Here is a 112,241-nt window from a genome sequence, read left to right on the forward strand (position 1 = left end):
TCGTCTCGGCCGACACGTTCAAGCGGCCGATCTATGCTGGCAACGCCATCCAAACCGTACAGTCGAGCGATGCCAAAAAGGTCATCACCGTGCGTACGGCATCCTTCGCCGCCGCCGGTGAAGGTGGCTCGGCTTCGGTCGAGGCCGTTTCGGCAGTCGGCAATCCGGGCGTTTCGAGCTTCGTCTCGGATGCGCTTGCTTCGTCGGAACGTCCGGAACTGACCTCTGCCAAGATCATCATTTCCGGTGGCCGCGCACTCGGTTCTTCGGAAAAGTTCAACGAGGTCATCCTTCCCGTTGCCGACAAGCTCGGTGCTGCCGTCGGCGCGTCGCGTGCGGCGGTGGATGCGGGTTACGCTCCCAACGACTGGCAGGTCGGACAGACCGGCAAGGTCGTTGCGCCGCAGCTCTATATTGCCGTCGGCATTTCGGGTGCGATCCAGCATCTGGCCGGCATGAAGGACTCGAAGGTCATCGTCGCCATCAACAAGGACGAGGAAGCCCCGATCTTCCAGGTCGCGGACTACGGTCTCGTCGGCGATCTCTTCGACATCCTGCCGAAGCTCGAAAAGGCGCTCTAACAGCGCGCACCTTCTCGCATCGGCGAAAAAAGCTGGCAAAATGATGGCCAGGCGAATAGAAAATGCCGGACCGCGATAAGCGGCCCGGCATTTTTCAAATAAAGAGCGCACGCGACAAGTGTGACCCAGCCTTAGGGACGGAGTGAGCGTTATGGCCTTAAACAATATCGGCATCGTCGGCGCAGGTCAGATGGGCTGCGGCATCGCGCATGTTTCCTCCCTCGCAGGCTACAAGGTGCAAATCTACGACCTTGATCCCGACCGTGTTCAGGCAGCGCTCGCAACGATCAACGGGACGCTCTCCCGCCTAGTCTCGGGTGGCAAGATTTCCGAAAAGGAGCGTAACGACGCCCTTTCGAAAATCTCCGGCTCGGCCGACGTAAACGATCTGGCGGCGATGGACATCGTTATCGAGGCGGCCACCGAAGACGAAAGCGTCAAGCGCAAGATCTATGCGCATGTTTGTCCGGTGCTGAAGCCCGAAGCGCTGCTGGCAACCAACACCTCGTCTCTCTCCATCACCCGCCTGGCGTCCGCGACCGACCGCCCCGAGCGTTTCATGGGCATTCACTTCATGAACCCGGTTCCGGTGATGAAGCTGGTCGAACTGGTGCGCGGCATCGCCACCGACGAACCCACATTCCGGGCGGCCAAGGAATTCGTCGCATCCCTCGACAAGGCCGTGACCGTGTCCGAGGATTTTCCGGCCTTTATCGTCAACCGTATCCTTCTGCCGATGATCAACGAAGCGATCTACACGCTTTACGAAGGCGTCGGCTCGGTGGACGCGATCGACACGGCCATGCGGCTTGGCGCCAACCACCCGATGGGTCCGCTGCAGCTGGCGGATTTCATCGGACTGGATACCTGCCTGTCGATCATGCAGGTTCTTTACGATGGACTGGCGGATTCGAAATACCGCCCCTGCCCGCTTCTGGTAAAATACGTCGAAGCCGGCTGGCTCGGCCGCAAATCCGGCCGCGGATTTTACGATTACCGCGGTGATGTTCCAGTTCCGACGCGGTAATTCTCAAGCCTTCGCAATGTCGGCGTGGGAAAAATCATTGCCCTTGAACATCAGGGGCACGTTATGAATTTTCGCGCAGGCGTAAGACATGCAATCCGCCAGATTGAGCTGAGCCGGGTGGCCGCGGCCTTTGCCATATCTGGCGAACGCCGCGACAGCTTCTGTTGCGACCAGACCATCGATCGAAACCACATCTATTTCAGCCGCGACAAGCACATCCCGGATACGCGTCTCGACCGCTACAGGATCGATATCCAGCATCGTGGCGAGCCGCATTGAAGCTTCTAGAATGACAAGCCCGGATGTCGTACATCCGGCCGATTGTTCGATGCGCTGCGCATATTCCGCGGCATCCGCTTCGTCTGCAAGAAGAGCGACAATCACCGAAGTATCGATAAACATCAGGGCTGGCCCCACATGCCATCGACTTCGTCCTTGCTGACAGCACGCCCTTTCGGCCCCGCCTCTGCTTTCAGATCCGTTGCGATATCGGCAATCCGCGTAGAAAGCGGTGCCTTGGCAGTTTCGCGTCGCAATTCTTCTTCCAGAGCCTGGATCACGGCGGCCGTCATCGTAACATTGCGCTTCTTGGCAAGTTGTTCGGCAAGTTCGCGGGCTCGTTCATCGCGAATTTGTAATGTCATGAATCCACTCCACCAGATATGGCTCCATAATATCATTGCAGATGATCATCGTCATCCATACAATAGCAGGGATTACGACCCCTTCGCCGCAGTGATAAGCGCCTTGGCATCCTCGCTGTCCCAGGCTGCCGGGCCGTTCATCGAGCCGATGAGGCAACCTTTTTTGTCGAGGATCAGAGTTGCCGGCAGGCCGAAGGCAAGGCCTTCCTTCTTCAGCGCATTGAATACGCCCATCGAACTGTCGCGGTAGAAACCGAGCTTGTCGATCTTGTAGTCCTCGAAAAAACTCCTGGGCTTCTGGTCGCTGCCGGTATCGATGTTGACCGCCACCACCTCGAAATCATTGCCGCCGAGAGAAGTCTGCAAAGCATTGAGCGCCGGCATCTCTTCACGGCAGGGCACGCACCATGTGGCCCAGAGGTTTAGAAGCACTGTCTTCCCGGCAAAATCGGTGGTTTTCAGATCCCGGCCATCCCGCCCCTTGAACACCAGGTCGAGAGGACGCGGCGGCTGTGCAGACGCCATCGCCGCCACCTCGCCCTTCGAGAAGGCCGAGACCGACTTCGCCAGTTCCGCGGCGCCGTCACACTGCCCGGCAGAGGCCGTCAGTTGTCCGTCCATGCCATTGCCAGACCCCATGCTCGTCACGTATACCGCCACGGCGCCGGCGAAAATCCCGAGAACGGCGGCAATCACGATCAATTTGGCGGACGGGAGACCAAGCGGTCTTTTGGGCGTCATCATTTAACTCCAGGACTAAGCATCATGGCCGATACGAAGGACGCGACCTCTTCCAATCAGATGTGGGGCGGACGCTTCGCTTCCGGGCCGGACGCGATCATGGAGGAGATAAATGCCTCGATCGGTTTCGACAAGAAGCTCTTCGCCCAGGACATCCGGGGTTCCATCGCGCATGCGACCATGCTCGCCGAAAAAGGCATCATTTCGCACCAAGATAAAGGCAAGATCGTCGAAGGTCTGAACACGATCATGTCAGAGATCGAGAGCGGCCGGTTTGAATTCTCCAGGCAGCTCGAAGACATCCACATGAACATCGAGGCGCGGCTTAGCGTCTTGATCGGTCCCGCCGCCGGCCGCCTGCATACCGCCCGCTCGCGCAACGACCAGGTGGCGCTCGATTTCCGCCTCTGGGTGAAGGAAGAGCTGGTCAAGACGGAAGCCATGCTGACCGCTCTTATCGCCGCCTTCCTCGACCGTGCTGAAGAACATGCCGAAACGGTCATGCCGGGCTTCACCCATCTGCAGACGGCCCAGCCAGTCACTTTCGGCCATCACTGCATGGCCTATGTCGAAATGTTCGGTCGTGACCGCGCCCGCGTGCGCCACGCGATCGACCATCTCGACGAAAGCCCGATCGGCGCCGCAGCGCTTGCCGGCACCGGCTTCCCGATCGACCGCCACATGACCGCGAAGGCGCTGGGTTTCCGCGAACCGACCCGCAACTCGATCGACACCGTGTCCGACCGCGATTTCGCGCTGGAATTCCTCTCGGTTGCCGCGATCTGCGCCATGCACCTGTCGCGTCTGGCCGAAGAGATCGTGTTGTGGTCGACGCCGCAATTTGGCTTCGTGCGCCTGTCGGACGCGTTTTCGACCGGCTCCTCGATCATGCCGCAGAAAAAGAACCCGGATGCCGCCGAACTGGTGCGCGCCAAGACCGGCCGCATCAACGGTTCGCTGGTGGCGCTGCTGACGATCATGAAGGGCCTGCCGCTCGCCTATTCCAAGGACATGCAGGAAGACAAGGAACAGGTCTTCGACGCTGCCGAAAACCTCGAACTGGCGATTGCCGCGATGACCGGCATGATGCGCGACATGACCATCCGCACCGATCGCATGCGCGCCGCCGCCGGCTCCGGTTATTCGACCGCGACCGATCTGGCCGACTGGCTGGTGCGTGAGGCGGGCCTTCCCTTCCGTGACGCCCATCACGCCACCGGTCATGCCGTAGCGCTGGCGGAAAAGAAGGGCTGCGAGCTGGCCGAACTGTCGCTGGAAGAGCTGCAGGCGATCAATCCGGCGATCACGCAGAATGTCTTCGACGTTCTGACCGTCGATGCCTCCGTCGCCAGCCGCCAGAGCTTTGGCGGCACGGCACCGTCCGAGGTCAGAAAGCAGATCGCCTACTGGCGCAACAGGAACTGAGCCACCACATCTGGCAACGCTGCCAGATGCAGGAATAATCACTGCACAAGCGCGCGGAACTTCGCTATGAAAGTTTCGCCGCCTGTCAGCATCCGTGCCGGAGAAGAGAAAAGAATGTCGAAGTCGCTGGTCAAATTTGCCCGCATCACCTTTGCGCTGAGCCTTGCCGGCGTCGTTGTCGTCGGCTGCGGCCGCAAGGGCGATCTTGACCGCCCGAGCACGCCGGTGGAACAGCAGAACGTTCGCAAATCGGACGCAGCCAAGAAAGACCCGGTCGCCGAGCGTCCCTTCATCCTCGACAAGCTTCTGTAATTTCCGAGACCTGACGTGAACCATTTCCAGTATATCGACGGCGTGCTGCACGCCGAAAACGTTGCCATTCCGGCTATCGCCAAGGCTGTCGGAACGCCTTTCTATGTCTATTCGACCGCGACGCTGGAACGCCATTACAAGGTGTTCGCCGCAGCCTTCGCCGATGTCGATGCCATGGTGTGCTACGCGATGAAGGCGAATTCCAACCAGGCTGTGCTGAAGACGCTCGGCCGGCTTGGCGCCGGCGTCGATGTCGTTTCGGGCGGCGAGCTGCGCCGTGCGCTGGCCGCCGGTATTCCTGCCAGCCGCATCATGTTTTCCGGTGTCGGCAAGACGGTTGCCGAGATGGATCTTGCGCTCGAAGCCGGCATCTATTGCTTCAACGTCGAATCCGAACCGGAACTGGAAGTGCTGAACCTTCGCGCCATCAAGGCCGGGAAAAAGGCACACGTCTCCTTCCGCATCAACCCGGATGTAGACGCTGGCACCCATGCCAAGATTTCGACCGGCAAGAAGGAAAACAAGTTCGGCATCGCCTATGAGCGTGCCCGCGATGCCTATGCCCATGCAGCGACACTTCCCGGCATCGACGTTACCGGCATCGACATGCATATCGGCAGCCAGATCATCGAACTGGAGCCTTTCGAGCACGCATTCCGTCTGCTGCGCGAACTCGTAGATAGCCTGCGCGCCGACGGCCACCGTATCGACCATGTCGATATCGGTGGCGGCCTCGGCATCCCCTACAAGGACGACAACACGCCCCCGCCGTTGCCGGACGCCTATGCCGAAACGGTCAAGCGCCAGCTGCGCTCGCTGAACTGCAAGATCGTCACCGAACCGGGCCGCCTGATCGTCGGCAATGCCGGTATCCTCGTCACCGAGGTCATCTACGTGAAGGATGCCGGGGAAAAGACCTTCGTCATCGTCGATGGCGCGATGAACGACCTGATCCGCCCGACGCTGTACGAAGCCTATCATATGATCCGCCCGGTCGTTGTGCCGGCAGCCGATGCACCGCGTATCAAAGGCGACGTCGTAGGCCCGGTCTGCGAGACTGGCGATTATCTGGCGCTCGATCGTGAAATGGCAGAACCGAAGCCGGGCGACCTGATCGCGGTTGCCTCTGCCGGCGCTTACGGGGCAGTTCAGGCGGGAACCTACAATTCCCGTCTTCTGGTGCCGGAAGTTCTGGTCAAGGGTTCGGAATTCCACGTCATCCGTCCGCGTGGCAGCTATGACGAGCTTATCGGCCTCGATTCCGTGCCGGCCTGGCTTGGCTGACGCCCGAATGCGCGCCCGGATGCGTATTTGACGCGACATTCACTTTTGCGGGAAACTGCCTAAAATATGGGGGCCGGCACATGCCTGCCCTCGTCTTCGCCACAAAGACTGTTATCTTAGGAGCTTGTTTGCGCCGCCACGATCGGAGACGGACCGCATGAGCTCTACCCGCAAAGGTGCCTTCGAGACGCATCCCACGCTTGCCCGCAGGGTGGCCTTGAAGCGTTCCTTCGCGCGGATCGTGCTGTTTTTCGAGCGCATCCTGCCCCTGGCACTGGCACCGGCCGGCATTGTCGCCCTGTTTTTCTCCGCCTCATGGTTCGGGATTTTCCGCCTGTCGCCGGACTGGCTGCGCTGGATCCTGCTCACCGTCTTCCTTTTCGGTCTGCTCGCCACTCTCCTGCCTTTTGCGCGCATTCGCTGGCCGAGCGCCAACGAAGCGGACCGTCTTCTCGAAGATCGCAACAACCTGCCCCACCAGCCGGTCGGCGTGCAGGAGGACGAACCTGCATTCGAAACGCCCTTCTCCCGCGCGCTGTGGAAGGAACACCAGATCCGCATGGCCGAGCGGATCGCCGCACTCGACGCGGGCATGCCGCAGCCGGATATCGCCAAACATGACCGTTTTGGCCTGCGCGCCATCCCGGCGCTCATTTTCACGGTTGCGCTTGCTTTTTCCTTCTCCAACAATGGCGGCACATTGGGCGATGCTTTCGTACCCGCACCGCCGGCCCCCAGCATCAATCCGGACCTGCGCATCGACGCATGGCTGACCCCTCCCTCCTATACCGGCCGGGCGCCGGTGTTCCTCACCGGGCAGCAGGCGCAGAACAATAGCGGCACTGTCTCCATTCCGCAGAACTCCGCGCTGACTGTGCGCGTGACCGGCGGTGAGGGCGAGGAGGCCGTGGTTTTCACCGCCACTGCCAACAAACAGGATGTCACGCTTCAGACCGAGGAAGCAAAGGCTGCCGCCAAGAAGGCCGCAGAGCAGGCCCAGAATGCGGCGCAGGCGCCATCCGCCCAGTCCCCGGCGCCTCAACCACCGGCTAGCCAGACGCCACCAAGCGGCAACCAGCCCCTTGCCCCGCGCACCTATGCCATGTCGGTCGGCGAAAGCGGCAATCTTTCCGTCAACGGCCAGAGTTGGACCTTCAACGTCATTCCCGACCGCCCGCCGGAAATCGCCTTCGAAGGCCAACCGAAACGTTCGGTCAACGGCGCGCTGGAAATCGGCTTCCGGGCCAAGGACGACTACGGCATTCGCGAGGCCCATGCGCTGATCGAGCCCGCAGGCCCGCAGGATCCGGCCGCAACCCCGCTTTATCCCTTGCCCGAATACAGGCTCGACCTTCCGCGGCAGACCAAGGGCCAGGAGGCCAAGGGCCTGACCAGCCGCAGCCTGATCGAGCATCCGCTTGCCGGAAAGCGCGTCCGTGTGACGCTGGTGGCAACCGATGGCGCCGGCCAGACGGGCCGCAGTCCCGTCCATGAAATGATCCTGCCCGGCCGCGGTTTTTCCGAACCTCTGGCCGCAGCTGTTGCTGAACAGCGGCAGGTCTTTGCGCTCGACACCCGCCAGATGCCCAAGGCAATCGCCCTGAACGAGGCACTGACCATTCGGCCGGACGAAACGACCCCCAATCTCGCGCATTTCCTGCTGATCGAATCCGCGCGTGGACGCATGAAGCTTGCCCGCAACGAAGAGCAGCTGAAGGAAACCGCCGACTATCTGTGGGAAATCGCGCTTGGCATCGAGGATGGCGACCTGTCGCTGGCCGAACGCCGCCTGCGTGATGCGCAGCGCAATCTTTCGGAAGCGCTGCAGAACGGTGCCAATGATCAGGAGATCGCGCGCCTGATGCAGGAAATGCGCGATGCGATGCAGGAATACATGAAGGAACTGGCCCAGCGCATGCAGAACGCGCCGCGTGCTCAGCAGAACATGCAGGCGCAGAACGTCATCCGCCAGCGCGACCTGCAGAACATGATGGACCAGATCGAAAATCTGGCCCGTTCCGGCAACCGTGACGCCGCCCAGCAGATGCTGAGCGAGCTGCAGCGCATGATGAACAACCTGCAGGCCGGTCGCCCGCAGCGCGGCCAGCAAGGGCAGCAACAGCAGCAGAACAGCCAAATGCGCCAGCAGATCGACAAGCTCGGCGAGATCATGCAGGAGCAGCAGCGGTTGATGGACCAGACCTTCAAACTGGATCAGGCGCTTCGCGACCGCATGCAACGCGGCGATCCCGACCAGCAGGGCGAAGGCGAGCAGCAGCAATCACAGCAGGGCCAGCAGGGGCAACAACAGCAAGGCCAGGGCCAGCAAGGCCAGGGCCAGCAGGGTCAGCAGAATACCGATCAGATGACGGCAGAGCAGCTGCGCGAGGCGCTGAAGAACCTGCGCGCCCAGCAGGAAGGTCTCGGCAAGAAGCTGGGTGAACTTCAGCAGGGCCTGAAGGATCTCGGCATGCAGCCGGGCGAAGGTTTCGGTCAGGCGGAGCGCGAAATGGGTGGTGCCGGCAAGGCGCTCGGCCAGGGCCAGGGCGAACAGGCGGTTCAGGGTCAGGGCAATGCGCTCAATGCCTTGCGCCAGGGCGCCCAGAACATGATGCAGCAGATGATGCAGGCCATGCAGGGCCAAGGTCAGGGGCAGGAAGGCCAGCAGAATGGCGAGGGCGAAGGCATGGCCAACCAGGGCGGCCAGAACGGCCGTGACCCGCTCGGACGCCCCCGCGCAACCTCAGGCCCCGACTTCGGCGATCAGGTGAAAGTGCCGGACGAGATCGACGTCCAGCGCGCGCGTGAAATCCTCGACGCCATCCGCGAGAAACTCGGCGGTGCGCTGTCGGGCGATGCGGAAAGGCAGTATCTGGAACGGTTGCTGGAGATCAGGTGAGGCTGGGAGCGGCTGGTCCCCTCACTTGCGATTTCTAACACTTAGCTGAAGCTAAGATGTTTAAATCGCTTTCTCTCCCACAAGGGGAGAGATGCCGGGGGGGCACCCTGTGTGCTTTACCTCTCCCCTTGTGGGAGAGGTTACAAAATAAAGATCTTAGCCGAAGGCTAAGTCTTAGATTTTGTTGGTGAGGGGATTTTCCTGCAGTCCATATATTCACGCAGCCTGCGACGCAGCTCCGGCAAGCGCCCTTGCCACCGCCTTGCGGATATCCGGCAATGCAAACGGCTTCGGCACGACATCGACGATCTTCGAGGCGAGATCATCGGCGCGTTCCCGCTGCTCGGCATAACCGGTCATCAGCAGGATCTTCATCTCGGGAAAGCGGGCGGCGGCCTGGTGGGCGAGTTCGATCCCGTCCATGACCGGCATGCGGATGTCAGACAGAAGCAGATCGAACGAGCCTTCGTCGAGTCTTTCCAGTCCCTCGGCACCATCACCGGCTTCAAAGGTCTCATGACCGTCGAGACGCAATGCGCGTGCGACGAAGCGGCGGAGAGATTCCTCATCCTCGGTAATCAGGATTCTGGCCATAGCGATCATCGCTCCCTGTGTTTCAATTCGGGAGCAAATGACCAGACTTTCCTTTTCGAGGAGTAAACGACACCCCCCTCGAGGGTTTGGATGGTTAACGCCTTGCGACCGCCAGGGTGCGAATTCCTGCACCCTGATGGTCATCCGGCGTCAGGCATCACCGGTGACGACGCCGACGAAAGGCAGTTCGCGGAAGGCGTAAGCGGCATCCATACCGTAACCGACGACGAAATAGTCGGGGCATTCGAAACCGACATAATCGGCTTCCAGTTCTTCCTTGCGCTTGACGCTTTTGTCGAGCAGCACGGCGATCGTGACGTTGCGTGCGCCGCGCTCATAGAGCAGTTCCTTGGCGAATTTCAGCGTGCGGCCGGATTCGAGAATGTCGTCGATGAGAAGCACATCGCGGCCATGCACGTCGCTGTCGATATCTTTCACGATGCGAACACCCTGCGACACCGTGCCTGTGCCGTAGCTCGACAGGGTGATGAACTCGACTTCCGGGGCAAGGCCCGTCTCATGCAGCGAGCGCAACAGGTCGGCTGCGAAAATGAACGAGCCCTTGAGGATCGCGATGACCAGCAGATCCTTGGTGGGACCGGTTGCGATCTCGGCGGCGATGGCGTGATTGCGCTCCGCAATCTGCTCGGCGGTGAATAGCGGTTCGATCTGCTTGCCGCGCACGACTGGCATGAGGCTCTCCTGCGTGTCTTATCAAAGATAGCCGCGATAGCACGACAGCCCCTGCGAACGAAAGCGCTAGGCGCCGCGCCCGGCCAATGAGAGCCTCAGATCGGGAAGTTTTCCACCGGGATGGGGTACGCGGGCCGAAAAGCCGTAGCTTTCGCGGCCACCGATCTGCGAAGCGGCGGTGGAGATCAAGGTGCTGGCAACCACGGTTTCGCCCGACATGAGCTCTGCCCGTATCGATGGCATGGCAAGGCGGCCCTCGGTGCGGTTCTCGACGATCCCGTTGATCAGCAGCACCCGCATGCCATTGGCGTCCTGCGGGGTCATCGTGACATGGGTGATGTCGATTGCCGGCCCCGGCTCCGCCGATGTCCCGCCGGACAACAGCGAGAAACCGCCGAACAACGTGAACACGGTCACGACAACGCTTGCGACCACCGCGACGAAGGCGTCTGGAGACAGACGCAGCAGCTTTTTCTCGATTGCGCCGGCCATGTCGCTGATCACTATTCCGCGAGGTGCAGCAGCCGCGGCTTTTCGCGGGCGCCGGTCATTGCCGGCAGCATCCGATGTTTCACGCCTGCGGTTTTGGCCATGGACCGGCACGAAATGGGCATCCTCAACTTCGCACAGTCGGGGAAATGGCTTGGGGAAACGGATGACCTTACCCTTGTCATGGTGCTGATCATCCTCGGGCGGGAGGATGTCGATCATCATATCGTCGCGGGCTTTCCGACGGTCCTGGAAGGTGCTCATGGTGCCCTCTCCGCTTGACCTCGCCGGATCGACTTGATCCGGGTCGAAAGGTCTGGCATTGAAACAAACTCTCCCCAGTCGTAAACTGATATGGTTAACGCTTTCCGAATTCGGCCTGAAAATCGCCCTTTTGACTGCTTGATTTACCCTTCGTTTACCCGCGGCGTTAAGAGATAGCCGCTCAAAGCTTCACACAGCCAAGACAAGGTCTCCGGTGATCCATTTCGAAAATGTCGGTCTGCGTTATGGCATGGGCCCGGAAATTCTCCGGGACATGACGTTCGACATTCCCAAGCGGTCCTTCCAGTTCCTCACCGGCCCGTCCGGCGCCGGAAAGACGACCCTGCTTCGGCTGCTGTTCATGTCGCTCAATCCCACCCGCGGCATCATCCGCATGTTCGGACGCGATCTGTCGCAAATCCCGCGCGACGAATTCCCAATGCTGCGCCGCCGCGTCGGCATCGTGTTTCAGGATTTCCGCCTTCTCGACCACCTGACCACCTACGAAAACGTCGCCCTGCCCTTGCGGGTCAGAGGCAAGGACGAGGCGTCCTATCGCAATGATGTGATCGACCTGTTGAAATGGGTAGGCCTCGGCGAGCGGATCAATGTTCTGCCGGCAATCCTGTCCGGCGGGGAAAAGCAGCGTGCCGCGATTGCGCGTGCCCTGATGGACCGCCCGGAGATATTGCTGGCAGACGAACCGACAGGCAATGTCGACCCGCCGATGGCCCGCCGCCTGCTGAGCCTGTTTCTCGAATTGAACCGGTTGGGCACGGCCGTCGTTATCGCCACACACGATCTGGCGCTGATGGACCAAGTCGATGCGCGGCGCATGATCCTGACCGAAGGACGGCTCGACATCTATGAATGAGGCAGGCCGGGTGGGGAAGCCTGAACTTCCCAAGGACGAGACCACGAATACCGAGCGTCAGGACAAGTCCCGACGGCGCACGGAAATGCGTGTCCGCCCCACTGCCCCGATCCTGCCGCCCGCCAATATCCAGGGCAACGCGCTGATGGTCGTCATCGCGATCATGGCCTTCCTTGCCTGTCTCACGCTCGGCGCCGTCAGCATGGTGCGCGCCACGGCAGCCGGCTGGCAGAGCCAGATTTCCCGCGAGATCACCATCCAGATCAAACCGGCCGATGGGCTGGACATGAATGCGGCGCTTGCGAGGGCGCGGGATCTGGCGCTGACATTTGTTGGCACCCGCACGGGCACGATCATGGACGACGCGGCGACGGCGCGACTTCTCGAACCCTGGCTCGGCTCGGACCTGCAACTAGATGACCTGCCGGTGCCTCGCCTCGTGATCATCACCATCGACGAAAGCAATCCACCAGATTTCGACGGGATGCGTGCACTGCTGAAAACGGAAATACCGCAGGCATTTCTGGACGATCACCGCACCTGGGTCGACCGGCTGGTCTCCATGGCCCGCACCACCGTCTGGATCGGAACCGGCGTGCTTATCCTAGTCTTCACAGCGATGATCCTGACCGTGATATTCGCCACGCGGGGGGCACTATCGGGCAACCGGCGTATCGTCGAGGTGCTGCATTTCGTCGGCGCCGAACGCACCTTCGTCGCAAGGGAATTCCAGAAGCATTTTCTCAAGATCAGCCTGAAAGGCTCCGCGGTCGGCGGCGTGCTTGCCGCACTGCTTTTCGCAACGGCCAGCCTCTGGCAGTCAAATTCGCGTGCGACACCGGAAAGTGAGCAGGCAATGGCGCTTTTCGGATCGTTTACGATCGGATGGAGCGGTTACCTCGGTATTTTCGCGACCATGCTGGTCATCGCCCTGCTGACCACCGTGACCGCCCGTTTTACCGTGATGCGGACGATCGATGAAATCGACCTCGTGCGTTCCGATCCGTCCCGCTCCGACGGGCTGCCCGCATCAGGATAGATAGTCATATTATTTGGTAATGTTTCGGGGACTATCCACCGCCTCAATCTGCGATTAATGACGGATCATGAAATTCGGCAAGAGCAATCGCTGGACGCCTGAAGACCGCCCTCCGGGTCGGCCAGATATCGGGCTGTTGTCGCGCCAAAGCGCCTTGCGGCGGTTGGCAAGGCGGCTGATCATGCTGGTCTTTATCTGCGCAGCCATTCTCGGCGGCGGTTTTTTGTGGTTTGCTGATTCGGTCACGTCGCTGCGCGCGCCCGATGGCGTGAAGGCCGATGCCATCGTCGTTCTCACCGGCGGTTATCTTCGCATCGAGCAGGCAGTCGGCCTGTTGCGTGATGGCGCCGGTCAACGGTTGCTGATCTCGGGCGCCCACCCTTCGACCACCCCGACCCAGATCCGCAAGGCTACCCAGGCATCCGCCGATCTGTTCAAATGCTGCGTCGATATCGGTTACGATGCGATCGACACGATCGGCAATGCCAACGAAATCACCCGTTGGATCCATGATCACAATTATCGATCCGTGCTGGTCGTGACCAACAACTACCACATGCTGCGCAGTCTTCACGAGCTACGTCGGGCGGATCCCGCGACCGAATTCATCCCCTACCCGGTCATCAATGCGGATCTGACCCGTCGCGCCTGGTTCGCAGAGCCCGACACGTTGCGCACCATGCTGTCAGAATACGTCAAGGTCGTGCTCGCCTCGTTCCGCGACTGGCTGGGCGTCGCCCGCTGGACCGGGCTTCGGACAGAAGAAGATCCCGCTAAAACTCAAAACTCTTCTCCCTGATCCCCTTTCGAGAACTCTTTTTTCCAGCTGCGATCTCGTGTAGGCAACGCGTATTCAAGAGGAAGCCCACATGCTGCTGTTGCGCTCGGTGCTGTTCAACACCGCTTTCTACACCGATCTCATCGTCCGGATGATCATCTGTTCGCCCTATTATTTCCTGGTGCCACGCAAGGCCGCCTGGCGGGTTCCGAAAGGATGGGCAAAAGCCGTCAACTGGCTGATGAGCAAGATCGTCGGGGCGACTTTCGAGATCGAGGGGCTCGAGAACATTCCTGAAGGCGGCTGCATTTTCGCCCCGAAGCACCAATCGGCATGGGATACGTTCGCACTGCTGCCGCATCAGCGGGATCCGGTCTACATTCTCAAGCGGGAACTGACATGGATCCCGCTGTTCGGCTGGTACATCGCCAAGCAGAAGATGATCCCGGTCAATCGCGGCGCCCGCGGCAAGGTCATGGTCGAGGTGATGAAACGCGCCCAGCAGGAAATGGCCAATGGCCGCCAGCTGATCATCTATCCGGAAGGAACACGCCGCGCCCCTGGCGATGAACCGCAATATCGCTACGGCATTGCCCGCATCTATCGCGACATGCAGGTTCCGGTCGTGCCGGTCGTAGCCCATTGGGGACTGTTCTGGGGCCGCCGCAAGCTGGTGAAATATCCCGGCCACTTCAAGGTCCGCATCCTGCCGGCGATCCAGCCCGGCATGGATCCCGATGCCTTTTACGCCCACCTGATCAAGACGCTGGAAACGGCAAGCGACCAGCTTCTGATCGAGACCATAGAGGCCAACCCGAACCTGCCTTTGCCGCCGACGGCGGCCAAGCGATTGGCGGAGTTGCGGGCTCAGCCTGTGGCCTGAGCCGTTTTCGGCCTGACGGCATCTCCCACCGCCTCCAGCCAGAGGTCACGAATGCCCATCTGCTTCAGCTGGGCAACGGTGTTGAGCACATAGGCGTCGTTCGGTCCTGACTGGCCGTGCGAGCGCAGCACGACGGCAGCGGCCTCTTCCACGCCGAGACTGCCGGCATATTGTTCGTGACGGCGGTCGACCACATAGGTTACCGCCTGCACACGCCGCCCGTCCGACAGGCCGATGGGCAGGAAACGCTCCAAATAGACATTGGTGATGAGTTCCCGCTTGCGCAGATAATCCAGAGCATCGTCCCGGTCCTCATCGGCAACCCTGAACGCCATGCCGCGGCACGATCCGCCCCGGTCGAGACCCATCACGAGGCCCGGATTTTCCACGGTTCCGCGATGCGCCGTGGACCAGATGCAAAGCGACCGGCGAAACCCGTGAACCCGCGCGGCCTGCCGCTCCGCATAGGGAAATCCCGGATTCCACATCAGTGATCCGTAGCCAAAGACCCAAAATTCGTCCATATCGCACGCCATGCCATCGCTTTAGTTTGCGTCGCACAATTGGGAGAACAAGATGGCAGCGTCAAGCCGAACCGGCGTCAGCACCAAATTATGGCTCCTCGCGAGCGCCGTCGTGCTCTTCATAGCGCTCTATACCGCAGGCTGGTTTTATGCCGCATCGATGTTGCGGGAAAGAACGCTGCTTCTCCTCGGCAGCCAGACTGATGCCGGCATCACGGCCTCCTGCGAGAATGCCGAATATCGCGGTTATCCCTTCCGCATCGGGCTTTTCTGCTCGAAGGTCGATGTGGACGACACCGTCAACGGCATATCGGCGAGCTTCGGGACGCTGCGCTCGGCAGCCCAGGTCTATAACCCGAGCCATATCGTCTGGGAGCTCGATGCCCCATCCGAAATCCGCACCGGCCATGGCCTGTCCGTCGCCAGCACTTGGGAAAGTCTGCAATCCAGCCTCGTCACCAAGCTGAAGGGGGTCGAACGCGCCTCCATGGTCATCCAGAAGCCGAAGACGACCATCGCCTCCTCCGCCAGCGGACAGGCTTTCGATATTACGGCCGACCAGTCGGAAATCTATCTGCGCCAGAACGGCGAAGACCTCGACGCCGCAATCGAGCTGCAGAATGCGACCACGACCGCCAAGGGCCTGCCGCAGCTTCTGCCGGCGACCAACACCAGCATCGACGTGACGCTGAAAGGCCGCGCCGGCGTTCTGGATGGAAGCGACAGCAGCGGGCTTGCCCTGCAGGGTTCCGAAGGCGACCTGCGCGAATTCAAGGCCGACCTCGGACAAGGTCAGGTCCTGACGCTATCAGGCCCGTTCTCCTTCGACGACAGGGGGCGCCTGTCGGGCAAGCTGAAACTCAGGATCGAGGACATTCCGGCCTGGCAGAACAGCCTGAGCCGCGCATTTCCGGATCTCGAATCGACCATCGGCACAGCGGCGAACATGCTGCAGGCGCTCGGCGGCGGAGCCAAAGCTTCGCTCGACATCACCATCCGTCGCGGCAAGGTGTTTGCCGGCGGCCTGATCCCGATCGGCGAAATCCCGCCGATCTAAGCGATCGCAGCAAAAGTGTGCAGCGGTTTTGCGTCCGCAATCGCGCGAAACAAAATGGCTTCGCTATCTTTACTTCTTGGCATCCAGCGAATGGCGGCCGAAGTCGGGCGCATCCACATCCTGTCCGGCCTCGACGATCGAACGGCGGATCGTACGGGTGCGGGTAAAGAGTTCGAACAGCTTGTCGCCCTCGCCCCAGCGGATCGCCCGCTGCAGATAGGCAAGGTCTTCGGAAAACCGCGCCAGCATTTCAAGGATCGCATCCTTGTTATGCAGGCAGATATCGCGCCACATGGTCGGGTCGGATGCGGCCAGTCGGGTGAAATCGCGGAAACCGGAAGCCGAATATTTGATCACTTCCGCGTCCGTCACCGTCTCCAGATCGTCGGCCGTACCGACGATATTGTAGGCGATGATATGCGGCAGGTGGGAGACGATCGCCAGCACCTTGTCGTGGTGCTGCGGATCCATGTCGTCCACCCGCGAACCGAGCGCCATCCAGAAGGTTTTCAACCTGTCGAGTGCAACGGGATCGGTATCCGGCAGCGGCGTGAAAATGCACCAGCGGTCACGAAACAGCCCGGCGAAACCGGCATCCGGCCCCGACTTCTCCGTACCGGCCAACGGATGGCCCGGAATAAAATGCACGTTGTCCGGCATATGCGGCGCCATCTGCGCGATGACGGACGCCTTTGTCGAACCGACATCGGTGACGATCGCGCCGGGCTTCAGTGAGCCGGCGATCTGCTTCGCAACAGCTTCGGACGCACCGACCGGAACGGAAACGATGACGAGATCCGCATCCTTTACGGCATCGGCCGCCGACGCTGTGTACTCGGTGCCGAGTTCGAGTTCTTCCGCGCGCTTGAGCGTTTCCTCGCTGCGCGTCGACACGACAACATGTTTCGCGAGACCAAGCTGCTTGACGTCGCGGGCGATCGACGAGCCGATCAGGCCGATGCCGATCAGCGCGATCCGCTCGAAATGTCCGTCTGTCATTATGTCCGTCCCATGAACTCGCCGAGCGATTCGATCACGCCGCGGTTTGCCTCTTCCGAACCGACCGTCATGCGCAGCGCATTCGGCAGGCCGTAGCCTTTCACCATGCGCAGGATGTAGCCCCGGCTGGTCAGGAATTCATCGGCATCCGGCGCACGCTTGCCGTCAATGTCGGGGAAGTGGATCAGCACGAAGTTCGTGACCGAAGGCGTGACCTTGAGACCGATCGTCTCGAACGCGTGAACCAGCTTGTCCTTCCAGAGCAGATTATGCTCGATCGCCCCGTCGACAAAATTCTGGTCGCGGATGGCGGCGGCACCGGCGGCAATTGCCGGTGCGTTCATGTTGAACGGGCCGCGCACCCGGTTCAATGCATCCAGAATACCGGCCGGGCCATACATCCAGCCGATACGCAGCGCAGCTAGGCCATAGACCTTAGAGAAGGTGCGGCACATCACGACATTCTTGCTCGACGAGACAAGCTCGATACCGGCCTCGTAGTCGTTCTTGCGGACATATTCGGCATAGGCCGCATCGAGAACGAGGATGACGTTCTTCGGCAATTCGGCATGCAGACGGCGGATATCCGCGACCGGGACATAGGTGCCTGTCGGATTGCCCGGATTGGCGATGAAGACGAGCTTGGTCTTTTCCGTCACGGCCGCGAGGATCGCGTCGACGTCGACAGTGTAGTCCTTCTCGGGCACTTCGATTGCCGCAGCACCAGCACCCATGATCTGGATCTTGTAGACGAGGAACCCATGCTGGGTGATGATCGCCTCGTCACCTGCACCGAGATAGACGTGGCAAAGCAAGCCGAGAAGCTCGTCGGAACCGTTTCCGCACATGATATTGGCGACGTTCAGCCCGTGTACGGAAGCGATCGCCTCACGCAGCACAAGCGCCTGACCGTCGGGATAAAGTTCGAGATGGCCGGCCGACTGGCGGAAAGCCTCGATCGCCTTGGGGCTGGCGCCAAGCGGCGTTTCGTTGGAGGAAAGCTTGAACACGCGCGCGACGCCGGGAGCATGTTCCTTGCCGGGCACATAGGCGGCGATATCCAGAATGCCTGGACGCGGAACGGGCTCACTCACAACGATGCTCATCGGATCAACCTTCTTGGAAATGCCTGCTCTGACAGGAGATGTGAGAGGGATTAAAGCGCAAAACGATCCTTGTCGAGAGCAAGTGTCGGAACGATCGGCAGCAAACCGTCTTTCAGAAGACCGCATCGCAAAGGAGGAGATTATCGGGACCGGAGACCACGACGATATCAGAGCCCTGCTGGAAGACTGGATCAAGGCTTTGAGGGAGAAGGATGCGGACGGAATGATTAGCTGTCAGTCCGCGACGATCCGGCAATTTACCCTTGCCCCTCCTTTGCAGGAGACGGGAAACGACAGGGCCGGCCTTCAAGCCTGGTTCGACACCTGGGATGGACCACTGGAATTCGAGATCCGCGACACGGACCTGCGACTGGGTGGCGACATCGCCTGGTGTTCGGCGTTTGCATGGCTGGCCGGTACCAAGAAGGACGGGCAGAAGAGCCGTTTCTGGTTCAGGCTGACCGTCGCCTTCGCCCGTGAGGACGGACGCTGGCTGATCGTCCACACGCATGAATCCGTGCCCTTCGCGATGGAAGGACAACCGCTGGCAATCTTCGACCTTCAGCCCTGATTATGGTCGCGCGTGGTGCGCACGCCTTGAGGCGCCATAACCGGCACGAAGACACGGCGCGAGGCGCGGGCGGCGACCGGCAGGCCTTGATAAAGCCGCTTCTGCGCCTCGATGACGATGACGCCTGAAAAAACCGGCCAGAACCGCCGACCCAACCGCTCGAAAACATGCCGCATCCTCAGCACCGCACGGACTTTCGATGGCGGAAAAAACAATGCCTCTGCCGAGGCTCCGGGCGTAAAATTCGCCTCGCGCAACAATGTCGTCAACTGGCCACGCGAATAGGGGCGCCCAGAGCCGAAGGGCGTATGCTCCATGCGCGCCCAGACGCCACGCCGGTTGGGAACGACGATGACCAGCCGCCCGCCGGGGGCAAGTACGCGCCAGATCTCCTTCAGGCTCTCGCGCGGATTTTCGGCAAATTCCAGCGAATGCACCATCAGCACCCGATCGACCGAACTGTCCGGCAGCGGCAGTTCCTCGTCGAACACGAGCGCGGTTGAGGAAAGCTCGCCGACCGGCCAGTTCACCGCGCCCTGCCCCGCCGGCATGAAGGCGAAGGTGCGTTCCGTATCGGTGCGGAAACGATCGAGATAGGGCACCGCATACCCCAGGCCGACCAGACGTTCCTCCGGCAGCCGCGCCCAGAGCGAGGAAAGCGCCATCGCAACGGACTGCTCCGCCAGACGGCCGAGCGAAGAATGATAAAACTCACGAAGATCGACAATATCGACGGACAAAATGAAAATGCTCGTGTTCGGTGGTTGGACTGGGACTTGCCTCTCTCTACATTGTTCCGCAAGACGCATTGAGCAATAGGTGTATTCCGATGAAGCCTTTGGAAATCGAAGTTTTTTCCTGCAGGAGCGATAATTACGGCGTTCTGGTGCACGAACCTGAAAGCGGATTGACGGTATCGATCGATGCGCCGGAGGAGAAGACGATCGTCGAGGCGGCCAACCGCCGCGGCTGGAAACTCACCCACATCTTCACCACCCACCACCACACGGACCACGTGGAAGCCAATCTGGCGCTTAAAGAGCGTTTCGGGCTGGAGATCATCGGACCGGTGAACGAGGCGGTCGCGATACCGGGCCTCGACAGAAGCGTGGCCGACGGCGATGAATTCCAGTTCGGTGAACATCTGGTCCGCGTCATCGAAACGCCCGGCCATACCGCCGGCCACATCTGCTTCCATTTCCCCGACGATAAAATCCTGTTTTCCGCCGATACGTTGTTTGCGCTTGGTTGCGGACGCCTGTTCGAACGCCCGGCCGCCGACATGTGGCATTCGCTGCAGAAACTGGCGGGCCTGCCCGACGAAACAGCGATCTATTTCGGCCACGAATATACGCTGTCCAACGCTCGTTTCGCGCTGACGATCGATCCCGACAACGAGCCTTTGAAACGCCGCGCCGCCCAGATCGAAGAACTGCGCGCCGAGGGAAAATTCACCATTCCAACGATGATGGGGTTGGAAAAGGAGACCAACCCTTTCCTGCGCGCCAAGGATCCGGCCATTCGCCGCAATCTGCTGATGGAGGGCAAGACGAACGAAGAGGTCTTCGCCGAAATCCGCAAGCGCAAGGATAATTTTTGATGCACGGCATGACGGCTGAAGACATCATCACCACGCTCGGCATGCAGAAGCACCCGGAAGGTGGCTGGTATGTCGAAAGTTTTCGCGACGAAAGTGGCGCACCGCGCGGCCATTCCACCGCAATCTATTACATGCTGCAGGCCGGCGAACGGTCGCAGTGGCATCGGGTCGTCGACGCCGCCGAAGTCTGGCACTTCTACGCCGGCGCCCCGATGCTGCTGAAGATTTCCAGAGGCGGCGACATCGAGACGATGAGGCTTGGCACAGATCTGTCCGCCGGCCAGCGTCCGCAGGCAGTCGTGCCGGCAAACGCATGGCAGGCGGCCGAATCGCTCGGTTCGTTTACGTTGGTCGGCTGCACCGTGGCGCCCGGCTTTGATTTCGCCAGTTTCGAAGTTGCGCCGCCGGACTGGAACCCGACGCACGCGTAACCTTATTCAGCCGGCGATTCAGCCTTACGCGCCGGCTTGATCATCTCCTTTGCCGCCAGCGCCGCACCGCCGGTGATCAACACGCAGGCAACGAGAATCCGCCAACTCGGCTCCGCAAAACCGCTGAAGAGTAGGATGAGCGTTGACAGCAACGGTGCCGCGTAACTCGCGGCGCCGATCACTTGGATATCGCCGTTCTTGACGCCGTAGTCCCACGCATAGAAGGCTGCACCCACCGGCAACAGGCCGAGGCCGACGACAGCCATCCACTCGGTCCCGTCGGCCGGCCAGACGGTCGTCTCCAGCGCCAGATGGCAGATAAGCGACAGAAGCGATGTCGCGAGGCAGAACCCCGTCACAACATCCGTCGATACCCGGTCGAAACTGCGCGTCAGAAGCGAATAGCCCGACCATGTGAAGGCGCAGAGCAGAGCCGCGCCATAACCCAGCAGATAGGACTGGTCGAAGGACACGCCGTTGCGCGAGATGATCGCGACCGTGCCGCATAGCCCGGCCAGCGCTCCGGCGACGTGATACCAGCGCAGTCTTTCGCCCGGCAGCAACGCGGATCCGACCACGATCAGCAGCGGCCAGAGATAGGCGATCAGCCCCGCCTCGACAGCCGGCGCATTCCGAAGCGCGGTGAAATAGAGGAAATGGTAGCCAAACAGACCAGCAATCCCGATGATCCACACCTTTGCCGGCTGTTTCAGCAGCCTGATACGCTGAGGTCTGAACGCAAGCAGTATCAATCCCGGCAGGCTGCCGATCGCGAATGTCATCGCATTCATCTGGAAAGGCGGAACGCTACCCGAAGCGGCCGTCATGAGCGCCAGCAGCGACCACATCAGGATCGCCGTGAAGCCGATCAAAGTACCCTTAATTTTCAAGCAAGGCCCCTCTTATGTATTTTTGGGCCTACTCTTCTCGCGCCGGGCTTCGCGCGTCAACCGCCGTATCGGGCAGCCGTTATATAGAGCGGTCCCATTCTCGTCGGGATACGAGCGTAGATGGGCGCATAGACATTCGATCCGTCAGCCTTGGCGAACCACACTTCCATCGGGGTCTTCTGCAGATATTCGATATCATCACGTCCCTTGCGGTAACCGGATTTCGGCTGGTAACGGACCGTGCAGACGATCGCCTCACCCTTGAAGCCCTTCGTCTCGTAAGGCTTCGTTCCCTCTCGTTTCAGCAACAGATCCATCCGCGATTCCCCGTCATAGACAGGGACCCGGCTCGGGCAGACCGTCGCACCCTCGGGGAAAATCAGCCCGCTCAGGGGATCGAGCACCGAACGCAGGTCCTGCGGCGTGACCGGTATCCAGTTTTCCGCCTTGCGGCGAGGCGCCGGCGTGATCGTCGTGTCCGTCACATTGCCGTTGGTGTAGACGACATCGTAGATCCGCGTCCGTTTTCCCAGCTTGTAGACCAGATTGTACCGGTCGGCCTGCAGCCGATCACCTGCGATCCGCCCCGCCACGTTGGTTTCGGCAGACACTTTCTTGATGATGTTGACGATGCCGCCGGATTTGAAGATGCCGTTGATCTTGTAGCCGTTGCCGTCGAACTCGCTGGAGAAGCTTGCCGTGCCGATCGGCAGGATGCCGAGGGTTATGTCGTAGTCGGTGACATGTTTATCGGCGGACAGGGCGGGCGTGGCGCTTGAGGCGAAGAGAAAAACAACTCCCGCAAGCGGGCGGAGAAATGAAAACATGGTTTGCCTGCACGGGTTTGAGAATTCCAATGATGCGATATAAGAGGCGCATCATGGCAAGAAAATAGCCAAGCTTGCAGTTAGCTGCGGTGCAAAGCTATCCGATAGCCAAGGTTTTGGCTTGACGTACCGAGCCTCACTGACTATAGAACCGCAACTTTCCAATCAGGACCAGTTGGATCGGCGCGCCGGACATTGTCTGGATGACCATCCGATTGCAGAAGAAAACAAAGGTGAATGCCATGTCTCGTGTATGCGAACTGACCGGCAAGGGCGTAATGACCGGCAACAACGTCAGCCATGCCAACAACCGGACCCGTCGTCGGTTCCTGCCGAACCTGTGCCAGGTCACGCTGATCTCCGACGCTCTCGGCCAGCGCTTCCGTCTGCGCGTTTCCGCGCACGCTCTCCGCTCGGTTGAACACCGCGGTGGCCTCGATGCCTTCCTCTTGAAGTCCGACGAGACCGAACTGTCGATGCGCGCTCGTCTGCTGCGTCGCCAGATCGCCAAGAAGACTGCAGAAGCCGCTTAATAGCGCTTCCAAATACTTCACCGGCTTTGGAGAAGGCTTGACCGGATAATACCGGGCAGGCCTTTTCTCTTGGGCTTTCCGCAACTGGTGGCATACCCCAGGATAAAAAAATGCAAGTAGCACGTTATACCCTTATCTACTCTCTCGCGATGGCAGCCATTGTCGTTGCCTCCAACATCCTCGTCCAGTTCCACCTGACCGGAACTCTGTGGGGCATCGCGCTCGGCGATATTCTCACCTGGGGCGCCTTCACCTATCCCGTCGCTTTTCTCGTGACCGACCTTGCCAACCGCCAGTTCGGCCCGGCCATCGCCCGCCGCATCGTGTTCGTCGGGTTTGTCGTCGGTGTCGCCCTGTCGTTCTGGCTGTCGGAACCGCGCATTGCGATCGCCTCGGGCACTGCCTTCCTGATCGGCCAGCTTCTCGACATCTCGGTCTTCAACGAACTGCGTCGCAAGGCGTGGTGGAAGGCACCGCTCGCGGCCTCGATGATCGGCACGGTGCTCGATACCGTATTGTTCTTCTCGCTGGCCTTTTCGCCGCTCTTTGCCTTCATCGGCCCCAACCTGGATTTCGCCGTGGCACCTGCCCCGATCCTTGGTGTTCTGGCAACGGAAGCCCCGCGCTGGATTTCCTGGGCGCTGGGTGACCTCGTGGTCAAGGTCGTGGTCGGCGTGGTTCTGCTGTTACCCTACGGCGCGCTGATGAACGTGCTGAAGCCGATGCCGCAGGCGGCAAAGACGGCCTGACAGACCAGAAAGGGAGCCGGCGGCTCCCTTTTTTACTGGTTGAGCTTGAACTCCAGCATCACATTGCGCTGGAGAAAAAGTCCATTGTCATCTGAGACGACAATTAGATGCGGACTGCCATCCGGTCCCGCAACCACATCGATGCCTTCCATATTGTCGATCGCATGGTCCGACCCGACATCGATCAGCACCTCGCCATCGACCACCGCGCCCGGACGGATATCCGCGCCCTTGATGCGTCTTATCTTCATCCCCATCCCGCCGATGAAGCTGAAGCGGCGCTCCAGAAGCAGCAGGTCGCCGTCGGCTAAGAAAGCACCATCTGTCGCGTCATAGGGATCATGGCGCACAACGGTGAATTCCCCCTTCAACGGACCATCGACGATGGCTGCAAGCAGATTGCCCGCCTCGTCCCGGCTACTCTCCGCGATAGCCACGAGACCGCCCTGTAGCGAGCTGGAAGATGGCGATGCGACAAGAGTTTCGATCCCTGCGTTTCGTCGAAGCTCATGTCGAGGGATGAGGAAATTCACGTTGCGCGAAGGCTTCGCAACTTCGAAGCCGGGATCCGGGTAGGCATCGACCCTGTGCTGCTGTTCGAAACTGACAAAGGCCTCGCCATCCCGCAACGCCAACCCTTCCGCATCCGCGGCGGCCTTGGAGCCGGCGCGGCCATTGCGCATGAGGATGGGGCTGACAGCGACACCGGAGAGCCCAGACAGCCTGCCTGACGCATCCCGCGCGATCTGCCCGGTCAGCCACTCGCCCGTATCGAGAACGGAGACGAAATGTGTGCCATCCGGACGAAACCGGATGCTGGACAGTGACTGGACGCGACTGTCATCGGAGCGGAACTCGATGCCGCCGATAAATTCCAGCGGCCCGAAAACCGTCTGATCCGATCCCGGCTTGAACTGCGAGATAGGCTTTGCCGTGATCTGCACCGCAGTCTGGGCAAAAGTAGCGACCGGCATCGTCACGAGGACGACACCGGCCAGAAGAAGGCGGGATAATTTCAACGGAGACCTCAACCGGCCCGACGCATACGGCCGCCACGAGAAGAGCGACCGCCGGCAGCCTTGTCGGCAAACAACTCGGCAAGCTGCTCGGTCATCGCACCGGCAAGTTCGTCGGCATCGACGATCGTCACGGCATTGCGATAATAACGCGTCACGTCATGGCCGATGCCGATCGCCAGCAGTTCCACCGGTGACTTGGTCTCGATCTGCTCGATCACGGCACGCAAATGCCGCTCGAGATAATTGCCCGGATTGACCGACAGCGTCGAATCGTCGACCGGCGCACCGTCCGAGATCATCATCAGGATCTTGCGCTGCTCCGGCCGGTTGATCAGGCGCTGATGCGCCCACATCAGGGCCTCACCGTCGATGTTTTCCTTGAGCAGCCCTTCGCGCATCATCAGGCCGAGGTTGCGGCGTGAACGACGCCATGGCGCGTCGGCCGACTTGTAGATGATGTGGCGCAGATCATTGAGACGGCCGGGCGCTGCGGGCTTGCCGCTTGCCAGCCAGTTCTCGCGCGCCTGCCCGCCCTTCCACGCCTTGGTGGTAAAGCCGAGGATTTCGACCTTGACGCCGCAACGCTCCAGCGTGCGCGCCAGAATGTCGGCGCAGGAGGCGGCAACCGTGATCGGCCGACCGCGCATCGAACCGGAATTGTCGATGACCAAAGTCACGACCGTATCGCGGAACTGGGTGTCGCGTTCCTTCTTGAAGGACAGCGGCTGCATCGGGTCGATGATCAGGCGCACCAGGCGGGCCGGATCGAGATACCCCTCTTCCAGGTCGAAATCCCAGGAGCGGTTCTGCTGCGCCATCAGGCGGCGCTGAAGACGGTTGGCAAGACGCCCGACGGCACCCTGCAGATGCGCAAGCTGCTTGTCGAGGAAAGCTCGCAACCGGTCGAGTTCCGCTTCGTCGCAAAGCTCCTCGGCAGTGATCTCCTCGTCGAATTCCTCCGTGAAGATGTGGTAATCCACCTTCTCGTTGAAATCATCGAACGGACTGTTCGGGCGGCGGGTTTCGCCGGGCGTTTCGGAATGGTCATCGGCTTCGTCGGACATTTCATCGTCCGACATTTCGGCGCCATCCATCTCGCCTTCGTCCATCTCCTCGTCGGCCGCATCGCTCTGCTCGGCGGGGGCCGCGTCGGATCCAGCTTCTTCCTCGACCTCTTCGTTCTCGGTCTCGCCGCTGCTCGGCTGCTCTTCCTCGCTCTGGTTCTCGATCTCTTCCGGCTCGTTATCGTCGTTTGCCAGATCCTCGGCCATTTGCATGGACGACAGCATGTGGCGGACGAGCTTGGCGAAGGCCTGCTGGTCCTCGATCACGTTTTTCAGGTTGTCGAGATCGCCGGTCGCCTTGTCCTCGATGAACGGGCGCCACAGATCGAGCACCTTGCCGGCGCTTGCCGGCGGCTTCTGGCCGGTCAGCTTTTCGCGCACCAGCATGGCCATGGCCTCACCGATCGGCGCTTCTTCCTGCCGCTCGATGCCGGAAAAATTCGCCTTGGCGTATTTTTCTTCCTGCACCGACTGGAGGTTGGCGGCGACGCCTGCCATGCGCAGTGCACCGATCGATTCGACCCGCGCCTGCTCGACCGCATCGAAGACGGCGCGGGCATCCGAACCCTGCGGCGCAAGGTTGGCGTGAACATTGGTATCATGGCAGGCGATACGCAGAGCCATGGAATCGCCCAGGCCCCGCGTCACGGCGAGTTCATGCGCCGTGGGTCGCTTGGAGATTTCCGGCAGTCGGATACGCTCGCCCGCGAGCCCCGGACGTTCGTTGGCGAAGGAAACCTCCACCTCGCCATTGCCCGCGATCGACCGCACGCAGCCGGTTATCGCCCGCCGCATCGGTTCGGTATCGACCGGACCGGCGGGCTTTCCCTTGGAATTGTCTCCGCGACCTGCCATCGGCTTCGCTTCCTGTCAGTTATGCCCCTGTAAGCTCGAGTATAAACTCAAGCACCCAGAACGATGTTGGCAGCGCTTTCCTTCAGCTCGACGCCGAAGGACCGCTGATACTGTTCGGCCACAAGGGTCCGCTCCAGCTCATCGCATTTGTTCAGGAAGGTGATGCGGAACGCGAAGGCAACGTCACCGAAGATCTCGGCATTTTCAGCCCAGGTGATGACGGTACGCGGGCTCATCACGGTCGAAAGGTCGCCGTTGATGAAGGCCGAGCGGGTGAGATCGGCTACCCGTACCATCTTCGAAACCGTCTCGCGGCCTTCCGCAGTCGAGCCGAAGCTCTTCACCTTGGCGGCGACGATATCGACTTCCTTCTGGTGCGGCAGGTAGTTCAGCGTCGTCACGATCGACCAGCGGTCCATCTGTGCCTGGTTGATCTGCTGCGTGCCGTGATAAAGGCCGGTCGTATCGCCGAGGCCGACGGTGTTTGCCGTGGCAAAAATGCGGAAAGCCGGGTGAGGACGAATGACGCGGCTCTGGTCGAGCAATGTCAGGCGGCCCGAACTTTCCAGCACGCGCTGGATGACGAACATCACGTCAGGGCGGCCGGCATCGTATTCGTCGAAGACGAGCGCGACATTGTGCTGGTAGGCCCAGGGAAGAATGCCGTCCTTGAATTCGGTGATCTGCTTGCCGTCCTTCAGGACGATGGCGTCCTTGCCGACGAGATCGATACGGCTGACATGGCTGTCGAGGTTGATACGCACGCACGGCCAGTTGAGGCGTGCGGCGACCTGCTCGATATGGGTCGATTTGCCGGTACCGTGGAAGCCGGAGACCATTACGCGTCGGTTATGGGCAAAGCCTGCAAGAATGGCGAGCGTCGTGTCGCGATCGAAGAGGTAGTCGGGGTCCAGGTCCGGCACATAAGGGTCGCCATTGCTGTAGGCCGGAACCCTCAGATCCGTATCGATGCCGAAAACATCCCGGACGGAAACCGTCGTATCGGGGAGATTTGTAATATCCAAGTCAATCTTGCTCATCATAACTCCAGGGCACGGGCAACCGCCCGTCCGTCATCATCGCTGCCTTGATTTTCGAGGCTTAGCAGAAACCCGCCTGCTTCAACAACTGGTATGCTTGCACGACGGCACGAAAACGTTCCTCCGATCCTCGGTCGCCGCCATTGGCGTCCGGATGGTGCTTCTTCACCAGCTCCTTGTAACGGCTCTTGATTTCACTCGACGTCGCGTTCGCAGCGAGTTCCATCGTGTTGAAGGCCTTGGCCTCCAGTGTCTTCAGCTTGCGTCCCTGCGTTTCGAAACGGCCACCGCCGCCGGCACGCGCCTGGGAAACGAACCCGAACGGGTCCTTGAAGCGCTGCTGCGTATAGGCCGAACCTGATCGCGCCGATGAATGCAGCGGCCCGTCCTTGGCGTCTTTATTGACGCCGACTTTCCAGGTAGGGCGATGACCGGTGATCGCCTCTTTCTGGTAGCGGGCGATCTCACCATCCGACAGGCCGGAGAAATAATTGTAGCCCTTGTTGTATTCCTTCACGTGCTCGAAGCAGAAGATGAAGAACTGACCTTCGGCATTGCGCCCCACTGGCGCCTTGTGCACGCCCGGCTTGTCGCACCCGTCCCACTGGCAGGTCGGAGCCTGCGGCGGGGCATCTTGCTGCCTTTTCCGGCGCGTCCGGATACGGTCGAAATATTTGGAGTCGAGTTTCATGCGGCACTCATTATGGGCTCCACGAGAGAGCGGAACAAGAATTGACAAACCGGTTTGTTGCTGGTTTCTGAGTTCCCCTCCTGCGCCGACCACCGGAGCTTAAAAATGTCCGTCAGAACCCGTATCGAAACCACGCTTCGTGACAATCTCGCGCCCGAAAGGCTCGATGTGATCAACGAAAGCCATCAGCATGCCGGTCACCAGCCGGGCATGGACGGTGACGGCGAGACCCATATGCGGGTGCGTATCGTCGCAGCAGCCTTTGCGGGGATGAGCCGGATAGACCGGCACCGGACGGTGAATGCGCTGCTCAAGCCCGAACTTGACGCCGGTCTTCACGCGCTCGCGGTGGAAGCCGCAGCACCGGGAGAACCGACACGTTGGTGATGGGCAATAGATAGGGATTGAGGGTACTGAGACCAAGACTTAAGTCCTCGCTTAAACCGCACGAACCTTAATTTTCTCCCACTTTCATGCTGCCGGCTTAAGGTGCATAATGCAGCTATGACAAAGCTATTGGACCGAGCCATCGAGCGTGTCCGCGCCCTTCCCGCCGATCAGCAGGATGAGTTGGCGCATGTGCTTTTGCGCCTGACCGATGCGGAGCCTGTTGCCTTATCTGCCGGGGAGCGGGCAGCTATTGCCAACTCGAAATCCGCAGCAGCACGGGGTAAATTCGCGACGGATGAAGAAATTCGTTCTGTATGAGTGGTTTTATGGCTACGATCGAAACTCGGCGTCGTCTCGACGCTAATAAGCCAGCATGATCCACCCGATTTGCCGACGTGGCCTCAGCAACAACAAGTCTCCGACGTCACTAGCCTCGAAGACATCGAAACCGATCTTGTCTTTCGATTTACCAAAATTGATGGACGAGCGGCTATTTGAGAAATCACAATCAACTTTGCCACAACGGATCGTCAACTCGTCAAGACGAAGCCGATTGAAAAAGGCCGTCAGAGAAAGACGCTGCCCCTGTGCCTCAATTTCACACGGAACAGAAACTACGCATCTCGCTTCAGCGAAAACAGGTTCATCACCTTCGAGACTGATGGCGTATCTGATTTTAAAATCACCTGCATAAGACGCGCCCCCGCCAGCAGTGACCAAGCAAACTCCCGAAAACAATGAGGCAAATAGGGAGCGTAACTTAATAAGCATCACTCCGCAGCCGGCACAGCATCTTCCGCCGGCCTGATCCTCAGCCGCGTGATCCGGTTCTTCTCCCGCTTCATCACGATGAAGCGCTTACCGTAAAACGTAAAAGCCTGCCGTTCTTCGGGGATGAGCTTGGATGAGTTGATGACGAGACCGGCGATCGTGGTGGCTTCGCCATCCGGCAGATCCCAGCCGAGCGCCCGGTTGAGGTCGCGGATCGGTACGGATCCATCGACGACGATCGAACCGTTGGCCTCCTGCCGCACGCCCTGGATCTCGATGTCGTGCTCGTCGGCAATGTCGCCGACGATTTCCTCCATGATGTCTTCCAGCGTGACGATGCCCTGCACCTCACCATATTCATCGACGACGACGGCAAAATGCACCTTTCGCTTCAGGAAGGCTGCAAGCTGGTCCTTCAGGCTCGTGCTGTCGGGCACGAACCAGGGCTTTTGCATGATCTTGAGGATATCGACATCGGCGGGCGTCGTATCCGGCCCCAGCAACGCGCGCAGCAGATCCTTGGCATGCACCACGCCGATGATGTTTTCCGTCGAATTGCGCCACACCGGCATGCGCGTATAGGGGCTTTCCAGCACGGTGCGCACGATCACATCCGCCGGATCGTCCGCGTTGACGGCCACCATCGTCATCCGGTGGCGCATCACGTCGGAGACTTCGAGCTCGTTGAGATCGAACAGATCGCTCAGCCGGTCACGATCCTCGGCGCCGAAATTGCCGTCCTTGTGCATAGTGTCAAGCGCCGCATGCAACGCGTCATGGCCGCAGAGTTCGAGCGTTCTTCGATTGAGCGACACTCTCGTCGCACGCATCATCCCGCGGATGGCCGCGTTGACACAGCGCGAAAAAAGGCCGCTTTCGGACGTCATCGGGGCAGCTTTTCCGTAAGAAAGCTCAGGACTTCCGAAGACGGCACATCGTCGGCGACAAAAGACTGTCCGATCCCATGGGTGAGGATGAAGGTGAGCTTACCGCCCTTCACCTTCTTGTCCTGCATGATCGCGTCGAGCAGCACATCGGCACCCGGCAGGTCACCCGGAATATCGTTCATCTTCGTCGGCAGGCCGACTGCCTTCAGATGGCTTTCGACGCGCTTCGCATCGTCCGGGCTTGCCAGATTGAGGCGGGCGGAAAATTCATGCGCCAGCACCATGCCGATCGCGACACCTTCGCCATGAACCAGCCGCTTGCTGTCATATTGGGTGGCGGCTTCCAGCGCATGGCCGAAAGTATGGCCGAGGTTCAGCAGTGCACGACGGCCGGTCTCCCGCTCGTCCTCGACGACGACGTCGGCCTTGGACTGGCAGCTGACGGCAATCGCCTCGATCCGCTCAGGCCCACCCTCGAAAATCTTCTGCCAGTTTTTTTCCAGCCATTCGAAAAAGACCGGATTGTCGATCAGCCCGTATTTGGCGACTTCCGCATAACCAGCACGGAATTCCCTGGCGGACAGCGTATCGAGGATGGATGTGTCAGCCAGCACCAAATCCGGCTGATGAAAGACGCCGAGCAGGTTCTTGCCATGGCGGGAATTGACGCCGGTCTTGCCGCCGACGGAGCTGTCCACCTGCGACAGAAGCGAGGTCGGGATCTGCACGAAGCGCACGCCGCGGCGCACGATACCGGCCGCAAAGCCGGCAAGATCGCCGATCACACCGCCGCCAAGCGCGATCACTGCGTCATTGCGCTCGATACGCGCCGCCAGAACCATGTCGCAGACGGTCGCCAGATGGTCGAAACTTTTCGTCTTCTCGCCCGCCGGAAGCGTCAGCGAGACAGCCTCGATGCCGTCGGTCTGCAATCCATCCATCAGCGCTTCGAGATAAAGCGGAGCGACATTTTCGTCGGTGATGATCGCAGCCTTTCGCCCCTTCAGCCGAGAAGTGATTTCGCCGCCGGCCCTTGCAAGCAGGCCGGGACCGATCAAAATATCGTAAGCCCGGTCCCCGAGCGGCACATGCACCAGGCGTTCGGGGGAGCGGGACTGCACCGTCATTCTGTATCACCTTCTTGAGCAAGACCGGCAATGGCCTGTAGAACCTCGTTGGCCATCAGCTCCTTGCGGATGTTCACGGACATCACCGTCAGATCGGCCTCGGCATAGATCGGGTAACGCTGGATCATCAGGTTTTCCAGCGTCTGTCTTGGATTTTCGGTCTTCAACAACGGGCGATGGTCGCGCCGGTTGACCCGATCCCACAACGTATCGAGATCGGCATTCAGCCAGATTGATAGGCCACCCTGCTTGATCTGGGCCCGCGTTGCCTCGTTGATGAAGGCGCCGCCGCCCGTGGACACCACGCGTGGACCATGCTTGAGCAGCCGTTCGACCACCCGCGTCTCCAGAGCCCGGAACTCCGTCTCACCATATTGTGAAAACAGTTCCGCAATCGTCATTCTGGAAACAGATTCGATTTCCGCGTCGGTATCGATGAAGGGAATTCCGAGTGTCTGCGCCACTAGCCGGCCAATAACCGATTTGCCCGCGCCCATCAGCCCGACAAAGATCAGGTTGCGGTTGCCGAGCGCTGCGCGAGCCTGGTCCCGTATCGTCTGTCGCTCGACTGTTATTTCTTCACTCATGATGCTGTCCGTTCGCCAAAACGGTATCACCAAATGTTCATCCAGCGTCAAGCCGGGCAGTGCCCGACATCGCATTGAACATGTGGTTCTTGTCGATCTGTAAACCATTAGGGCTATAGTGCGCCGGAACGATACGGAGCCTTTTTAAATGCCCACACTCTTCCGCTTCCTGTTCATCCTGGCGCTGATTGCCGGCGTGATCTATGGCGGCATGGTTGCGCTCGTGGTGCTGGTCGAGCCGAAGGAACGCGAGATCACCATCAGGGTCCCTTCCGAACGGCTCAATCCGCCGGCACAGCAATAATCGGGGCTTTCGCCATGAGGGATCTTTCCGCCGCCCATATCGAAGCATTTCTGGAAATGCTCAGCGCCGAACGGGGCGCGGCGGAAAACACGCTCTCATCCTATAAGCGCGATCTCGACGATCTCTACGACTTTCTGATTTCCCAAAAAACCACGCCGCTTTCGGCGCAAAGCGGCAACCTCTCGGCCTATCTCGCCCATTTGAGCAAACGCGGTTTCGCTTCATCCTCCCAGGCTCGCAGGCTTTCCGCCATGCGCCAGTTCTACAAGTTCCTCTATGCCGAAAGCCTGCGCACCGACGACCCGACCACCGTACTCGATGCACCCAAAAAGCAACGCCCCCTGCCGAAAAACCTGAGCGAGGAAAGCGTCACGAAGCTCCTCGAACGCGCGGCATTGGAAGCGGCCGAGCCGGACAAGGACCATCTGTCCCGCCTGCGCATGCTTGTTCTTCTGGAACTTCTCTATGCCACCGGCATGCGTGTCAGCGAACTTGTGTCGCTGCCGCTGAAAGTGCTGGAACAGGACGGCCGGTTTCTGATGATCCGCGGCAAGGGCAACAAGGAACGCCTCGTACCCCTGTCGCGATCCTCGATCGCCGCACTCAAGGCCTATGGAGAAGCGAAAAAAGCCGAGGAAGCCGATGGGGAACAAAGCCCATGGCTGTTCCCTTCCCATGGCTGCGCCGGTTATCTGCCCCGCCAGGTCTTCGCCCGTGACCTCAAGGGATTGGCGGCGAGAGCCGGTATAAAAGCCGCGTCCATATCGCCGCATGTCATGCGTCACGCCTTTGCCAGTCATCTTTTGGCGCATGGTGCAGATCTGCGCGTAGTACAGGAACTGCTTGGACATTCAGACATTTCGACCACTCAGATATATACGCACGTGCTGGAAGAAAGGCTTCGTCAACTGGTGGAAACACATCACCCTCTTGCAAAAGAAGCCAAAAACCGGGATTAGAAGCCCCAAATGAAAAATGGGACCTCCATGTTCCCATGGGAAAACAACGGGAAACCGGATCTGATGCAGACTTATCTCGATTTCGAAAAGCCAATCTCGGACCTCGAGGGCAAGATCCACGAGCTGAAGAAGCTCGCGACGGAAGACGAGAGCATTGATACGTCCGACGAGATCACTCGGCTCGAAGTGCGCGTCAAGGAAGCCACTCGTGATATCTATTCCAAGCTCGGAGCCTGGGAAAAGACGCAGGTCGCCCGCCATCCGCAGCGCCCGCATTTCATCGATTACTCAGCTCACCTCTTCACCGAGTTCACGCCGCTCGCCGGTGACCGCAATTTCGGCGAAGACGCCGCCATCCAGGCCGGCCTTGCCCGCTTCAACGGCATTCCGGTAGCCCTGATCGGCCAGGAAAAAGGTAGCGACACAAAGACACGCCTGAAGCACAATTTCGGCAGCCCGCGTCCTGAAGGTTACCGCAAAGCGATCCGCGTCATGGAAATGGCCGACCGTTTCGGCCTGCCGGTCATCACCCTCGTGGATACGGCAGGCGCCTATCCGGGCGTCGGCGCTGAAGAACGCGGCCAGGCGGAAGCCATCGCCCGTTCAACGGAAATGTGCCTTGGCCTCAAGGTACCGATGATATCTCTCGTGATCGGCGAAGGCGGCTCGGGCGGCGCGATTGCGATCGCCACCGGTAACCGGGTCTACATGCTCGAGCATTCGATCTATTCGGTTATTTCGCCGGAAGGTGCAGCCTCGATCCTGTGGCGTGATTCGACCCGCGCCCGCGAAGCCGCGACCAACATGAAGATCACGGCGCAGGACCTGAAGGGTCTCGGCATCATCGACGAGATCATTCCCGAACCCAATGGCGGCGCCCATCGCGAGCCGGTTACGGTCATGAACGCTGCCGGCAAGGTGATTTCGTCTGCTCTGGCAGACCTTTCGAAGCTTTCGGGCGACGAAGTACGCACCGCACGCCGCCAGAAATTCCTGGAAATCGGCCGGAACCTCTAATTGTCGCCTTCTTCATCGAAGGTTGCCAATTTCGGCCACATTGATCATAACAGTGGTGCGCTGAGGGTTTTGCTGGACAGGCGATTTTGAGCGGTTAAGAAAATGTAAAGCTTACCGTATTATTATCGCACGCCTCTGCCCCCGGTTTGATGCCGAACTAGATATGTGGTCCGTTCCGATGCGTCTGAAGCACATCGCCCTCGCTCTTCTGGTTGCAACAGCTCTCACAGGCTGCAACGACACCCTTGATTCCGCGACCAGCGTCGATATTTCCAAGGTCAAGAACAAGGTCGAGCAGCCTCTGCCGGCAAAAATCATCGCCGACATGCAGGCGAAGAACATGCCGCGCAATTCGCCGATCATGATCCGCATCCTCAAGGAAGAGGGCAAGCTGGAGATCTGGAAGGCGAAGGCGGACAACCGCTTCGAAGTGATCAAGAGCTACGACATCTGCGCCTGGTCCGGCAAGCTCGGCCCCAAGGTGAAGGAAGGTGACCGCCAGGCTCCCGAAGGCTTCTACAGCCTGACGCCGGCACACCTGAACCCCAATTCGCAATATTATCTGGCAATCAATACCGGCTTCCCGAACCGCTATGACGCGGCGAACGGGCGCAACGGCACGAACCTGATGATCCACGGCGCCTGCTCGTCGTCTGGCTGTTATTCGATGACCGACGCGCAGATCCTCGAAATCTATGCCTTTGCCCGTGACGCCTTCAAGGGCGGCCAGACGTCGGTGCAGCTTCAGGCCCTGCCGTTCCGCATGACGGCCGAGAACATGGCCCGCCATCGTGAAAGCGAGCATTCCGACTTCTGGAAGATGATCAAGGTCGGCTACGACAATTTCGAAGTCACCAAGCGTCCGCCCGAAGTGGCCGTCTGCGGCAAGAAATACGCCTTCAACCAGGAATCCAAGGGTCCGCTCAGCGCAGCCGCCGCCTGCCCGGAAATGTCGACGCCGCCGGCCTTGGTTTCTGCTCTTTCTTCCTACAACAAGACCTATGACCTCGCCTTCGAAAAGGCTGTCGACAAGCTGGGCAGCAAGGTCTGGTATGAGCCGAGCGAAGCCGAACGCAAGGCTGTCGTCGCCGAAAAGCGCAAGGGCCGCGAACTGGCCTATGCGCCGACCGGCACATCGCTTGAAGCCGGCAAACTGATGAGCCAGTCCGAATTCCAGGCGATGATGGAAAAGCGGATGGCCGGTGGACAGGTGAAACCTGCCACGACGCAGCTCGCCTCGCTTGCCGCAGCCCCGCAGCCGGCTACCGCCGCCGAACGGATGAAGCAGGGCCGCCTGCCCGCGTCCACCGGCGCAATTCCCGCTACAACGGGCGCAACCGTAGTCAGCACGGCTACGCCGACCATCCAGACGGCCGAAGGCAAAACGACTGCCGTCCCGGTTCCCGAACAGAACCCGATGAACCCGCTCGCTTATGCTGCCCCGGCCGCGCCCGTCAGCGAAGCCAAGAAGCCGTTCTGGAAGTTCTGGGACAAGCAGTGACGTCTTCAGCCGACGTGCTTTGCGACCTGAGGGGACTGAAATGCCCTCTGCCGGTTCTGAAGACCCGTCGCCGCCTGAAAACTCTCCATGATGGTGATCGTCTCATTGTAGAGACCACCGACCCACTGGCCGGGATAGACATCCCGCATTTCTGCCGCCAGGAAGGCCACGAACTCGTCGAAAGCGAGAAGACGGCGGATGGCCACCGCTTCGTCATCCGAAAAGGTATGTCGGCTACGGCCTGAAGCCGGGCACGGCCAGCGGATTGTCTTCCAGAGCCGCCCGGTCGGGACGGTCGAGACGCGGTTCGCCGGTGAACGCGGCAAAAAGATCGGCGACGAATTCTTCGGACAGGCCCTTGGTGATGACCACCATGTGGGTTTTCCGGTCGGAGCCTTCCGGCCAGCGCGGCAGACGCTGCGGCGCGTGGAAGATCGTCTGCACACCATGCAGCACGAGCGGCCGCTCGGGATTATCCGACAGTTTCACGATCGCCTTCATCCGCAGAAGTTTTTCGCCATGCGCCGATCTCAAAAGATCGATGAACATGTCGATCGCCATCGGATCGATCGGCCGCTCATGAACGAGCGAGAACGAGCGGATATCGTCGCCATGGCGTGTCACGTCATGATGATGGTGATGTCCGTGGTCATGGCCGTGCCGATGGTCGTGGTCGTGTCCATGCTGGTGATGGTCGTCACCGGCATGAGGATGGTGTTCATGGCTCTCTGCCGCGATCTCGTCGCGCAACCAGCGATCAACGTCGGCAATCTTGCTCGACGGATCGTATAACCCGTTTTCTAGGATCGACATGCTGCCGACCGACGTATCGTCGCCATCCGTGATCGGCGCACGCGGATTGAGCGCAATCAATCTTGCGCGCAGGGCGGATAGCTGCGCAGGCTCCGCCAACGTCTGTTTCGACAGGATAAGCCGGTCGGCAACCGCCACCTGCTTCACCGCTTCCTGATGCGCGTCGAGCGTCGCAAGACCATTGACCGCGTCCACGACCGTCACCACACCCTCAAGCTCGAAATTCTGAGCGATCACCGGATTACCCATCACCGACTGCATGACGGGCGCCGGGTCGGCAAGACCCGTGGTTTCGATGACCACGCGGGTGATCGGTTTGGCGCGGCCGGTCTGGATCGCATCCATCATCGAAGCGAGCGTATCGACCAGTTCACCACGCACCGTGCAGCACAGGCAGCCATTCGACAGCTCGATCATCGAATCACCCGAGGCCTCGACCAGCAGGTTGTCGATACCCACTTCGCCGAACTCGTTGATGATGACGGCGATATCCTTGGCCGCCGGATCACGCAGCATCCTGTTGAGCAGCGTCGATTTTCCGGCACCGAGAAAGCCGGTGATGATGGAGACCGGGATCCGGTCCTGACCGTAGGCCATATGCTGTTCCAATCAGAAGGTCGGGCGTGGTACCGGGATCGGGATATTGGCGTAGCTCTTCTCGCCAATCTTCGTTTCGACCGGTTCGGTTCCCGGAATAAGTCCCGCAAGCACATAGGCCGGCGGGTGCGTCATTTCGTGAAGATAAGGGGAATGCATGATCGTCCGGCCGGCATCGTCACGCGTTTCGCTGCGAACCTTTGCCGCCTTCGGATTGCAGATATCCTGGCTGAGATCATTGACCTCGGCGGTATCGCCATAAGGCGCCAGCGATGCCAGCGGCGTACCCTGGCTCCCCGCCGTGGTCAGCCCCTGCTGCAGAAGGTTGGCGGAATCGTCCGCCCGGCCCGCAAGGCTATCCGCACCAAGCACGACCGAAATCACCGTCCGGCCATTGCGGGTGGCGGAAGAAACCTGATTGAATCCGGCTGCACAGATAAAACCCGTCTTCATCCCGTCGGCACCGTCGAAACGGCCGATCAGCGTGTTGAAGTTCGGATACTGTTTCTTGCCGGTATCGATGCCTTCTATGGTGAAGTAGGTGGAATATTGCGGGAATTCCCGCTTGATCTGCATGGCAAGGATCGCAAGGTCGCGGGCCGTCGTATATTGCCCCTTGCCCGGCAGGCCGTGCGGATTGATGAAATGCGTAGACGACATGCCGAGCCGCTGCGCTTCGGCATTCATCATCGCTACGAACTGGTCAGCAGAACCGCCGACCGTCTCGGCCACGGCAACGGCCATGTCATTGGCCGATTTCACCAGCATGATCTTCAGCGCATTGTCCATCGTCAGCTGCGAGCCGGGACGGAAATACATCTTGCTGGCAGGCTGATCCGTGGCGTTCTTGCTCATCACCACAGTGCTTTCCAGCGACATGCGGCCGCTTTTCAGCGCCCTGAACGTAACATAGGCGGTCATCAGCTTGGTCAGCGACGCCGGGTACCATTTGCGGAAGGCGTCCTGATGCGCGATCACGCGGCCCGTATTGGCATCGATGATCATGCGCGGGTTGGCGACCGCGGCGGTGGCGGAGGCAAGAACTCCAAACGCCGTCACGAGACAGGCAAGCCGGCTGGCGGTGCGGTGGCGAATAGTTAGGTGCGGCAAGATCGTCCTCGTCCGAATGTTAACGAGTGGGGCCATTAGATGGCCTATATGTCGAAGCAATGGCAAAGAAGATTGATTACGTCAATCGGGGCAGGCAGTATGGCCACGGGTGGAGTGTCATAACCGCGTGAAGTCAGGTCGATAGGAAAGATAATGCCGATATTGAACCGTGCCGCCGAGCTCCAGGGCGAAGTGACCGGCTGGCGACGATTTATCCACCAGCATCCCGAAATTCTTTATGACGTTCACAACACTGCGGCCTTCGTGGCGGAAAAGCTGCAGGAGTTCGGCGTCGATGAGGTCGTCACCGGCATCGGCAAAACCGGCGTCGTCGGCATCATCCGCGGCAAGGGACAGGGTAGCCGCACGATCGGCATGCGCGCCGACATGGACGCACTTCCGCTGACGGAAATGACCGGCAAGGATTATGCCTCGATGGTTCCGGGCAAGATGCATGCCTGCGGCCACGACGGCCATACCTCGATGCTTCTGGGCGCCGCGAAATATCTCTCCGAGACCCGCAATTTCAACGGCAACGTCGCCGTGATCTTTCAGCCGGCCGAAGAGGGTGGCGCCGGCGCGCTGGCCATGGTCGAAGATGGCATGATGGAGCGCTTCGGCATCGAGGAAGTCTACGGCATGCACAATATGCCGGGCATTCCGCTCGGCCAGTTCGCCATCCGCAAGGGCGGCATCATGGCGGCCCCCGATCGCTTCACAGTCACGATCACCGGTCGCGGCGGCCATGCGGCCCAGCCGCACAAGACGATCGATCCAATCTTCATCGGCGCGCAGCTCATCGGCAGCCTGCAAGCGATTGCCGCCCGCAACGCGGACCCGGTCCAGTCGGTGGTGATCTCGGTAACACGTTTCGACGCCGGCACGACCCATAACATCATTCCGGATACGGCAACGATCATGGGTACTGTCCGCACGCTGAGCGAGGAAACCCGCGATCTCGCGCAAAACCGGATACGCCAGATCGTCGACGGGCTGGCCAGCGCTCATGGTGCACAGGCGTCGATCGATTATTACCGCCAGTGCCCGGTCACCTTCAACCACGATCTGGAAACCGAACACGCGATCGCCGTGGCAACCGATGTGGTGGGGGCAAGCAATGTCGATCCCAATGTCGACCCGACCATGGCCGGCGAAGACTTTGCCTTCATGCTGAAGCGCCGCCCCGGCGCCTTCATCTTCATCGGCAACGGCGACACCGCCCCGCTTCACAACCCGAACTATGATTTCGACGACGAAGCACTCGCTTACGGCATCTCCTATTGGGTGCGGCTGGCGGAAAAACGGCTATCGGAATGATCGCTGGAAAAGGGCTTGGCTAATCCGGACGGCTTTTGTATGGATGGGCGCAAGTGGTCCCATAGCTCAGTCGGATAGAGCGCAGGATTCCTAATCCTGAGGCCGTTGGTTCGAATCCAACTGGGATCACCACTCCTGTCCATCAAACGCCGCGAACACGCGCTGCCTTATGGCAGCTCGGGCTGCGGCGTCGGATGCCGGATCGAACTGGTGAATGTCCGGTCGACCGACTGAAGACGGTCCCAGGACACGGATACGCCGAAAAGCAGTATCGCAATAATCGGGATGACGAGAAGCACAACACCGCCACTGATGCGCATGACCAACTCCAAAACTACATAGTCATGGGCGTGACCTTGTGCGGAGCAGCTTAATGCTTCGTTAATTTGTGCCAGTTTTGCACAGAAGCGGAGCCGATCCACAGCAGCTTTCGAAACAAAGGCAGTCAGGCACAAAATGGCCGGGAAATGGCCTCAATCGCGACAGCTGGCGTCTCTTGTGCCGGGAGGTAATCCGAACGGCCGCACAAAAGCGTCCGGCACCTGTATGCCGAACTCCGCGAAGATAATCGTCGTCAGTCCAGCAGCTCGCGAATACGGACTGCAAGCTCCCGCGCGGTGTAAGGTTTTTTCAGCCAGCTGCCTGAAAGGGCGAGTTCCCGGCCGGCAATCGCCGGCTCTGCATATCCCGAGGTAAACAGGACGGGGATATGCGGTTTCTCCGAGCGAACCCGGTTCGCCAGTTCATCGCCCGTCATGCCGCCCGGCATCACCACGTCGGTAAACAGAAGGGCAATGTTGCTATGGCGCTCGAGCTGCGACAGCGCCTGGGCGCCGTTCTCGGCCTCGATCACTTCGTAACCGAAACTCGTCAGGCGGGACACGGTCACGCGACGCACCCGCGGATCATCCTCGACAACGAGAATTTTCTCCGGACCGCCGGGCAACGGGCTCTGTGCCTGACCTGCCGTGAGCTGGAGATTTCCACGTTCGATCTTCTTTTTGGCGGCCGGCAGGAACATCCGCACGGACGTCCCCTGACCCGGCTCGCTGTAGAGCTGGATATTGCCGCCCGATTGTTTGGCGAAACCATAGACCATGCTGAGGCCGAGCCCGGTGCCGGCGCTGACACCCTTGGTGGTGAAAAACGGCTCGAACGCCTTTTCCTTGACCTCCGGCGTCATGCCCGTCCCGGTATCGGTGACGGCGACCAGCACGAAGTCTCCGGTCCGCATGTTCGAATACATCTGCGCGTAATCGACATCGAGCTTGATGCGCGAAATCTCGACGGTCAGCTTGCCGCCGCGCGGCATCGCATCGCGCGCATTGATGACGAGGTTGAGGATTGCATTCTGCAGCTGTGACGCATCGACAAGCGCCTCGTTCGGGGCGCCTGCGATGATCGTCTTGAATTCGATCGCCTCGCCGAGCGTGCGCCGCATCAGGTCGGAGAAACTCGAGACCAGCTGCCCGACATCCACCAGCTTGTTGTTGAGTGGCTGCCGCCGCCCGAAGGCAAGCAACTGGCCGGTCAGCTTGGCGCCGTCATCTGCAGCCGCCTGCGCTTCCTGCAGCAGGACCCGCAGATTGGGGTCCTCGAGCTTGTATTCCATCATCTCGAGATTGCCGCTGATAACGGTCAGAAGATTGTTGAAGTCATGCGCCAGACCACCGGTCAGCTGTCCGATCGCTTCCATCTTCTGCGACTGGCGAAGCTCTTCCTCGATCTTCTGGCGGCTGGTCAGGTCGCGAATGAAACCGGTAAAGATACGCCTGCCGCCGGTTCTCGCTTCGCCCACCGCAAGTTCCATCGGGAATGTCGTGCCGTCCTTGCGAAGCCCGGTCACCACACGACCGTAACCGATGATCCGGCGCTCCCCTGTTTCCATGTAATTGGAGATGTAACCGTCATGAGCGTCCCGATCGGGGTTGGGCATCAGCATCCTGACATTCCGGCCGCACACTTCCGAAGCGCTGTAACCGAAAAGCCGCTCCGCTGCGGCACTGAACGATGTAACCATGCCGGCATCGTCGATGACGATCGTGGATTCCGGCACCGTATCGAGGATCGAGCGGAGATGTGCTTCCCTTTCCGCCAGATCGTTCTGTACCCTTTTCATCGCGGTCACATCGTTGTTGGTCTGAATTGTGATGGGCGCTCCATCGACCGACAGGGAAACCGCGACCCAGCGCGTTGCAACGAAAACCGGGCGGCCGTCGCGCGTGCGATGCTCCACCTCTCCCTGCCAGGAATGTTCCAACGCCAGCTGCTGGCGAATTTCGTCGAGCGGCTTGGGAAACCGCGTCTGCAGCAATTGGTGTACGGATTGGCCGACCGCCTCCTCACGCGGCCAGCCATAAAGCGCCTCACAACCGGAACTCCACCGGGTGACGATACCGTCGTTCCCGTGGACGATGACATTGGCATCGTCCAGTAGATGAAGGACCGCATCCAGTTCAGCCCGGGTTGTGAGAGTGTTTCTTATTTTATGTGGCATTAAATATCCTGGCTGCGGCTAGTGGTGGCGCCGATCTTCGGCCGATCCCATCGAGTCCCCCCAGCCGTATTCATCCTCGTCTCCGGCCAATTGTGCAAGCAACATCGGCTTCATGATCTTCACCGAATGCCGGCCGACGCAGCCGAGAACACCCTTGGTGCTCAGTTTCGTGATCGTGCGCGAAACGGTCTCGATGGTCAGGCCGAGATAGTCTGCCATATCCTGGCGTGTCATCGGCAATTGCACCATCGACTGCACGTCGCTTTTGGCCGCCGCCCTGCGCAGGTGCTTCAGCAGAAATGTGCAGAGGCGTTCCTCAGCGCTCTTGCACGAAAGCAGCACCATCTGGTCCTGGGCAGCGGCCATCTCATCACAAACCCGCTCGAATACCTGCGGGCGCAGTTCTTCCGAATCCTGCACGGCTGTTTCGAAACTCTTCCTCGTCAGCCGGCGAACCTTGGTCCCGACAATCGCTTCGGCGCTGTAGAGGTAATTGCTCTTCAGCGATACGCCGATAAGATCGCCGTCGAAGACGAAACCAGTAATGACCCGGCGACCGTCCGAGATGATCCGGAAGATGCGCAGCGCGCCCTCCACGACCTCGAAGACGTGTTTTGCTTCGTCACCTTCAAAGAAGATCGACTGGCCGGGATGAATAAACTCGACCGGCTGGCGCGAGAACAGGCCATTGAGCGTTTCCGGCTCTGCTTCGTGAAGAAGAGTTGCTGCTGTGCGTTCGCGATTATAGCTGGTGAGAAACATGGTCTAAACCCCGTCGTTTGATAGGGGTAGTTGACGTGATGGCAGTAACACGCGAATGCTACGGACGTAAAAGACGGTTCGAATTGGTAACAGTTTGTAACAGCCCGGCTAGTTTTTAATGTCCATTGACCCTGCCCATGCGGCACACATCCTTGTCGTCGACGACGATCCCCGTATTCGCCAGATGCTTTCCCGCTATTTCGAGGGTGAAGGCTATCGGGTGACGACGGTAGCCGATGGCGTCGAGATGAACGTTGCGATGCGTCAAAACAGTGTCGATGCCGTGCTGCTCGACCTCTCATTGCCGGGTGGGCGCGACGGTCTCGACCTGGCACGCGATATCCGCACGACATCGGACGTGCCGATCATGATGCTGACGGGCCGCGACGACGTCGTCGACCGCATCGTCGGCATAGAGATCGGCGCCGACGATTACATTGCAAAACCCTTCCATCTGAGAGAAGTCCACGCGCGCCTCAAGTCCATATTGCGACGTCGCCAGCCGGCCGCACCTCGGATCGTGCAGGAAGAGGACCAGATCATCCGCTTCGAGGGCTGGTCCCTGAACGTTTCGCGACGTCAGCTGCTCGATCCGGCTGGAGCCGACATCGAATTGACGACCGGCGAATTCGATATGCTGGCGGCATTCCTCAACCATGCCGGGCGCGTGCTGACACGCGACTTCCTCATGGACCTGACGCGCGGCCGGCATCTGGAAGCGTTTGACCGCACAATCGACGCACAAATCGTCAGGCTAAGGCGCAAGATCGAGGCAGACGCCAAACATCCCCAGTTCATCAAGGCAATCCGCGGCGTCGGCTACATCTTCACCGGCCGGATCGGGTGATCCAGCGGAGCCTCGCTTTCAACCCCATAGATCAGCCCATGATCCCATGGCCCATGCTCGATAAAGCCTGTAAGCACCGACCAATCCGGGGGCACGGCGGTCCATATGTGGATCGTCCGGCATTTTTCCCGGATTGCAAAACTCCTGACCGCTGAAAAAAGCAGCCCCAGCACCTCTCTATTATCGACAAGGCTCACGGAAGCGAAGAGCGGGACTTCAACCTGACGTCGCAAGTCACCTTCACCTCTGACTGCAACGTGAGAGATACCCCGGATATAGCCTTCGGTATCCTTGACGACAAACCAGCACCGGCACAGCAATGTGGTCGCCGTCAGTGCCATCCACTGTTCCAGGTCAACCCCCGGCATGATCCGCTCGATCAGCGCATAGGCACGCAGCACGTCTCGGGCATTGAGTGTGCCGATCCTGTAGCCCATTCGCTCCGTCCGCACATCTTGCGTATCTGTTGTTGATCTGATGACAATTGGTCCATATTGCCGCACCCTGTGGATGTTGCCTTGATGCTAATCAACCTTAGGGTGGATTACCTTAAGCAGTGCGACGCGGCTTACTGCAACACCCTGCCGCTCCTGCGCGGCGACGATCTCGCCCAGGACCTGCGCCGCAGCCTTCCCGCCATGCCGATCGAAGCGCCAATAATTACCGCGACGATAGCGCCGGCCAGCACGCCAGCTCCGGCCCATACCGCACCCGCGACAGTGAGCGGCAATGCCGGCACGAATTCCCTCCAGGCATTGGTGATTATCCTGCGATCTGGCCGTTGCATGACGATGAGAGGCCGCAATATCGGCGAGGCGGCGGACAAATCCGCAAGCTGGTCCGAAAGCGACTGATAGCGCGCGAAGCTGCGCCGCATCGCATCACCCTGGCGCCGCAGAAAGTCTTCCTGCGAGGTGGCATAGACATTCAGTGCGGCCTGCCGGTCGAGACCAGAATGATTGGCCTGTTCGTCGAAATTCTGGATGATGATGGTCAGTTCGTCGATGGCTCCGCCGAGGCGCTGACGATATTGCTGCGCGAATTCAGGCACCTGTGAAAACAGTGCACCGCTGGATACGACAATCAGAAATACCAGTACGCGACGGACAAGAGACACGACCAACCCTCGGCTTCATCATCCCGATCAACGGATCCGGATCGCAAAGGTTGCGGCATTGGATCACGACGACGCACACTCTAATGCTTGGAAAGCGGCTCGTTGATCCGCTCCATCCTGAACCCGAGACCAATCAACCGGCCGGAAAGATGCGCAAGAATAGGCCAGCGGGCGATCCCGCGGATGAAGCCGGGTGGGCCTTTGCGCTTGCTTTCGTCCGCCTGATCAGTCCGACGGCCGCTTCGCATCATCAACTGCAGTTTCTGCGTGGCACGTGTGGGGAAACTGCGGCGTTTCTCGACCGCCGCAAGATCCGCATCGGAAAGCGTCTCTTCGCGAAGGGGAAGGGAGAGGATATTCGCCGCCGCGACGGCATCCTGAATGGCGAGATTTACGCCAACTCCGCCGATCGGCGACATGGCATGCGCCGCATCGCCGATGCAGATCAGCCCCGGCCGCCACCATTGCTTCAAACGATCGATCCGCACGGTCAGAAGGCTCGTATCGTCAAAGGACGCAATTTCATCCATGCGCTCAGGCGGCAGCGGCGAAACATCCGCCACCATCTTTCGAAAGGCCTCGATACCCTGATTGCGGATTTCGGCAAACGTCGTCCGGCGGATGACGTAACCGCATTGCCAATAGTCGCCGCGATCGATCAGTACGAGGCCCTGCCTCGGGCCGGCATGCCCCATCACCTCGTTCGGGTCGCTCGACTGCTTCGATAGCTTCATCCAGACGACCTCGCTCGGCACACCAAAACTTTCGACGATTAACCCGGCTTTGTCGCGAACGATGGAATTGCGGCCGTCGGCGCCGACGACGAGATCGGCCTCGATCACGATTTCACCGTCGGGCGTGCGGGCGACAAGGCCCGAAATCCTGCCGCTTTCTTCAAGAAGGCGAGTGACCTCGCTTTGCAGGATAAGCCGGAAATTGGGGAAGGATTGCGCTGATCTCGCCAGGAAATTCAGAAAATCCCATTGCGGCATGAAGGCGATGAAACGGTTTTTCACCGGCAGGCGGGAAAAATCTGCGATCGTGATCGTCCGCCCTCCCATTTCGGCCGAGAGCTTTTCCGCCCGCGTATGCGGCAGCGCCAGAAAGTCGTCGATCAGGCCAAGCTGATCCATCACCTCAAGCGTCGACGGGTGGATGGTGTCGCCGCGAAAATCCCGCAGGAAATCCGCATGTTTTTCAATGACGCTGACATCCACACCGGCTCGCGCCAGAAGGAAGCCCAGCATCAACCCGGCAGGACCGGCACCGGCGATGATACACGTCGTCTTGATCTTCACGATTTCGCTCATCGCTTCATTTCGCTCTGATACGCCGCCGGATCAAGCCATATCCGATCACATCTGCCACGTCCTGAGTGCTCTTGTGGCAGCCATCGTTCACTTGTAGACCAACCGCAACTGTGAATATGGAAACGGCATGGCAGATATGGATAGAAGCCGCATCAGCATTCTCGGGTCGACCGGCTCGATCGGTGTCAACACGCTGGATGTGGTCGCCCAGCTGGGCGGACGGGACGCCTTCGATATTGTCGCGATCACCGGCAACAGCAATGTTGCGCTGCTGGCCGAGCAGGCCAGGGCATTCGGTGCACGCCTCGCCGTTACCGCCGACGAAAAGCAATACGCAGCGTTGAAGGATGCACTTTCCGGCACCGGCATCGAGGTTGCAGCCGGGCGGGCGGCGCTGGTCGAAGCCGGTCAGCGTCCTTCCGATTGGGTTATGGCGGCGATCGTCGGCACCGCAGGTCTTGCGCCGACAGTCGCGGCGGCAGAGCGGGGTGCCGACATCGCGCTTGCCAACAAGGAATGCCTCGTTTCGGCAGGCGAACTCTTCGTCAATGCCGTCTCGGATGGCGGCGGCAAGCTCATTCCGGTCGACAGCGAGCATAGCGCCATCTTCCAGTCGCTGGAGGATGACCAGCGTCATGCGGTCGAGCGCATCGTCCTGACCGCATCCGGCGGACCGTTCCGCACCTTCAGCCGCGAGCAGATGGCGGGCGTCACCGCCGATGTCGCTCGCGCCCATCCGAACTGGTCGATGGGGCTGAAAATCTCGATCGGCAGCGCCTCGATGTTCAACAAGGCGCTCGAGATGATCGAGGCAAAACACCTCTTCGGTGTCCGGCCGGACCAGATCGAGGTGATCGTCCATCCGCAGTCGGTCATTCACTCCATGGTCGGTTACACCGACGGCTCGGTGCTCGCCCAGCTCGGTTGCCCCGATATGCGCACAGCCATCGGTTATGCGCTGACCTATCCGGATCGGCCGAAGCTCGATGTCGAGCGACTGGACTTTGCCAAGCTGGCACGACTGGATTTCGAAGCCCCCGATGAGGTGCGTTTTCCTGCACTGAGGCTTGCCCACACAGCAATGGACCGTGGCGGAGTGCAGGGCGCGGTGATGAACGCCGCGGAGGAAATAGCCTTCCATGCTTTCTGCGACAAGCGCATCGGCTTCCTGCAGATGGCGGATATCGCCGAACAGGTGATGGATGAGATGGTCGGTTACGGCACGGCAATCACGATGGACGACGTCTTTGCCGCCGACACGGAAGCCCGCCGCCGTGCTGCGGAAGCAATAGCTCAAAAGGAAATGGCCGCATAAGCGGCCATTTTTCTCTCATTTTCTATTCTATGACCTCAGGCCACATGCCGTGCTAGCGCGCAGCGCGACCACATCTGGTGCAGCGAATTGACCAGATGTTCGAGGTCTGCATCGCTATGCAGCGGCGTTGGGGTGATGCGCAGGCGCTCGGTCTTGCGCGGAACCGTCGGATAATTAATCGGCTGCACATAGATATTGCAGGTATCGAGCAGGATATCCGAAATCCACTTGCACTTGGCAGCATCGCCGACCATGACCGGTACGATATGGCTTGGGTTCGGCATATGCGGAATGCCATGCTTGTCGAGCATGCCGCGCAGTTTGCGCACCCGTTCCTGATGTCGTGCCCGCTCCATCTGGCTTACTTTCAGATGCCGGATCGAGGCAATCGCGCCCGCTGCAAGCGTCGGCGGCAGGGCCGTGGTGAAGATGAAGCCGGACGCAAACGAGCGGATGAAATCGCACAGCGCCGTGGATGCGGTAATATAACCGCCCATGACGCCGAATGCCTTGCCGAGCGTCCCTTCGATGATGGTGATGCGATCCATCAGACCTTCGCGCTCGGCAATGCCGCCGCCGCGCGGACCGTACATGCCGACCGCATGGACTTCGTCCAGATAGGTCATCGCACCGTATTTGTCGGCGAGATCGCAGATCTCCTTGATCGGCGAAATATCGCCGTCCATCGAATAGACGCTCTCGAACGCGATCAGCTTCGGCGCCTTCGGATCGGCTGCCGCAAGCTTGGCTTCCAGATCTTCGAGATCGTTGTGTTTCCAGATCACCCGCTCGCACTTGCCGTGACGGATACCTTCGATCATCGAAGCGTGGTTCAAAGCGTCGGAGAAGATGATCAGGCCGGGAATCTTCTGGCCGAGCGTACCGAGCGTCGCCCAGTTCGACATGTAACCGGAATTGAAGATCAGGCCCGCTTCCTTGCCGTGCAGGTCTGCGAGTTCGCGTTCCAGAAGAACGTGGTAGTGAGTTGTGCCAGAAATATTCCGGGTGCCTCCCGCACCCGCGCCACAGTGATCTATGGCTTCGTGCATTGCGGAGATTACCGCCGGATGCTGGCCCATGCCGAGATAGTCATTGGAACACCAGACAGTGACGTCCTTCGTGCCGTCTGCGGTATGGTGCGTCGCGCGCGGAAAACTTCCGCGGTGTCGTTCGAGATCGGCAAATACGCGGTAACGGCCTTCCTGATGTAGTCCGTCCAGCTCGTTTTTGAAAAATGCCTCGAAATCCATGCTTACGCTCCAAAACCTGCGTCAGGCCTTTTTTTGATTTTTGCCAGCTTCGTCGTCAACCCGAAAGAGGCCGCATGCGCCTGCCTGCGGCAATAGGCCCATTTTAGATTTATTCCAATCCAAATCTTAGCGGTAGTGAAAATGTGAAGATTGACCCATGTCAAGCGCCTACCGAAAAACTGCTGACCAACCGAAAACGAGATCAGTAGATCAACTTCTGATTGAAGCGTTTATTTTCATGAATCCTGCAGGCCGCAATTTACTAACGATATCAGCTGCTCATCCAACAAAACGCAATACTCATATGGACTCTTTGCAAGCGAGAACTATTGTTCCAACGGAAATGTCGCACCATCAAAGATAGAAGCGACGAAATCAAACGGGAGAAAGCCATGAAGAAGGCTCTGTTATTATTGGTGCTCGGCGCATCGCTTGCAAGCTGCACAGCGACGGAACAGGGTGCAGGCATCGGCGCGGCATCCGGCGCCATCATCGGCGGCGTCGCGACCGGCAATGTCCGCGGAGCAGCGGTCGGCGGCGCAATTGGCGGTGTAGCCGGCGCCCTCATCGGCAACGTCTCCGAGCAGCCGGGCCAGTGCTACTATCGCGACCGCTACGGCCGCCGTTATGTTGACGATTGCCCACGCCGGTACTGATCGCGCCTTGATGACATAAAGTCAGATATTTCAAATATGTGGCCCCGAAGTCAGCTTCGGGGTCTTTTATTTCATCAAATGATCATGCAGCCGAGATCAAGGGTACCCCTTTTAGGATTTTGCGGGTACAGAGGTTTCGAGCGACCATGAGGGTCTTGACCGACAGCTGCGATAACTAAGTCTGCGTATGGAAAAGATAAAAGCTGGGAGGATGAGCGACTGGAGCAGCCGGCGGCAAAGCTTGGCCTGCTTGCTGGCTGGTAGCTTGGCTCTTTCGCCCGTATTTGCATCCGAAGCCCATGCGTTCAAGATTTTCGGCATCACCCTGTTCGGCGGCGACGAGGAAACAGTCGAGGTCATAGACCCCGTTCGTTACGAAGCAACGCTCGAGACGGGCGATGCCGACAGCGACCTTGCCGACCGGTTGAAATCCGCAGCCGCTCTCGTGAATGACGACAAACAACCGGTCTCCGGTGATCTTGGCATTACCGTCAAGGCGCGTGAGGACCGTGATCGTCTCGTCGCCGTTCTTTACGAGGAAGCCCGGTATGGCGGCATCGTCAAGATATCGATCGCCGGAACCGACATTGATCAGCTTCCCCCGAACCCTACCTTCGACCATTCCAAGCCAGTTCCAGTTACGGTGAATGTAACGCCCGGCCCCGAATTCAAGCTCGGTACGGTGCGTTTCGAGGGAGACGCGGCCGGCAGGAATCCCGCGGATTACGATCTTGAACCGGGCGGTGCGGCCGGCTCGCTGATCATTTTGAAAGCCGGCGAGAAGATCGTTCTCGATCTGAAGGAAGAAGGACGCCCGCTGGCGCACCCTCTTCAACGGCAGATCACGGCGGACCATGCCAGCAAGACGGTCAACGTGGTGCTTGGCGCCGTCGGCGGACCGGTTGCGCCATTCGGCACCGTCACGGTCAAGGGCGCCCGCGCCGTGAACCCGGACTTCATCCAACGTTATTCCCGCCTCGACCGGCGCGAACGCTACTCGCCCGAACAGCTGAAAAAAGCCTCAGAGCGCCTGCGCCAGCTCGGCGTCTTCTCGAGCATCACGATCCACGAGGCCGACAGCCTTGCCCCGGATGGTTCCTTGCCGCTTGCGATCGAGGTCTCCGAGGGCAAGTTCCGCTATTTCGGCTTCGGCCTGGAATATGCATCGACCGATGGTGCAGGTGTCCAAGGGTATTGGGGACATCGCAACCTGTTCGGCCAGGCGGAATCGCTGCGGTTCGAAGGCGCTGTTTCCGGCATCGGCGCGACGACGGACGTGACGACCTTCGATTACACTGCCGGCATCACCTTCACCAAGCCCGGCATCTACGTGCCGGAAGCGACCTTCATCTCCAAGCTCGAAGCCAAAAGCGAAAATCCGGACGATATCTACGAGGCCCAGTCGATCACCTATTCGGCCGGCATCGCTTATGAACTCAATCCAACGGACAAGATCACCGGCGGCGGTGAAATCTCCTATATCCGCGCCGACGACGCTTTTGGCCGCAATGACTACCTGACCTTCAGCCTGCCGGTATCCTTCGAACGCGACACAAGGGACAACAAGCTTGACCCTACCGAAGGCTATTACGGAACCGTCTCTGCAAAGCCGAGTTATGAAGCACTGAAAGGCAATATCTTCTCGTCATTCGAGGGTTCGATTTCCGGTTATTATGGCATTGGAGCAGAAGACAAGGTAGTTCTTGCTGCCCGACTGGCCGCCGGCTCCGTCGTCGGAACCGGCGACCTTCAGGATATACCGGTGACGCGCCGCTTCTATCAGGGCGGCGGCGGCTCGGTTCGTGGTTACAGCTATCGCGAGATATCGCCCTATAATAGCGATGGTGATGCGTTAGGTGGCCGCTCCTACATATTGGCGTCTTTCGAAACGCGCGTAAAAGTGTCAGAGAATATCGGCATCGTTCCGTTCCTCGACGTCGGAACGGTGACAACCGAAATCGTGCCTGATTTCTCTGATATCCGTGCGGGTGCAGGACTGGGATTGCGTTATGCAACACCCTTTGGCCCCATCCGCTTTGATTTCGCAGTTCCGCTCAAGCGCTATGACGGTGGAAATTCGTTCGGTATTTATGCTGGCATCGGCCAGGCGTTCTAAAGAGGCAGCAACACAACTATGACATTCATCGTCCGCCTTCTGAAATGGACATTGAGAGCCGCGATCGCGGCAATCGGCGTCCTTTTCGTCATGGCGCTCGGCGTTGTTCTCTTCGTCGCCTTTACGCCCGTGGGCGGCGATATCGCTGCCAGCCGCATATCATCGCTCGTGTCGACGCCCGATCGCTCGATCACCTTCTCGCGGCCGGAAGGCCTGCTGACGGGCGATCTCAGGATCGGCGCTCTGACGCTGTCCGACAGCAAGGGACCTTACGCCCAGATCAACGGCATCGAGATCGACTGGTCCCCGACCGCTTTGATCACCGGCGAATTCCGTGCCGACCGGATTACCGCAGGCGCGATCGACGTATATCGCCCGCCGGAACCGACAGCCGCAAAACCCGCTACGACCACAACCTCTTCTACAGGCACCACCCTGCCGGTCGGCATCCGGGTCGCACAACTCGACCTGCCGGACATCAACCTTGCTCAGGCATTGTCCGGCCGCGATTTCGCTCTATCGCTGAAGGGCTCGATCGACGCCACGGGGCCGAATATCTCGCTCGACCTTCAGGCAACCCGCAAGGACGAGCCGGATGCCAGGGCGCTGGCGGACATCGTCTATGCCCCGTCCGAAAACCGCCTGACGTTGAAGGCATCTGTTTCCGAGCCGGAAGGCGGGCTTCTCGCACGCCTGCTGAGACTGCCCGGCGCGCCGGCCGTAGAACTCGGCCTCGATGGCGAAGGCCCTCTGTCCAATTGGGCCGGCAAGCTGAGCGGAAATGTCGATGGCCAGCCGGTCATTTCCGTCGATGGACGGCATGTGCTGGTGGATAACGGCGGGCATCGCGTCGAGGTCAAGGGCGGCGGCCAGTTGGCCACGCTGATGCCGCCGGCATTGCGTGACCTGTTTGACGGCACGACCGACATCGATATCGCCGCAACCTACTCGAAATCGGGCCGCGTCGATTTCCAGCGCGGTCAGCTGACCTCGGGTGCAGTGCGTATTTCCGCCAAGGGCGCTTGGGATCCGAAGGGCGACAACAGCCTGACGGCAAGCCTTGCCGGCACCAAGGGTCCGGTCGAAGTCGCGTGGCCGATCAACGGCCAGCCGAGCCGCTTCTCACTCGAAACGCTGAACTTCACCCTGACCGGCGCTGCCGCTGCAGCCCGTTTCAATGCGACCGCATCGCTTCCCTATGCCGAGCTTCCGCAAGGGCGCTTCCGCCAGATCAGGCTTCAGGCGGAAAGCGAAGACCTCGATCTCATCGCACGGGCAGGCAGCATTCGCAGCCGCTTCACGGTGGGTGAACTGAATTTCGCCAATGCAGATCTGGCGCGCGTGGTCCGGGGTCCCGTCACGCTCGATGCACCGCTGCGCCTGGCGCCGCCCGCAATCGGGCTCGACGCCGCCACGTTCGAAAGTGCCGGTTTCAACGGTACGGTCAGCGGAGCCTACGACACCTCGAAACAGGCCGTCACCGGCAATTTCCGCATGTCGGCCAATCCGAGCATTCTGCCCCCATCGCTCAGCTCACGCTTCGAGGGCGCGATCGCGGCCGAAGGCTACGTAGATTTCGTCCAGAACGGGCGCATGAGCCTGGAAAACCTCGTCGTCAAGTCGAATGCCCTGGAAGCCCATGGCAATGTGTTGATGGAAAACGGCAACGTATCCGGCCGGCTTGCCGGTCGCTTGCCCGACATCAAACGCTGGCTCGGCGACGCAGAGGGTGCCGCAGGCTTCGACATTTCCGCAAAAGGTCCGCTAACCGGCGCCAATGTGAGAGCCGTCATCAATTCCGCCGAAGCCCGCCTTGCAGGCCGTAGGCTGGAAGACCTGAGCCTCGTGCTTGAAGGCACGGCTAATCCAGATGCGCCGCAAGGGCATCTATCGGTCAACGGCTCGATCGACAGCAAGCCGATCCGCATCAACAGCGACCTCGCGTCTGCCAATGGCGAGACACAGGCGCCAGCGATCAACGCCGAAATCGGCCCGAACAAACTGACGGGTGCCCTGACCTTCTCGCCCGAGTTCATGCCGTCCGGCCAGCTTCAGTTCGATTTCCCCGATGTTTCCCTGCTCGCGGCGCTTGCCGCCCAGCAGGCCCAGGGCGATCTGAAAGGCTCCGTCACCTTCAACCGCGAAGGCCAGACCACCGCCGCGATCATCAAGGCGAACGGTTCGGCGCTTCGGCGCGGAAATGCCGGCCTGCTGCAGCCGGCAATCGACCTGACCATTCCGGACATCAAGACGATTGCCGCACAAGGCTCGATCCGTGCCGCGCGCCTCGGAACCGACAGCATCTTTCTTGAAGGTCTGAATGTCGGACTGGACCATTCGGGCACGACCACAACGATCGACCTCTCCGCCAACTACGATGCGGCACCCTTGACGACGAAGGCGACGATCGAAACAGCAGGCGGCCTTGCGATAGGCCTGCAGAGTTTCGAGGCGACCCCGCGCAAAATCCCGGTGCGGCTGGAAAGCCCAAGCCGGATCGTCATCGAAAATGGCGGCGCACGCCTGTCGAACCTGACACTTGCGACCGGCACCGGCAGCGTTTCGGTGACGGGTACCGCGGGCTCGACGCTGGATGTCGCGGCGAAGATCAACGCCCTGCCGGCGAGCCTCCTCAACACTTTCCTGCCGACGATCCACGCGGCAGGCAATATTTCGGGTACGATCAATGCGACGGGCACCAGCTCGGCTCCCGCGATAAAATATGATCTAGAATGGAGTGATGCCCAGCTTCGCCAGATGCGCGACGCTGGCATCGGGCCGTTTCGCCTCTCTGCATCAGGCACATTTGCAAATGGCGCAGTTACACTAGAGGAAACCCGTGTCTCCGGCAGCGGCGGCATGGAGGTCACGGCCGATGGCAAGGTGCTTCTCAACGAAAACGGCGGTCCGGCACTGAACATCAATGCCCGCGCCAAGGCCATTCCCGCAAACATCGCCAACGCCTTCGTTCCGAACCTCGGCGCCCAGGGGATGATTTCCGGCACTGTGACCGCCACGGGTACGCCTCAGGCGCCCGCGGTTCGCTATAGTCTTCGCTGGGACAACGCAGCCGTCAGCCAGACCACGAGCGCCGGCGTTGCAGCCGTCGACATCACCGCCGAGGGAACGTTCCAAGACGGCCGGGTGACGGTTGATACGCGGCTTTCAGGTGGCGGTGGCATTGCTTTGTCGGGCGGCGGTACGGCCGTGATTACCGGTGACAGACCACTCAATCTCAAATTCTCCGGCAATGTTCCATTCTCGATCCTCGCCGGCCAGCTCGCAGCGCAGGGCTTCGTTCTGGAAGGCACCGGCAATGTCGATATCGCCGTTGGCGGCAACGCCGCATCACCGGCAATTACCGGCACGCTTGCGACATCAGGATCGCGGCTGATCGATGTCCGCAGAAACCTGGCAATCACCGGCCTGACCGCCAACGTCGCGCTGGACGGCAAGACGGCGCGACTATCGGGCATCTCGGGCTCTCTCTCGGGCGGAGGCACGGTTTCGGTAGACGGTACGGTCGGCATCGAGCCCGCATCCGGCTTCCCCGCAGACCTGACGATCAAACTGGCCAAAGCAAGTTATGCGGACGGCACGCTGTTTGCCGTGACCGCAGACGGAACCCTCACGTTCAAGGGGCCGGTCATGTCAGGCCCCACACTCGGCGGCGACATCACGCTGACCAAGGCCTCGATCACGGTTCCTGCCAAGCTGCCGACATCGCTGCGCTCCATCGATATCCGTCACCGCAATGCGCCGGCCGATGTTTTGCGGCAGATGGAAGAGATCCGGCCGAAACAGGCATCGGGCAGTTCCAACCCCATCAAGCTCGAGTTGAAGGTCCGCGCACCGAACGGCATCTTCGTGCGTGGCCGTGGCATCGATGCGGAACTCGGCGGAGACCTGACTGTCGCGGGAACGGCGATCGCGCCGCAGGTATCCGGCGGCTTTGAGATGCGTCGTGGCCGTATCATCATTCTGACCAAGCGCCTCGATTTCACCAATGGCGATATCACCTTCGGCGGCGGCCTTATTCCTGTTCTCAACATGGCGGCCGATACGACCTCGGGCACGACGACCATCACCGTCGGCGTAACCGGAATGGCCGATGATCCGACGATCGCTTTCACGTCATCCCCTGCCTTGCCGCAGGATGAAGTTCTGGCGCAGCTGATCTTCGGCCAGTCCATGTCGCGGCTCTCGCCCCTGCAGATCGCCCAACTGGCGGATGCGGTCAGCCAGCTGGCCGGCGGCGGCTCGACATCGCTGTTGCAAACGCTGCGCAGCAATCTCGGCGTCGACGATCTGGACGTCAATACGGATGCGACGGGCCAGACCACCGTTTCGGTCGGCCGCTACATCAACAACCGCACCTATCTCCAGGTCGAACAAGGCGGCGAAGGCGGCGCCCAGGCGACCATCAATCTCGATGTCGGTCGCGGTGTGAAGCTCAAGGCTGGCGCGGGTACCGAAGGCGGCAAGGCCGGTATCTTCTACGAGAAGGAATATTGAGGCGCATCAGCGCCCGATAGTCCGCGCTTTTGCGTTCCATGATTTATGTTTGAGCAATAATCCTCGGTTAAAGTCGGCATCGCGCGATCTGAGATTCGCCGTGCTTCGGCGCCGGACCGCGACGTGATGAAGATTTACGCCTGAATTGTCAGGCGCAGTGATCGTCGCGCAGGCAACGGAAAGCTGGGGCATTTTTGATGGCAACCACGATCAATTCTACAATGTATAGCGGCGAAATGCTTGAGATCATCGCCTTCCGTCTTCACGATCAGGAATTCTGCGTCAAGACGACGACGATCCGCGAAATCCGCGGCTGGGCACCGTCCACCCCTCTGCCGCATGCGCCGAAGGATGTGATCGGCGTCATGAACCTGCGCGGTTCGGTCATCCCGATCATCGATCTGGCCTATAAGCTCGGCATGAAGAGCACGGTTGCCAATGAACGCAGCGCCATCGTCGTTGCCGAAGTCCATAACATGGTCATCGGCATGCTTGTCGACCGCGTCTCCGACATCCTGACCATTCCGTCGAGCCAGGTTCAGCCGGTTCCGGAAGTCTCCGCATCCTTCGACAAGTCCTTCTCCGAAGGCATCATCGCCAACGAGAACGGCATGATCTGCTTCCTGAACCTCTCCAAGATGTTCAAGGGCAGCGAGATGGAAGAGATTGCTGCCTGAGCGCAGTCCATCCGATATAAAGCAAGTTCAAGAGCCGCAGAAATGCGGCTCTTATTGTTTGCGGGCTAATAATTGTATTTTTAATAAAGATCGCATTAATTTTTTAATGTCCTAATATAAGTGGAAGTTCAGCGTCTTGGACGAATACGCGGCTTCCGCTGACTATGTGGCAGTAGCCGCCAAAAGGCTACGTCTGAGGGACATTCCATGCTGGGACTGGGCAAGTCGGCAGGTGCATTAGACATTCTCGCCGCGATATCGCGATCGCAGGCAGTCATCGAATTCGATCTTGGCGGAAACATTCTCAACGCCAATCCCAACTTTTGCGAAGCGCTGGGTTATTCGCTGCAGGAGATAAAGGGCAAGCATCACCGCATCTTCTGCGATGCGGATTACGCCGCATCGGCCGAATACAAGGTCTTCTGGGCCAACCTTGCCGCCGGCAGCTTCGACGCCAGGGAATACAAGCGGATCACCAAATCAGGACGCGAGATCTGGATCCAGGCCTCCTACAATCCTGTTTCGCGCGGCGGCAAACCTTACAAGGTCATCAAGATCGCGACCGATATCACGGCAGCGAAGATCAAAGCCGTGGAGGACGCAAGCAAGCTCTCCGCCATCAGCCGTTCGCAGGCCGTCATCGAGTTCGCACCGGACGGCACCATTCTCGAGGCCAACGAAAACTTCTGCGCCGGGCTGGGTTATGATCTGTCGGAGATCAAGGGCAAGCACCACCGGATGTTCTGCGAACCCGGTTATGCCGCATCCAGGGAATATGCCGAATTCTGGCCGCGCCTCGCCAATGGAGAATTCATCGCCGACGAATTCGTCCGTTACGGCAAGGGTGGCAAGGAAATCTGGATCCAGGCGGCCTATAATCCGATCGTCGATCTGCACGGCAAGGTCTCAAAGGTGGTGAAATTCGCCACCGACGTGACACCGCGCATGAGCGCCATCGGCCTGCTCGGCAGCGGTCTTCGCGATCTGGCGGATGGCAAGCTCGATCAGTCTATCGATACCCGCTTCGTCCCCAGCATGGAATCGACCCGTCAGGACTTCAACTCGGTCGCCGCCAAACTGCGCGACGCCATGAAGCTGGTCGCCCAAAACGCCTCCGGCATAGCCTCCGCATCGAGCGAAATCCGGGACGCCTCGCAGGAACTGGCAAAGCGCACCGAACAGCAGGCGGCATCGCTGGAAGAGGCCGCAGCCGCACTCGAAGAGATCACCCGCACGGTCAGCGATTCCAGCAATCGCGCCGAGGAAGCCGGGCGGCTCGTCACAAGTACCCGCCAGAATGCCGAACAATCCGGTCTTGTTGTCCAGCAGGCGATCTCCGCCATGGACGAGATCGCCAAATCGTCGAACGAGATCACCAACATCATCGGCGTCATCGACGACATCGCCTTCCAGACCAACCTGTTGGCGCTGAATGCGGGCGTCGAAGCGGCCCGTGCAGGCGAGGCCGGCAAGGGATTTGCGGTCGTCGCACAGGAAGTGCGTGAACTGGCACAGCGCTCAGCCAAGGCCGCCAAGGAGATCAAGACGCTGATCAACACCTCCAGCCATCAGGTCTCGGGCGGTGTCGAACTCGTCGGCCGGACGGGAAACTCGTTGCGGGATATTTTGGGCCAGGTCGCCAGCATTCATGAAAACGTCTCCGCCATTGTCGAGGCCTCCCGCGAACAGGCGTCGAGCCTGCGCGAGATCAGCCAGGCGGTGAACCACATGGATCAGGCGACCCAGCAGAACGCCGCCATGGTGGAAGAGACGACCGCGGCAAGCCACTCTCTGGCAAGCGAGGCCGAAAGCCTGCGCGGCTTGCTGATGCAGTTTGATATCGGCGCCGAGGCTGCAGCCATGTCTCGGCCAACCACTCAAACGGCCTACGCCAACACAGCCTCGCTGCGCATGGCCCATGCCAATCTCAAACAGGCAGCGGGTTGGCAGGATTTCTAAACTGAAACGGATAAAGGGAGGCCGGTCCGGCCTCCCTCTGTTTCTCAATCCTTCGCTTCGAACGGAGTCGGACGCCGACCAGCACCCTGCCGCTCCAGCATCCAGCCCGGATATTCCGGCATCAATGCGCTGACTTCGTCGAGCTTCTTCAAATCCTCAGCATCAAGCTTGACGGAAACAGCCTTCAGATTTTCATCTAGCTGTTCGATCCGCTTTGCCCCGATGATGACGCTGGTCACGAAAGGCTTGGCGAGGATATAGGCAAGCGCCACGGCGGCGACGCTTGTCTCGTGCTTGGCTGCAATCTCCCGCATTGCCGCGACACACGCCCAGGCGCGATAATTGTCGACCGGCGGGAAGTCGAATTCCTGACGCCGGCCTTCGCCATTCCCCGGCGCGCCGGGGCCGTATTTGCCCGACAGCAGACCACCGGCCAGCGGCGACCACACCATCAGGCCGAGCTTTTCTTCCTGCATCAGCGGCACGATTTCACGTTCCAGATCACGGCCGGCAATCGAATAATAGGATTGCACCGTCTCGAACCGGGCAAAACCGCGACGCTCCGAAATGCCGATCGCCTTGGCGATCCGCCATGCCGCCCAGTTGGACAGGCCGATATAGCGAACCAGCCCGCGTGAGACGAGATCGTCCAGCGCCCTCAGCGTCTCGTCGATCGGTGTGACGGTGTCGGTGCCATGGATCTGGTAGAGATCGATATGGTCGACCTGCAGCCGCTCCAGGCTTTGCTCGACCGAATCCATGATATGCCCGCGCGATGCACCCCGGTCATTGGGCTTGTCGCCCATCTGCCCGAGAAACTTGGTCGCGATCACGATGTCCTTGCGCGCCACGCCGATATTGCGGATTGCTTGTCCGAGAATGCGCTCCGAATTGCCGAACGAATAGACATCGGCCGTATCGACGAAATTGACGCCTGCCTTTACCGAGCGATCAAGTATCCGATCTGCGGTATCCTGATCGACGCCGGCGATCTTGCCCCACAGCGCCGCGCTGTCGGCTTCGCCGAAGGTCATCGTGCCGAGGCATAGTTCCGATACGAACAGCCCTGTATTGCCCAATTGATTGTATCGCATGAACGGCTCCATCTGGGAGATATATGATTTGAATGAGGTGGTGCCCCTGCCGCAGGATGACGCATTCCGCGAAAGGCACGGGCACACTCATAACCGACGTTGACCTGCCTGGCAAGCAAACGGAGGGTCCTCCGATTAAAAAACCGGAATATAGCGGTATTTTATCCCGGCATCAGGCGACGTCGGCAGCAGATCCTATCGCAATACGCTCCGCGCCGGCAAATATCTCGAAATCCTCGCTACGTGTCAGCGCGACGAGGGTGATGCCTGCCTCCTCCGCCGTGCGAATGGCGAGAGCGGTCGGCGCAGAAATAGCCACGAGCGTCGAACTTCCAAGTATTGCAGTCTTCTGCACCATCTCGACCGAGATACGGCTGGTGACGGCAACGATGCCTTGGCTACCCTCGCGCCCGGCTCGCATCACCGCACCAGCCAGCTTGTCGAGCGCATTATGCCGGCCGACATCCTCGCGAACGGCAATCAATCCCTCGCCGGGAATGAAAAATCCTGCACCGTGAACCGCATGTGTCTCGGCATGCAACGGCTGCGCACCGTTCAAGGCAGCCATCGCAGCCGTGATATCCTCGGGTGTCAGCGTCATCTGGACATGGCTGACATCGGGCACAACACGCATCGCCTGCTCTATCGATTCTATACCGCACAATCCGCAGCCCACCGGACCGGCCATATGCCGCCGCCGGGCGCGCAGCGCATCCTCCTTGTTTTCAGCAAGCCGAACCTGCACATCGAGCCCCTGCCCTTCTTCCAGAACCGTGACCTCCTCGATCTCGGCCATGGAAGTGATGATGCCTTCGGTCAGGCTGAAACCTATGGCAAAATCCTCCAGATCAGCCGGCGTGCCCATCATCACGGCATGGGTGGAACCGCCATAGGAGAAGGCGATCGGAACTTCCTCAGGCACCGAACGCGATCCCGCTCGAACAACGCCATTGCGGCGAATGATTTCCTGCGCGACAGTCGTCGTTCTGAAGCCGCTCATCGGCTCTCCTCGATTGCTTCGTCGATGCATTCTACGTGCTGTCCGTCAAAGGCACCACTATCATGTAATGTCTCTGCCATGGATCAACAGCCACAGACCGCCACCCGCAGATGTGGAAATTTACGTCTCCGTCTTGTCCAAACCGAGGCCTCTCGCCTCATGCAGAAGCGCGGAGACCAGAGGCGTAAACGGCTCCCGGTATGGAGCGACAAGCCCCACCATGTGTCTTGCTTCCGGCTCGACGATGGGGATCGTGCGAAGTCCCTGTGTAAACCCGAAGGATTTGGCGACATTGCGCGGCATGATGCTCGCCCAACGCCCGGTCGCCACATGCGACAGCAGCACGACCATCGAATTCGACTCGAGCATAGGCGTGATCGACACGCCCGCATTGGCCAGGTGCTGGTTGATGATCCTTCGGTTCTGCATGTCCGGCGTCAGCAGGCACAGCCGGATATTTGCCATCTCGGCCCAGGTCACGGTGTCCCTGTCGGCATGCGGCGTCCCCTCGGCCGTTACAAGCGTATAATCTTCGGAGTAAAGTGGAACGCTGGTCACACGCCCGAGCGGTTCATTGTCCAGATAGGTAATCCCGGCATCGATCTCGAAATCGTCGAGCTGCGAAAGCACCTGCAGGGAATTGCGCGAGACGACCGAGAAGGTCACGTTCGGATGTTTCTCCTGAAACGGCTCCGTCAGTCGCGGCACCATGGCAAGCGCCGTGGGGATGACGGCAAGCCGGATATGCCCGGCCAGCCCCTTGCGCGCTGCCCGCATTTCCTCACGCATCGTCCTTGCGTCACCGACGATGCGTTTTGCCCATTCCAGAACCCGCTGACCTTCCGGCGTCAGCCCCTGATAGCGGGAGCCACGCACGACGAGCTGTACGCCGAGCTGCTCTTCCAGCTGACGGATAGCGGCAGACAGAGAAGGCTGGGCAATGCCGCATTCCTCTGCGGCGCGCCCGAAATGCTCCTCCCGGACCAGAACGATAAAGAATTCGAGCTTGTCGATCATGCCGGCATTCCGCCTTCGGTAACATTCCCAAGGAATGTCTACCGGCTTCCGCCTCAGTGTACCAGCCGCCGACTACGGACGTCTGCCCAGTTCACAATCCAAGCGAATTGGACAGGTCCTTCAACATCCGGGCGCTGCGTTTCAAGGCCTCGAATTCTTCGTGATCGAGATCCGGCAGCAGATCCGCCGTTACACCCCGTGCGCCGACCACGCGGGGCAGGGACAGGGTGACGTTATCGACACCGGCCACATGCGCCGTCTGGATCGAAACCGAAAGCACCGAGCCTTCGTCGCGCGTGATCGCCCTGACGATGCGGGCGATACCGGCACCGATGCCGTAATAGGTCGCCCCCTTGCCCTCGATGATCTTGTAGGCGGCGTTGCGTACGTCATGGTCGATCGCCTTGCGCACCTCTTCGGTGACCGGCTTGCCCAGTTGCGCCGCAAAGGAGACGAGATCGGCAGAACCCGCGACCGCACCCGACCATGCCAGAACTTCGCTGTCACCATGTTCGCCGATGACGAAGGCTGGGATGGATTGCGGCGAGATTTCCATGTGCCGGGCAAGCAGGCTGCGGAAGCGGGCCGTATCGAGGATCGTACCGGAGCCAATCACCCTATGCGGCGGCAGACCGGAAATGCTGGCCGTAATATGGGTGATGATATCGACCGGATTGGCAGCGACCAGCAGGATAGGATCAGGCACGACGGCGAGAATTTCGCTGACGATGCTGCGGATGACAGCCGTATTGCGCCCCAGAAGTTCGAGCCTGCTCTCCCCCGGCCTCTGGCCGACGCCGGCCGACAACACGACGATACCGGCACCGGCGAGATCCGCATAACCGCCAGCCCTCACCCGCGTCGCAGACATGAACGGCACGGCATGCGAAATGTCCTCGGCCTGCGCGACTGCGAGCGCTTCGTTTTTGTCGACGAATACGATTTCATTGGCGTAACCGGCAATTGCGAGCGCAAAACCCGCCGAACTGCCGACCATACCTGCCCCGACAATACCTATCTTCATAACAATAACTCCGTGAAAGCCCGACCATACCAGTTCGGCATCACGGTGCCATGCCGAAATCAGCCGATCCGTGTGGCCTTAAGACGCTCCTCGTCCAGCACCACGCCGAGGCCCGGCACATTCCCCAATTCCAGCCAGCCGTGACTGTGCTTCAGCGACGAGACCATCGGATAATCCCTTCGCGCCTCGCTCCATTCGGGATTGTCGTAGGGATATTCGAGAAACGGCGCATCGCCGGCGCCAGCCGTCAGATGCGCGTTGGCCAGCACGCCGATCCCGTTTGTCCAGCTGTGCGGGGTGAACATCACTCCCGCTTCGCGCGCCTGATAGACCAGTCGCCGGCAACCGGTAATGCCGCCGACCAGCGCCACGTCCGGCTGGATCACGTCGAAGGCGCGTTCCTCGATGATGTCGCGGAATTCGTAAAGCTCGCGGGTCATTTCGCCACCGGCAATCCTCACCGAAGTCGCCTCCTTCAAGGCCTTCATGCCCTTGCGGTCGGAACGGAACAGCGGTTCCTCCATCCAGTAGATGTCGAGCTTTTCCAGTTCCTTCGCCACGGAAAGCGCATCCTTGAAGGTCCAGGCGAGTGTCGTATCCCACGGCATACGCCAGCCCTGATTGCAGTCGACCATCAGCTCCAGCTTCGTCCCCACCCGCGCACGGATCGCTTCCAATGCCTTCACGTCGTCGCGCCATCCGGAGCGCCCTCCCGACGAAGACGAGAAGCGCACCTTCATCGCCGGAAAACCTTCCCCGACATAACGTTCCGCTTGATCCGCCATGGCGGAAGGATCACGTAATACGCCGGAGGATGCATAAAGCCGTACCCTGTCGGATCGTCCGCCCAGCATCCGCCAAACCGGCTCGCCGGTGATCTTGCCGGAAAGGTCCCACAGCGCCAGATCCATCGGCCAGCAGCGGCCATAGTGGAAATTGATATGCGACAGAACCTCGTAATGCCGCTCCAGATGCCGCGGATCCTGCCCGATGAACAAATCCTCGTGCCCCTCGAACCCTTTCATCAGATCGCCTGACCCAATCCCTTCGCGCCCCTCGTCATCCCTCACCCGCACGATCGTCGCATCGAAATGGTTGCGCGCCCGCCCGTCCCAGCTCGCCTTGAACGGCGGATCGAGGGGCAGGCGGTGATAGGAGATGTCGATGGATGTGATACGGCTCATGAAACCCGGCTCCTCGTAATGTCCACAGGCGGTTGCCCTTATCGCGTCGCAAGAGACCCCCATCATCCGCCTGCCGGCACGGAAGGAACTAGCTCAATCACTCACCCGAACTGCTGCCAGATCGTCTCGTAGTCGCAATATTTGTCGATCGCGTGGACCGAGCGGTCCCGCCCGAAACCGGATTGCTTGAAGCCGCCGAAAGGGGTGGAAAAATTCGACATGTCATAGGTGTTGATCCACACCGTACCGGCATGCAGCGCTTCCGAAAAGCGATGCGCCCGGTCCATGTCCCTCGTGAACACGGCACCCGCCAGACCATAGATCGTATCGTTGGCGATCCTTAGCGCCTCCTCTTCGGTGTCGAAGGGAATGGCGGCGAGAACCGGCCCAAAAATTTCCTGTCGTGCAAGGCTCATGTCGTTGGTCATGTCGACGAAGACGCCAGGCGAAATATAATAGCCGCCTGTCTCGGGCAGAACCTGCTCCGCGCCAAACGCCCGACGCGCGCCCTCCTTCTCGCCGGCGGCGATCATGCCGAGCACCTTTGCCATATGCGCCTCCTCGATCAGCGCACCGATCTGTGCGGAGGGTTCGAAAGGATGCGCGAGCGCGATATCGCTTTTCGTCACCGCCTCGATCTTTTCGATCAGCTTGTCCTGCACCGAGCGCTGCACCAGAAGCCGGGTCGAGGCATGGCATGTCTCGCCGGAATTGTAGAAACAGCCCCAGGCCACGGCAGATGCAGCAGCATCCAGATCGGCATCCTCGAACACCACGAGCGGCGACTTGCCGCCGAGTTCCAAAGCCACCCGCTTGACGTTCGATTGCGCCGCATAGCCCATGATCAGCTTGCCGACCTCGGTCGAGCCGGTAAACGCGATCATGTCGACATCCATATGCAGCGCCAGAGGTTTGCCCGCCTCCTCACCATAACCGGTGACGACATTGAAGACCCCCGCCGGCAACCCCGCCTCGACCGCCAGTGCCGCAAGCCGGATGGCCGACAGCGACGATTGTTCCGCCGGCTTCAGCACCACGGAATTACCGGCCGCGATCGCCGGCCCTAGCTTCCAGGCATCGATGATCATCGGATAGTTCCACGGCGTGATCGCCCCGATGACGCCGAGCGGCACCTTGCGGACCAGAGCACGGGCATTCGGCCCGGTCGGCGCGATCTCGTCATACAGCTTGTCGATCATCTCGCCGTAGAACTGGATGCCATCAGCGCAGAGCCTGACATCGACATTGAGCGACGCCAGAACCGGCTTGCCGACATCGAGCGTTTCCAGCATCGCCAGTTCTTCGCCGTGGGCGCTGATCAGTTCCGCCCATTTCAGCATGATCTTCTTTTTCTCAAGCGGCTCCTTTTTCCGCCAGACACCGGTCTCGAATGCCACCCGCGCCGAAGCGACCGCGGCATCGATATCCACCACCCCACCACGGGCCAACGCCGCGCCCGGCTTGCCATCCATCGGCCGGTTACGGGTAAAGGTTTCTCCGGAAACCGCGGCGCGATAGTCGCCGTCGATGAAATGACGCCCTTCGAGCTTGAGGGAGGAAAGCGCGCGTTCCCAATAGTCGCGGGTATAGGTCTCGGTCATCGGGAGGTCTCCTCAAAGCGTCTTCGGCAAGGACATGATCCGGGCTGCGAAAGCATCGATATCCGCATCGGTTACCTCGCAGATCGTCGAACGGCGCATCGGCTGGTTTTCCGGCGCCCGCATCTCCGCGGCCAGATCTTCCGCGGAGAACCCATCGAATGCCTTGGGCAAAACCCGTTCTACACCGCAGCGATCCATCAGATCTGAAACGAAGCCAGGCACCGCATCTGCATTTTTCAGACCGATCGCGCGGGCGGCTTCGTTGAGATCGGGCGTATCCATGTCGGCGAGCCAGGAAAGCGTCGCTTCGAAACCCAATGCCGTCGCAAGCCCGTGATGGATGGGCGCAAGCCCCGCCAGCGCATGACTGATGTTGTGCGCGATGGCCGTGCCGCAATTGTCGATGGCGATCCCGGCATAACAGGAGCCGAGCAGCACTTTGCCGCGCGCTTCCAGATTGCCCGGCGCCTTGACGGCCGCCTCCAGCGAGCCTGCGACCAGCCGCATTGCCTCATGCGCGTAGAGCTTGGCTCCCGCATGGGTGTTGCGGTTGGTCGCGGCCTCGAAGGCGTGAATGAATGCGTCCATGCCGCACCATGCCGTCAGGTTCGGCGGCAGCGAAATCGTCAGTGCGGGATCGAGCAGGACCAGATCGGCCTTGGTTTCAGGCCCCCAGATCCAGAGCTTCTTGCCCTCAGGCCCGGCAAAGATATTGGTCGCGGATGTCTCCGAGCCCGTCCCGGCCGTGGTCGGCACCATGATCTTTTTCAGCGGGTTCTTCGGCAGTGGATTGGCCGCCAGCGCATAAAACATCGGGTCCTCGCCGGACGCAGCACAGCAGGCGGCGACCTTGGCGATATCCAGCGCCGATCCGCCGCCAATGCCGACCACCACATCCGCACCCTTGGCAAGCGCGCTTGCCGCCTGCAGATGCGCGAGCTTCGGTTCGCCGGAAAACTCGCTGTAAAGGCGTGGCTCTATACCAGCCTCCGCCAGCTCTCCCGCAAGGCGTTTCGCCAGCCCTCCAGACGCCAGAAAACCGTCCATGACGATCAGCACTGCACGAGCGCCGTCGAAACCTCTGATCGCGCCGGCCAGATCACCAAACAGGCCCGAGCCGAAACGGATATCCGGGATGAAGGACGTGGAAAACTGCATGGCGGCTCACAGGAAAGAAACAATCGCCCACAGTCTGCATCACAATTTCAGCTCTTCAAATCCATTGAAATATCGGCTTATTTGATGATCTGAGATCATGGAGGAGATCATGCTGGATCGCATACCACTGGAGGCTTTCCGGGTTTACGACGCGGCCTGCCGGTTCATGAATTTTTCCCGGGCCGGGCGGGAACTGCACATCACCCAGGCCGCGGTCAGCCGTCGCATTCAACGGCTGGAGGAACAGCTCGGGACAAAACTCTTTACCCGCCGTGGCCGTAACCTTGCGCTGACCCCGCAGGGCGAGCGGTTGGCGCAGCGGGTTCGCGCCACGCTCGAATATTTGGAAGAGAGCCTCGAGCCATTTCGTGGCGGCGGCTCCGAAACCATCTCGATCGCCGCCAGCGGGTCGGTCTCGCATCTCTGGCTCGCCAAACGCCTCAAGGATTTCGATAACGGCAATCCCTCCGTTTCCGTCAGACTGCTGACGACGGATGCACCGTCCGAACTCGCCTCCGAAGCCAATGATCTCGTCATCCTTTATTCCACCGGCGAACATCTACGCTGGAACCTCACCCCCCTGATGAAGGAGGTGCTGCTGCCGGTTGCCTCGCCGGATTTCATCGACAAGCACAGGCTCGATCCCGTCGCGATCAGCCCCGACGAGATCGCCCGTCTCGACCTGATCGATTATGAGCGCTTCAACGCCCACTGGATTTCGTTTCGCCAATGGTTCGCGCGGTTGCCCACTCCGCCCAAGGCCCGCATCACGCCCCGGCTATCTTTCTCCACGTATGCGCTGGCGGTCGATGCAGCCCTGCGTGGCGACGGCGTCACGCTCGGCAGTATCGGTCTCATCGCCGATCAACTGGCCTCGGGCGCGCTCATGGAGTTGGGATCGCAGCGTCTCGAAACCGGTTACGGCTACCATCTCGGTATGCCGCGTTATCGCTCGCTGACACCGGGCGCGGCGCGGTTGCACCAGCATCTGCTCTCTGGGCTTTGAAGCACGGAGGAAGAAACAGCAGCTCAAAACGCAAAAAAGCGGCCCGCAAGGACCGCCTTTTAAATGCCTTGTCACAAAAACTTATGCTGCGACGACGATGCCGTTCAGCTGCGTCAGGTCCGTCAGGAACTGTTCGAGCCTGGTCTTGTGCTCGTCGCCGGTCGCCTTGCCGATTTCGGCCTGCGTCGTTTCGATACGACGCTGAAGCGTGTCGACAGTCAGCTCGGCAGCCGGAATGGCGGCATCCGCCAGAAGCGTGCAGCTCTCCGGCAGGATATCGGCGAAACCGCCGAACACCACGTATTTGGTAACCTGTCCGGAAGCGAGCTTGACCGAAACGATACCCGGCTTGATCGTCGTCATCGTCGGCGCATGCTGGGCAAGCACCGTCATTTCGCCAAGCGTCGCCGGGATCACCACTTCGGATACTTTTTCCGAAACGAGCAGACGCTCGGGGGAAACCAGTTCAAAATTGAAAGCGTCGGCCATGAAGGTCCACTTCCCCATAATTCGCAGGCAATTTGCATGTCCTGCGCGAAATCGCGTGTCTTATGCTGGAATGACGCGCCGAAAAACCAGCGCGCCATTTCATTCTTGAATTAAGCGGCTTCAGCCAGCTTCTTGGCTTTTTCCATCGCTTCTTCGATGGAGCCGACCATGTAGAAGGCTGCTTCCGGCAGATGGTCGTAGTCGCCGTTGACGAGACCTTTGAAGCCCTTGATCGTGTCTTCGAGAGCAACCAGCTTGCCCGGCGAACCGGTGAAGACTTCGGCAACGAAGAACGGCTGCGACAGGAAGCGCTCGATCTTGCGGGCGCGGGCAACGGTCATCTTGTCCTCTTCGGACAGTTCGTCCATGCCAAGGATGGCGATGATGTCCTGCAGCGACTTGTAGCGCTGCAGCGTCGTCTGAACCTTACGGGCGATTTCGTAATGTTCTTCACCAACGACCAGCGGGTCGAGCATGCGCGACGTCGAGTCGAGCGGATCGACGGCCGGGTAGATACCCTTTTCAGCGATCGAGCGCGACAGAACCGTCGTTGCGTCCAGATGGGCGAACGAGGTTGCCGGTGCCGGGTCGGTCAAGTCGTCGGCGGGAACGTAGATGGCCTGAACCGAGGTGATCGATCCGGTCGTCGTGGTGGTGATGCGTTCCTGCATCTGGCCCATGTCGGTGGCAAGCGTCGGCTGATAACCAACGGCCGAAGGAATACGGCCGAGAAGAGCCGACACTTCCGAACCGGCCTGGGTGAAGCGGAAGATGTTGTCGACGAAGAACAGAACGTCCTGGCCCTTGTCGCGGAAGTCTTCAGCGATCGTCAGACCGGTGAGAGCGACGCGAGCGCGGGCGCCCGGCGGTTCGTTCATCTGACCGTAAACGAGCGCAGCCTTGGAGCCTTCGCCGCCGCCATGCTTGTTGACGTTCGATTCGATCATTTCGTGGTAAAGGTCGTTGCCTTCGCGGGTACGCTCACCCACGCCGGCGAATACGGAGTAACCGCCGTGTGCCTTTGCGACGTTGTTGATCAGTTCCATGATCAGAACCGTCTTGCCAACGCCGGCGCCGCCGAACAGGCCGATCTTGCCGCCCTTTGCGTAAGGCGCGAGCAGATCGACGACCTTGATGCCGGTGACCAGGATCTGGCCTTCGGTCGACTGCTCGACATAGGACGGAGCGTCCTGGTGGATCGAGCGAAGGTGGGTGCGGTCCAGCGGACCGGCTTCATCGACCGGCTCGCCGATGACGTTCATGATGCGGCCGAGCGTCTGCTCGCCGACAGGAACGGAGATCGGAGCGCCCGTGTCGGTGACCTTCTGGCCGCGAACGAGACCTTCGGTCGAATCCATCGCGATCGTGCGGACCTGGTTTTCACCAAGGTGCTGCGCGACTTCGAGAACCAGACGGTTGCCGTTGTTCTCGGTCTCGAGTGCGTTGAGGATCGCCGGCAGTTCGCCGTCAAACGCCACGTCGACGACAGCGCCGATAACCTGGGTCACTTTGCCGAGGGACGAGCCCGTTGCGGTAGCCATGATTCTTACCCTCTTCTTTTCGGTCAGAGCGCTTCCGCGCCCGAAATGATTTCGATGAGTTCCTTGGTGATCTGTGCCTGCCGCTGACGGTTGTAGGAAAGCGTCAGCTTGTTGATCATGTCACCAGCGTTGCGCGTTGCATTGTCCATAGCGGACATCTGCGCACCGTAGAAGGAAGCGTTGTTTTCCAGCAGAGCCCGGAAGATCTGCACCGCGATGTTCTTCGGCAGCAGCTCGTCGAGGATTTCCTCTTCGCTCGGCTCGTATTCGTAGAACACCGGTGACGCAGCATCGGGCGCTGCGGCCTCGAATGTCGCCGGAATGATCTGCTTTGCGGTCGCAATCTGTGCGATCACCGACTGGAAGCGCGCGAAGAACAGCGTCGCAACGTCGAACTCGCCGGCATTGAACATGTCCAGCACCTTGCCCGCAACTTCGTCAGCCTGGACAAAACCGAGCTGCTTCACTTCGCGGAAAGTGATGTAATGGACGATATTGTCCTTGAACGAACGACGCAGAACGTCGTTGCCCTTGCGGCCGACCGTCAGGATCTTGACCGTCTTGCCCTGTGCGATGAGCTTCAGGGCATGATCGCGTGCAAGGCGGATGATCGAAGAGTTGAAACCGCCGGCCAGGCCGCGCTCGCCGGTGGCGACGATCAGGAGATGAACCTGATCCTTGCCGGTACCGGAAAGCAACAGTGGCGCGCCAGCATTGCCGGCATTGGCAGCTGCGAGGCCCGCCAATACCTTGTTCATCCGTTCTGCGTAAGGACGGGCAGCTTCGGCCGCTTCCTGCGCACGACGCAGCTTCGCCGCGGCGACCATTTTCATCGCCTTGGTGATCTTCTGTGTCGCCTTGACGGAGGCGATCCGGTTTTTCAGATCCTTAAGTGAAGGCATCCGTTATCGGTCCTTAAGCTAGATCCGTACTTTAAGCGAAAGACTTGGCGTAGGTGTCGAGCGCCGACTTCAGCTTCGCCTTCGTGTCGTCCGAGATCTGCTTCTCGGTACGGATCGTCTCGAGAACCGCCTTGCCTTCCGAACGGAGGTAGGACAGCAGACCCTGCTCGAACTTGCCGACGTCGGAAACCGCGACCTTGTCGAGGTAGCCGTTGACGCCCGCGAAGATCACGGCAACCTGTTCTTCCGTCTTCAGCGGCGAGAACTGCGGCTGCTTCAGAAGTTCGGTCAGGCGTGCACCGCGGTTAAGCAGGCGCTGCGTCGAGGCGTCGAGGTCGGAACCGAACTGCGCGAACGCGGCCATTTCACGATACTGGGCAAGCTCGCCCTTGATCGAACCGGCAACCTGCTTCATCGCCTTGACCTGAGCGGCCGAGCCAACGCGGGAAACCGACAGACCGACGTTAACGGCCGGACGGATGCCCTGGTAGAACAGGTCGGTTTCGAGGAAGATCTGGCCGTCGGTGATCGAGATCACGTTGGTCGGGATGAACGCCGAAACGTCGTTACCCTGGGTTTCGATGACCGGCAGAGCCGTCAGCGAACCGGCGCCACGCTCGTCGGAGAGCTTTGCAGCGCGCTCGAGCAGACGCGAGTGGAGATAGAAAACGTCGCCCGGATAAGCTTCGCGGCCCGGCGGGCGGCGCAGCAGAAGCGACATCTGGCGATAAGCGACGGCCTGCTTGGAAAGGTCGTCGTAAGCGATGAGAGCGTGCTGACCGTTGTCACGGAAATACTCACCCATGGCAGCGCCGGCAAACGGTGCCAGATACTGCATCGGAGCAGCGTCGGAAGCGGTTGCGGCAACGATGATCGAATACGGCAATGCGCCGCGTTCTTCGAGAACCTTGACGAACTGGGCAACGGTCGAGCGCTTCTGGCCGATAGCGACGTAGACGCAGAACAACTTGTCGTTGTCCGGACCATTTTCGTGGATCGACTTCTGGTTCAGGAACGCGTCGAGAATGATGGCGGTCTTGCCGGTCTGACGGTCACCAATGACCAGCTCGCGCTGGCCGCGGCCGACCGGGATGAGCGCATCGATAGCCTTGAGGCCGGTCGACATCGGCTCGTGAACCGACTTGCGCGGAATGATGCCTGGAGCCTTGACATCGACGCGCGAACGGCGGGTCGCATTGATCGGGCCCTTGCCATCGATCGGATTGCCGAGCGCGTCAACGACGCGGCCGAGCAGTTCCGGACCAACCGGTACGTCAACGATGGCGCCGGTCCGCTTGACGGTGTCGCCTTCCTTGATGGCACGGTCGGAACCGAAGATAACCACGCCGACATTGTCGGACTCAAGGTTCAGCGCCATACCGCGGACACCGCCCGGGAACTCGACCATTTCGCCGGCCTGAACGTTGTCGAGGCCATAGACGCGAGCGATACCGTCACCGACGGACAGAACCTGGCCGACTTCGGAAACTTCGGCTTCCTGGCCGAAGTTCTTGATCTGGTCCTTGAGAATTGCGGTAATTTCCGCTGCACGGATATCCATCAGCCGACCTCTTTCAATGCAAGCTTAAGAGTGGAAAGTTTGGTGCGAAGGGACGTATCGATCTGACGCGACCCGACCTTGACGATCAGACCACCGAGGATCGACGGGTCGATCGTGACGGCGATGGTCACGTCCTTGCCGGTCACGCCCTTCAGCGCCGACTTAAGTTCTTTTTCCTGCGTTGCGGTCAACGCATGTGCCGAAGTAACTTCAGCGGAAATTTCACCACGATGCTCGGCAGCGATCTCGCGATAGGCGCGGATCATGCCCGGCAGCGCAAACAGGCGCCGATTGCCAGCAACGACTTTGAAGAAATTCAGGACAATACCGGAAATGCCTGCCTTTTCGGCGACGGCAGCGACCGCCTTCTGCTGATCAGCAGCAAAAAACACCGGACTCATCACGAGACGCCTCAGATCTTCGCTCTCATCCAGAAGCGCCTGAAAGCGGTCCAGATCAGCGCCGACGGAATCGATGGAACCGGCTTCCAAAGCCAGATCAAACAGCGAGGAAGCATAGCGCTCCGCAACACCTGAAATAAGCGGGGACGTATCAGCCACAGGCTCAGTTTCCCTGAATTACATCCCAAGCACCCGGCTCGAAATGGTTAATCGAGCAAGATCTTGAAATTTATTGAATTTCCCCCCGGACACACAGGACTTGCATCCCGCCTTTCCGACGTTTGCGGTTCGTCTAGCATAGGATGTAGGGACTCGCAACACGCCTCGGCGCCGAAAAAGCCTATCCCCCAAAGGGATGCAGAGATTATTTGCGGCTTTCACCAGCAATTCCGGGCCATCGGCGTCAAGCCGCGGCGTTATGTGTCATCAGATGTAGCCGAACACGTAGGCGAGCGGCGCCGCGGATAATACACCCTCAAGTAGAAAAAAGGCAATATTCTGCGGCGTTACGCCGCGATCAACGACAAACGAAACCAGCCGACCCGCCGCCCCCAACGCAAGCACCACACCGGTGGCCATATAGAACCAATCCTGTGCGAGCAGCACCGGCAAAACGCCGAGGCCCATGTAACGCGCGCCTGCAGCCCGCACGGAGCCGTATCCTTCCGGCCTTATCTCGCCAATCTGGAAAGCGGAAAGACGCAGGCAGGTGCCGGGAAGCAGAAATATCAACAGGCCGATCAGCGCTGTTACGGCACAGCCGATAAAAGCGACCTGTTCGCCGGTTTCGCTCGGGAAGTAGAATTCCATCCGGTCCTCGCATGCTGTCTTGATTCGCCGGATTGTAGCGAAAGCTGCCATCCGGCCGCAACGCCGAGATCATGATGAGATGCCCCCGAATTGTTTTTTGGTCGAAAAGCTGCCCCAATCAGGCGCTGTTGTGCGTTAAACGTCGCAAGGCTAGGAGGTACCGGCATGACCGGAAGTGTTCGCCGGTATCTTCCTCTCGTCCTCGTCGTCCTGGCGATCATTTCCGTCGGGAAAACAACGGTAATCGCAGCCGAGCCGTTGCATTCCCCGTTTGACCAAGTGCCGGAACAGCCTTCCTCGACGGGATACGAGCAGGCCTGTCCTTTGGCCCCGCATTTACCCGCAGATTTGTCGACAACCAGCTATTATGACGATGCCGCGCATTCCCATATCGATCCTGCACGCCAGCGCGCCTATAAGCAGGCGACCGATATTCTGCAGACCGCTGCCCGCAAGGTGGAAGCGATGGCGGACCGATACCGGACGACCGGCAGCGAAGCGGCCGCTGCCTGTGCTGCCTCCTGGCTGGAGGCCTTCGCCCAAGCCGGAGCGCTGGGCGGCAAGATGGCGGGCAACCAGTCGGCCTATGTGCAAGGCTGGATGCTGGGTGGCTTCTCGATGGCATGGCTGAAGATCCGGACAGTAGAAACGCTGCCGGCTTCGGCGCGCAAGTCGGTTCCCGTCTGGCTTTCCGATCTGGCATTGAAGAACCAGAGCTATTACGCCGACCGGGAAACCAAGATGGATGGCCGCAACAACCACCGCTACTGGTCGGGATTTGCCGTCATGGCAGCGGGCATAGCGGCCGACCGCCGCGATCTTTTTGACTGGGGCATCAAAAGCTTCCGCATCGGCATCAACCAGATCCAGCCGGACGGCACGCTGCCACTGGAACTGGCCCGCCGCAGCCGCGCGCTGCACTATCATCTTTTTGCCGCAGCACCGCTGGTGACGATGGCCGAACTGGCCGCCGCAAATGGTCTGGATCTCTATGCGGAAAGAGATGAGGCTCTGCCTCGACTGGTCAAAAAGGCCATATCAGGCATCGAAAAGCCTGAGGATTTTGCCGTCAAAGCCGGCATTCCCCAAGAGCGAATTCCTTTGCAGGCAGGGACGATCGGCTGGGCCGCTCCCTTCGAGCACCGTTTTCCCGATCCGGCCCTACAAGCCTTGCTCGGTCAGCTTAAATCCCGCAGCATCACCTATCTTGGCGGCTTGCCGCCGGGCTGAAGCAATTCCAGCAAAGTGAGCACCGGTCTTCGTCCGAAATTGCGGTGAAACAAAGAGATAGAACTGTTTCGCGTTTCAAAGAAATGCGCTCACAGGAAGCTTTGCGGATCGATATCCAGCTGGATCTGCACCGTGCCGCGCACCTTCGGCCCCTGCCCGATCATGGTTTTCAGAAACGCCTGCATATCGGAATTGCGCCGTCCATGGACGAGCAGCCGGAAGCGATAACGACCGCGGACAAGGGCGATCGGCGCTTCCGCCGGCCCAAGCACCGATATGCCGGAAACCTGCGGCGCGGCGGCGCGCAATCCGCGCGCATGGGTTTCCGCATCCACCCTCGTATCCGCGGAAACGATCAGTGACGCCAGCCGGCCAAACGGCGGCAGCAATGCCTTCTCCCGCTCGGAAATCTCCCGCTCGTAGAAAGCTGTGGAATCGCCCGACACGATCGCCTGCATCACCGGATGCATCGGCTGGAAGGTCTGGATCAGGCCATGGCTCTTCAGGCCGGTTCGACCGGCACGCCCCGTCACCTGGCTCAGCAGCTGAAAAGTCCGCTCCGCCGCACGTGGATCGCCGTTGGCTAAGCCCAGGTCCGCATCGACGATGCCGACCAGCGTCATCAGCGGAAAGTTGTGCCCCTTGGCAACGAGCTGTGTGCCGATGACGATATCGACGTCGCCCTTGGCGATCGCTTCAAGCTCCAGCCGCATCCGCTTGACGCCACCGAGAATGTCCGAGGACATCACGATCGTGCGGGCATCGGGAAAATGCTTTTCGACCTCCTCGGCGATCCGCTCGACGCCTGGCCCGCAGGCAACGAGGTGATCAAGGGTGCCGCATTCCGGGCATGCCTCCGGCGTGCGCTCGGAATAACCGCATTGATGGCACTGGATCTGGCTTCGGAACCGGTGCTCGACCAGCCAGCTCGAACATTGCGGGCACTGGAACCGGTGGCCGCAGACCCGGCAGAGCGTCAGTGGAGCATAACCACGCCGGTTGAGGAAGAGCAGCGACTGCTCCTTCTTTTCCAGCGTCCGCTTCATCGCCCTGACCAGCAGCGGCGAAAGAAATCCCCCGCGCTCCGGCGGATGCCGCCGCATGTCGATGAGATGCAGGTCCGGCAACGCCGCATCGCCGAAACGGGTCGGCAGCTGCACGAGATTGTATCGGCCCGACAATCCGTTGACCTGGCTCTCCACGGAAGGCGTCGCCGAGACCAGCACGACGGGGAAATTACCGATCCGCGCCCGCACGACGGCCATGTCGCGGGCGTTGTAGAAAACACGTTCCTCCTGCTTGTAGGCAGGGTCGTGCTCTTCGTCGACGATGATCAGGCCCAGTTCCTCGAAAGGCAGGAACAGCGCCGATCGGGCGCCGGCCACCACCCTCACCTCGCCGGTCACGACACCGCGCCAGACTTTTTCACGCATACGCGGCGACAGATCGGAATGCCATTCGGCCGGCTTGGCGCCGAAACGCTGTTCGAAGCGCTCTAGGAAGGCCGGCGTCAGCGCGATTTCCGGCAACAGAATCATTACCTGCTTGCCACGGCGAAGAGTTTCGGCGATCGCCTCGAAATAGACTTCCGTCTTGCCCGAACCGGTAACCCCATCGATCAGCGAGGCGGCAAAACCGCCCTCGCGAATGGAGGCGACGATCTCCTGCGCTGCTTCCTTCTGCGGTCCTTCGATGCGCGGCGCAATGTAATCCGGCTCCGGCGGTGCCACAACGGGTGGCGGAGCCAGGAAGATCGTGTCGAACATCCCCTGCTTGATCAGCCCGTCGATGACGCTAAGCGACACACCGGCGGCATGCGCAAGCCCGCTGCGCGTCCATGGCACGTCCTGCTCTCTTGCCAGATCGAGCACACGGGTTCTCGCAGGCGTCAGCCGATCCGGCTCGCCGCCGAGATAACGCAGCCCCTCCACCATCGGCTCGGGATCGAGCGCAGCCGGCGCCCGGATCGCCATGCGCGCGACAAGACCGGGCGGCGACAGCGTATAAGCCGAGACCCAGTCGACGAAATCGCGCATATCCTTGGAAAGCGGCGGGCAGTCGAAGGTGAGCGTGATCGGGCGAAGCTTCTTCGGATCAAGCCGTTCGTCGTTTTCGCCGTCCCAGACGACGCCGATCACCTGGCGCGGCCCGACCGGTACCTGCACGACGGAACCGGGCTCCACATGCATGCCGTCCGGCACGGCATAGCTATAGGCAACCGGCACCGGCAGCGGCACCAGCACCGGCACCACCCGGACAGCCGCAGGCGTCGCGGCGAGAGCATCGCCGAACAGCGAACCCATCATGTCGGAAGAATCTTTGCCCATGCGCGGCGACCATGCCGAAAGAGAGAACAAAAGTGAACTATTTTATAGCTCACTCCTCGTCGTTATCCTCGTCCTCCATCACGCCGGTTGCCCGCATGCCTTCGAGCCAAGTGGCGCCATCCTTGCGGATCACCCGCTTCGGTCTCACGCCGCATCGCTCCTGAACGGCAGCAGCCAGTTGCTCGGAATGGGTGACGATCCAGATCTGGCTCGTCTGCGCCGCCTCGGCGATCATGTCGGCCAACGGTTCGAGCATGTCCGGATGCAGGCTCGCCTCCGGCTCGTTGAGCGCGATCAGCGGAGGGTGGCGATAGGACATCAGCGCCGCCGCCAACCCGAGAAAGCGGATCTGTCCATCCGACAGTTCCCGCGGCTTGAAGACCCGCAACGGCAGATGCGGAAAGACAAGTCCGAATTCGGCGTATTCGCCCGGATCCGGCACATCGAGCCTCGCACCATCGAAAGCCGTCGCGATCGCCCGGTTCAATTCGATCGTATCGCCCCGGATATGTGCAAGCGTCGCGAAAACTGCCGCGAGATTTGCCCCGTTCTCGTCGAGCAGGGGCGACGTCACCGCCAGGCAAGGCTGCCGCATCGGCGAATCGCGGTCTGTGCGGAAACCGTGGAAGAAGCGCCAGCTTTCCACCATCCGCCGGAAGGCTCCAATCTCCGGATAATGCCCGGCATCGCCAAGAAGCGCAATCGCCGTCTCCGAGGTCATCGCCCGCTCCGGATATTCCACCATTCGTCCCTGCGCGCCGCGCACCATGATGCCTGGGCCGGCCCGTTTCATCATCGTCACCGGTCGCCGTCCGGTTTCGATCGACAGCTCTTCTTCCTTGATCTGCGGTTCGAAGGCAAAACCCGCCGCATCGATCGGTGGCCGGAGGCCTGCCTCTACCCGATATCGAAACGTGATGGCACGCTCCTCGTCCAGCACCTCGACATCGAGCTTGATGCGAAAATTCTTCTCGTTGCGCCGATGGCCGGACCAGAGCGCCGAGGCCATGCCGCCTTCAGCCGCAATCTCGGCCGCCAGCGTGCCGCGCACTGCCGCCTGGATCAGTTGCAGCGCCCGATAGAGATTGGATTTGCCGACGCCATTTTCGCCGATGAAGACATTGACGCCGGCAAGGTCCATGTGGATGGCCTTGAGCGAGCGATAGTTCCTGGCAGTCATGGAACGGAGAAGCATGCCGACCTCGATCCGACTTGGTAGCTAACGACCAGTTCAGGCGGCGGAAACAACCACCGGCTTGGAAAGCCCCGAAAACAGTGCATCGCCATCCGCGGCCAGATCAAAAACCGTATGGCTCTCCAGCGCTTTCGTCACCTCAGCCGGATCGCCCTCCAGCTGATCAGGCTGGATCATATGGCCGACGGTGAAATCGAAGCGATTACCCTTCTTGTTGAGCAGTTCGTAGAACACCGTCATGTCGCGCAGTTCCGTAGACCATTTGGCCAGCCAGTAGAACAGGCCGGAATTGCGCGCCGTGATATGGATCGGCAGGATGGGCAGATTGTATTTGCGCGCAAGGCTGACTGCTGATGTCTTCCACGGCCGCTCGTTGAGCTTGCCATCCGCCCAGTAGGCGATACGGCCGGACGGAAACAGCACCATCACCTTACCCTCTTCCACCGCCTTGTTGGTCAGAACCAGCGTCTCGCGAGTCTTGAGCTTGCTTTTGTACTCGTCACGCCATTCGACAGGAATGATCATTTCGGCAAAGCGGGGATTGACGCGCACCGCATCACGATTGGCAAACACCATCAGGTCCGGCCGCTTCGCCTTCAACAAATCGAAGACCGCAACACCATCTGCAATGCCGGTCGGATGGTTGCTGACGAGAATGAAACCACCCTTTTCAGGGATGCGCTCGACATTCTTTGCCTCGATCTCAAGCTTCAGCAGGTCGCTCATATACTCGAAGCACTGGAAGCCGCTCTTCGGAGCGATGTCGTCGGCGAATTCTATCGCCCTGCCATATCGCAGCAATGTGTAGAGAAACGGCCGCATGACAGGCCAGAACGGACTGCTGACTATGCGCTGGCCGCGCTCACCGATCAGCGTGTCGACGATGTGGCCCGGCCGGCCGCGTGAGTTGAGTGTGATGGTCTCCGCGAATTGACTGAAGGTCGTCGAACTGTCACGGCGGGCCATACAAACTCCTTGCGCGGGAAAGCCTCTCCTGACAGACCCGTATGATAAAAATTTGGCAGACAGGCAGGACTTAGTATTTCCGTAACGCTGTCGGGAGCAATCTGGTGCTCCTTTCCACCAAAATCAACGGTCGAGACGCTTGAACGAACTGCTGATCATCGCCGCGCCCGATCTTGCCGCCAAGCGCCACCAATGGCTGGAGAGCCTAAAAGACGAGCGTCGCCTGTCACCCAACACGCTCGATGCCTATGAGCGCGACACGCGGCAATTCCTCACCTTTCTGACCGGCCATCTCGCCGGCCCGCCGAAGATAGCCGACATTCACACGCTGCGCCCGGCAGATCTGCGCTCCTTTCTCGCCGCCCGCCGCCGTGATGGTTCAGGCCCGCGTTCGCTCGGCCGCCACCTTGCAGGGTTGCGATCTTTCCTGCGTTACATGGAGCGCCAAGGTCTGATAAATGCTGCCGCTGCCGGCGCGGTCCGGGCGCCGAAACAGCCAAAATCGCTTCCCAAGCCGCTGAGCGACCGGCAGGCGACCAAGCTGACGATCGCCGAAACGCAGCTTCAGGATGAGCCCTGGATTGCCGCCCGCGACGCTGCCGTTCTGGCGCTTCTTTACGGCTGCGGCTTGCGCATTTCCGAGGCGCTCGACCTTCTTCCAGGCGAGATCGAGCCCGGCACCACCACACTCCGCATCAAGGGTAAGGGCGGGAAGACCCGTATCGTGCCGCTCCTGCCCGTCGTTGCCGAAACCGTTACCCGTTACCGCGATATCTGCCCATTCCATCTGACGGATGAAAAGCCCCTTTTTCGTGGTGCCCGCGGCGGCCCGCTCCAGCCCGCCATCATCCAGCGACAGATGCAGAAACTGAGAAGCGCCTTCGGCCTGCCGGACACCGCCACGCCGCATGCGCTGCGCCACTCTTTCGCCACCCATCTTCTTGCCGGCGGCGGTGACCTGCGCACCATCCAGGAGTTGCTCGGTCATGCCAGCCTGTCGACCACGCAGGTCTATACGGGCGTCGACACCTCGCGCCTGCTGGAAGTTTATGACCGTGCCCATCCTCGTGCATGAACTTACGTCTGGTAAAAAGCAGCCCGAACAAATCGTTAACCAACTCCGTTAACCACCTGGCGAAACGGCAGTGATACGTTTTGGATCGACAAATGCGGATCCGTGACATGAATTCTTCATTCCTCGACAGCCCTCTTTTCGAGCGCCTGCAGGGTTTTGCCCTATGGCTGATCGCATCTTTGCATGTGGCGTTGCTTGGCTCGCTGATCCTTGCGCTCGGCATGCTGTCATCCGCCAGTGCACAAGAGGTTGCCTGCAATGGCGTCAATCTCGTTGACGAGATGAAGAGCGAAAATCCGGAGGCCTATGCAAAGGCCGTCGCGGAAGCTGCAACCGTGCCGAACACCAAGGGCATTTTCTGGAAGATCGAAAAGCCGGGCCTGCCGACATCCTATCTTCTCGGCACCATGCATGTCACCGATCCGCGCGTCCTCAAGATGCCGGCAGGCGCCAATGAGGCACTCGCCGGCGCCAAAACCATCGTCATCGAATCCGACGAAGTGCTGGATGACCAGAAAGCCATGGCTGGCATTCTCACCCGCCCTGAACTGACCATGCTAACCGATGGGAACACCATCGAAAAACTGTTGAAGCCCGATGACCTGGCGACCTTGGAAGCCGGCCTGAAGAAGCGTGGCGTTCCGCTGGCAGCCGTCTCCCGCATGCAGCCCTGGATGCTGATGTCGCTCGTTTCGCTGCCCGCCTGTGAAATGGCCCGCAAGGGAAACACCGCCTTTCTCGACAAGCGCATCGCGCTTGATGCCGCCGCAGAAGGCAAGGCGGTCAAAGGTCTCGAAACGCTTGCCGAACAGCTTTCCGCCATGGCCTCGATCCCGACCGAAATGCACCTCAAATCACTGGTCGAGACGATCAAGCTCGGGTCGAAAATGGATGACGTCTTTGAGACGATGACACAGCTTTACCTGACCGGCGAGATTGGCTTCACCATGCCCTTCCTCAAGCAGGTTGCACCTGATGGCGGCGACAATGCCGGTTACGCCGAGTTCGAGGAACTGATCGTGACCAAGCGCAACCATCTCATGGCCGAACGCGCCGCACCGATCCTGAACGAGGGCAATGTCTTCATAGCCGTCGGCGCCCTTCATCTGCCCGGCAAGGACGGCCTGGTGGAATTGCTACGCAAGCAGGGTTTCACCGTAACGCCCGCCGGCTGACCAAAAGCGCGCTAACCGCTTGTCATCCTTCGAATGATGTTGGTCTTCCAGTAGAATTGATGCACCAGCACGCCGAGAATGTGCAAGCCGATCAGTATCCACAAGGCAGTCTTCATCCAGCCGATATGGGCAAAGGCGGCCATGCCGTTCTTGAAATAGAACGCCCCGATCCCGGCAAGCGGCATGATGATGAACATCGCATAGAGCGCCCAATGCGTGATCGTCGCCACGACGCGTGAGACGGCCGGCTCTTCCACCGGATGCGGCGGTGCTCCCTGCGCGATGCGAAGACAGAGCCGTGCCAACGCCAGCGCAAGAATTGCGATCCCCACATAGGCATGGATATTCGCCGAGGTCATGATCTCGGGCGGGATCGGCTTGTCGCCGAAATAAAGCTCTCCGAATGTCGTCATCACGTCGGAAAACAGGAGATTGAAGAGGATCAGCACGGCCATCAGCCAATGCAAAATGCGTTGCGGCAGAGAGAATGCGGTCTTCATGTCCGTCACCTTGCTGAAAGAGCAATACGACATGAAGTTTAGGACGAATGGCCAAAAGAAAAAGGCGGGATCTGCGTCCCGCCTTTCGAATTTCCGATATTCGTCGCCGTTACATATGGATCGGCTTGGCGAAGGTCGAAAGCGCTGCTTCCTTGACCGCTTCCGACATTGTCGGGTGAGCGTGGCAGGTGCGACCCAGATCTTCCGACGAACCGGAAAACTCCATCAGCACGGTGATCTCGTGGATCATCTCGCCGGCGCCGAAGCCGACGATATGGCCGCCGAGAACCCGGTCGGTGTCCTTGTCGGCCAGGATCTTGACGAAACCGTCGGTCGCCAGCATGGCGCGGGCACGACCGTTCGCCGTGAATGGGAACTTGCCGACCTTGTAGGCGATGCCCGCAGCCTTCAACTCTTCCTCGGTCTTGCCGACGGAAGCGACTTCCGGCTGGGTGTAAACGACACCCGGAATGACGTCATAATTCACATGGCCATGCTGGCCGGCAAGGATTTCGGCAAGGGCGACGCCCTCGTCTTCCGCCTTGTGCGCCAGCATCGGACCCTTCACCACGTCGCCGATCGCATAGATGCCGGCAACATTGGTCTTGAACCCATGATCGATCTCGACGCGACCGCGATTGTCGAGCGCGACGCCTGCAGCTTCAAGGCCGAGGCCTTCGGTATAGGGCTTGCGACCAGTGGAGATCAGCACGACGTCTGCCTCGACGGTGACGACATCGCCGCCCTTGACCGGTTCATAGGTGACCTTGGCGCCGGTTGCCGTCTTTTCGACGCCGGTGACCTTGGCTTCGGTGCGGATATCCATGCCCTGCTTGGCGATCATCCGCTGGAACTGTTTCGAGACGTCGCCATCCATGGCGCCGAGCAGCTTGTCGAGATATTCGATCACGGTGACCTTGGCGCCGAGACGCAGCCAGACCGAACCGAGTTCCAGGCCGATAACGCCGCCGCCTACCACGATCAGGGTCTGCGGCACCTTGTCGAGCGAAAGCGCGCCGGTCGACGATACGATCACCTTTTCGTCGATCTCGACATTGACGCCCGGAATGCCGGCAACGTCAGAGCCGGTGGCGATGACGATATTCTTCGTTTCCAGTTCCTGCACCTTACCGTCTTCGGCAGTGACCGAAACCTTGCCGGCAGCAACGATCTTGCCGGTGCCGATAAAGCCGTCGATCTTGTTCTTCTTGAACAGGAAGGCGACGCCATCGACGTTCGACTTGATGGTCGCATCCTTGTGGGCCATCATCTTTGTCAGGTTCAGCGTCGGCGCTGCAACCTCGACACCCAGCGTATCGACGCCATGGGCAACCTGATGGAACATTTCCGACGCGTGCAGCAATGCCTTGGACGGAATGCAGCCGACATTCAGGCAGGTGCCGCCATAGGTGACGCGCTTTTCGACGACGGCGACCTTGAGGCCGAGCTGGGCTGCCTTGATTGCGCAGACATAACCACCGGGACCGCTTCCGATGACGACGAGATCATATGCCATGTTCTAATTCCTGATTTTGGTTTTGGCAGGCTCATTCCCGCCCATGTTTCGGAAATGGCCGTCAGGCCGCTTTTTCAGTTGCAAGTTTTATCCCGAGCGCGATGAACACCACGCCGCTGGTGCGGTCGATCCATTTGCTGGCCCGCGAGAATGCCGCCCGCATGCGCGGCGTCGTCATGAATGTGCTGACGCCGACGAACCAGATGATCAGGCATGAGGCCATCACCAGTCCGTAGCCGAACTTGATTGTCATCGGCGTATGCGCACTGACGACGGTCGAAAAGATCGACAGGAAGAAAAACACCGGCTTCGGGTTAAGTGCATTCGCCGCAAAACCGAGCGTGAACGCCTTCACGGCCGATTGTCCCCGCACGCTCCCCTCGGCAGATGCCGCTGGCACGCCGATCTCGGTCTTGCCAGCCTTCAGCGCCTTGATGCCGATATAGATGAGATAGGCGACGCCAAGCCATTTGACGATGTTGAACAGATAAACCGACTGCGAAATGATCAGCCCGAGACCGAGAATGGTGTAGCTGACATGAAACATCAGCGCCGTGCCGATGCCGAAGCTGGTGATGATCGCCTGCCGCCGTCCGTGCACCATAGCCTGCCGGATCACCATCGCCAGATCCGCCCCCGGCGAGATGATCGCAAACGAGAAGATGGCCATAAGCGAGACCAATTCGATCAGATAGGCATGCATCGACAAACTTCCTTAAAACAGCAGGGCGGCCATCATGATCAGCAGTCCGGCAAGACTCAACATCCAGACCAGCGAGCGGATATAGGGAATGCCGGCGAGATAAAGCGGAACATAGGCGATCCGCGCAATCAGCCAGACCCAGGCACCGCCGATGCCAAACCCGGTCGGATCACCCATGAAGGCGAGGCCGAGAAGCAGGCCGATAAAGGCCGGATAGGTTTCCTGGTAATTTTTGGACGCACGCGCCGCCCGTCCCGCTTTCGCACTTTTCGGCGCAAGCTCCGCGTCACGCGGTCCGGCATTCCAGGCGGAACCCAGTTCGCGCGTCGCCAAAAACCCCTGCAGCAGAATGTGAAAGAGCAGCAGGACGACGCTTAGACAAAGCACGACGACGAGATGGGTCGCATTGGCCGAAGCGGGTTCCATGCTGCTCTCCTAGTTTCAGGACGTATGGATTAGAGATCGAGAACCAGGCGTTCCGGATCTTCCAGGCTTTCCTTGACGCGCACGAGGAAGGTCACCGCTTCCTTGCCGTCGACGATGCGGTGATCGTAGGACAGCGCCAGATACATCATCGGACGGATGACGATCTGACCGCCGACGACGACCGGACGCTCCTGGATCTTGTGCATGCCGAGAATACCCGACTGCGGAGCATTGAGGATCGGCGAGGACATCAGCGAACCATAGACGCCGCCATTGGTGATGGTGAACGTACCGCCCTGCATGTCGGCCATGGAAAGCGAACCATCGCGCGCTGCCTTGGCGAGACGGCCAAGCTCCTTTTCGACGCCGGCGATCGAACGCTGGTCGGCATCACGGATGACCGGAACGACCAGGCCCTTGTCGGTGCCAACGGCCATGCCGACATGGCAGTAGTTCTTGTAGATGATGTCGGTGCCGTCGATCTCGGCGTTAACGGCCGGCAGTTCCTTGAGCGCGTGGGTAACGGCCTTGGTGAAGAAGCCCATGAAGCCGAGCTTGACGCCATGCTTCTTTTCGAACACGTCCTTGTAACGGTTGCGCAGGTCCATCACAGCCGACATGTCCACCTCGTTATAGGTGGTCAGCATGGCTGCGGTGTTTTGTGCGTCCTTGAGGCGCTTGGCGATCGTCTGGCGCAGACGGGTCATCTTCACGCGTTCTTCGCGCGAGGCGTCGTCAGCGGACGAAACCGGACGCGGTGCCGCCGGAACGGCAGCCGCAGCCGGAGCGGAAGGGCCCTTGGCGATGGCGGCGATGACGTCGCCCTTCAGAACCTGGCCGCGCTTGCCCGAACCGTCGATGTCTGACGTCGAGATGTTGTTGTCGGCAGCGACCTTGGCAGCGGCCGGAGCGGCTGGCATCGAGGACGTTGCAGCAGGAGCTGCGGCGGCCGGAGCAGCAGCAGGCGCCGGTGCGGCTTCGGCAGGCTTTGCAGCCGGAGCGGCAGTGGCAGCGCCGGCCGCACCTTCGGCGATCTGGCCGAGCAGCGCGTCGAGGCCGACGGTCTCGCCGTTCTGGGCGACGATTTCGGTCAGTACGCCGGATGCCGGAGCCGGCACTTCGACGGTAACCTTGTCGGTTTCCAGTTCGACCAGAGGCTCATCGGCCTTGACCGTGTCGCCGACCTTCTTGAACCAGGTGCCGACGGTTGCCTCGCTGACGGATTCGCCGAGGGTTGGGACGCGGATTTCGGTGGCCATGATCTGTTTCCGTGTTTCTCAGATTTCGTTTCGAATGAAATTAGCGGGAGGCGGCTGAAAATCAGCCGCCAAGAGCGTCCTCGAGGAAGGCCTCGAGCTGTGCCAGATGCTTCGACATCAGGCCGGTCGCAGGCGAAGCTGCTGCCGGGCGGCCCGTGTAGCGGACGCGCTGATACTTGGCATCGATATGCGCCAGAACCCATTCCAGGTACGGGTCGATGAACGCCCATGCACCCATGTTCTTGGGCTCTTCCTGGCACCAGACCATCTCGGCGTTCTTGAAGCGTGACAGCTCGTTGATGAGTGCCTTTGCCGGGAACGGATAGAGCTGTTCGATGCGCAGCAGGTAGACGTCGTCGATACCGCGCTTTTCGCGCTCTTCCAGAAGATCGTAATAGACCTTGCCGGTGCACATCACGACACGGCGGATCTTGGCGTCCTTCTGCAGCTTGATCGGGCCGTCCTTGATGACTTCGGCATCGTCCCACAGCAGGCGGTGGAACGCGCTTTCACCCGCCAGTTCCGCCAGCGAAGAGGTGGCGCGCTTGTGGCGCAGCAAAGACTTCGGCGTCATCAGGATCAGCGGCTTGCGGAAGTCGCGCTTCACCTGGCGGCGCAGGATGTGGAAGTAGTTGGCCGGCGTGGTGACGTTGGCGACCTGCATGTTGTCTTCGGCGCACATCTGCAACCAGCGTTCCAGGCGTGCAGAGGAGTGTTCCGGACCCTGACCTTCATAACCGTGCGGCAGAAGGCAGACGAGACCCGACATGCGCAGCCACTTGCGTTCGCCCGACGAGATGAACTGGTCGAACACGACCTGCGCACCGTTGGCGAAGTCACCGAACTGGGCTTCCCAGAGGGTCAGCGCGTTCGGACGAGCCAGCGAATAACCGTATTCGAAACCGAGAACGGCTTCTTCAGACAGCATGGAGTTAATCACTTCATACTTGCCCTGGCCCGGCTGCAGGTTTGCAAGCGGGATGTAGCGTTCTTCGGTGTCCTGATCGTAGAGAACCGAGTGGCGCTGCGAGAAGGTGCCGCGTTCGCAATCCTGACCGGAAAGACGGATCTTCGTGCCCTCGACGCAAAGCGAACCGAAAGCAAATGCTTCAGCCATCGCCCAGTCGAGGCCTTCGCCGGTCTCGACCATCTGCGCACGGTTTTCCATGAAGCGCTTGATCGTGCGATGCGCGTTGAAACCTTCCGGAATGGTCGACAGCTTGCGGCCGATTTCCTTGAGGCTCTTCATCGGCATCGAAGTCTTGCCGCGACGCTGTTCATCGGCATCGTCGGCAGAGCGCAGGCCCGACCACTGGCCGTCCAGCCAGTCGGCCTTGTTCGGCTTGTAGCTCTGGCCGGCCTCGAATTCGGCGTCGAGATGGGCGCGCCAGTCGGCCTTCATCTTGTCGAATTCGGCTTCGGTCAGCACGCCTTCACTTGCCAGGCGATCAGCATAAATCTCGGCCACGGCCTTATGGGCGCGGATGACCTTGTACATCTTCGGCTGCGTGAACGCCGGCTCGTCACCTTCGTTATGGCCGAAGCGACGGTAGCAGAACATGTCGAGCACGACCGGCTTGTGGAATTTCATCCGGTATTCGGTAGCGATCTTGGCGGCGTAGGTGACCGCTTCCGGATCGTCGCCGTTGACGTGGAAGATCGGCGCCTCGATCATCTTGGCCACATCCGACGGATAAGGCGACGAACGTGAGAAGCCCGGATTGGTTGTGAAACCGATCTGGTTGTTGATGATGACATGCATCGTGCCGGCAACGCGGTGACCGCGCAGACCCGACAGGCCGAGAATTTCGGCAACCACGCCCTGGCCGGCAAAGGCCGCATCACCGTGCAGCAGCAGCGGCAGAACCTTGGCGCGCTCGGAGAGCGGGATGATGTTGTCCTTTTCCCATACCTTGGTCAGAAGGTCCTGCTTGGCGCGAGCCTTGCCCATCACAACCGGGTTGACGATCTCAAGGTGAGACGGGTTGGCAGTCAGCGACAGGTGAACCTTGTTGCCGTCGAATTCACGGTCGGAAGATGCACCGAGATGGTACTTCACGTCGCCCGAACCTTCGACTTCGTCGGGCTTGTAGGAACCGCCCTTGAACTCGTGGAACACGGCGCGATGCGGCTTGCCCATGACGTTGGTCAGAACGTTCAGACGGCCGCGGTGGGCCATGCCGACGATGACTTCTTCAAGACCCAGCTGGCCGCCGCGCTTGATGATCTGTTCAAGCGCCGGAATCAGCGCTTCACCGCCATCGAGGCCGAAACGCTTCGTGCCCTTGAACTTGACGTCGAGGAACTGCTCGTAGCCTTCGCCTTCGATCAGCTTCGAAAGGATTGCCTTCTTGCCTTCCGGGGTGAAGGCAACGCCCTTGTCCGGACCTTCGATCCGTTCCTGGATCCAGGCCTTTTCTTCCGGGCTCGACATATGCATGAACTCGACGCCGATGGTCGAGCAATAGGTCCGCTCGAGAATCTCGATCATCTCGCGCACGCTGGCGTATTCGAGGCCGAGAACGTTGTCGATGAAGATCTTGCGGTCGTAGTCGCTCTCTTCGAAGCCGTAGGACTTCGGCGACAGCTCGTTATAGTCCTCGACCGGGCTGGCGATGCCGAGCGGATCGAGCTTGGCATGCAGGTGGCCGCGCATGCGGTAGGCACGGATCATCATGATGGCGCGCACGCTGTCGCGGGTCGCCTGATGAACGTCGGCCTCGCTCACGGCTGCGCCCTTTGCGGAGGCAGCAGCTTCAGCCTTGGCCTTCACCTTGGTCTCGATAGCCTTTTCGACGATCGGCCAGTTGCCGTCCAGTGCAGAGACAAGGTCCCCGCCGGCGGCGATCGGCCAGTTCGGCTTCTTCCAGGAGGCGCCCTGGGCAGCCTTCTTTACATCATCCGGATTTTCGGCGAGTGCCTTGAAGAAGGCCTGCCATTCTTCGGAAACCGAATTCGGATCGGATTCGTATCTGGCATGGAGTTGTTCGATATAGACGGCATTCGCACCGTCGAGGAACGAAGTGATAAGAAACTGCTCGTTGGCTTCTTGCCGGGACATGGCCTATCGCGGGCGCCGCGCCCGCCTCCTCACGTAGTCGAAACCGAAGACCTCGACGGTTCCGCATTCTCTGGTCTGTTGTCTTGCCGCCGCGGCGGCGCCGTCCTGGTGACGGTTGACCCGCAGGCAAAAAAATTCGCCTGCGGGTTCGAAACCCAAGGTCCATCGCCGCCTGTCTATCGGCGGCGAGTGACCGTTATGTGGCGTCAGCCCTTGAGAACTTCAACCAGCGTCTTGCCGAGGCGGGCCGGGGAAGGAGACACCTTGATGCCTGCTGCTTCCATGGCCGCGATCTTGGATTCCGCATCGCCCTTGCCGCCGGAAACGACAGCACCGGCATGGCCCATTGTGCGGCCCTTCGGAGCAGTACGGCCGGCAATGAAGCCAGCCATCGGCTTCTTGCGGCCCTTCTTGGCTTCGTCGATCAGGAACTGCGCTGCATCTTCTTCAGCCGCGCCGCCGATTTCGCCGATCATGATGATCGACTGGGTGGCTTCGTCTGCGAGGAACATTTCCAGCATGTCGATGAATTCGGTGCCCTTGACCGGGTCGCCGCCGATGCCGACAGCCGTCGTCTGGCCGAGGCCTTCGTTCGACGTCTGGAATACGGCTTCGTAGGTCAGCGTGCCCGAACGGGAAACGATGCCGACCGAACCCTTGCGGAAGATCGAGCCCGGCATGATGCCGATCTTGCATTCTTCCGGCGTCAGAACGCCCGGGCAGTTGGGCCCAAGCAGGCGCGACTTGGACTTGTCGAGGCGAGCCTTGACCCGCACCATATCCATGACCGGGATGCCTTCGGTGATGCAGGTGATGAACGGGATCTCGGCGTCGATCGCCTCGATGATCGCGTCGGCTGCACCTGCCGGCGGAACGTAGATGACTGAGGCGTCAGCGCCGGTGCGCTCCTTGGCTTCGGCAACGGTCGAATAGATCGGCAGGCTTTCGCCCTTTGAGCCGGTCCAGGTTTCGCCGCCCTTTTTCGGGTGGATACCGCCGACCATCTTGGTGCCGTAATAGGCAAGCGCCTGTTCTGTGTGGAACGAACCGGTCTTGCCGGTCAGGCCCTGAACGAGGATCTTGGTGTCTTTATTGACGAGAATAGACATGTATCAGGTTCCTCAGATTAGGCTTTGATCGCCGCGACGATCTTCTTGGCCGCGTCGTCAAGATCGTCGGCAGCCGTGATCGCAAGACCAGATTCGTTGAGGATCTTCTTGCCGAGCTCGACATTGGTGCCTTCGAGACGCACGACGAGCGGAACCTTGAGGCCGACTTCGGTGACGGCTGCGACAACGCCTTCGGCGATGACGTCGCATTTCATAATGCCACCGAAGATGTTGACGAGGATGCCCTCGACCTTCGGGTCAGCCGTGATGATCTTGAAGGCTGCAGCGACCTTCTCCTTGCCGGCGCCACCGCCGACGTCGCAGAAGTTTGCCGGCTCCTTGCCGTAGAGCTTGATGATGTCCATCGTCGCCATGGCGAGACCGGCACCATTGACCATGCAGCCGATATTGCCGTCGAGGGCGACATAGGCGAGGTCCCACTTGGAGGCTTCGATTTCCTTGGCGTCTTCTTCGGTCTCGTCGCGCAGCGCCTTGACGTCGTCATGGCGGAACAGTGCATTGCCGTCGAAGGACATCTTTGCGTCGAGAACGCGCAGATGTCCGTCCTTCATGACGATCAGCGGGTTGACTTCAAGAAGAGCCATGTCCTTTTCGCCGAACGCCGTGTAGAGCGCCGGGAACAGCGACTTGGCGTCTTCCGCAGCAGCGCCGGAAAGCTCGAGAGCCTTGGAGATCGCAACGACGTCGTCAGCTGTGACACCGGCAATCGGGTCGATGGCGATCGTATGGATCTTCTCAGGTGTGTCGTGGGCAACGGCTTCGATGTCCATGCCGCCTTCGGTCGAAACGACGAAGGCAACCTGACCGACCGAACGATCGACCAGGATCGAGCAATAAAGCTCGCGGTCGATATCGGCGCCGTCTTCGATATAGAGGCGGTTGACCTGCTTGCCGGCCTCGCCGGTCTGTGCGGTTACCAGCGTGTTGCCGAGCATGTCCTTGGCATGAGCCACGACTTCCTCGATCGACTTGGCAAGGCGAACGCCGCCCTTGGCGTCGGGGCCGAGTTCCTTGAACTTGCCCTTGCCGCGACCGCCGGCATGGATCTGGCTCTTGACCACGTAAAGCGGGCCCGGCAGCGACTTGGCAGCAGCTTCGGCTTCTTCGACCTTGAGGATCGCGACGCCTTCGGCAACCGGTGCGCCGTAACCCTTCAAGAGAGCCTTGGCCTGATATTCATGGATATTCATGGGGCTTGATCCCTATTTGAATGACGTGAGCGCTGGCAAAAGCCAGCGCCGAACTTTTTGGATGCTGATTACTTCAGCGAAGGAACGAGAGCGATGCAGGCTTCGCAGAGACCGGCGACAGCGCCGACCGACTTCTGGAAGGCCGCTTCTTCGTCCTTGTTGAATTCGACTTCAACGATGCGCTCGACACCACCGGCACCGAGAACCACCGGAACGCCGACATACATGTCCTTGACGCCGTACTGACCGGAGAGGTGAGCGGCGACAGGAAGAACGCGCTTCTTGTCCTTGAGGTAGGATTCAGCCATTTCGATCGCCGAGGCGGCCGGAGCGTAATAGGCAGAACCGGTCTTCAGCAGGCCGACGATCTCGGCGCCGCCATCACGGGTGCGCTGGATGATCTGGTCGAGCTTTTCCTGCGTCGTCCAGCCCATCTTAATGAGGTCGGTGAGCGGCACGCCGGCAACCGTCGAATAACGGGCGAGCGGTACCATCGTGTCGCCATGGCCGCCGAGAACGAATGCGGTGACGTCCTGGACGGAAACGTTGAATTCTTCGGCGAGGAAGAGACGGAAACGGGCGCTATCGAGCACGCCGGCCATGCCGACGACCTTGTTCTTCGGCAGGCCGGAGAACTTCTGCAGAGCCCAGACCATCGCATCGAGCGGGTTGGTGATGCAGATGACGAAGGCGTTCGGGGCATATTTCTTGATGCCGGCGCCGACCTGTTCCATGACCTTGAGGTTGATACCGATAAGGTCATCACGGCTCATGCCCGGCTTGCGGGCAACACCGGCGGTCACGATGCAGACATCTGCGCCTTCAATCGCAGCGTAGTCGCTGGCACCGGTCAGCTTGGCATTGAAGCCTTCGACGGGGCCGGACTGAGCGATATCGAGGCCCTTGCCCTGCGGAATGCCGTCGGCGATGTCGAAGAGGACGACGTCGCCCAGCTCCTTCAGGCTGGCAAGATGCGCCAGCGTGCCACCGATCATGCCAGAACCAATAAGTGCAATCTTCTTACGCGACATGGAAATGCTTCCTCTCAAATCCCGACCTGCGGCAAGTTAGCGCAGGCTCTGCTTGCGGCAGCACGGATAGCCTCATCCGCCGGAAATGGCAAACGAATATTTTGACGTCATATTTTTCAATCGGTTAGATATAAATTATCTTACGTAAACGTAAGAATATGCGTCATAATTATGTCAGATTTGCTGCCGCTTCTCATTATGAAGCACCAGATATTCCGCGCTGCGCATCTCGAAAAGACGGGAAACCGTACGGTCGAACTCAAAACCTTCCGTCCCTCGGCGTTCGGTCAGCATTTCATCCGGCGAAGTTGCAGCCGAAATGAAGAGGCGGACGGATTGATCGTAAAGCGCATCGACCAGATTGATGAAGCGCTTCACTTCATTGCGCTTTTCCGCACCGAGCTGCGGCACGTGCTCGACGAAGACCACGTCGAACCGGGCGGCGATCGCCAGATAATCCGATGCGCCAAGCGGCTTTTCGCAAAGATCGGAGAAGGAAAACCGGGCGGCCCGCCCGCTGGCGAGCGGCACATGGATGCTACGCCCCTTCATCGGCAACTCGACCGGCTCCGCCTTGTCGCCGTCCGTAACCTGATGCCAGGCCGCCTCCATCGCTGCATCCGAACGAGCGTCGAGCGGTGTCAGGTAAACGGGCAGATTGGCATTCTTCTGCATGCGGTAATCCGTCGGACTGTCCAGCGTCACCACATCGACGTGATTGCCCAGAAGCCCGATGAACGGAACGAACAGGCCGCGGTTGAGGCCGTCCCTGTAGAGATTGTCCGGCGCAACGTTGGAGGTCGCGACCAGCACGCAGCCGAGACTGAAAAGCTCGGTAAACAGCCGTGCGAGGATCATCGCATCGGTGATGTCGGTGACCGAAAATTCGTCGAAGCACAGAAGTTCCGCTTCGGCAAAAAGCGCTGCCGCGACCGGCGGCACCGGATCGGCCTGCTTCGTCTCGCCCCGCTTCAGCTTCTGCCGCTGTTCGTGGATGCGGTTATGGACGTCCGCCATGAATTCGTGGAAATGCGCCCGGCGCTTTTTGGGCGTCGATGCTTTCTTGAAGAACATGTCCATGATCATGGTCTTGCCGCGGCCGACACTGCCATAAACATACAGACCACGGATCTTGCGCGGTTTTCCCGATCCCTTGGCGAACAGCCAGCCGAGTGCGCTCGACTTTTTTGCGGGCTTTGTTTCCCGCAACTCGGTCAGGATATGATCGAGCTTGGCGGCCACCGCCATCTGCGCGGCATCGGGAGTGAGTACGCCGGACGCCGCCAGCGCCTTGAGCTCTTCGCAGACGCTCGACGTATATTCTGGAATGGGTTCCACGAGGGACGCCCCTTCTCGATGATGATGATCAGCGGCTCAGGCTGACCGGCTGGCCCGAATTCGTGGTGCCGTCGAAACGGTTGTCGGCGCTCTTGTAGACGCGGCCGATCACATCGCCTGCACGGTTCTTGAACTGCACCATCTTGCCGGAGACCTCCCAGGACCCCATGGCCGTCAGGTCGCCGGAGCAGCCGCGGGTACCACCACGCGAACCGCTGCCCAGATTGGTCAGCGTCAGGAACATGTCGCAAGAAGCGCCGCCATTGGAAACGCGCCAGTTGCCGACCATCTGTTCCTTGGTGACGTCGAGTGCGCTCTGCGGCGCGCTTGCGTTCGGGTCGAGCGAAGCCATGTTCTGGCCGCCCTGAGGCGCGGAAGGATATTGCGACGCACCGCCGGGAGGCGGAAGCTGGCCGCCCTGCACGCTCGGCACCGGCTGGGCCTGAAGCGGAGCGGGCTGCGAAGGCAGATCATTATAGGGGCTGTAAGATGTCCGCTGGCAGCCAGCCAACGCCAGCGTCAGCACCAGACCTGTTGCCACATATTTGAACTGCATCAAAAACTCCTGTCCGGATCATTTCATACTGCCCTACAACTTGGGCACGACAGTTTGGCCGGGAATATCGTAAACGCCCTTGGTTAATCAAGGGTATCCGGCCAATCCGGCACAATCGCGACCATCTGCACGTTCAATTCGGCGTGCATGCCGGGCAGTTGCACGAGTGACAAGGCCGCAACGATGACGCTGCGGCCCTGGCTGATTTCTCTTGTTAGACGCGGCGCTCGACCATCATCTTCTTGATTTCGGCAATCGCCTTGGCCGGGTTCAGTCCCTTCGGGCAGGCCTGGGCGCAGTTCATGATCGTGTGGCAGCGATAAAGACGGAAGGGGTCCTCGAGATTGTCGAGGCGTTCGCCCTTAGCTTCATCACGGCTGTCGATCAGCCAGCGATAGGCCTGCAGCAGCACGGCCGGACCGAGATAACGGTCACCGTTCCACCAGTAGCTCGGACAGGAGGTCGAGCAGCAGGCGCACAGGATGCACTCGTAGAGACCGTCGAGCTTGAGGCGATCCTCATGGCTCTGTTTCCATTCCTTCGCCGGCGCCGGCGATACCGTCTTCAGCCACGGCTCGATCGAACGATGCTGGGCATAGAAGTTGGTAAGGTCGGGGATCAGGTCCTTGACGACCGGCATATGCGGCAGCGGATAGACCTTCACCGTACCGCTGATATCGTCCATGCCCTTGGTGCAGGCGAGCGTATTCGTGCCATCGATATTCATCGCGCAGGAACCGCAAATGCCTTCGCGACAGGAACGGCGCAGCGTCAGCGTCGGATCGATCTTATTCTTGATATAGAGAAGACCGTCGAGCACCATCGGGCCGCAATCGTCGATATCGATATAGAACGTATCGATGCTCGGGTTTTTGCCGTCATCTGGATTCCAGCGATAGATGCGATATTCGCGGACGTTCTTGGCACCTTCCGGCTTCGGCCAGATCTTGCCTTCGGACATCTGGGAATTCTTGGGGAGAGCGAGTTCAACCATGATCTAGGTCCCTTCCGATCAGTACACGCGAGCCTTGGGCTCGATCTTGTAAGGATCGATGCCCTCGGCGATCAGGTCCGTGTGGACCGGACGGTAGTCGAGGTTCACGTCGCCCTTTTCGTTGACCCAGGCAAGCGTATGCTTGCGCCAGTTCACGTCGTCGCGGCCGGCAAATGCGCCTTCCGTGAAGTCTTCGCGGGCGTGCGACCCACGGCTTTCCTTGCGCGCTTCGGCGCCGTAGACCGTGGTGATGGCGTTTGCCATCAGGTTGTGTAGCTCCAGCGTCTCGACGAGATCCGAGTTCCAGATCAGCGAACGGTCGGTGACCTTGACGTCGGGAAGCTCGCTCCAGATCTGGGACATGCGCTTACAACCGGATTCGAGCGATTCCTGCGTACGGAACACCGCTGCATCGTCCTGCATCGTGCGTTGCATCTTGTCGCGCAGAACAGCAGTCGGCGTCGCGCCACTGGCGTAACGCAGGCTGTCGAAGCGATCCATGATCTTGTCGCAGGCGGCCGTGTTGAGCGCCGGGATCGCGCCTTCGCGGTCGATCACCTGACCGGCGCGGATCGCGGCGGCGCGGCCGAAGACCACGAGGTCGATGAGCGAGTTGGAACCAAGGCGGTTTGCCCCGTGAACCGATGCGCAACCGGCTTCACCCACAGCCATCAGACCGGGAATGATCCGCTCCGGATTATTGGCGTCGGCATTCAGCACTTCGCCCCAATAGTTGGTCGGAATGCCGCCCATATTGTAGTGAACGGTCGGCAGGACCGGGATCGGCTCACGAGTCACGTCGACGCCGGCAAAGATCTTTGCCGATTCCGAAATGCCTGGAAGACGTTCATGCAGCACGGCCGGATCGAGATGGTCGAGATGCAGGAAGATGTGGTCCTTGTTCTTGCCGACGCCGCGTCCTTCGCGGATTTCCAGCGTCATGCAGCGCGAAACGACGTCGCGCGAGGCAAGGTCCTTGGCCGAAGGCGCGTAACGTTCCATAAAGCGTTCACCCTCGGAATTGACGAGGTAACCGCCCTCACCGCGTGCGCCTTCGGTGATCAGACAGCCCGAACCATAAATGCCGGTCGGGTGGAACTGGACGAATTCCATGTCCTGCAAGGGCAGGCCGGCGCGCGCCACCATGCCGCCACCGTCGCCGGTGCAGGTATGGGCAGAGGTTGCCGAGAAATAGGCGCGGCCGTAACCGCCGGTCGCCAGAACCACCATCTTGGCGGTGAAGCGATGGATCGTGCCGTCATCGAGGTTCCAGGCGACGACGCCGGTGCAACGGCTGCCGTCGTCCGACATGATCAGGTCGAGCGCGAAATATTCGATGAAGAATTCGGCATTGTTCTTCAGCGACTGGCCGTAAAGCGTGTGCAGGATGGCATGGCCGGTACGGTCGGCGGCAGCGCAGGTGCGCTGTACCGGCGGGCCGGCGCCAAAGTTCTGCATGTGACCGCCGAACGGGCGCTGGTAGATCTTGCCTTCTTCGTTTCGAGAGAACGGCACGCCGTAATGCTCGAGTTCGTAGACGGCCTTGGGCGCTTCCATGACCATGTACTGCATGGCGTCGACATCGCCGAGCCAGTCTGAACCCTTGACGGTGTCATAGAGGTGCCACTGCCACGAGTCCGGCGTCATGTTCTGCAGCGAGGCGGCAATGCCGCCCTGCGCCGCGACGGTGTGCGAGCGGGTCGGGAAGACCTTGGTGATGCAGGCGGTCTTGAAACCCTGTTCGGCCATGCCGAGCGTGGCGCGAAGACCGGCACCACCGGCACCGACGACGATCACGTCGTAGGAGTGGTCGACGTAATTATAGGCTTTGCCGTTCTGGGCGATAGGTGTGACGGATGCCATGATGGATTATCCTACGAACGCAATTTTCAGAACGGCGAAAAGACAGAGCCCACCGATCAGCATTGCAAAAAAAGTATTGAGCATCACGGCCAGGAATTTCAGGCCTTCGTTATGCACGTAGTCGACGATGATTTCCTGAACGCCGATGCGCATGTGCACGAGACCGGCAATGATCATCAGGCCGAAAAGGACGGCGATGAGCGGGTTCGACAGAGCAATGACGACATCCTCGTAAGGCGCGCCTGCATAGCGGATCAGGAAGATGATGAAGAAGATGGCGAGCGGCACGAGCGCCACCGCAGACATCCGCTGCACCCAGAAATGCTCGGTGCCGTCCTTTGCTGATCCGAGACCACGAACCTTGCCGAGGGGAGTACGCATATCCATGATGTTTCCTCCTCAGATGGCCAGGCCGATGATCCAGACCAGCACGGTCAGACAGATCGATACGACCGGCATGATCAGCGCTACCTTGGTCGCAAAGTGTTTTTCAAAACCATGTCCCATGTCCCACACGAAGTGGCGGATACCGCCGAGCATGTGGTGGATCAGGGCCCAGGTATAGCCGAACAGGACCAGCAGCCCGATCCAGGTGCCGAACAGCCAGCTGACCCAGTCGAAATAGGGTTTACCGGAAGCGGCCGCGATCAGCCACCAGGCCAGCAGGATCGTGCCCGCAGCCAGCGCAGCGCCGGTAATGCGGTGGACGATCGACATGACCATTGTGGGGATTGGCTTGTAGATTTGCAGATGCGGCGACAGAGGCCGATTATTTGTTACATTCGCCATCATTACCTCGCGGCGTCGTCTAGCGGGCGGGCGCCCGGCAATACACTATGCCGAGAAAATGTGCATTGCATCATCGGCGTGGTTTAATCTTGGAATTACCTGACGACAAGAACAATTCCAAGTGAGCCCGAATTTAATCGATTGGGAATTGCAAGGGGGCAATACCCGGACATATCGCCGCGGCACATTAACCATCAAATCCAAAGATTTGGTTGCCGTCCGTGCGTTTGCCGCGCGACCATGTTAACATCTCGTTAACCACGACCTTCGGAGTTCGCCATGATAGCGAATCGCATGAAACCTGTTCTTTTCGCAGCTGCACTTGCTGGAGCTTTCGCATCGACGACCCTCGCCCGCGATCCTTCGCCGGATTTCAACAGCAGCAACGGCTTCCATGGCGGCCACCATTCAGGCCATGGACATCACGGTCGACCCGAACGGCTGAGGCGCATTTCCGATCAGCACCTTGGCGGCGCCAGCCGCGCGGTTTCGTCGACGCGAAACACCCGTTCGGAGCAGGCGTCCATCCAGACGCTGGGTACCGTCGCCACGGTATCGGGAACCTCGATCATCTACAGCGACGGTTATCGGGAGATCTATCTCGGCAGATATGCGCCGGAACAGGATAGCAACAGGCTCTCCTATCCCGCGCCCAGGGCAAAGATCATCACGGTGACCGAGGAGCTTGCCAACGGCAATTTCAAGCCGGTCAACGGCTGTTCTTACGAAATGGGCGTCTGCGTCATCCGCGGAGAGAAGTGAACCTCGGTCACGTCACGACAGCTGCGCTTCGATGGCAGCCTTGTCGATGACGGACCAGACCTGGACAATCCGCCCGTTCGAAAACCGATAGAAGACATTTTCGCAAAACCGGACGCGGAGGCCGTTGACGGGCAGTCCGAACAGATCGCCCGTAGGCGTGCAATCGAACAACAATCTGGCTGCAAGGTGCGGCGCCTCGACGACAAGAAAGTCGATGCTGAAGCGAAGATCCGGAATGGCGCGAAAATCGCCCACCAGCATCGCATGATAGCCATCTAGGCCGATCCGGCGATCATTGTGAATGACGTCGGCACCGACGAAGTCCCCCAACCGCGTCCAGTCCTGCCGGTTCAGGCAATCGATATAACCGCGATAGAGTTCGGACAGGTCTTCAGTCATCTTGGGTCCTAAAGGCTTAGATGAGAACGACTCTCATGCTTGCCGGTTCCCGACATCGGGAGAAACCGCCACACTGTCGTTTTCTTGACTTCGCTGTCCTCCAGCGCCCGCGTCACCGGCACTTCATAGGCTGCCAGCCGCTGCAGCCGTTCCTTGGGCAAGTAGCTGCGCCCCGGATCACCCACCAGCACAAGCTTGCCCTCGCACGCAAGCTGCGTGAACCACGGCACCAGCGCGGCGGCGAAATCCCGGTCGTAAAACACGTCCCCTGCCAGAACGACGTCGGAATCGACCATCAACCCGATCTGATTCTCTCCGGTAAAGCCGATTTCGACGCCGTTCTCGGCCGCATTAAGCGCCACCGCCGTCTTGGTCCACGGGTCGATATCAGCCGCCAGGACATGCGCCGCCCCGGCAAGCTTAGCAGCGATCGCCACCAGCCCGGACCCGCTGGCAAAATCCAGCACCCGTTTGCCTTCTATCATCTGAGGATGGTCGAGAATGTAACGGGCAAGCCCTTGCCCGCCGGCCCAGGCAAACGCCCAGAACGGTGGCGGAAGGCCGATCTTCTCCAGATCTTCCTCCGTCTTCAGCCACAGATCATGCGCCTCTGTTGCCAGATGCAGCACGATCTCCGGCACATGCGGCGGCCGCATCAGCTCGGTGTTGTCGAGGATGAAGGCCTTCGGATCGGTCTTCACATCATCAACTCAGGCGGGCGATTGAGGCGGCGATTGAGGCGGATTGTCGAGGCCGCCGAGCCGGCAGATCTCGAAATATTCCTCGTCCGTTACCGGCTGCACCGAAAGCCGCATCGAGGTAACGAGCGCCATCTTCTCGAATTTCGGGTTGGCCTTGACGTCCTTCAGCGTGATCGGCTTCGGCATGTCGATGACGGCGCGGATATCGACGCAATCCCATTTGGGATCGCCCTTGGCCGAACTATCCGGATGAGACAGCGCACAGACCTCGACAATGCCGACGATCTCAAGCCCTTCGTTCGAATGGTAGAAGAAGCCCTTGTCGCCGATCTTCATCGCCCGCATGTTGTTGCGAGCCAGGTAGTTGCGAACCCCTGTCCATTCCTCGCCGACATCACCCTTTGCCTTCTGCTGCTCCCAGGACCAGACATTCGGCTCGGACTTGTAAAGCCAATACGCCATCTATCGCCTCACTTCGGCTCAGTGGCGGGGTTGTTGAACACCCAGTTCCAGGCCTTCACCTCAACCTTTTCGAACAGGCCGGCGAGGTAATAGGGATCAGCTTCGGCGATCGTCCGGGCTGCGGCGATATCGGCGGCTTCGACCACGACCAGGCTACCGTTCGGCTTGCCGTCATCGTCGAGGAAGGGGCCGGCGAATTTAAGCGCACCTTCGGCATTGAGCTTGTTGAGGTGCTCCAGATGCGTCGGGCGGGTATCCATGCGGACCTGAAGATGTCCAGGCTTGTCGGTGCAGAGAAAGGCAAACAGCATTCGGGTTCTCCTCAGGGGTAAAACAATTCCGGGATCGGAACTGCGTGAAATCAGGTTTGTTATTCCGCCTTGATCGGTCGGGTCATCAGCTGTTCCATCGCGGTCATCACGTCCAGCCGGCCGTCGATAATTGCTGCGACGGCATCGGTGATCGGCAGATCCACGGAAAATTTCCGCCCGAGCCGGGCCGCGACGGATGCGGCAAAAGCCCCCTCGACAAGCGGGCCGCCGGTAGTTTGCGCAGGCTCGCCCTTACCGATCGAAATGCCGAAATTGAGGTTGCGCGACTGGTGGCTGGTGCCGGTCAGCACCAGATCGCCGAGACCGGAAAGGCCGCGGACCGTATCGGCATTGCCGCCCATCGCCTCGACCAGCCGCGACATTTCGGCCAAGCCTCGGGAGATCAGCGCCGCACGGGCGGATTCACCAAGCCCCGCGCCTTCGACGATACCGCAGGCAATCGCCAACACGTTCTTCAGCGCACCGCCAAGCTGTACGCCGATGACATCGGGCGATGCGTAAAGCCGGAAGCTTCGGCCGGAAAGCACCTGTGCAAGCCTTTCGGCAAGAACCGGATCCTGAGCGCCAAGCGACATTGCCGTGGGCAGGCCGCGGGCAATGTCGGACGCAAAACCCGGACCGGACAACACCGCCAATGGCGTTTTCGGCAGTTCTGCCGATACGACATCTGTCAAAAGCCGCTCGGCCCGATCGAGCCCCTTGGCACAGATGACGACGGCAGCATCCTGCGAAAGATAAGGCCCGTAATGACGCGCCGCATCGAGCTGCGCCCGCGACGGCATGGCGAAGAGCACGACATTGGCTTCCGCAACCGCGTCCGGCTCAGCCGAAAATTGCAGAGAGTCCGGCAAGGGAACGCCGGGCAGCGCCGCATCATGCATACGGTCGTCGCGCAGATCGGCCATCAGGTTCGGTTGGCGCCCGACCAGCGTTACCGGGTGACGTCCCTCCAGCGCAAACACCGTCGCAAGCGCGGTGCCGAATGCGCCAGAACCGACCACCGCGATCCGCTCACTGCTCATGCCTTTGCCCCTCTTTTGCCGGATCCGAGCAAGGTCTTGGCATCCTTATCGAGCGGCCAGCGCGAGCGCGGCGCCACATTGAGATCGTCGACGGGAAATTCTTCGGCCATTCTTTCAAGCCCGGCCCAGGCGATCATCGCCGCATTGTCGGTGCAGAGCCGAAGCGGCGGCGCAATGAAGCGAAAACCGTTTTCGATGCAGAGCGCCTGCAGCGTGCGCCGAATTTCCTGATTGGCCGCGACACCGCCCGCAACGACCAGCGCCGGATCGGTTTCGAGACCGGAAAACTCCTGTTTGAAACGGGCAAGTCCACGCCCGATTCGATCCCGGAGCGTGCGGGAAACGGCCTTTTGGAAAGAGGCACAGATATCGGCGATATCTTGCTCTGTGAGCGGCGCGATCTCTGTCGCGGCCTGCCTGACGGCGGTCTTCAACCCGGAAAAGGAAAAATCGAGCCGCGCTTCGCCGACCAGCGGACGCGGCAGGGAGAACCGGTCCGGGTTACCGGAAAGCGCTGCTTTCTCCACAGCCGGACCACCAGGATAGGGCAGGCCAAGCAGCTTTGCCGTCTTGTCGAAGGCCTCGCCCAGCGCATCGTCGATCGTCGTGCCCCAGCGCTCGTATTCGCCGACGCCACGCACAAGAATGAGCTGTGTATGCCCACCGGAAACCAGAAGCATCAGATAGGGGAAGGAAAGCCCGTCCGTCATCCGCGCCGTCAGCGCATGACCTTCGAGATGGTTGATCGCCATCAGCGGCTTGCCGGAGACGCGGGCGATCGCCTTTGCCGTCATCAGCCCGACCAGCAGCCCGCCGATCAGGCCGGGGCCGGAGGTCGCAGCAATCGCGTCTACATCGTCGAGCGTCACGTCTGCACGACGCAGCGCTTCCTCGACCAGTTCGTCCAGCGCCTCGACATGCGCACGGGCCGCGATTTCCGGCACGACGCCGCCATAGGCCGAGTGTTCGTCGAGCTGTGACAGGACCACGTCGGACAGAATTTCGCCGCGCCCGTCCTCATGGCGTGCAACGACCGCAGCAGCGGTCTCGTCGCAGCTTGTTTCGATGCCGAGGATGCGGAGAAATTGGGCCATAGACCTCTCGTTCATTGCGATGCCGGATGATCCGGTTTACGAGAGCTTCCGGTAACAACGGAATGAGACGGATGCAAACAAAACCTTTCCGGATCGGTACGCGCGGCAGCCCGCTGGCGCTGGCGCAGGCCCATGAAACGCGGACGCGGCTGATGGCAGCCCACGGCCTGCCGGAAGAGATGTTCGAGATCGTCGTGCTGTCGACCACCGGTGACCGGATCACCGACCGGTCGCTGAGCGAAATCGGCGGCAAGGGCCTGTTCACTCAGGAGCTGGAAGAACAGCTGCAATCCGGCGAACTCGATATCGCCGTGCATTCGTCGAAAGACATGCCGACCAAGCTGCCGGAAGGATTGCATATTGCGGCTTATCTGCCGCGCGAAGATTTTCGCGACGCCTTTATCGGCCGCACGGCCTCGACGCTCACCGCCCTGCCCGATGGTGCGATCGTCGGCACGGCGTCGCTGCGACGTCAGGCGCTCATCCGCCGTCTTCGCCCGGATATCCAGCTGACGATCTTCCGTGGCTCTGTCGGCACGCGGCTGCGCAAGCTGGACGAAGGCCAGGTGGATGCAACCCTGCTCGCCTATGCCGGCCTGAAGCGGTTGTCGATGGAAGACGTCGTCACCGAACTTCTCGATCCGACCGATTTCCCCCCGGCACCGGCCCAGGGCGCGATCTGCGTCGAAAGCCGCATCGGTGATCCGCGCACCGATGCCCTCATCGCCCCGATCAACGACATACCGACCTACGATGCGGTAAGCTGCGAACGCGCATTTCTCGCCGCGCTCGATGGTTCCTGTCGTACGCCGATCGGCGGTTTCGCGATCTGTGACGGAGAAAATCTCAAATTCTCCGGCCTGATCCTGACGCCCGACGGTCGGCGCGAACATGCAATCGAAGTCGAGGGCAAGCGGGCAGATGCGGAAGCACTTGGCCTTCGTGCAGGTGAAGCCGTCCGTGCCGCCGCCGGCACCGACTTCTTCGACAGCTGGAACTGAGCCTTGCGGGTCGTCGTCACCCGCCCGGAAATCTCAGCCGACAAAACGGCCGAGCGGCTGAAGGTTATGGGCCATGAACCCATGCTTCTGCCGCTCAGCAAGGCGATCCATAAGCCGCAAGACGCCATGGATGCGCTGGCATCGCCTCACTCCGCCCTCGTCATGACCAGCGCCGAAGCCGTGCGAACACTCGCCGGCATCGATCCTCCTTTGGATGCCGATTTCGGCCTCCCCCTTTTTGCCGTCGGCGAGAAAACCGCAGCGGCAGCAAGATCGGTGGGCTTTCGCAACGTCCATGTCGGTTCCGGTGACGGCGACAGCCTTGCCGATCTGATCGCCTCACGACTCGAAAAGCCGGACCTTCCGCTGCTCTATCTCGCAGGCAAACCGCGCGCCGGATCGCTCGAAAGCCGGCTCGAACAAAACGACATGCCGGTCCGCGTCGCGGAAATCTACGAAATGATCGCGATCGACTACTCTCCCGACGATATCGTGGAAAGGCTGGGCACTCCCCCGGCACAGGCAGTGCTTCTCTATTCGCGAGAAAACGCTATCCGGTTTTTCGACCTGGCGGCACGACATCCGCTTCATTTGTCCGAAATAAAATTTCTTTGCATCAGCCAACGCACGGCCGACGCCGTGCCCGCGGCATTTCGCGCTCATCTCAGGATCGCCGAAACTCCGGACGAAATCGCTCTGTTGGCGCTTCTTTAACCTGCTCCTGATCCAAATTCAGGCTGCGCCCCTTTCCTTAACCGGGGGCACCGACTAGGTTTTAGTGAACGCAGGCAGAAAAGAGGTCGAGATGGTATCCGAAAAACCACCGCGCCGGTCCAACCCGAACAAGGAACCGGTCACCATCGACCTGACGGCGGAAGAGACCGCCGCAGTGGCAGAGCCTGTGCGCGCTAACGACACAGACGATGTCATTGATCCCCGTGAGAACGAGCCGAACGAAACGCCGGTAACGGCGGACATTCCGCAGAGCGCCACGACGACGGAGACGGAGACAGCGCTGCCCGAGGCCAATCCCGAGCCCGAAACAGCAAAGCTGGAAACACCACGTTTCGACGAACCTGAAACTGAGCCGGCTGCAACAGCTGCCGAGCCGGTACAGGAAAAGATCGAGGAAGAGCCGGCGCCGTTCCGACCGGCCGGCAGGGCCGAAGGTTATTCGACCCAGAGCCCCTCTCCGGTATCATCGAAGCCTGCAACATCCACCTTGGTCGCAGCCGGTATCTTCGGCGGCATCGTCGCGCTGCTTCTGGCAGGCAGCATGCAATATGCAGGCGTTCTCCCCGCTGGCTCATCCTCTTCGGCATCGAGCGAAACTGACATCTCCGCGGAGATCGCCTCCCTGCGCCAGGAAATTGCCGCACTGGCCAGCCGGCCGACCGAACCATCGGCGGACATCACAAGCCGTCTGACAGCCCTGGAAAGCAGCGCCGCGTCCGATGGCGGCCAATCGGGAGATCTTGCTCAAAAGCTCGCGGCCGTCGAAGGTGAACTGGCCAATCTGAAATCGGCAACGGAGGCGACGGCGGCAAACTCCACGCAATTGGCCGGCCGATTGCAGCAGGCGGAAGCCCAGATCAACGACAAGGGTCCCGAGCAGCAGGCGGCACGCGCCGTGGCTGCTGCAGCCTTGAAGGGCGCAATCGACCGCGGTGGCTCGTTCGAGGCCGAGCTGCAGACCTATCAGGCTGTTGCTGGCGACGATCCCGCGATTGCCCAGCTTCAGCCGTTTGCCGCAAAGGGCGTCCAGTCCCGTATCGAGCTTCAGCGTCAGGCCTCGAGCGTCGCAGACACCATGGTCGAGGCTGTCGTTCAGCCAAATCCCGACGAAGGCTTTGCCGCGCGGCTTTATTCATCCGCACTGTCGGTGGTCAAGGTTCGCAAGGTCGGTGACGTCACCGGCAATACGCCCGAAGACATCGTCGCGCGTTTCGAGGACCGGCTTCGCTCGGGCGACCTGCCCGCTGCCGCCCGCGAATGGGATACGCTTCCCGAACCCGCCAAGACGGCATCCCAATCGTTCAAGCAGGAACTTGACGCCCGCATCGAGGTTGAAAATCTCGTCGGCGGGACGTTGACCCGCGCGATTACCGGCACTCAAGGCTGAGGACGAAAAACGGAATGGTCAGACTTTTCATCTTCCTTCTTGTCGTTCTCGGTCTTGGCTGGAGCTTTGCATGGCTCGCGGATCGTCCCGGCCTGCTGTCCATTACCTGGCAGGATCACCTGATCGAGACCAGCCTCATGGTCGCCGCCACCATGCTGGTCGCGGTGATTGGCGCTGTCATGCTGCTCTGGTGGATCGTCGGCATCATCTGGACCTCGCCCTTTTCGGTCCGCCGTTATTTTCGCGCGCGCAAGCGGGACCGGGGTTATCAGGCGCTGTCGACCGGCCTTATTGCAGCCGGCGCCGGCAATGCGCTGCTTGCCCGCAAGATGAGCATCCGCACCCGCAGCCTGCTCAATGCCGACCAGGAGCCACTGATCCATCTGCTGGATGCGCAGGCCGCCCTCATCGAGGGCAAATACGACGACGCCCGCGCAAAATTCGAAAGCATGTCGAACGATCCCGAAACCCGCGAACTCGGCCTGCGCGGCCTTTACATGGAGGCACGCCGGCTCGGTGCCAACGAAGCGGCACGGCAATATGCCGAAAAGGCAGTCGAACACGCGCCCTATCTGCCCTGGGCATCGCAAGCGACGCTCGAATCCCAGAGCCGGTCCGGCCGCTGGGACGAGGCGCTGGAAACCTTGGCGCAACAGCGCGCCGCCAACATCATCAGCAAGTCCGAAGCCGAACGTTTGAGGGCAGTCCTCCTGACCGCCCGTGCCGGCGAGCGTCTGGAAAGCGATCCGAGCGGTGCCCGTGAGGACTCCACCGATGCCCTAAAACTGGCAAAAGATCTGGTGCCCGCCGCCGTCATATCCGCCAAGGTCTTGCTGCGGCAGGAAAACGTCCGCAAGGCCGCATCGGTGCTAGAAGGCGTCTGGAAGCTTTCGCCGCATCCGGATATCGCCCGAACCTATGTTCGCGCCCGCAGCGGCGACAGCACGCTCGACCGCCTGAAACGCGCCGAGAAGCTCGAGGCGATCCGTCCGAACAACATCGAATCTCTCCTGATCGTCGCTCAGGCCGCACTCGATGCACAGGACTTTTCGAAAGCGCGTGGGCGGGCGGAAGCAGCGGCGCGTGTGGAACCGAGCGAGCGGGTCTATCTGCTGCTGGCCGATATCGAAGAGGCCGAGACGGGCGATCAGGGCCGCATCCGTTACTGGATGCAGCAGGCGCTTCGCGCACCGCGCAACGCAGCCTGGGTTGCCGATGGTTTCGTTTCTGAAAACTGGCTTCCGGTGTCTCCGGTGAGCGGCAAGCTGGACGCCTTCGAATGGAAGATACCCTTCAGCCAGCTGGAAGGCCCCCTCGTTGAGGGCAAGGTCGCCGCGGACGAAGCGATTGCCGCACTCCCGCCGGTCGTGGTGAACGTCCAGCCACCGGTGGAAACGACAAGACGTGCCGAGGTCACCGAGCCGACAATCGTCATCGAAAAGAAGCCTGCAGCGGCGGCACCCGAGCCTGCTGTTGCAACAAAGACAACAGCCCCCGAGAAAGTCACGCCTGCACCTGCCAAAACGCAGGAAAATGCAGCCGAACCGGTTCCATTTTTCGGACGCCCACCAGATGATCCGGGCGTGAAAGATCAGGATGCCGATCCGACCAGAACGAGGTTGCGGCTTTTCTAGAAAATATGGAGCAAGGCCTATCGATGTTGGACCGCATACAGGCCTTCCTTCACACACTCACCTCCCATGACGACAAGGAATTCGCACCGGACGATCCTCGGGTCGCTTTCGTTGCGCTCTGTTTTCAGGTCATGGAGGCAGATGGGGCCGTCTCCAAAAAGGAGCAGCAGAAATTCCGCGAACTGATACGGGAGCGGTACGATCTCAGCGAGGACCGGCTGAAGGCATTGATCGAGGCGGGCCACGAGGCGGGTCACGAAGCGGTTGACTATTACCGATTCACTTCCGATCTAAGACGTCATCTCGTCAATGAAGACGACCGCGTCGAACTGCTCGGCATTCTCTGGGACATCGTTTATGCCGATGGCCAGAGAAGCGAGATCGAGGACCACGTGATTTGGAGGATCGCGGATCTGCTCGGTGTTTCGTCGCGAGATCGCGTGTTGCAGCGCCAGCAGGCCGCGGCACGCCTTGCGGAAGAAAACGCGGAGGAGAGTAAGGACTAAACGATGCTCGTGCTGCCTCCTCGCAAAACAGACCTCCTTCCCATTCTCGTCGTCCTGCACCAGGAGCGCTCGTCCTCAGGTCGCGTCGGCCAGATGCTTGTCGAAAAGGGTTTCCCGCTCGATATCCGCCGGCCGGTTCTGGGTGAGGCACTGCCGGAAACGCTTGCCGGCCATTCCGGCGCCGTGATCTTCGGCGGCCCGATGAGCGCCAACGATCCCGATCCCTTCGTCAAACAGGAAATCGACTGGATCGGCGTGCCGTTGAGCGAGAACAAGCCCTATCTCGGCATCTGCCTCGGCGCTCAGATGATGGTGCGGCACCTCGGCGGTAAGGTCGGCGCGAAGCAAGGCGAGATCACCGAGATCGGCTGGTACCCTCTGCGCCCGACAGAACACGGCCGCCTGCTGATGCAATGGCCGAAGATGGTCTATCATTTTCACCGAGAAGGTTTTGACGTTCCGCGCGATGTCAAGCTTTTGGCGGAAGGCGACGCCTATCCCAACCAAGCCATCCGTTACGGCGACAATGCCTGGGGCATGCAGTTCCATGCGGAACTCACAAGGGCGATGATGCACCGGTGGGTCGTGCACGGCGCCGAGCGCTTCACCATGCCGAACGCGCAGCAGGGTAACCAGCATCTTGAAGGCCGCATGATGTTCGATGCGCCGCTCAAAGCCTGGCTGTCGGAGTTTCTCGATCTGGTTTTCCTGAAAAAGGAAGCCGCTACGGCGGCCTCCTCGATCCGATATGGCGCGTCAATGCCTGTAACGGAAATGGCGCAAAGCTGACCCGGCGATAGTGCCCGCGGCAGGATCAGGATTATTTGCTACCGCTCCGGCGCTTCCAGCGTATCGATCTTTCTCAGTTTCGAAAAGCCGAGCGCCCAGATGACGGTAACGGCAAGCGTGCCGACGCCGCCGATGACGACGGCAGGCACTGCTCCGATGAAATGCGCCATCGTGCCCGCGCGGAACTCACCAAGCTCGTTGGATGCCCCGACAAACACCATGTTGACCGCGTTGACGCGTCCGCGCACCTCGTCCGGCGTCCACAGCGCAATCAGCGTTTCGCGAACGTAGACGGAGATCATGTCGGCAGCGCCCATGATCATCAGCGCCGTAATCGACAGCCACGGTGCCGAGGAAAGGCCGAAGATCAGCGTGCCGAGACCGAAGAAACCGACACCGACGAACATGGCAATGCCCGCATGATGGCGGATCGGGTGGAAGGCGAGCCAGATCGCCACGAAGATAGCACCGATGCCTGGTGCGGCCCGCAGCAGGCCTAGCCCCCATGGGCCAAGCTCCAGCACGTCGCGTGCGAAGATCGGCATCAGCGCCACGGCACCGCCAAGAAGCACGGCAAACAGATCGAGCGAGATCGCCCCCAGCACCACCTTTTCACTGAAGATGAAGCGGAAACCGGCGAGCAGATGCGCGACGTCGACCTTGGTCGCCGATGTCCGCTGCGCCGGCTTGGGGATCATGAAGACGAGAATGGCTGCAAGCGCCAGCAGCACCAGCGCGACGACATAGGCAGACGTCGCGTTCACGCCGTAGAGCAAACCGCCGAAGACAGGTCCGAGGATCGATGCCGTTTGCCACGAGGAGGAGTTCCAGGCGATCGCATTGGCAAGGTCCCTTTCGGGCACGAGATTCGGTCCGAGCGACTGGACCGCCGGCCCCATGAAGGCGCGCTCTATGCCGAATACCACCAGAATGGCAAACACCAGCCAGGGCGTAAATGCGCCGGCGATCGTCAACCCCAGCAGCGCCGCAGCGCAGGCGGCGCCCACCACCATGCAGATCGCCATGATCATGCGGCGGTTATAACGGTCGGCCACCGTTCCCGTCACAAGGATCAGCAGCAGCGACGGCAGGAACTGGAACAGCCCGATCAGCCCGAGATAGAGCGGGTTGCGGGTTTCGTCATACATCTGCCAGCCGACCGAGACGCTGATGATCTGGATGGCGAAGGCGGCGAAGAACCGTGAAAGGAAGAAGCGGGTATAGGACGAGTGACGAAAAGCTGCAAAACGGTCGCCGGAGGCGGGAATGGACATCGCAAGGTCTTTCGGTGGCCGTCATGGACTATTTGCACACACAGCCACTGTTAAACATGCTGAAACTGCTGCGGGTGCGACACTTGCCCGTTAGTTCTCCAATGTCTACATGTCTGTCAACACGAATTGTCGGCCGACAGCCGCTATCCTGAAGGGTAGAGCTTGGCAACTAAATTGGAGACATGAATGCTCGCCCTGTTTCAGACCATTGATCTGGCCTTGAACCTTTACACCTGGATACTGATCGCCAGCGCGATTTTCTCCTGGCTCTACGCTTTCAACGTGATCAATTCGAGCAACCGCTTCGTCGAAGCGATCGGTCGTTTCCTCTACAACGTCACCGAACCGGTTCTGGCACCTATCCGCCGCATCATGCCGAACCTCGGCGGTATCGACATCTCCCCGATCATCGTCCTGCTAATCATCTTCTTCCTGCGCTCCTTCATGTGGACAACGCTTTACCCCATGGTCGCTTGAGCCCATTCAGCGTTCATGCTGGCCACATTCGGTTGAGTGTAAAGCTCACACCGAACGGTGGTCGCGATGCGATCGACGGGGTTGAAGTGGATGCCGACGGCAATGCGTTTGTGAAAGCACGCGTCTCTGCCGTGCCCGAAGACGGCAAGGCCAACAAGGCGCTGATCGCACTTCTTGCCAAGAAACTGCGCGTGCCGAAGAGCGGCATCTCTTTTGTTTCCGGCGAAACCGCGCGTAAAAAAATCCTCCGGATCGATGGCGACCCGGAGGATTTGAAAGCGAAACTCGAAAGCCTGACGGCCTGATTATTTCTGTGCGTTGTAACGCTCGATCGCCTCGACGATCAGCTTCTTGGCAACATCGACATCCTGCCAGCCGCCGATCTTCACCCACTTGCCAGGCTCCAGATCCTTGTAGTGCTCGAAGAAGTGCTCGATCTGCTTCAGCGTGATTTCCGGCATATCCGTGTAGTTCTGGATCTTGTCGTAACGACGCGTCAGCTTCGGCGACGGCACGGCGATGATCTTCTCATCCTTGCCGCCATCATCTTCCATGATCATCACGCCGATCGGACGAACGTTGATGACGCAGCCGGGAACCAAGGGACGTGTATTGCAGATCAGCACGTCGATCGGGTCGCCATCTTCCGACAGCGTATGCGGCACAAAACCGTAATTGCCCGGATAGGTCATCGGCGTATAGAGGAAGCGGTCTACGACAAGCGCACCGGCCTCTTTGTCCATCTCGTACTTGATCGGCTGGCCACCGACCGGAACCTCGACGATGACATTGACATCTTCGGGCGGATTTTTGCCGATGGAAATTGCATCGATACGCATCGTGATCCTCAATTAGGTTCAATTCACTGAAGCGTCGATAGCGGGAATCTGCCGCCAAGGCAATAAGCCATTGAATTGATGGAGACCGCTGAAGCGCTTAACTCGGCACCCGGATCAGCGTGGCCAGACGAAGCCGAGTTTGCGCAGCTGCGTGCCACCGAAATCTTCCACACCTTCGACCGCATCGACACCATCATGGCGGCGGAAGAAGCGGATTGCATGTTCGCTGTCTTCGAGGCACCAGACCACGAGCCCGGTGCAGCCGAGCGACTTCAACAGCTTGCGGCTTTCGCTGAAAAGGCGGCGTCCGAGACCGACGCCCTGAAATTCGGGACGCAGGTAGATTTCGTAGATCTCGCCGTCATAGGGAAGCGAGCGCGCCCTGTTAAGGCCGATCGTGGCATAACCGGCAAGCTGCCCGGCGACTTCGATCACCAGTAGCGTGGCCGGACCGTCGGTCGCTTTGCGCCACCATTTTTCGCCGCGGCGCTCCAGCATCTGGATCAGCGGCTTGTGCGGAATGAGCCCCGCATAGGCCTGCTTCCAGCTTTCCCGGTGCACTTCCGAGATAGTCCGGGCATCCTGCGGGTCAGCCCGCCGAACATCGATCGACAACGTCTTCATAACGCGACTTTAGGTCCTGCAACACGGGATCCGCCATCGGTCATTCATTAACCAGGCGGATTGCCCACAGAGTTCTGATGGGGACAATACCTGTCGAGTTAACGCTTTTTTAACCTCCGCCACAAGTCGTGTGATTTGCGCGGGCACAGAAAAAAGCCCGGCTTTTGGCCGGGCTTTCAGAGCGGAATTTAAAGGCTGCTTAGAGGG

At 60.1% G+C, this 112,241-nt stretch carries 113 protein-coding genes, 1 tRNA gene and 1 pseudogene (1 of these 115 running past the window's edge); 45 read left to right on the forward strand and 70 right to left on the reverse strand.

The genetic code is table 11. From position 1 onward, the window contains the following. Together FHP24_RS23300 and FHP24_RS23305 are read left to right on the forward strand one after the other, a co-directional pair. Positions 1-581: electron transfer flavoprotein subunit alpha/FixB family protein (locus FHP24_RS23300; protein WP_139678646.1), on the forward strand; the 581-nt coding region annotated here is incomplete at its 5' end. Positions 582-732: 151 nt separating this feature from the next. After that, positions 733-1,608: a 3-hydroxybutyryl-CoA dehydrogenase gene (locus tag FHP24_RS23305; RefSeq protein WP_139678647.1), complete on the forward strand. Its 876-nt coding sequence runs from the start codon at positions 733-735 to the stop codon at positions 1,606-1,608. Between the two features lie 3 nt (positions 1,609-1,611). Here the strand turns inward: FHP24_RS23305 and FHP24_RS23310 are convergent, their stop codons facing one another. From FHP24_RS23310 to tlpA, 3 genes are all read right to left on the reverse strand, one after another. Beyond that, positions 1,612-2,010, reverse strand: a complete 399-nt coding sequence (locus FHP24_RS23310; protein WP_139678648.1) for a type II toxin-antitoxin system VapC family toxin — start codon at positions 2,008-2,010, stop codon at positions 1,612-1,614. Next, a complete protein-coding gene (locus tag FHP24_RS23315; RefSeq protein ID WP_139678649.1) occupies positions 2,010-2,252 on the reverse strand; it encodes a type II toxin-antitoxin system VapB family antitoxin in 243 nt (80 codons plus the stop codon). The genes FHP24_RS23310 and FHP24_RS23315 overlap by 1 nt, the downstream gene beginning before the upstream one ends. Positions 2,253-2,324: 72 nt before the next feature. Then, positions 2,325-2,993, reverse strand: a complete 669-nt coding sequence (gene tlpA / locus FHP24_RS23320) for a thiol:disulfide interchange protein TlpA (protein ID WP_139678650.1) — start codon at positions 2,991-2,993, stop codon at positions 2,325-2,327. 24 nt (positions 2,994-3,017) lie between these two features. Between tlpA and argH the strand changes: the two genes are divergently transcribed. From argH to FHP24_RS23340, 4 genes are all read left to right on the forward strand, one after another. Continuing rightward, complete coding sequence (gene argH / locus FHP24_RS23325; protein ID WP_139678651.1) at positions 3,018-4,418, forward strand: argininosuccinate lyase; 1,401 nt, start codon at positions 3,018-3,020, stop codon at positions 4,416-4,418. A gap of 114 nt (positions 4,419-4,532) precedes the next feature. Continuing rightward, on the forward strand, positions 4,533-4,730 hold the full coding sequence (gene lptM / locus FHP24_RS23330; RefSeq protein WP_139678652.1) for an LPS translocon maturation chaperone LptM: 198 nt from the start codon (positions 4,533-4,535) through the stop codon (positions 4,728-4,730). Between the two features lie 15 nt (positions 4,731-4,745). Next, the gene (lysA, locus tag FHP24_RS23335) at positions 4,746-6,014 is read left to right on the forward strand and encodes a diaminopimelate decarboxylase (RefSeq protein ID WP_139678653.1); all 1,269 of its coding nucleotides are present in this window, start codon (positions 4,746-4,748) and stop codon (positions 6,012-6,014) included. Between the two features lie 157 nt (positions 6,015-6,171). After that, positions 6,172-8,913 (forward strand): TIGR02302 family protein, encoded by a 2,742-nt coding sequence (locus FHP24_RS23340; RefSeq protein ID WP_139678654.1) that lies wholly within the window; start codon positions 6,172-6,174, stop codon positions 8,911-8,913. A gap of 216 nt (positions 8,914-9,129) precedes the next feature. On the opposite strand, the gene FHP24_RS23345 is transcribed toward FHP24_RS23340, so the two are convergent. The 3 genes from FHP24_RS23345 to FHP24_RS23355 all read right to left on the reverse strand — a co-directional run bounded on the left by FHP24_RS23345 (position 9,130) and on the right by FHP24_RS23355 (position 10,953). Further along, complete coding sequence (locus tag FHP24_RS23345; RefSeq protein ID WP_139678655.1) at positions 9,130-9,507, reverse strand: response regulator; 378 nt, start codon at positions 9,505-9,507, stop codon at positions 9,130-9,132. A gap of 150 nt (positions 9,508-9,657) precedes the next feature. Further along, complete coding sequence (hpt, locus tag FHP24_RS23350; RefSeq protein ID WP_139678656.1) at positions 9,658-10,200, reverse strand: hypoxanthine phosphoribosyltransferase; 543 nt, start codon at positions 10,198-10,200, stop codon at positions 9,658-9,660. Positions 10,201-10,266: 66 nt separating this feature from the next. After that, on the reverse strand, positions 10,267-10,953 hold the full coding sequence (locus FHP24_RS23355) for a hypothetical protein (protein ID WP_139678657.1): 687 nt from the start codon (positions 10,951-10,953) through the stop codon (positions 10,267-10,269). Positions 10,954-11,167: 214 nt separating this feature from the next. Between FHP24_RS23355 and ftsE the strand changes: the two genes are divergently transcribed. The 4 genes from ftsE (at position 11,168) to FHP24_RS23375 (ending at position 14,527) form a co-directional block, all read left to right on the forward strand. Further along, positions 11,168-11,827 (forward strand): cell division ATP-binding protein FtsE, encoded by a 660-nt coding sequence (gene ftsE / locus FHP24_RS23360; RefSeq protein WP_139678658.1) that lies wholly within the window; start codon positions 11,168-11,170, stop codon positions 11,825-11,827. Positions 11,828-11,912: 85 nt separating this feature from the next. After that, the gene (locus tag FHP24_RS23365; RefSeq protein WP_139678917.1) at positions 11,913-12,866 is read left to right on the forward strand and encodes a cell division protein FtsX; all 954 of its coding nucleotides are present in this window, start codon (positions 11,913-11,915) and stop codon (positions 12,864-12,866) included. A gap of 67 nt (positions 12,867-12,933) precedes the next feature. Next, on the forward strand, positions 12,934-13,665 hold the full coding sequence (locus tag FHP24_RS23370; RefSeq protein ID WP_139678659.1) for a YdcF family protein: 732 nt from the start codon (positions 12,934-12,936) through the stop codon (positions 13,663-13,665). A gap of 70 nt (positions 13,666-13,735) precedes the next feature. Next, positions 13,736-14,527: a lysophospholipid acyltransferase family protein gene (locus tag FHP24_RS23375; RefSeq protein WP_139678660.1), complete on the forward strand. Its 792-nt coding sequence runs from the start codon at positions 13,736-13,738 to the stop codon at positions 14,525-14,527. Here FHP24_RS23375 and FHP24_RS23380 read toward each other — a convergent pair. Beyond that, positions 14,512-15,051, reverse strand: a complete 540-nt coding sequence (locus FHP24_RS23380; protein WP_139678661.1) for a gamma-glutamylcyclotransferase — start codon at positions 15,049-15,051, stop codon at positions 14,512-14,514. The two genes, FHP24_RS23375 and FHP24_RS23380, sit on opposite strands and share 16 nt — an antisense overlap. A 52-nt stretch (positions 15,052-15,103) precedes the next feature. Here FHP24_RS23380 and FHP24_RS23385 point away from each other — a divergent pair, with 52 nt between their 5' ends. Continuing rightward, positions 15,104-16,108 (forward strand): DUF2125 domain-containing protein, encoded by a 1,005-nt coding sequence (locus FHP24_RS23385; protein WP_139678662.1) that lies wholly within the window; start codon positions 15,104-15,106, stop codon positions 16,106-16,108. Positions 16,109-16,177: 69 nt separating this feature from the next. Here FHP24_RS23385 and FHP24_RS23390 read toward each other — a convergent pair whose 3' ends face one another. Beyond that, the gene (locus FHP24_RS23390) at positions 16,178-17,107 is read right to left on the reverse strand and encodes a prephenate/arogenate dehydrogenase family protein (protein WP_139678663.1); all 930 of its coding nucleotides are present in this window, start codon (positions 17,105-17,107) and stop codon (positions 16,178-16,180) included. Next, entirely contained in the window at positions 17,107-18,213 is a 1,107-nt protein-coding gene (hisC, locus tag FHP24_RS23395) for a histidinol-phosphate transaminase (RefSeq protein WP_139678664.1), read from the reverse strand. Before hisC ends, FHP24_RS23390 begins: the two co-directional genes overlap by 1 nt. A gap of 82 nt (positions 18,214-18,295) precedes the next feature. Between hisC and FHP24_RS23400 the strand changes: the two genes are divergently transcribed. Further along, positions 18,296-18,784: a nuclear transport factor 2 family protein gene (locus tag FHP24_RS23400; RefSeq protein ID WP_180356105.1), complete on the forward strand. Its 489-nt coding sequence runs from the start codon at positions 18,296-18,298 to the stop codon at positions 18,782-18,784. On the opposite strand, the gene FHP24_RS23405 is transcribed toward FHP24_RS23400, so the two are convergent. Continuing rightward, on the reverse strand, positions 18,775-19,524 hold the full coding sequence (locus FHP24_RS23405) for a class I SAM-dependent methyltransferase (RefSeq protein WP_139678666.1): 750 nt from the start codon (positions 19,522-19,524) through the stop codon (positions 18,775-18,777). The genes FHP24_RS23400 and FHP24_RS23405 overlap by 10 nt on opposite strands. Positions 19,525-19,613: 89 nt before the next feature. On the opposite strand from FHP24_RS23405, the gene gloB reads away from it, so the two are divergent. Further along, a complete protein-coding gene (gene gloB, locus FHP24_RS23410; protein WP_139678667.1) occupies positions 19,614-20,384 on the forward strand; it encodes a hydroxyacylglutathione hydrolase in 771 nt (256 codons plus the stop codon). 8 nt (positions 20,385-20,392) lie between these two features. Further along, entirely contained in the window at positions 20,393-20,815 is a 423-nt protein-coding gene (locus tag FHP24_RS23415) for a cupin domain-containing protein (RefSeq protein ID WP_139678918.1), read from the forward strand. A 2-nt stretch (positions 20,816-20,817) separates the two neighbouring features. Here FHP24_RS23415 and yddG read toward each other — a convergent pair whose 3' ends face one another. Together yddG and FHP24_RS23425 are read right to left on the reverse strand one after the other, a co-directional pair. Further along, complete coding sequence (gene yddG, locus FHP24_RS23420; RefSeq protein WP_139678668.1) at positions 20,818-21,705, reverse strand: aromatic amino acid exporter YddG; 888 nt, start codon at positions 21,703-21,705, stop codon at positions 20,818-20,820. A gap of 56 nt (positions 21,706-21,761) precedes the next feature. Continuing rightward, a complete protein-coding gene (locus tag FHP24_RS23425) occupies positions 21,762-22,532 on the reverse strand; it encodes a DUF3108 domain-containing protein (protein ID WP_139678669.1) in 771 nt (256 codons plus the stop codon). A gap of 242 nt (positions 22,533-22,774) precedes the next feature. Between FHP24_RS23425 and rpmB the strand changes: the two genes are divergently transcribed. Together rpmB and FHP24_RS23435 are read left to right on the forward strand one after the other, a co-directional pair. Then, on the forward strand, positions 22,775-23,065 hold the full coding sequence (gene rpmB, locus FHP24_RS23430; RefSeq protein ID WP_139678670.1) for a 50S ribosomal protein L28: 291 nt from the start codon (positions 22,775-22,777) through the stop codon (positions 23,063-23,065). 110 nt (positions 23,066-23,175) lie between these two features. After that, entirely contained in the window at positions 23,176-23,814 is a 639-nt protein-coding gene (locus tag FHP24_RS23435; RefSeq protein WP_139678671.1) for a queuosine precursor transporter, read from the forward strand. 32 nt (positions 23,815-23,846) lie between these two features. On the opposite strand, the gene FHP24_RS23440 is transcribed toward FHP24_RS23435, so the two are convergent. The 4 genes from FHP24_RS23440 to FHP24_RS23455 all read right to left on the reverse strand — a co-directional run bounded on the left by FHP24_RS23440 (position 23,847) and on the right by FHP24_RS23455 (position 28,483). Then, positions 23,847-24,788: an esterase-like activity of phytase family protein gene (locus FHP24_RS23440; protein WP_139678919.1), complete on the reverse strand. Its 942-nt coding sequence runs from the start codon at positions 24,786-24,788 to the stop codon at positions 23,847-23,849. A gap of 53 nt (positions 24,789-24,841) precedes the next feature. Then, entirely contained in the window at positions 24,842-26,752 is a 1,911-nt protein-coding gene (cobT, locus tag FHP24_RS23445) for a cobaltochelatase subunit CobT (protein WP_139678672.1), read from the reverse strand. Positions 26,753-26,799: 47 nt separating this feature from the next. After that, the gene (gene cobS, locus FHP24_RS23450) at positions 26,800-27,792 is read right to left on the reverse strand and encodes a cobaltochelatase subunit CobS (RefSeq protein ID WP_139678673.1); all 993 of its coding nucleotides are present in this window, start codon (positions 27,790-27,792) and stop codon (positions 26,800-26,802) included. A 61-nt stretch (positions 27,793-27,853) separates the two neighbouring features. Then, positions 27,854-28,483 carry a J domain-containing protein gene (locus tag FHP24_RS23455; protein ID WP_139678674.1) on the reverse strand — a complete coding sequence of 210 codons (630 nt, stop codon included), beginning with the start codon at positions 28,481-28,483 and terminating at the stop codon, positions 27,854-27,856. A 105-nt stretch (positions 28,484-28,588) separates the two neighbouring features. Between FHP24_RS23455 and FHP24_RS23460 the strand changes: the two genes are divergently transcribed. Then, positions 28,589-28,870: a BolA family protein gene (locus FHP24_RS23460; RefSeq protein ID WP_139678675.1), complete on the forward strand. Its 282-nt coding sequence runs from the start codon at positions 28,589-28,591 to the stop codon at positions 28,868-28,870. Positions 28,871-28,987: 117 nt separating this feature from the next. Next, positions 28,988-29,191 carry a hypothetical protein gene (locus FHP24_RS23465; RefSeq protein WP_139678676.1) on the forward strand — a complete coding sequence of 68 codons (204 nt, stop codon included), beginning with the start codon at positions 28,988-28,990 and terminating at the stop codon, positions 29,189-29,191. A 42-nt stretch (positions 29,192-29,233) separates the two neighbouring features. On the opposite strand, the gene FHP24_RS23470 is transcribed toward FHP24_RS23465, so the two are convergent. From FHP24_RS23470 to FHP24_RS23485, 4 genes and pseudogenes are all read right to left on the reverse strand, one after another. Then, positions 29,234-29,593 carry a hypothetical protein gene (locus FHP24_RS23470; RefSeq protein ID WP_139678677.1) on the reverse strand — a complete coding sequence of 120 codons (360 nt, stop codon included), beginning with the start codon at positions 29,591-29,593 and terminating at the stop codon, positions 29,234-29,236. A gap of 50 nt (positions 29,594-29,643) precedes the next feature. Then, positions 29,644-30,516: pseudogene (locus tag FHP24_RS23475) on the reverse strand (CBS domain-containing protein); the annotation flags it as partial. 11 nt (positions 30,517-30,527) lie between these two features. Beyond that, the gene (gene aroB / locus FHP24_RS23480; protein ID WP_139678679.1) at positions 30,528-31,658 is read right to left on the reverse strand and encodes a 3-dehydroquinate synthase; all 1,131 of its coding nucleotides are present in this window, start codon (positions 31,656-31,658) and stop codon (positions 30,528-30,530) included. Continuing rightward, on the reverse strand, positions 31,655-32,245 hold the full coding sequence (locus FHP24_RS23485) for a shikimate kinase (protein WP_139678680.1): 591 nt from the start codon (positions 32,243-32,245) through the stop codon (positions 31,655-31,657). The genes aroB and FHP24_RS23485 overlap by 4 nt, the downstream gene beginning before the upstream one ends. A 148-nt stretch (positions 32,246-32,393) precedes the next feature. On the opposite strand from FHP24_RS23485, the gene FHP24_RS28835 reads away from it, so the two are divergent. The 5 genes from FHP24_RS28835 (at position 32,394) to FHP24_RS23505 (ending at position 36,271) form a co-directional block, all read left to right on the forward strand. After that, the gene (locus FHP24_RS28835) at positions 32,394-32,549 is read left to right on the forward strand and encodes a hypothetical protein (RefSeq protein ID WP_180356106.1); all 156 of its coding nucleotides are present in this window, start codon (positions 32,394-32,396) and stop codon (positions 32,547-32,549) included. Positions 32,550-32,563: 14 nt separating this feature from the next. Continuing rightward, positions 32,564-33,508 (forward strand): site-specific tyrosine recombinase XerD, encoded by a 945-nt coding sequence (xerD, locus tag FHP24_RS23490; protein ID WP_139678681.1) that lies wholly within the window; start codon positions 32,564-32,566, stop codon positions 33,506-33,508. A gap of 63 nt (positions 33,509-33,571) precedes the next feature. Beyond that, positions 33,572-34,525 carry an acetyl-CoA carboxylase carboxyltransferase subunit alpha gene (locus tag FHP24_RS23495; RefSeq protein ID WP_139678682.1) on the forward strand — a complete coding sequence of 318 codons (954 nt, stop codon included), beginning with the start codon at positions 33,572-33,574 and terminating at the stop codon, positions 34,523-34,525. Between the two features lie 178 nt (positions 34,526-34,703). Beyond that, entirely contained in the window at positions 34,704-36,026 is a 1,323-nt protein-coding gene (locus FHP24_RS23500; RefSeq protein ID WP_139678683.1) for a L,D-transpeptidase family protein, read from the forward strand. After that, positions 36,002-36,271 carry a sulfurtransferase TusA family protein gene (locus FHP24_RS23505; protein ID WP_394344668.1) on the forward strand — a complete coding sequence of 90 codons (270 nt, stop codon included), beginning with the start codon at positions 36,002-36,004 and terminating at the stop codon, positions 36,269-36,271. Before FHP24_RS23500 ends, FHP24_RS23505 begins: the two co-directional genes overlap by 25 nt. Here FHP24_RS23505 and FHP24_RS23510 read toward each other — a convergent pair. Continuing rightward, entirely contained in the window at positions 36,261-37,436 is a 1,176-nt protein-coding gene (locus FHP24_RS23510) for a CobW family GTP-binding protein (protein ID WP_139678685.1), read from the reverse strand. The two genes, FHP24_RS23505 and FHP24_RS23510, sit on opposite strands and share 11 nt — an antisense overlap. Positions 37,437-37,448: 12 nt before the next feature. Next, entirely contained in the window at positions 37,449-38,546 is a 1,098-nt protein-coding gene (locus FHP24_RS23515; protein ID WP_394344665.1) for a D-alanyl-D-alanine carboxypeptidase family protein, read from the reverse strand. Positions 38,547-38,699: 153 nt separating this feature from the next. Between FHP24_RS23515 and FHP24_RS23520 the strand changes: the two genes are divergently transcribed. After that, positions 38,700-39,863, forward strand: coding sequence for a M20 aminoacylase family protein (locus FHP24_RS23520; protein ID WP_139678687.1), 1,164 nt, complete (start codon positions 38,700-38,702; stop codon positions 39,861-39,863). Positions 39,864-39,918: 55 nt separating this feature from the next. After that, positions 39,919-39,995: transfer RNA gene (locus FHP24_RS23525), tRNA-Arg, on the forward strand. Between the two features lie 35 nt (positions 39,996-40,030). Here the strand turns inward: FHP24_RS23525 and FHP24_RS28840 are convergent. The 3 genes from FHP24_RS28840 to FHP24_RS23535 form a co-directional block, all read right to left on the reverse strand. Then, complete coding sequence (locus FHP24_RS28840) at positions 40,031-40,183, reverse strand: hypothetical protein (RefSeq protein ID WP_180356107.1); 153 nt, start codon at positions 40,181-40,183, stop codon at positions 40,031-40,033. Between the two features lie 254 nt (positions 40,184-40,437). Next, positions 40,438-42,360, reverse strand: coding sequence for a hybrid sensor histidine kinase/response regulator (locus tag FHP24_RS23530; RefSeq protein WP_139678688.1), 1,923 nt, complete (start codon positions 42,358-42,360; stop codon positions 40,438-40,440). A gap of 18 nt (positions 42,361-42,378) precedes the next feature. Further along, entirely contained in the window at positions 42,379-43,122 is a 744-nt protein-coding gene (locus tag FHP24_RS23535; protein ID WP_139678689.1) for a helix-turn-helix domain-containing protein, read from the reverse strand. A gap of 118 nt (positions 43,123-43,240) precedes the next feature. Here FHP24_RS23535 and FHP24_RS23540 point away from each other — a divergent pair, with 118 nt between their 5' ends. After that, the gene (locus FHP24_RS23540; RefSeq protein WP_139678690.1) at positions 43,241-43,969 is read left to right on the forward strand and encodes a response regulator; all 729 of its coding nucleotides are present in this window, start codon (positions 43,241-43,243) and stop codon (positions 43,967-43,969) included. Here the strand turns inward: FHP24_RS23540 and FHP24_RS23545 are convergent. The 3 genes from FHP24_RS23545 to FHP24_RS23555 all read right to left on the reverse strand — a co-directional run bounded on the left by FHP24_RS23545 (position 43,942) and on the right by FHP24_RS23555 (position 46,396). Then, a complete protein-coding gene (locus tag FHP24_RS23545; protein WP_139678691.1) occupies positions 43,942-44,406 on the reverse strand; it encodes a hypothetical protein in 465 nt (154 codons plus the stop codon). The genes FHP24_RS23540 and FHP24_RS23545 overlap by 28 nt on opposite strands. A gap of 131 nt (positions 44,407-44,537) precedes the next feature. Continuing rightward, on the reverse strand, positions 44,538-45,086 hold the full coding sequence (locus FHP24_RS23550; RefSeq protein WP_139678692.1) for a DUF2937 family protein: 549 nt from the start codon (positions 45,084-45,086) through the stop codon (positions 44,538-44,540). Between the two features lie 80 nt (positions 45,087-45,166). Then, positions 45,167-46,396, reverse strand: a complete 1,230-nt coding sequence (locus FHP24_RS23555) for an FAD-dependent oxidoreductase (protein ID WP_139678693.1) — start codon at positions 46,394-46,396, stop codon at positions 45,167-45,169. A 127-nt stretch (positions 46,397-46,523) separates the two neighbouring features. Here FHP24_RS23555 and dxr point away from each other — a divergent pair, with 127 nt between their 5' ends. Next, complete coding sequence (gene dxr, locus FHP24_RS23560) at positions 46,524-47,711, forward strand: 1-deoxy-D-xylulose-5-phosphate reductoisomerase (protein WP_139678694.1); 1,188 nt, start codon at positions 46,524-46,526, stop codon at positions 47,709-47,711. A 35-nt stretch (positions 47,712-47,746) separates the two neighbouring features. On the opposite strand, the gene hemA is transcribed toward dxr, so the two are convergent. Further along, on the reverse strand, positions 47,747-48,961 hold the full coding sequence (gene hemA / locus FHP24_RS23565; protein WP_139678695.1) for a 5-aminolevulinate synthase: 1,215 nt from the start codon (positions 48,959-48,961) through the stop codon (positions 47,747-47,749). A 392-nt stretch (positions 48,962-49,353) separates the two neighbouring features. Here hemA and FHP24_RS23570 point away from each other — a divergent pair, with 392 nt between their 5' ends. The 5 genes from FHP24_RS23570 (at position 49,354) to FHP24_RS23590 (ending at position 58,884) form a co-directional block, all read left to right on the forward strand. Next, positions 49,354-49,617 (forward strand): glycine zipper domain-containing protein, encoded by a 264-nt coding sequence (locus FHP24_RS23570; RefSeq protein ID WP_139678696.1) that lies wholly within the window; start codon positions 49,354-49,356, stop codon positions 49,615-49,617. 187 nt (positions 49,618-49,804) lie between these two features. Further along, the gene (locus FHP24_RS23575) at positions 49,805-51,733 is read left to right on the forward strand and encodes an autotransporter assembly complex protein TamA (RefSeq protein WP_180356108.1); all 1,929 of its coding nucleotides are present in this window, start codon (positions 49,805-49,807) and stop codon (positions 51,731-51,733) included. 18 nt (positions 51,734-51,751) lie between these two features. Continuing rightward, positions 51,752-56,248, forward strand: a complete 4,497-nt coding sequence (locus tag FHP24_RS23580) for a translocation/assembly module TamB domain-containing protein (RefSeq protein ID WP_139678698.1) — start codon at positions 51,752-51,754, stop codon at positions 56,246-56,248. Between the two features lie 197 nt (positions 56,249-56,445). Further along, positions 56,446-56,925, forward strand: a complete 480-nt coding sequence (locus tag FHP24_RS23585) for a chemotaxis protein CheW (protein WP_139678699.1) — start codon at positions 56,446-56,448, stop codon at positions 56,923-56,925. Between the two features lie 207 nt (positions 56,926-57,132). Then, entirely contained in the window at positions 57,133-58,884 is a 1,752-nt protein-coding gene (locus FHP24_RS23590; RefSeq protein WP_139678700.1) for a methyl-accepting chemotaxis protein, read from the forward strand. Between the two features lie 44 nt (positions 58,885-58,928). Here FHP24_RS23590 and FHP24_RS23595 read toward each other — a convergent pair whose 3' ends face one another. The 7 genes from FHP24_RS23595 to FHP24_RS23625 form a co-directional block, all read right to left on the reverse strand. Beyond that, positions 58,929-59,978: an aldo/keto reductase gene (locus tag FHP24_RS23595; protein WP_139678701.1), complete on the reverse strand. Its 1,050-nt coding sequence runs from the start codon at positions 59,976-59,978 to the stop codon at positions 58,929-58,931. Between the two features lie 172 nt (positions 59,979-60,150). Then, the gene (gene fdhD, locus FHP24_RS23600; RefSeq protein ID WP_139678702.1) at positions 60,151-60,978 is read right to left on the reverse strand and encodes a formate dehydrogenase accessory sulfurtransferase FdhD; all 828 of its coding nucleotides are present in this window, start codon (positions 60,976-60,978) and stop codon (positions 60,151-60,153) included. Between the two features lie 120 nt (positions 60,979-61,098). Next, positions 61,099-61,995, reverse strand: coding sequence for a LysR family transcriptional regulator (locus FHP24_RS23605; protein WP_139678703.1), 897 nt, complete (start codon positions 61,993-61,995; stop codon positions 61,099-61,101). A 91-nt stretch (positions 61,996-62,086) separates the two neighbouring features. After that, on the reverse strand, positions 62,087-63,019 hold the full coding sequence (locus FHP24_RS23610; protein WP_139678704.1) for an L-lactate dehydrogenase: 933 nt from the start codon (positions 63,017-63,019) through the stop codon (positions 62,087-62,089). Between the two features lie 59 nt (positions 63,020-63,078). Continuing rightward, complete coding sequence (locus tag FHP24_RS23615) at positions 63,079-64,203, reverse strand: mandelate racemase/muconate lactonizing enzyme family protein (protein WP_139678705.1); 1,125 nt, start codon at positions 64,201-64,203, stop codon at positions 63,079-63,081. 101 nt (positions 64,204-64,304) lie between these two features. Next, positions 64,305-65,804, reverse strand: a complete 1,500-nt coding sequence (locus FHP24_RS23620) for an aldehyde dehydrogenase (protein ID WP_139678706.1) — start codon at positions 65,802-65,804, stop codon at positions 64,305-64,307. A gap of 12 nt (positions 65,805-65,816) precedes the next feature. Further along, positions 65,817-66,962 carry an iron-containing alcohol dehydrogenase gene (locus FHP24_RS23625; protein WP_139678707.1) on the reverse strand — a complete coding sequence of 382 codons (1,146 nt, stop codon included), beginning with the start codon at positions 66,960-66,962 and terminating at the stop codon, positions 65,817-65,819. 109 nt (positions 66,963-67,071) lie between these two features. On the opposite strand from FHP24_RS23625, the gene FHP24_RS23630 reads away from it, so the two are divergent. Further along, positions 67,072-67,968, forward strand: a complete 897-nt coding sequence (locus FHP24_RS23630) for a LysR substrate-binding domain-containing protein (RefSeq protein ID WP_139678708.1) — start codon at positions 67,072-67,074, stop codon at positions 67,966-67,968. Between the two features lie 81 nt (positions 67,969-68,049). On the opposite strand, the gene FHP24_RS23635 is transcribed toward FHP24_RS23630, so the two are convergent. The 6 genes from FHP24_RS23635 to FHP24_RS23660 all read right to left on the reverse strand — a co-directional run bounded on the left by FHP24_RS23635 (position 68,050) and on the right by FHP24_RS23660 (position 73,672). Next, entirely contained in the window at positions 68,050-68,457 is a 408-nt protein-coding gene (locus FHP24_RS23635; protein WP_139678709.1) for a F0F1 ATP synthase subunit epsilon, read from the reverse strand. Positions 68,458-68,567: 110 nt separating this feature from the next. Beyond that, positions 68,568-69,998, reverse strand: coding sequence for a F0F1 ATP synthase subunit beta (gene atpD, locus FHP24_RS23640; protein WP_139678710.1), 1,431 nt, complete (start codon positions 69,996-69,998; stop codon positions 68,568-68,570). Positions 69,999-70,021: 23 nt separating this feature from the next. After that, positions 70,022-70,900: a F0F1 ATP synthase subunit gamma gene (locus FHP24_RS23645; protein WP_139678711.1), complete on the reverse strand. Its 879-nt coding sequence runs from the start codon at positions 70,898-70,900 to the stop codon at positions 70,022-70,024. A gap of 31 nt (positions 70,901-70,931) precedes the next feature. Then, the gene (gene atpA / locus FHP24_RS23650) at positions 70,932-72,461 is read right to left on the reverse strand and encodes a F0F1 ATP synthase subunit alpha (RefSeq protein ID WP_139678712.1); all 1,530 of its coding nucleotides are present in this window, start codon (positions 72,459-72,461) and stop codon (positions 70,932-70,934) included. After that, positions 72,461-73,021, reverse strand: coding sequence for a F0F1 ATP synthase subunit delta (locus FHP24_RS23655; protein ID WP_139678713.1), 561 nt, complete (start codon positions 73,019-73,021; stop codon positions 72,461-72,463). Before FHP24_RS23655 ends, atpA begins: the two co-directional genes overlap by 1 nt. 267 nt (positions 73,022-73,288) lie before the next feature. Then, positions 73,289-73,672 (reverse strand): AGROH133_08824 family phage infection protein, encoded by a 384-nt coding sequence (locus FHP24_RS23660; protein WP_139678714.1) that lies wholly within the window; start codon positions 73,670-73,672, stop codon positions 73,289-73,291. A 165-nt stretch (positions 73,673-73,837) separates the two neighbouring features. Here FHP24_RS23660 and FHP24_RS23665 point away from each other — a divergent pair, with 165 nt between their 5' ends. After that, positions 73,838-74,902 (forward strand): alginate lyase family protein, encoded by a 1,065-nt coding sequence (locus FHP24_RS23665; protein ID WP_139678715.1) that lies wholly within the window; start codon positions 73,838-73,840, stop codon positions 74,900-74,902. A gap of 89 nt (positions 74,903-74,991) precedes the next feature. Here FHP24_RS23665 and FHP24_RS23670 read toward each other — a convergent pair whose 3' ends face one another. Genes FHP24_RS23670 through FHP24_RS23680 form a run of 3 tightly spaced genes read right to left on the reverse strand, consistent with a single transcriptional unit; the run spans position 74,992 to position 79,390 of the window. After that, complete coding sequence (locus tag FHP24_RS23670; protein ID WP_139678716.1) at positions 74,992-77,229, reverse strand: primosomal protein N'; 2,238 nt, start codon at positions 77,227-77,229, stop codon at positions 74,992-74,994. 49 nt (positions 77,230-77,278) lie between these two features. Continuing rightward, a complete protein-coding gene (locus tag FHP24_RS23675; RefSeq protein ID WP_139678717.1) occupies positions 77,279-78,424 on the reverse strand; it encodes an AAA family ATPase in 1,146 nt (381 codons plus the stop codon). A 36-nt stretch (positions 78,425-78,460) separates the two neighbouring features. Beyond that, positions 78,461-79,390: a GNAT family N-acetyltransferase gene (locus FHP24_RS23680; RefSeq protein ID WP_139678718.1), complete on the reverse strand. Its 930-nt coding sequence runs from the start codon at positions 79,388-79,390 to the stop codon at positions 78,461-78,463. A 139-nt stretch (positions 79,391-79,529) separates the two neighbouring features. On the opposite strand from FHP24_RS23680, the gene FHP24_RS23685 reads away from it, so the two are divergent. Both FHP24_RS23685 and FHP24_RS23690 read left to right on the forward strand, forming a co-directional pair. Continuing rightward, positions 79,530-80,465, forward strand: a complete 936-nt coding sequence (locus FHP24_RS23685) for a tyrosine recombinase XerC (protein WP_139678719.1) — start codon at positions 79,530-79,532, stop codon at positions 80,463-80,465. 107 nt (positions 80,466-80,572) lie between these two features. Next, on the forward strand, positions 80,573-81,640 hold the full coding sequence (locus FHP24_RS23690; RefSeq protein WP_139678720.1) for a TraB/GumN family protein: 1,068 nt from the start codon (positions 80,573-80,575) through the stop codon (positions 81,638-81,640). Positions 81,641-81,651: 11 nt separating this feature from the next. Here FHP24_RS23690 and FHP24_RS23695 read toward each other — a convergent pair whose 3' ends face one another. From FHP24_RS23695 to sdhC, 15 genes are all read right to left on the reverse strand, one after another. Further along, positions 81,652-82,140 carry a cytochrome b gene (locus FHP24_RS23695; RefSeq protein WP_139678721.1) on the reverse strand — a complete coding sequence of 163 codons (489 nt, stop codon included), beginning with the start codon at positions 82,138-82,140 and terminating at the stop codon, positions 81,652-81,654. 109 nt (positions 82,141-82,249) lie between these two features. After that, entirely contained in the window at positions 82,250-83,656 is a 1,407-nt protein-coding gene (gene lpdA / locus FHP24_RS23700) for a dihydrolipoyl dehydrogenase (RefSeq protein ID WP_139678722.1), read from the reverse strand. 61 nt (positions 83,657-83,717) lie between these two features. Then, the gene (locus tag FHP24_RS23705; protein WP_139678723.1) at positions 83,718-84,359 is read right to left on the reverse strand and encodes a LysE family translocator; all 642 of its coding nucleotides are present in this window, start codon (positions 84,357-84,359) and stop codon (positions 83,718-83,720) included. A gap of 12 nt (positions 84,360-84,371) precedes the next feature. Then, positions 84,372-84,785 carry an MAPEG family protein gene (locus FHP24_RS23710; RefSeq protein ID WP_139678724.1) on the reverse strand — a complete coding sequence of 138 codons (414 nt, stop codon included), beginning with the start codon at positions 84,783-84,785 and terminating at the stop codon, positions 84,372-84,374. Between the two features lie 29 nt (positions 84,786-84,814). Then, a complete protein-coding gene (gene odhB, locus FHP24_RS23715; protein WP_139678725.1) occupies positions 84,815-86,044 on the reverse strand; it encodes a 2-oxoglutarate dehydrogenase complex dihydrolipoyllysine-residue succinyltransferase in 1,230 nt (409 codons plus the stop codon). 61 nt (positions 86,045-86,105) lie between these two features. Further along, on the reverse strand, positions 86,106-89,105 hold the full coding sequence (locus tag FHP24_RS23720) for a 2-oxoglutarate dehydrogenase E1 component (protein ID WP_139678726.1): 3,000 nt from the start codon (positions 89,103-89,105) through the stop codon (positions 86,106-86,108). 206 nt (positions 89,106-89,311) lie between these two features. Beyond that, on the reverse strand, positions 89,312-90,214 hold the full coding sequence (gene sucD, locus FHP24_RS23725) for a succinate--CoA ligase subunit alpha (RefSeq protein WP_139678727.1): 903 nt from the start codon (positions 90,212-90,214) through the stop codon (positions 89,312-89,314). A 17-nt stretch (positions 90,215-90,231) separates the two neighbouring features. Then, positions 90,232-91,425 (reverse strand): ADP-forming succinate--CoA ligase subunit beta, encoded by a 1,194-nt coding sequence (gene sucC / locus FHP24_RS23730; protein WP_139678728.1) that lies wholly within the window; start codon positions 91,423-91,425, stop codon positions 90,232-90,234. A gap of 68 nt (positions 91,426-91,493) precedes the next feature. Continuing rightward, positions 91,494-92,456 (reverse strand): malate dehydrogenase, encoded by a 963-nt coding sequence (mdh, locus tag FHP24_RS23735; RefSeq protein WP_112458614.1) that lies wholly within the window; start codon positions 92,454-92,456, stop codon positions 91,494-91,496. Positions 92,457-92,630: 174 nt separating this feature from the next. Further along, positions 92,631-93,794: a cell division protein ZapE gene (gene zapE / locus FHP24_RS23740; protein ID WP_139678729.1), complete on the reverse strand. Its 1,164-nt coding sequence runs from the start codon at positions 93,792-93,794 to the stop codon at positions 92,631-92,633. 28 nt (positions 93,795-93,822) lie between these two features. Continuing rightward, entirely contained in the window at positions 93,823-94,350 is a 528-nt protein-coding gene (locus tag FHP24_RS23745; RefSeq protein WP_139678730.1) for a protease inhibitor Inh/omp19 family protein, read from the reverse strand. Positions 94,351-94,564: 214 nt separating this feature from the next. After that, positions 94,565-95,344 (reverse strand): succinate dehydrogenase iron-sulfur subunit, encoded by a 780-nt coding sequence (locus tag FHP24_RS23750; protein ID WP_139678731.1) that lies wholly within the window; start codon positions 95,342-95,344, stop codon positions 94,565-94,567. 18 nt (positions 95,345-95,362) lie between these two features. Then, the gene (gene sdhA, locus FHP24_RS23755; protein WP_139678732.1) at positions 95,363-97,207 is read right to left on the reverse strand and encodes a succinate dehydrogenase flavoprotein subunit; all 1,845 of its coding nucleotides are present in this window, start codon (positions 97,205-97,207) and stop codon (positions 95,363-95,365) included. A gap of 6 nt (positions 97,208-97,213) precedes the next feature. Further along, complete coding sequence (gene sdhD, locus FHP24_RS23760) at positions 97,214-97,594, reverse strand: succinate dehydrogenase, hydrophobic membrane anchor protein (RefSeq protein WP_139678733.1); 381 nt, start codon at positions 97,592-97,594, stop codon at positions 97,214-97,216. A 12-nt stretch (positions 97,595-97,606) separates the two neighbouring features. Next, the gene (sdhC, locus tag FHP24_RS23765) at positions 97,607-97,996 is read right to left on the reverse strand and encodes a succinate dehydrogenase, cytochrome b556 subunit (protein WP_139678734.1); all 390 of its coding nucleotides are present in this window, start codon (positions 97,994-97,996) and stop codon (positions 97,607-97,609) included. 279 nt (positions 97,997-98,275) lie between these two features. On the opposite strand from sdhC, the gene FHP24_RS23770 reads away from it, so the two are divergent. Next, positions 98,276-98,758 carry a hypothetical protein gene (locus FHP24_RS23770; protein WP_139678735.1) on the forward strand — a complete coding sequence of 161 codons (483 nt, stop codon included), beginning with the start codon at positions 98,276-98,278 and terminating at the stop codon, positions 98,756-98,758. A 12-nt stretch (positions 98,759-98,770) separates the two neighbouring features. On the opposite strand, the gene FHP24_RS23775 is transcribed toward FHP24_RS23770, so the two are convergent. Genes FHP24_RS23775 through tsaD form a run of 6 tightly spaced genes read right to left on the reverse strand, consistent with a single transcriptional unit; the run spans position 98,771 to position 102,768 of the window. Then, the gene (locus tag FHP24_RS23775; protein ID WP_139678736.1) at positions 98,771-99,157 is read right to left on the reverse strand and encodes an ester cyclase; all 387 of its coding nucleotides are present in this window, start codon (positions 99,155-99,157) and stop codon (positions 98,771-98,773) included. 8 nt (positions 99,158-99,165) lie between these two features. Further along, positions 99,166-99,858 (reverse strand): class I SAM-dependent methyltransferase, encoded by a 693-nt coding sequence (locus tag FHP24_RS23780; protein WP_139678737.1) that lies wholly within the window; start codon positions 99,856-99,858, stop codon positions 99,166-99,168. A 9-nt stretch (positions 99,859-99,867) separates the two neighbouring features. After that, positions 99,868-100,320: an EVE domain-containing protein gene (locus FHP24_RS23785; protein WP_139678738.1), complete on the reverse strand. Its 453-nt coding sequence runs from the start codon at positions 100,318-100,320 to the stop codon at positions 99,868-99,870. An 8-nt stretch (positions 100,321-100,328) separates the two neighbouring features. Next, positions 100,329-100,631 (reverse strand): YciI-like protein, encoded by a 303-nt coding sequence (locus FHP24_RS23790; RefSeq protein WP_139678739.1) that lies wholly within the window; start codon positions 100,629-100,631, stop codon positions 100,329-100,331. A 59-nt stretch (positions 100,632-100,690) separates the two neighbouring features. Next, positions 100,691-101,674, reverse strand: coding sequence for an NAD(P)H-dependent glycerol-3-phosphate dehydrogenase (locus tag FHP24_RS23795; RefSeq protein WP_139678740.1), 984 nt, complete (start codon positions 101,672-101,674; stop codon positions 100,691-100,693). Next, positions 101,671-102,768: a tRNA (adenosine(37)-N6)-threonylcarbamoyltransferase complex transferase subunit TsaD gene (gene tsaD, locus FHP24_RS23800; protein WP_139678741.1), complete on the reverse strand. Its 1,098-nt coding sequence runs from the start codon at positions 102,766-102,768 to the stop codon at positions 101,671-101,673. Before tsaD ends, FHP24_RS23795 begins: the two co-directional genes overlap by 4 nt. A 71-nt stretch (positions 102,769-102,839) precedes the next feature. Here tsaD and hemC point away from each other — a divergent pair, with 71 nt between their 5' ends. From hemC to FHP24_RS23830, 6 genes are all read left to right on the forward strand, one after another. Beyond that, positions 102,840-103,769, forward strand: coding sequence for a hydroxymethylbilane synthase (gene hemC, locus FHP24_RS23805; protein WP_139678742.1), 930 nt, complete (start codon positions 102,840-102,842; stop codon positions 103,767-103,769). 3 nt (positions 103,770-103,772) lie between these two features. After that, the gene (locus FHP24_RS23810) at positions 103,773-104,483 is read left to right on the forward strand and encodes a uroporphyrinogen-III synthase (RefSeq protein ID WP_139678743.1); all 711 of its coding nucleotides are present in this window, start codon (positions 103,773-103,775) and stop codon (positions 104,481-104,483) included. A gap of 91 nt (positions 104,484-104,574) precedes the next feature. Beyond that, the gene (locus FHP24_RS23815; protein WP_139678744.1) at positions 104,575-105,891 is read left to right on the forward strand and encodes a COG4223 family protein; all 1,317 of its coding nucleotides are present in this window, start codon (positions 104,575-104,577) and stop codon (positions 105,889-105,891) included. A 14-nt stretch (positions 105,892-105,905) separates the two neighbouring features. Next, positions 105,906-107,525: a heme biosynthesis protein HemY gene (locus tag FHP24_RS23820; protein WP_139678745.1), complete on the forward strand. Its 1,620-nt coding sequence runs from the start codon at positions 105,906-105,908 to the stop codon at positions 107,523-107,525. A 23-nt stretch (positions 107,526-107,548) separates the two neighbouring features. Beyond that, entirely contained in the window at positions 107,549-108,031 is a 483-nt protein-coding gene (locus tag FHP24_RS23825) for a tellurite resistance TerB family protein (RefSeq protein WP_139678746.1), read from the forward strand. Between the two features lie 3 nt (positions 108,032-108,034). After that, positions 108,035-108,820: a glutamine amidotransferase gene (locus tag FHP24_RS23830; protein ID WP_139678747.1), complete on the forward strand. Its 786-nt coding sequence runs from the start codon at positions 108,035-108,037 to the stop codon at positions 108,818-108,820. A 38-nt stretch (positions 108,821-108,858) separates the two neighbouring features. On the opposite strand, the gene FHP24_RS23835 is transcribed toward FHP24_RS23830, so the two are convergent. Next, the gene (locus FHP24_RS23835; RefSeq protein ID WP_139678748.1) at positions 108,859-110,094 is read right to left on the reverse strand and encodes an MFS transporter; all 1,236 of its coding nucleotides are present in this window, start codon (positions 110,092-110,094) and stop codon (positions 108,859-108,861) included. A 186-nt stretch (positions 110,095-110,280) separates the two neighbouring features. On the opposite strand from FHP24_RS23835, the gene FHP24_RS23840 reads away from it, so the two are divergent. Together FHP24_RS23840 and FHP24_RS23845 are read left to right on the forward strand one after the other, a co-directional pair. Further along, entirely contained in the window at positions 110,281-110,571 is a 291-nt protein-coding gene (locus tag FHP24_RS23840) for a YggT family protein (RefSeq protein ID WP_139678749.1), read from the forward strand. Then, positions 110,568-110,876 carry a DUF167 domain-containing protein gene (locus FHP24_RS23845; protein ID WP_449224058.1) on the forward strand — a complete coding sequence of 103 codons (309 nt, stop codon included), beginning with the start codon at positions 110,568-110,570 and terminating at the stop codon, positions 110,874-110,876. The genes FHP24_RS23840 and FHP24_RS23845 overlap by 4 nt, the downstream gene beginning before the upstream one ends. Here FHP24_RS23845 and ppa read toward each other — a convergent pair whose 3' ends face one another. The 3 genes from ppa to typA form a co-directional block, all read right to left on the reverse strand. Next, entirely contained in the window at positions 110,877-111,410 is a 534-nt protein-coding gene (gene ppa, locus FHP24_RS23850) for an inorganic diphosphatase (RefSeq protein WP_139678751.1), read from the reverse strand. It abuts the gene before it with no gap. A gap of 114 nt (positions 111,411-111,524) precedes the next feature. Further along, a complete protein-coding gene (locus FHP24_RS23855) occupies positions 111,525-112,034 on the reverse strand; it encodes a GNAT family N-acetyltransferase (RefSeq protein WP_139678752.1) in 510 nt (169 codons plus the stop codon). Between the two features lie 199 nt (positions 112,035-112,233). Further along, positions 112,234-112,241: the end of a translational GTPase TypA gene (gene typA, locus FHP24_RS23860; protein ID WP_139678753.1), read on the reverse strand. Its footprint extends 1,813 nt past the window's final position; the window shows 8 of its 1,821 coding nt (coding positions 1,814-1,821); the start codon falls outside the window, past its right edge — the gene reads right to left on this strand; its stop codon occupies positions 112,234-112,236.

This window comes from Aliirhizobium smilacinae (genome assembly GCF_006335145.1).
GTDB classification, from domain to species: Bacteria; Pseudomonadota; Alphaproteobacteria; order Rhizobiales; family Rhizobiaceae; genus Neorhizobium; species Neorhizobium smilacinae.

What these genes read in the sequence shown, in the direction of transcription:
- FHP24_RS23305 (WP_139678647.1), top strand. Translation starts at nt 733, where the DNA reads ATGGCCTTAAACAATATCGGCATCGTCGGCGCAGGTCAGATGGGCTGC.
- FHP24_RS23310 (WP_139678648.1), bottom strand. Translation starts at nt 2,010, where the DNA reads ATGTTTATCGATACTTCGGTGATTGTCGCTCTTCTTGCAGACGAAGCG.
- FHP24_RS23315 (WP_139678649.1), bottom strand. Translation starts at nt 2,252, where the DNA reads ATGACATTACAAATTCGCGATGAACGAGCCCGCGAACTTGCCGAACAA.
- tlpA (WP_139678650.1), bottom strand. Translation starts at nt 2,993, where the DNA reads ATGACGCCCAAAAGACCGCTTGGTCTCCCGTCCGCCAAATTGATCGTG.
- argH (WP_139678651.1), top strand. Translation starts at nt 3,018, where the DNA reads ATGGCCGATACGAAGGACGCGACCTCTTCCAATCAGATGTGGGGCGGA.
- lptM (WP_139678652.1), top strand. Translation starts at nt 4,533, where the DNA reads ATGTCGAAGTCGCTGGTCAAATTTGCCCGCATCACCTTTGCGCTGAGC.
- FHP24_RS23340 (WP_139678654.1), top strand. Translation starts at nt 6,172, where the DNA reads ATGAGCTCTACCCGCAAAGGTGCCTTCGAGACGCATCCCACGCTTGCC.
- FHP24_RS23345 (WP_139678655.1), bottom strand. Translation starts at nt 9,507, where the DNA reads ATGGCCAGAATCCTGATTACCGAGGATGAGGAATCTCTCCGCCGCTTC.
- hpt (WP_139678656.1), bottom strand. Translation starts at nt 10,200, where the DNA reads ATGCCAGTCGTGCGCGGCAAGCAGATCGAACCGCTATTCACCGCCGAG.
- FHP24_RS23355 (WP_139678657.1), bottom strand. Translation starts at nt 10,953, where the DNA reads ATGAGCACCTTCCAGGACCGTCGGAAAGCCCGCGACGATATGATGATC.
- FHP24_RS23365 (WP_139678917.1), top strand. Translation starts at nt 11,913, where the DNA reads ATGCGTGTCCGCCCCACTGCCCCGATCCTGCCGCCCGCCAATATCCAG.
- FHP24_RS23370 (WP_139678659.1), top strand. Translation starts at nt 12,934, where the DNA reads ATGAAATTCGGCAAGAGCAATCGCTGGACGCCTGAAGACCGCCCTCCG.
- FHP24_RS23375 (WP_139678660.1), top strand. Translation starts at nt 13,736, where the DNA reads ATGCTGCTGTTGCGCTCGGTGCTGTTCAACACCGCTTTCTACACCGAT.
- FHP24_RS23380 (WP_139678661.1), bottom strand. Translation starts at nt 15,051, where the DNA reads ATGGACGAATTTTGGGTCTTTGGCTACGGATCACTGATGTGGAATCCG.
- FHP24_RS23385 (WP_139678662.1), top strand. Translation starts at nt 15,104, where the DNA reads ATGGCAGCGTCAAGCCGAACCGGCGTCAGCACCAAATTATGGCTCCTC.
- FHP24_RS23390 (WP_139678663.1), bottom strand. Translation starts at nt 17,107, where the DNA reads ATGACAGACGGACATTTCGAGCGGATCGCGCTGATCGGCATCGGCCTG.
- hisC (WP_139678664.1), bottom strand. Translation starts at nt 18,213, where the DNA reads ATGAGCATCGTTGTGAGTGAGCCCGTTCCGCGTCCAGGCATTCTGGAT.
- gloB (WP_139678667.1), top strand. Translation starts at nt 19,614, where the DNA reads ATGAAGCCTTTGGAAATCGAAGTTTTTTCCTGCAGGAGCGATAATTAC.
- FHP24_RS23415 (WP_139678918.1), top strand. Translation starts at nt 20,393, where the DNA reads ATGACGGCTGAAGACATCATCACCACGCTCGGCATGCAGAAGCACCCG.
- FHP24_RS23425 (WP_139678669.1), bottom strand. Translation starts at nt 22,532, where the DNA reads ATGTTTTCATTTCTCCGCCCGCTTGCGGGAGTTGTTTTTCTCTTCGCC.
- rpmB (WP_139678670.1), top strand. Translation starts at nt 22,775, where the DNA reads ATGTCTCGTGTATGCGAACTGACCGGCAAGGGCGTAATGACCGGCAAC.
- FHP24_RS23435 (WP_139678671.1), top strand. Translation starts at nt 23,176, where the DNA reads ATGCAAGTAGCACGTTATACCCTTATCTACTCTCTCGCGATGGCAGCC.
- FHP24_RS23440 (WP_139678919.1), bottom strand. Translation starts at nt 24,788, where the DNA reads ATGCCGGTCGCTACTTTTGCCCAGACTGCGGTGCAGATCACGGCAAAG.
- cobT (WP_139678672.1), bottom strand. Translation starts at nt 26,752, where the DNA reads ATGGCAGGTCGCGGAGACAATTCCAAGGGAAAGCCCGCCGGTCCGGTC.
- cobS (WP_139678673.1), bottom strand. Translation starts at nt 27,792, where the DNA reads ATGAGCAAGATTGACTTGGATATTACAAATCTCCCCGATACGACGGTT.
- FHP24_RS23455 (WP_139678674.1), bottom strand. Translation starts at nt 28,483, where the DNA reads ATGAAACTCGACTCCAAATATTTCGACCGTATCCGGACGCGCCGGAAA.
- FHP24_RS23460 (WP_139678675.1), top strand. Translation starts at nt 28,589, where the DNA reads ATGTCCGTCAGAACCCGTATCGAAACCACGCTTCGTGACAATCTCGCG.
- FHP24_RS23465 (WP_139678676.1), top strand. Translation starts at nt 28,988, where the DNA reads ATGACAAAGCTATTGGACCGAGCCATCGAGCGTGTCCGCGCCCTTCCC.
- aroB (WP_139678679.1), bottom strand. Translation starts at nt 31,658, where the DNA reads ATGACGGTGCAGTCCCGCTCCCCCGAACGCCTGGTGCATGTGCCGCTC.
- FHP24_RS23485 (WP_139678680.1), bottom strand. Translation starts at nt 32,245, where the DNA reads ATGAGTGAAGAAATAACAGTCGAGCGACAGACGATACGGGACCAGGCT.
- FHP24_RS28835 (WP_180356106.1), top strand. Translation starts at nt 32,394, where the DNA reads ATGCCCACACTCTTCCGCTTCCTGTTCATCCTGGCGCTGATTGCCGGC.
- xerD (WP_139678681.1), top strand. Translation starts at nt 32,564, where the DNA reads ATGAGGGATCTTTCCGCCGCCCATATCGAAGCATTTCTGGAAATGCTC.
- FHP24_RS23495 (WP_139678682.1), top strand. Translation starts at nt 33,572, where the DNA reads ATGCAGACTTATCTCGATTTCGAAAAGCCAATCTCGGACCTCGAGGGC.
- FHP24_RS23500 (WP_139678683.1), top strand. Translation starts at nt 34,704, where the DNA reads ATGCGTCTGAAGCACATCGCCCTCGCTCTTCTGGTTGCAACAGCTCTC.
- FHP24_RS23510 (WP_139678685.1), bottom strand. Translation starts at nt 37,436, where the DNA reads ATGGCCTACGGTCAGGACCGGATCCCGGTCTCCATCATCACCGGCTTT.
- FHP24_RS23520 (WP_139678687.1), top strand. Translation starts at nt 38,700, where the DNA reads ATGCCGATATTGAACCGTGCCGCCGAGCTCCAGGGCGAAGTGACCGGC.
- FHP24_RS28840 (WP_180356107.1), bottom strand. Translation starts at nt 40,183, where the DNA reads ATGCGCATCAGTGGCGGTGTTGTGCTTCTCGTCATCCCGATTATTGCG.
- FHP24_RS23530 (WP_139678688.1), bottom strand. Translation starts at nt 42,360, where the DNA reads ATGCCACATAAAATAAGAAACACTCTCACAACCCGGGCTGAACTGGAT.
- FHP24_RS23535 (WP_139678689.1), bottom strand. Translation starts at nt 43,122, where the DNA reads ATGTTTCTCACCAGCTATAATCGCGAACGCACAGCAGCAACTCTTCTT.
- FHP24_RS23540 (WP_139678690.1), top strand. Translation starts at nt 43,241, where the DNA reads ATGTCCATTGACCCTGCCCATGCGGCACACATCCTTGTCGTCGACGAC.
- FHP24_RS23545 (WP_139678691.1), bottom strand. Translation starts at nt 44,406, where the DNA reads ATGGGCTACAGGATCGGCACACTCAATGCCCGAGACGTGCTGCGTGCC.
- FHP24_RS23555 (WP_139678693.1), bottom strand. Translation starts at nt 46,396, where the DNA reads ATGAGCGAAATCGTGAAGATCAAGACGACGTGTATCATCGCCGGTGCC.
- dxr (WP_139678694.1), top strand. Translation starts at nt 46,524, where the DNA reads ATGGCAGATATGGATAGAAGCCGCATCAGCATTCTCGGGTCGACCGGC.
- hemA (WP_139678695.1), bottom strand. Translation starts at nt 48,961, where the DNA reads ATGGATTTCGAGGCATTTTTCAAAAACGAGCTGGACGGACTACATCAG.
- FHP24_RS23570 (WP_139678696.1), top strand. Translation starts at nt 49,354, where the DNA reads ATGAAGAAGGCTCTGTTATTATTGGTGCTCGGCGCATCGCTTGCAAGC.
- FHP24_RS23575 (WP_180356108.1), top strand. Translation starts at nt 49,805, where the DNA reads ATGGAAAAGATAAAAGCTGGGAGGATGAGCGACTGGAGCAGCCGGCGG.
- FHP24_RS23580 (WP_139678698.1), top strand. Translation starts at nt 51,752, where the DNA reads ATGACATTCATCGTCCGCCTTCTGAAATGGACATTGAGAGCCGCGATC.
- FHP24_RS23585 (WP_139678699.1), top strand. Translation starts at nt 56,446, where the DNA reads ATGGCAACCACGATCAATTCTACAATGTATAGCGGCGAAATGCTTGAG.
- FHP24_RS23590 (WP_139678700.1), top strand. Translation starts at nt 57,133, where the DNA reads ATGCTGGGACTGGGCAAGTCGGCAGGTGCATTAGACATTCTCGCCGCG.
- FHP24_RS23595 (WP_139678701.1), bottom strand. Translation starts at nt 59,978, where the DNA reads ATGCGATACAATCAATTGGGCAATACAGGGCTGTTCGTATCGGAACTA.
- fdhD (WP_139678702.1), bottom strand. Translation starts at nt 60,978, where the DNA reads ATGAGCGGCTTCAGAACGACGACTGTCGCGCAGGAAATCATTCGCCGC.
- FHP24_RS23605 (WP_139678703.1), bottom strand. Translation starts at nt 61,995, where the DNA reads ATGATCGACAAGCTCGAATTCTTTATCGTTCTGGTCCGGGAGGAGCAT.
- FHP24_RS23610 (WP_139678704.1), bottom strand. Translation starts at nt 63,019, where the DNA reads ATGAAGATAGGTATTGTCGGGGCAGGTATGGTCGGCAGTTCGGCGGGT.
- FHP24_RS23615 (WP_139678705.1), bottom strand. Translation starts at nt 64,203, where the DNA reads ATGAGCCGTATCACATCCATCGACATCTCCTATCACCGCCTGCCCCTC.
- FHP24_RS23620 (WP_139678706.1), bottom strand. Translation starts at nt 65,804, where the DNA reads ATGACCGAGACCTATACCCGCGACTATTGGGAACGCGCGCTTTCCTCC.
- FHP24_RS23625 (WP_139678707.1), bottom strand. Translation starts at nt 66,962, where the DNA reads ATGCAGTTTTCCACGTCCTTCATCCCGGATATCCGTTTCGGCTCGGGC.
- FHP24_RS23630 (WP_139678708.1), top strand. Translation starts at nt 67,072, where the DNA reads ATGCTGGATCGCATACCACTGGAGGCTTTCCGGGTTTACGACGCGGCC.
- FHP24_RS23635 (WP_139678709.1), bottom strand. Translation starts at nt 68,457, where the DNA reads ATGGCCGACGCTTTCAATTTTGAACTGGTTTCCCCCGAGCGTCTGCTC.
- atpD (WP_139678710.1), bottom strand. Translation starts at nt 69,998, where the DNA reads ATGGCTACCGCAACGGGCTCGTCCCTCGGCAAAGTGACCCAGGTTATC.
- FHP24_RS23645 (WP_139678711.1), bottom strand. Translation starts at nt 70,900, where the DNA reads ATGCCTTCACTTAAGGATCTGAAAAACCGGATCGCCTCCGTCAAGGCG.
- atpA (WP_139678712.1), bottom strand. Translation starts at nt 72,461, where the DNA reads ATGGATATCCGTGCAGCGGAAATTACCGCAATTCTCAAGGACCAGATC.
- FHP24_RS23660 (WP_139678714.1), bottom strand. Translation starts at nt 73,672, where the DNA reads ATGGAATTCTACTTCCCGAGCGAAACCGGCGAACAGGTCGCTTTTATC.
- FHP24_RS23665 (WP_139678715.1), top strand. Translation starts at nt 73,838, where the DNA reads ATGACCGGAAGTGTTCGCCGGTATCTTCCTCTCGTCCTCGTCGTCCTG.
- FHP24_RS23670 (WP_139678716.1), bottom strand. Translation starts at nt 77,229, where the DNA reads ATGGGCAAAGATTCTTCCGACATGATGGGTTCGCTGTTCGGCGATGCT.
- FHP24_RS23675 (WP_139678717.1), bottom strand. Translation starts at nt 78,424, where the DNA reads ATGCTTCTCCGTTCCATGACTGCCAGGAACTATCGCTCGCTCAAGGCC.
- FHP24_RS23680 (WP_139678718.1), bottom strand. Translation starts at nt 79,390, where the DNA reads ATGGCCCGCCGTGACAGTTCGACGACCTTCAGTCAATTCGCGGAGACC.
- FHP24_RS23690 (WP_139678720.1), top strand. Translation starts at nt 80,573, where the DNA reads ATGAATTCTTCATTCCTCGACAGCCCTCTTTTCGAGCGCCTGCAGGGT.
- FHP24_RS23695 (WP_139678721.1), bottom strand. Translation starts at nt 82,140, where the DNA reads ATGAAGACCGCATTCTCTCTGCCGCAACGCATTTTGCATTGGCTGATG.
- lpdA (WP_139678722.1), bottom strand. Translation starts at nt 83,656, where the DNA reads ATGGCATATGATCTCGTCGTCATCGGAAGCGGTCCCGGTGGTTATGTC.
- FHP24_RS23705 (WP_139678723.1), bottom strand. Translation starts at nt 84,359, where the DNA reads ATGCATGCCTATCTGATCGAATTGGTCTCGCTTATGGCCATCTTCTCG.
- FHP24_RS23710 (WP_139678724.1), bottom strand. Translation starts at nt 84,785, where the DNA reads ATGGAACCCGCTTCGGCCAATGCGACCCATCTCGTCGTCGTGCTTTGT.
- odhB (WP_139678725.1), bottom strand. Translation starts at nt 86,044, where the DNA reads ATGGCCACCGAAATCCGCGTCCCAACCCTCGGCGAATCCGTCAGCGAG.
- FHP24_RS23720 (WP_139678726.1), bottom strand. Translation starts at nt 89,105, where the DNA reads ATGTCCCGGCAAGAAGCCAACGAGCAGTTTCTTATCACTTCGTTCCTC.
- sucD (WP_139678727.1), bottom strand. Translation starts at nt 90,214, where the DNA reads ATGTCTATTCTCGTCAATAAAGACACCAAGATCCTCGTTCAGGGCCTG.
- sucC (WP_139678728.1), bottom strand. Translation starts at nt 91,425, where the DNA reads ATGAATATCCATGAATATCAGGCCAAGGCTCTCTTGAAGGGTTACGGC.
- mdh (WP_112458614.1), bottom strand. Translation starts at nt 92,456, where the DNA reads ATGTCGCGTAAGAAGATTGCACTTATTGGTTCTGGCATGATCGGTGGC.
- FHP24_RS23745 (WP_139678730.1), bottom strand. Translation starts at nt 94,350, where the DNA reads ATGCAGTTCAAATATGTGGCAACAGGTCTGGTGCTGACGCTGGCGTTG.
- FHP24_RS23750 (WP_139678731.1), bottom strand. Translation starts at nt 95,344, where the DNA reads ATGGTTGAACTCGCTCTCCCCAAGAATTCCCAGATGTCCGAAGGCAAG.
- sdhA (WP_139678732.1), bottom strand. Translation starts at nt 97,207, where the DNA reads ATGGCATCCGTCACACCTATCGCCCAGAACGGCAAAGCCTATAATTAC.
- sdhD (WP_139678733.1), bottom strand. Translation starts at nt 97,594, where the DNA reads ATGGATATGCGTACTCCCCTCGGCAAGGTTCGTGGTCTCGGATCAGCA.
- sdhC (WP_139678734.1), bottom strand. Translation starts at nt 97,996, where the DNA reads ATGGCGAATGTAACAAATAATCGGCCTCTGTCGCCGCATCTGCAAATC.
- FHP24_RS23770 (WP_139678735.1), top strand. Translation starts at nt 98,276, where the DNA reads ATGATAGCGAATCGCATGAAACCTGTTCTTTTCGCAGCTGCACTTGCT.
- FHP24_RS23775 (WP_139678736.1), bottom strand. Translation starts at nt 99,157, where the DNA reads ATGACTGAAGACCTGTCCGAACTCTATCGCGGTTATATCGATTGCCTG.
- FHP24_RS23785 (WP_139678738.1), bottom strand. Translation starts at nt 100,320, where the DNA reads ATGGCGTATTGGCTTTACAAGTCCGAGCCGAATGTCTGGTCCTGGGAG.
- FHP24_RS23790 (WP_139678739.1), bottom strand. Translation starts at nt 100,631, where the DNA reads ATGCTGTTTGCCTTTCTCTGCACCGACAAGCCTGGACATCTTCAGGTC.
- FHP24_RS23795 (WP_139678740.1), bottom strand. Translation starts at nt 101,674, where the DNA reads ATGAGCAGTGAGCGGATCGCGGTGGTCGGTTCTGGCGCATTCGGCACC.
- tsaD (WP_139678741.1), bottom strand. Translation starts at nt 102,768, where the DNA reads ATGGCCCAATTTCTCCGCATCCTCGGCATCGAAACAAGCTGCGACGAG.
- hemC (WP_139678742.1), top strand. Translation starts at nt 102,840, where the DNA reads ATGCAAACAAAACCTTTCCGGATCGGTACGCGCGGCAGCCCGCTGGCG.
- FHP24_RS23815 (WP_139678744.1), top strand. Translation starts at nt 104,575, where the DNA reads ATGGTATCCGAAAAACCACCGCGCCGGTCCAACCCGAACAAGGAACCG.
- FHP24_RS23820 (WP_139678745.1), top strand. Translation starts at nt 105,906, where the DNA reads ATGGTCAGACTTTTCATCTTCCTTCTTGTCGTTCTCGGTCTTGGCTGG.
- FHP24_RS23825 (WP_139678746.1), top strand. Translation starts at nt 107,549, where the DNA reads ATGTTGGACCGCATACAGGCCTTCCTTCACACACTCACCTCCCATGAC.
- FHP24_RS23830 (WP_139678747.1), top strand. Translation starts at nt 108,035, where the DNA reads ATGCTCGTGCTGCCTCCTCGCAAAACAGACCTCCTTCCCATTCTCGTC.
- FHP24_RS23835 (WP_139678748.1), bottom strand. Translation starts at nt 110,094, where the DNA reads ATGTCCATTCCCGCCTCCGGCGACCGTTTTGCAGCTTTTCGTCACTCG.
- FHP24_RS23840 (WP_139678749.1), top strand. Translation starts at nt 110,281, where the DNA reads ATGCTCGCCCTGTTTCAGACCATTGATCTGGCCTTGAACCTTTACACC.
- ppa (WP_139678751.1), bottom strand. Translation starts at nt 111,410, where the DNA reads ATGCGTATCGATGCAATTTCCATCGGCAAAAATCCGCCCGAAGATGTC.
- FHP24_RS23855 (WP_139678752.1), bottom strand. Translation starts at nt 112,034, where the DNA reads ATGAAGACGTTGTCGATCGATGTTCGGCGGGCTGACCCGCAGGATGCC.